The sequence below is a fragment of the Pseudarthrobacter naphthalenicus genome, from assembly GCF_029076445.1.
In the GTDB taxonomy this organism is placed as follows: Bacteria; Actinomycetota; Actinomycetes; order Actinomycetales; family Micrococcaceae; genus Arthrobacter; species Arthrobacter naphthalenicus.
In genome coordinates, this window is sequence record NZ_JARESG010000003.1 from 115,344 (window position 1) to 230,331 (window position 114,988).

Consider the following 114,988-nt stretch of genomic DNA (forward strand, 5'->3'; position numbering starts at 1 on the left):
TGTTGGACGCACGGATCAGGGCGATCACTTCGTCCAGCATGTCCAGTGCCTTCAGAAGCGCGCGCAGGATGTGCGCCTCTTCCTCAGCCTTGCGCAGGCGGTACCGGGTACGGCGTGCGATGACGTCCATCTGGTGCGTTACCCAGTGGCGGATGAACGCGTCCAGGCTCAGCGTGCGCGGAACCCCGTCCACGATCGCGAGCATGTTGGCCGAGAAATTGCTCTGCAGTTCGGTGTGCTTGTAAAGGTTGTTCAGCACCACCTTGGCCACGGCATCGCGCTTGAGCACGATGACCAGGCGCTGGCCGGTACGGCCGGAGGTTTCGTCGCGGAGATCGGCGATGCCGGAGATTTTGCCGTCCTTGACCAGCTCGGCAATCTTGATGGCCAGGTTGTCCGGGTTGGCCTGGTACGGCAGTTCGGTCACCACCAGGCAGGTGCGGCCCTGGAGTTCCTCAACGTTGACCACCGCGCGCATGGTGACCGACCCCCGGCCGGTTCGGTACGCATCCTCAATGCCCCTGTGGCCCAGGATGGTTGCCCCCGTGGGGAAGTCCGGCCCCTTGATGCGCAGGAGCAGCTCTTCGAGGAGCTCCTCGCGGGTGGCTGTCGGGTTCGAAAGGTACCACTGGACCCCGTCCGCCACCTCGCGCAGGTTGTGCGGCGGGATGTTGGTGGCCATGCCCACGGCGATGCCGGAGGAGCCGTTGACCAGGAGGTTGGGGAAACGTGCCGGCAGGATGGTGGGTTCCTGGTTTTTGCCGTCGTAGTTGTCCTGGAAGTCGACGGTTTCCTCGTCGATGTCCCGGACCATCTCCATAGCCAGCGGGGCCATTTTGGTTTCGGTGTACCGGGGGGCCGCAGCGCCGTCATTGCCGGGCGAGCCGAAGTTTCCCTGGCCCAGCGCCAACGGGTAGCGCATGGTCCAGTCCTGGATCAGGCGGACCAGGGCATCGTAAATGGCGGTGTCACCATGGGGGTGGTACTGGCCCATGACTTCGCCCACCACGCGGGCGCACTTGTTGAAGGAACGCTCGGGGCGGTATCCGCCGTCGAACATCGCGTACAGCACACGGCGGTGCACGGGCTTCAATCCGTCGCGTACGTCCGGCAGGGCGCGGCCCACAATAACGGCCATTGCATAGTCAAGGTAGGACCGCTGCATTTCGGTCTGAAGGTCCACCTGCTCAATACGGTCGATCAGCAGATCGCCTTCAAGCACGTCTTCCGGAAGGTCAGCGGAATCCGCCGGGTTCTCGGGTGTCTCGTCACTCATCGTTTTATATTTTCCGTTTCAGGTATATGTCGGTAATGGAATATCTATCCGTAAAACCGGCTAAATATCCAGGAACCTGACGTCCTTGGCGTTCTGCTGGATGAAGTTTCGGCGGGACTCCACGTCCTCGCCCATGAGCGTGGAGAACACCTGGTCAGCGGCCAGGGCGTCGTCCATGGTCACCTGCAACAGGGTCCGGTTGTCCGGGTCCATGGTGGTATCCCACAACTCGGTGTAATCCATCTCGCCCAGGCCCTTGTAGCGCTGAATGCCGTTGTCCTTGGGAATACGACGTCCGGCCGCCTGGCCGGAAACCAGCTTGGCGTCCCGCTGCTTGTCGCTGAATACGTAATCGTGCGGGGCGTTGGACCACTTGATCCGGTACAGCGGGGGCTGCGCCAGGTATACGTAGCCGTTTTCGATGAGCGGACGCATATAGCGGAACAGGAGCGTCATCAACAGCGTGGTGATGTGCTGGCCATCGACGTCAGCATCGGCCATCAGCACGATCTTGTGGTACCGCAACTTGCTGAGGTCGAAGTCCTCGCCGATGCCGGTACCGAACGCCGTGATCATGGACTGGACCTCGGCGTTGCCCAGGGCCTTGTCCAGCCGGGCGCGTTCCACGTTCAGGATCTTGCCACGCAGGGGCAGGATGGCCTGGGTCTCGGGGTTGCGGCCGCGCTTGGCGGAACCGCCGGCGGAATCGCCCTCCACGATGTAGACCTCACAACGGGCAGGATCCTTCGAGGAGCAGTCGGACAGTTTTCCGGGCATGCCGAAGGACTCGAGCGGGCTCTTGCGCCGCGCGTTGTCGCGGGCCTTCCGGGCGGCCATCCGGGCCTGGGCCGCGGAAATGGCCTTGCGGATCACGTCCCGGGCCGGGCCGGGATTGCGTTCCAGCCAATCGCCCAGTCCGTCAGTGACCACGCGTTGGACGAAGCCCTTGACCTCGGAGTTGCCCAGCTTGGTTTTGGTCTGGCCCTCAAACTGCGGCTCTGCCAGCTTTACCGAGATGACAGCGGTCAGGCCTTCACGAATGTCGTCACCGGTGAGGTTGTCATCCTTTTCCTTGATGATGTTCTTTTCGCGCGCGTAGCGGTTGATGAGCGAGGTCATCGCCGCCCGGAAACCCTCTTCGTGCGTGCCGCCCTCGTGGGTGTTGATGGTGTTGGCATAGGTGTGGACGCTCTCGGAATAGGCGTTGGTCCACTGCATCGCCATTTCCAGGGCGATCTTGCGTTCCTTGTCCTCAGTTTCGAAGGCAATGACGTCCTCGTGGACAACGTCAACCTTTTTGCCTGAGTTCAGGTGTTTCACGTAGTCCAGCAGGCCGTCGTTGTACTGGTACACCACGGTGCGGTAATCGGCGGGGACTTCGCCCTCGGTGACAACGCCGTCCAGGTCAAGATCGTCCCCGGACTCGGACTTCGCGGCCGCCGGGCGCTCATCCGTGAGGGTGATGCGCAGGCCCTTGTTCAGGAAGGCCATCTGCTGGAAGCGTGCCCGGAGTGTCTCGAAATCGAACTCGGTGGATTCGAAAATGGTCGCGTCGGGGTAGAACGTCTGCGTGGTGCCGGTCTCGGTGGTCTCTTCACCCTCGACCAGGCTCCCCTGCGGCTTGCCGCCGTCGGCGAAGGACATCCGCCAGACGTGGCCCTGGCGGCGGACCTCGGTATCCACCCGGCTGGAGAGCGCATTCACCACGGAGATGCCCACGCCGTGAAGGCCACCGGAGACTGCATACCCGCCACCGCCGAACTTGCCGCCCGCGTGCAGGATGGTCATGACCACTTCAACAGTGGGTTTGTGCTCGGTGGGGTGCATATCCACGGGGATTCCGCGACCGTTATCAACGACCTTCACGCCGCCGTCGGCCTGCAGGACAATCTCAATGTGCGTGCAGTACCCGGCCAACGCCTCGTCGACGGAGTTATCCACCACTTCATAGACCAGGTGGTGCAGGCCGCGCAGTCCGGTGGAGCCGATGTACATGCCCGGGCGTTTCCGGACGGCTTCAAGGCCTTCGAGGACGGTAATGTCGCTTGCGCCGTATTCCCGGGGTGTCACCGCTTCCGCCGGAGTGTCGGGGATATCCTCCACGGTGCGTTCCACTGCCTGGGTATCTGTATTGTCGTTAGCCACAGGTGCTGTCGACTCCTCTTTTTCGATGATGGCCGGCGTCTGCTCTCCCAAGGAAAAGCGGCCGCCGACAGGCACAAGCTGATGGCCCTGACGAGTGGATCGACGTGCAGAACCGAAGTCCGCCTGCTGTGTGCGCGCGGAAAACGGACACAGTCAACGTTTCGCCGGCGCCCAGTTATCTACTGTGATTCTACCGTGAAAGAGGCCGCAACCCCGCATTCTGGAGGCCATGCCCATCCCCGATGTGCCCGTGTGAGGCCGTTGACCGCGGCTTGGGCGCCCTTAAGGTCCCGCCTCCGGGTGCCTATACGCCCCTCGGCCCTTAGAGCGCCCTACACGCCGCCGGACCAATATTCAAGAGCCGACGACGGCGGCTAACCGTAGGTATCGCGCGGACCCCGGCCGTTGACGGTGCGGCCGCCCTTGCGCCAGCTGGGTGCCGTGGGTCCCAGTACCTGGATGCTGGTGACCACCCCGTCGCCAAGTTCCGTGCGGAATTTCTCCAGCAGGCTGATGCTCAGCAGCCGCAGCTGCGTGGCCCAGGCGGTCGAATCACAGCGCACATGCAGGGTGGTGTCGGTGAAACTTTCCGGCGTGCAATGGGCGGAGATTTCCGGGCCCACCAGGGTGGCCCACTCCGCCATGACGGAGCCGACGGCCACCGGCGAGGTCCATCCCCGTTCGGCCACGAGGCGTCCCACCACTTTGCCGAGGCCCAGGGGATCCCGCCCGGTGGCGTGGAACTGGCTGAATCCGCGGGTGTCCCTGATGCCGCGTTTGGCCTTGGCGGTCCCGGCAGGAGGAGATGACCTGCGGCGGATTTCACCGCGGGCGGCGGCTGCCTCGCGCATTCTGTTCAGTGCCGCCTGCGGGGCATCGATGTTGTCAGGATCGCGGCCGGGCTGCAGCCCGTTCTTCTCATCCTTATTCATCGATTCCTCCCGGGATGACCTTCACCCGCCGGCCGGACAGTTCGGCCGGGATATCGGCGTCGACGGCGGCGGTCACCAGGACCTGCTCCGCGCCGGAGACTATTGCCGCCAGTTTACGCCGCCGCTGCACATCGAGTTCGGCAAAAACATCGTCCAGGATGAGGATGGGCGCCGAACCGCCGGTCCGGGCGTCATCCAGCATCACGTAGTACGAAGCGAGCCGCAGGGACAGGCACATCGACCAGGTTTCACCGTGCGAGGCATAGCCTTTGGCGGGCGCCTCGCCGAGGATCAGTTCCAGCTCATCCCGATGCGGCCCCACGAGAGAAATTCCGCGTTCCAGTTCCTTCCGGCGTGAGCCGGCAAAAGCCTGGACGTAACGCTCCGTCTGTTCTTCGACGCTCAGGTAGCTCAGTTCCTCTGCCGCGGCGGACCCGGCTGCCGCAGATCCACTGCCCGCACCCAACCCTGCACCGCCGTCGTCGTCCATCAGGGTCTGGAGGGTGGACCGATACACGGCCCCGGCCTCCTTTGAACCATCCGTGAGCTGGGCGTATGCCTTGGCCAGATGCGGACGCAGCCGCTCGACAAGTTCAAGCCGCGCGTGCAGCAACTCGGCGCCGGCCCGGGCCATATGCTGGTCCCACACGTCAAGGGTGGCTTCATGGGCGGGCGTGAACTTCCCGGTCCGCGCGGATTTGAGGAGCGCGTTGCGCTGTTTGAGGACCCTGTCATAGTCCGTGCGGGTGGCGGAGTGCCGTGGAATGAGGCTGACCAGCAGTTCATCCAGGAAACGGCGCCGGTTTGATGGATCTCCCTTGACCAGCGCGAGGTCTTCCGGAGCGAAAAGCACTGTCTGACAGATTCCCAGCAGGTCCCTGGCCCTGACCGGGTTGCTCCGGTTGATCCGGCCCCGGTTGGCTCGGCTGGCGTTGATTTCCAGTTCCAACACCGTGGTCTGTTCACCACGGACCACCCTGGCCCGGACCAGCGAACGGTCCGTCCCGAACCGGAGCAGCGGGCCGTCTGAACTGACCCGGTGTGAGCTCAGGGTGGCCAGGTAGCCGATGGCCTCCATGAGGTTGGTTTTACCGATTCCGTTGGATCCCACCAGCACGGTGACGCCGGGGCCGAGGGCAAGGTCAACCTGGGCGTAGCTGCGGAAATCGGTCAGGGAAAGGTGTTCTAGGTACACGCGGTCTTCAGAATTCTGGGAACCAAGGCTCCCGGGTGGAGGCTATTTGGCGGGACGGGTGGCATGCCCGCCGAATTGGTTCCGCAAGGCGGATACCATCCGCATGGCGGGAGAGTTGTCCTCGCGGGAGGAGAAGCGGGCGAACAACGCTGCCGTGATGGCGGGGGCAGGGACGGCGTTGGCGATCGCTTCCTCAACGGTCCAGCGGCCTTCGCCCGAATCCTCGACGTAGTCATCAATGGAAGCCAGTCCCGGATCTTCGTCCAGTGCCTTGACCATCAGATCCAGCAGCCAGGAGCGGACCACTGTGCCCTTTTGCCAGGCCCGGAACGTTCCGGGCAAGTCATCCACAATGTCCTTGGCGGCCAGCAGTTCGTAGCCTTCGGCGTAGGCCTGCATCAGGCCGTATTCGATGCCGTTGTGGACCATTTTTGCGTAGTGTCCGGCGCCGACCCCGCCCACATGGACAAAGCTGTCGGCGCGTTCGCCTTCGGGACGGAGGGCATCAAAGACCGGCAGCGCGTACTCGATGTCGGCCGCATCGCCGCCGGCCATCAGTCCGTAGCCGTTCTGCAGGCCCCACACACCACCTGAAACACCGCAGTCCGCGAAGCGGATGCTTTTTGCCGCGAGTGCGGCAGCATGTTTCTGATCCTCGGTGAAGCGTGAGTTGCCGCCGTCGATCACCAGGTCACCGGCGTCGAGCTTGTTCCCGAGCTCAGTGATGACGGCGTCCGTGATCTCGCCGGACGGGACCATGACCCAGATGAGCCGCGGCGCCGGAACGGCGGCGATGAGTTCGTCCACGGATGACACATCGGTGACGTCGGGGTTGCGGTCAAAGCCCGTGACCTCGATGCCACCCTTGCGCAGCCGTTCGCGCATGTTGAAACCCATTTTGCCAAGGCCGATGAGTCCGATGTGCACGTGAGTCTCTTTTCTGCGCGGGGTTGGCGGGTGTTGGACGGGTCATCCCAACTAGGTCGCACCAAGTGTCGTTTTGGACGCCCATAACGACACTTGCTGCTACCTAGTTGGGGAGGCGGACGGGCATCACGAGGTAGCGGTAGTCATCCTGGTCCTCACCATCGGCATCCACCTGGGCCGTGATCATGGCCGGCTTCGGCGCCGTGGTGAAGGAGAACCTGACGTACTTGGTTTCAATGACCGCCAGCCCCTCCACCAGGTAGTGCGGGTTGAAGGCAACGGTGATGTCCTCGCCGGAAAGCTGCGCCTCAAGTTCTTCGGAGGCCTGGGCATCCTCGCCGGTGCCGGCATCCAGGTGCAGGAGTCCTTCGGTGAACGCGAGGCGCACCGGGGTGTTGCGTTCAGCCACCAGAGAAACGCGGCGGACTGCCTCCACGAGTTCCTGCGTCTGCACTGTCGCGTGGATGGGCGTGGAATCCGGGAACAGGGAACGGATTTTTGGATAGTCGCCGTCCACGAGCAGCGACGTGGTGGTCCGTCCGCCGCTTTCGAAACCGATCAGGCGGCTGTCATCGTCAGCCAGGGCGAGGTTGATGTCGCCGCTGTTGCCGAGGGTTTTGGCCACTTCGTTGAGGGTCTTTGCCTTGACCAGGGCGCTGGTGGAAATGCCGGGAGTTGCCGGCTTCCACGGCACTTCCCGCATGGCCAGACGGTAGCGGTCCGTTGCGAGAAGGGTGATGAGATCGTCCTCGATCTCCATCCGCACGCCGGTAAGAATCGGCAGGGTGTCATCCTTGCTGGCGGCAATAATGACCTGGGAAACCGCCTGGGAGAACGAATCTCCCGGCACCGTACCGCTGATGGCAGGCAGCGCCGGCAGGGGCGGATATTCAGCTTCGGGCATGGTGGCCAGGTGGAAGCTGCTGCGGCGGCAGGTCAGCGTGACTTTGTTGCCGTCGGTCTCCACGTCCACGGGGGCGGAGGGAAGGCTCCGGCAGATGTCAGCCAAGAGGCGGCCGGAAACCAGGATGGTCCCTTCGGTGTGGATGTCAGCCGGAATTTCCAGCCGCGCCGAGGTTTCGTAGTCAAAACTCGACAGGCTCACGGTGCCCGCTTCGGCCTTCAGGAGCAAACCCGATAGCACCGGAACCGGTGGCCGCGGAGATAACGACCGGGCTGTCCAGGTGACGGCTTCTGCCAGGACGTCCCGTTCGACTCTGAACTTCACGGAAGGGTGCCGCCTTTCATTGCTGCTGCCATATCTGAACCCGAGCTCCTCAGGGAGCCTAAAAGTAGTCGCGCTCCAACCACGGAATCTGCATGGTTCCCGGCGTGCTGAACCACAAAGAAACCCAAGGATGGGAGCGCTGCTGCCAGCTTAGCCGCAAGACCGGGGATTAACCCATCCCCGGCCGTACCGGCTGGCTCGCCGGGGCCACCTGGCCCTGGTCCGTTCGGGGTGCGGATCGAGATTGTTGTTTGAGGGAAATCAATTTCTTGGGATTAGTAGTGTTAATAACCCCTGTGGAAACTGTGGATAACTCGATCCGGCCGCAGGATCCAGCGGTTAAGCCCTGTTCATCCATTGTGGGCGAGCCTAGTTTTAAACAGGCTGTGGATGGGGATAACAATTTTTGGGTTTTTGCTGATCCACAGGCGCCTTAAGGGTTTTAAGCCCATTAAGCAGGGTTGTCCCCTTAAGTATCCACAGGGTTATCCACATGCACCTGTTAATAAGGTAGGGAGGCGCCGGGTCAGGAGTCGCGCTGCTGCTGTTTGATCCGGTTGGTGAGCTCGGTGACCTGGTTGTAAATCACACGGCGCTCAGCCATCAGCTCACGGATCTTGCGGTCAGCATGGATCACCGTGGTGTGGTCGCGGCCGCCCAGTTCCTGGCCGATCTTGGGCAGCGACATGTCGGTCAGCTCACGGCAGAGGTACATGGCGATCTGGCGGGCTGTGACCAGGGTCCGGGTCCGGGACTTGCTGCAGAGCTCTTCCATGGTGAGCTTGAAGTAGTCAGCTGTCTGGATGAGGATTTGGCTCGACGTGATCTCCTGGGCGCCGTCATCAGTGATGAGGTCCTTCAGGACCATCTCCGCGAGGGCAACGTCGACGGCCTGGCGGTTCAGGCTGGCGAACGCGGTCACGCGGATCAGGGCGCCCTCGAGTTCGCGGATGTTGCTGGAGATCTTGGACGCGATGTACTCCAACGCATCGTCCGGCGCCGAGAGGCCTTCGCTGAGCGCCTTCTTCCGGAGGATGGCGATGCGGGTTTCCAGTTCCGGCGGCTGGATATCGGTCAGCAGGCCCCATTCGAAACGGGACTTCATCCGGTCCTCAAAGCCAGCAAGCTGTTTGGGGGGCAGGTCGGAGGTGATGACCACCTGCTTGTTGTTGTTGTGCAGCGAGTTGAACGTATGGAAGAACTCTTCCAGGGTCCGGTCCTTGCCTGCGAGGAACTGGATGTCATCGATCAGCAGCACATCCACGTTCCGGTACGTGGTCTTGAAGCTCGCACCCTCGTCGTCGCGGATCGAGTTGATGAAGTCGTTGGTGAATTCCTCGGAATTCACGTACCGAACGCGGATTCCGCTGTATAGCCGCCGGGCGTAGTGGCCGATCGCGTGCAGGAGGTGGGTTTTGCCCAGACCCGAGTCACCGTAAATAAACAGCGGGTTGTACGCCTTGGCGGGCGCTTCGGCGACAGCCACGGCGGCAGCATGGGCAAAGCGGTTGGAGGAGCCGATCACGAAGGTGTCGAAGACGTATTTGGGATTCAGCCGGCCGAATTCGTGGGATGTGCTGGGCAGCATGGGCTGCGGCTTCTGTTCGATCAGCTGATCCGCAGAATAGGACGGTTCGACGACGGGTTCGGGCTCTTTATGGATGGGCACAAGGTCCGTGTCCACATCGATGGCGCAACGAATGTCTTCCGAGAAGACGTTGTGAAGGGCGTCGTCCAGGGCTTCTTTTACCTGGGTCTGCAGGACTTCGCGGGTCAGTTCGTTCGGGACGGCTACCAGGAGGGTGGATCCGATCAGGCCCTGGGCCTGCGCCAGGATGACGAATCCGCGCTGCCGAGGCGAAACGCGGTCATCCTGCTCGAGGAGGCTCACCACGCGTCGCCAGGAACTTCCGACAGTATTGGCGTGGTTGGCTTCGTCTACTGTCATCAATCGGTTCCTCAAACTTGCTTGCCTGCATTACGTTGCAGCCCAAGTCCGGAACCAGGAGTCTGGTTCAGCTTCATCCACAGGGTTATGCACAGTCCGTGGATAATCGGCTACTGAGCCACTCTAGGGGATCAAAACGCCAGAAGATAGCTGGGAAGTAGCTTGTGGATAATTACACGGGTGTGGTTCCAAAACTGGCCGTGTGAGCCACTTCATCCACAGGCTGTGGGGGCACGTTAGCCACAGCCCCGGGCACCCACCGAGGCCCCCGTCAGTTTGACTCTGGCAAGCCGTTTGCCCTAGTGTTGTGAAGTCCTTTGTGTACGCTTTCTGTCCCCATCTGAATCTCTCCAACGCCTTGCGTTTGAGCAGCCGGGGGAAGCGTGCATATACAAAACTTAGCGTCGGCCAGTTCTTCCCAATTACTGATCGGGTGGGCGCACCTTTGATCCACTGGAGTAACTAACGTGAGCAAGCGGACTTTTCAGCCGAATAACCGCCGTCGAGCCAAGAAGCACGGCTTCCGCCTTCGTATGCGTACCCGTGCCGGCCGCGCCATCCTGGCAGCCCGTCGTGGCAAGGGCCGCACCGAGCTGTCGGCCTAATAACTGACTCGTCGGTTTACATTTCTTTGCGAGTTTAAGGTGCTGGCCACCCGTAACCGTTTAAGGACTGCAACTGATTTTTCAACAACCGTACGTTCCGGTGTCCGCAATGGACGCCGGAACGTAGTGTTATATGCGGCAGCCTTGACTGCCGACGAACCCAGCCGGATCGGGTTCATCGTTTCCAAGGGTGTCGGGAACGCTGTGGTCAGGAACCGCGTTAAGAGGAGACTGAGAGAAGCCGCTGCCGGCTCGCTGAGCGAGTATGGTACCGGTTTCGCCATAGTGGTGCGGGCACTGCCTGCTTCCGCGGACGCCAGCTGGGACCAACTGCTGGCGGACTATAGGTCTGCACTGGAATCGACCACGAGCCGGTTGGGCAGCCGCCTTCCGCGGGCTGCTGTAGGCGGTTCAACCGGTACAACACAGGAAGGGACACAGCGTGCATAAGGTGACTGCCGCCGTCGTCCGCTACCTTCTTCCCGGCGTTACCGCCGTGGGCACGTTCATCTGGAACCTGCCCAAAAACATTCTTATCCTGCTGCTGATGGCCTACCGCAAGGTGATTTCGCCCTTGTACGGCCAGGTATGCCGCTTCTTTCCTTCATGCTCGGCCTATGCGCTTGAGGCAATCACGGTCCACGGGGCCGTGAAAGGAACGTGGCTCGCAGCGCGGCGCCTGGTGCGCTGCCATCCGTGGAACTCCGGCGGAGTGGACCATGTCCCCGCCGGCCACCGCCACTGGCCTGAAAACCGGACCCCCAGAATTGTTGTCCTGAACAACCCGGACAAGTACTTGGCTGCTCAGACTGATGGAGAAGGCCGCACTGCGGCCTGACGAATAGGGATATCGTATGGACTTCTTTGAAACAATCATGTTTCCGTTCAAGTGGCTTGTGTCCGTCATCATGGTGGGATTCCATGAGGGCCTGACTGTCATTGGCCTGCCTGCGGCCAACGGCTGGACATGGACGCTGTCCATCATCGGCCTGGTGCTGGTGATCCGTGCGGCGCTGATCCCCGTTTTCGTCAAGCAGATCAAGGCGCAGCGCGGTATGCAGCTGCTCCAGCCCGACCTGAAGAAACTCCAGGACAAGTACAAGGGCAAGACCGACCAGCTGTCCCGCCAGGCCATGGCGCAGGAACAGATGGCCATGTACAAGAAGCACGGCACCAACCCGTTCTCGGCCTGCTTGCCCATGCTGATCCAGATGCCGTTCTTCTTCGCACTGTTCCAGGTGCTTTCCGGTATCAGCAATGCCAAGACGCAGGGCAAGGGCATCGGCGCGATGAGCCAGGAACAGGTCATCCAGTTCGACGAATCGAGCATTTTCGGCGCGCCGCTGTCCTCCGCGCTGCTGCATGGCGGGGCCACCAACGTCTCCGTGGTTGTCCTGAGCATCGTGATGATCCTGGCCATGACGGCCTCGCAGTTCATCACACAGAAGCAGATCATGGCCAAGAACATGTCCGAAGAGGCCATGGCCAGCCCGTTCATGCGTCAACAGAAGATGATGCTCTACATCCTGCCGGTCGTGTTCGGCGTGGGCGGCATCAACTTCCCGATCGGTGTCCTCATCTACTGGACCACCACCAACCTCTGGACCATGGCGCAGCAGTTCTTCGTTATCCGCCGGATGCCGACGCCGGGGTCGCCCGCTGCGAAGGCTCTCGCCGAGCGCCGTGCGGCCAAGGGCCTGCCGGCCCTGCCCATTCTGGGCGGGAAAAAGGCCGACGCCGAAGCGGAAGCAGCTGCCGCCGCGGCAGTTATCGAGCAAAAGGGACAGCGTGTCCAGCCCCAGCGTAAGAACAGGAAGAAAAAGTAATGTCAGCCGAAAGCACTGAAAACGCCCTTTCCGACGAGATCATTGACGATCAGGACGAAGCCTCGACGGACACTGACGACAACCCCAAGGGTTCCGCTGCCAGCCGCCTCGAGGAGGAAGGCGACGTCGCTGCAGACTATTTGGAAGAGCTCCTCGACATCGCCGACATCGACGGTGACATCGACATCGAGGTCCGGAACGGACGGACCTACATTTCGATCGTCACGGAGGACGAGACCGATAGCCTGGACAGCCTGGTGGGCGAGGACGGAGAAGTCCTAGAAGCCCTGCAGGAACTCACGCGGCTGTCCGTGCTCTCCGCGACGGAGAACCGTTCACGCCTGGTGCTGGACATCAATGGCTACCGCCAGGAGCGTGCCGGCCACCTCCAGAAGATAGCTGAGGATGCAGCAGCCAAAGTGAAGGAGACGGGTGAGGCCGTGGCTCTGGAGCCGATGAGTGCCTACGAACGAAAGATCGTTCACGACGCCGTTGCTGACCTTGGCCTGGTCAGTGAGTCCGAAGGCGAAGGCGCCGGCCGCCACATCGTCGTATCCGCCGACTAGAGAATTGCTGATCCCGTTAACCATGGTTGATATCACGGCAGCTGAGCTGCTGGCGGCTGAGAAGATCTTCGGCGACCGCCTGGACCTCGCCAAGCGCTACGTTGAACACCTCGCGACATCGGGGACGGAACGCGGGCTGATCGGGCCCCGCGAGATTCCCCGCCTGTGGAGCAGGCACGTGCTCAACTGTGCGGTCATCGAAAGCGAGATCCCCCAGGGCAGCCGGGTCGCCGACGTCGGAAGCGGTGCAGGTCTGCCGGGATTGTGTCTGGCCATTGCGCGGCCTGATCTTGAGCTCACTCTGATCGAGCCCCTGGAGCGGCGCGTCATCTGGCTCCAGGAAGTGGTGGACGATCTGGGCCTGACCAATGTCACTGTGATGAGGACCCGCGCGGAGCTGGCTGTTGGCATGGTGGACGCGGATGTGGTGACCGCGCGGGCAGTGTCTGCGCTGACTAACCTGGCTGGTCTGACGATTCCGCTGCTTGCCGGCCACGGCGAGGTTGTGGCCATTAAGGGCCGCAGCGCCGGGGAAGAGATTGAGAAGGCCGCGAAGGTGATCCGCAAACTCGGTGGTGTGCAGACGAGCGTGCTCACGGTGGGTGAAAACCTGCTGGAAGAGCCAACGACTGTGGTGCGGATCGTAGTGAACAAGACCCGAAAGATTGCCTAGTCCTGGCCCGGTAACCTAGGTCTGCTGGGCGAAGCGGTTAGGCTAGACAACGGCAGGAACAGCAGAACGAGAGTGAGTGTGTCCCAGTGACCAGTAGCGAAGCCCACACACGACGGATCCCCCCGTTTGTGTCTTTGGGGTCGGCACGTTCCTTTGCTGGCATGGGTTCCGCACCGGTGCGCGGCGAGAATCACCCAAATCCGGTTGCAGCCGTAGCAGCTGTTTCACGTGAAACGTCGGGCGGCAAAACAAACGTCATCGATACCATGGACGACTCAAGCCCGATTGCCCGTGAGTTGGCGCATGAGACCAAGCGCCGGGAGCGTCTGGTCGGCCGGAAACTGCCCAAGCCGGACAAGACGAGGGTTTTCACTGTATCCAACCAGAAGGGTGGAGTGGGTAAGACAACCACTACCGTGAACATTGCCGCGGCGCTGGCTGCCGCAGGCCTCAACGTGCTTGTCATCGACATTGACCCGCAGGGTAACGCCTCCACTGCTTTGGGTGTTGAGCACCATGCCGACGTGGACAGCATCTACGACGTCCTGATCAACGATTTCCCGCTGGCTGACGTCGTTGCGCCCTGCCCGGACATCGGTAACCTGATTTGTGCGCCCGCAACCATTCACCTGGCCGGCGCCGAGATTGAGCTTGTTTCCCTGGTGGCCCGTGAGCAGCGGTTGCGCAGGGCCATCGACGTCTATGCCAAGACCCGTGCCAAGAATGGTGAAGAGCGTCTTGATTACATCTTCATTGACTGCCCGCCGAGCCTGGGCCTGCTGACGGTCAACGCCTTCTGTGCCGCCGGCGAGGTGCTGATCCCGATCCAGTGCGAGTACTACGCGCTTGAGGGACTCAGCCAACTGCTGAAGAACATCGAGATGATCCAAAAGCACCTCAACGCGGATCTGGTGGTTTCCACCATCGTCCTCACCATGTACGACGGCCGTACCAACCTGGCAGCCCAGGTTGCGGCCGAGGTCCGGCAGCATTTCCCGGACCAGGTCCTGGGCGCCGTGGTACCCCGCTCGGTGCGCATTTCAGAAGCACCGAGCTACCAGCAGACCGTGATGACATACGATCCTTCCTCCAGTGGCGCACTGTCCTATCTGGAAGCCGCAGCGGAAATCGCCGAGCGCTAGAATCTTCAAGAACTGCAACAACCGGAGTCCGGCAGCGCCGGAGTCTTCCATCGGAGGGATTTATCCATGAGCGAAAAGCGACGCGGCCTTGGCCGCGGTCTTGGCGCACTCATTCCAAGTTCCGCCGCTGGCAACGGGTCGGGAAACGGGACACCTGCATCGCGGCCCGTCGACCTGTTCTTTCCTGAGGGGCGGAAGAAGGTGGATTCCGCGGCGGACGCCGGTGAAGCGTCAGCGGATTCGTCCGTTCGGTCGCCGCTGGCTGTGGTGCAGGAAAAGCGTACCGAGGACGCTCCGCTGACTTCCGACGTGATCGAACCAAAGAGCCGGGCGGTTACGAAGCCGAACAGCAAGGCAGCCCCGGAACCTGCGTCCGCGAAAGCTCCGGCCAAGGCCCCGGCCAAGAGGCGCCCGGCAGCCACGTCCGATGAAGCCGTAGCTGTTCCGGCGGAACCAGCGGATGCCACTGGGACTAACAAAGTGGTGGCTGCTCCCAAGGAAGAAAGCGCCGTCGAGGATAACGGCGTTGATCTGGTTGAGGTCCCAGGCGTCCGGTTTGCCGAGATCCCGGTTACCGACATCCATCCGAACCGCAAACAGCCCCGCTCAGTCTTCGATGAAGATGACATGGCGGAACTCATCCACTCCGTGCGCGAAATTGGTGTCCTCCAGCCAATTGTGGTCCGAACATCAACCGAAGTTGGTGGCGAACCCTTTGAGCTGGTCATGGGTGAGCGCCGCTGGAGGGCTGTCCAGGCCGCTGGGCTGGAGACCATCCCCGCGATCGTGCGGGACACCACGGATGATGATCTTCTCCGGGATGCCCTCCTGGAAAACCTGCACCGCAGCCAGCTGAATCCCCTGGAAGAGGCGGCGGCGTATCAGCAGCTGCTGGAAGACTTCGGGACGACGCACGAACAGCTCGCGGACCGTATTGGCCGTTCCCGCCCGCAGGTGTCCAACACCCTTCGCCTGCTGAAGCTTCCACCCCTGGTGCAGCGCCGTGTGGCGGCCAGTGTTCTTTCAGCCGGCCATGCCCGCGCGCTCCTCGCCTTGCCGGACGCGGCAGCTATGGAAAGACTCGCGCAGAAAATTGTGGCTGAGGGTATGTCGGTGCGGGCGACCGAAGAGGCCGTAACGCTGTACCAGGATCCCGCAAAGCCAGCCAAAAACAACATCCCGCGTCCGGGCGCCCGTCACGAGCGCCTGGACTATCTGGCGTCGTCGTTGTCCGACCGGTTGGATACCAACGTAAAAATTTCCTTGGGAGTCCGAAAGGGCCGCGTCAGCATTGAGTTCGCCAGTGTTGAGGATTTGAACCGGATCATGGATGTTCTGGCTCCCGGATCAGATAACTAGCAAACAGCGCGAAGCTGCGAGGGCCTGTTTCACGTGAAACAGGCCCTTTGTTTTGTCCTCGCCCCTCCCCGGCGGGGCAGGGAGTCCTCCTGGCCTGCTGTGCTGTGGTAGCTGCTACGGGGCGGGTCCGGATATTGGCCAAACGAGCCGCCGGTGTGTTTGAGGAGTGTGCTTCTTGCTGGGAACGGAGAACGCGGCGCGATGGACGTGCCGCGCGTGCTTTGTTTGTGCGGCCGCTGGGTGGGTCCGGAGTGGCGGACGGCAGGGCGTGTTGCCGGCTGGCCGTATCGGCTCGACTCCAACATCACACTGGTTTCACTCGGCTGGTGGATACCGATGGGCTGGCGATTGCCTTGTGTCCTGGAATGATGCCGCCCTACTGAGCTTACGTGGCGTTTTGGCCTAGGAACAAAAGATGCGCACGGCCGTCTAGGGGAGGCTGCTTTGTCCCTGTGATGGCTGTGTCTTTGGTTCTGGCGTGGCCGTGACGTGCTGGGAGCGGGGCACGTGACCGAGGTTTGGGCTGTGGGCGTCCGGGCGATCTGTGATATGGGCAGTTCCTCGACTGACCAGCTGAGCGAGTTCGAAAACTTGAGGGCCTCGCGTCTCACAAGGAAGCGCCGCACTGTTTCACGTGAAACACTGATGCTCGAAGTCGGCTGGCCGACACAAGACCAACCGAAAAGACTGCACACAATCTCTGGCAGAATCAGAGAATCAGGAGGTGTTGGTGCAGGCGTTTTGCGCGTACTGCCGTTCTTGTTGGTGTTGGAGTTCAGGTAGATGACCTGGAGCTACTTGGCCCGCTATTCTACGGGCCGCTCTTTTGTTCCGCGAAGGTGGAGCATGGAGCCAGTCCGCACGGCCATGAGGCCTCGCTTCTTTCAAGGTGGATAGAGAGCGCCGATGACGTAAACAGCCCAGCGAAGAAGGTGGCGGACCCTCCGGCTCAGTATGGCCAGGAGGCCGGTTGTTCCCCGATAGATAGCTGTCGCTTGTCGTCTCAAGCGCACGGTACTCAACCCAGCCCAGAACCCTGGGCTTTCCAGGTTCCGAGCTGCCGACAGCGAGCGTTGCTCATGTTTCACATGAAACAATCTGCCGACGCGCAGGGCTACGTTGTCGGTTGCAAAGGACTTCGAGGTTGGGTACGGATACAGCTGGCCCGTTGAAGTGCTTGCGGCACTAGGCGAACTGATAGCAGCATCCCAGTAGCGGGTCGAATCAAGGAGTCGCTCCTCCCAGTTCTTCCGCTATCTGGGCACAGGCTCCAATTGGCAACACCATTCGAGGAGACCCCGAAGCCGGGCATCCCCCCCCGGGGGAGGCAGGAGGAGCCTTGAGGCCCTTCGGCTAAGCACAGGCCCATCGCGCTAGCCTAGGCCGGCTGCCCTGTCCTGTTCAGGCCCGGCCGCTCTGTCCTGATGAGGCCGGCCCCTCTGTCCTGTTCAGGCGCGCCCAGGACGGGACGGTCCCCACAGACAGCCCTTCATGGACCGCTGCGGCATGGACTGATGCAGAACAGGACTGAGATCACTGAAGGGATCAGCAGGAACTGGCGGGCATACCAAGGGGCGCTTGGTGGACCGCCTGGAGCACTCCCCCGGAGCTGGGTTGTTGGTGTGAATCAGGTAAAGGCCTAAGGAGGCCCCCATGTGCAGGCGAGATGATTTGCTTCCGCCAGTTCCTCAACAGGCCTGGGTATCAGCGGCTGGCACGGGTAGTCCCCCGCAACGTTATGGACCTGCCTACAAGAATGGAGAGGTTCTCTTTCGACCAGGTCATGCATCGGGTGCCGCGGCTCTGACCCGTGACCCAAGGGGCTGAACTACTACCGAAGCGGCGACCGGGAGACTCACTTCCCCGGCATCAACTTCGGTGTCCCAGCCCGCTCGTTCAGATCGGTCCATGTCACTTGTCGTCAACGCGTCTTACACCCTGCACGTTGTCCTGCTGCACTGGTTCACCCGCCGGGAGCACGAGGTGAGGGAGTGATTGTCATCGTGCGGGTCGCAGAGCCATACGGCTGGCGACAAGTCTTCCAAGGGCTGATGCGGCAGTCTGTATGGTCGGACTCCATCTTGATGGATACCTTTGGACCTCAAGAATTCGTCCGGTGGAGACGGCCAGAATTTCACAGCACGCGGATCCAGCGTGAGTAGGTGGGCAGTTTCACTGCGGTGGATATCGTTGTGGATAACTTTGTGGACAGCGACAGGTGAGGTGGTGGATAACGTGTGAGATTTCTCCTTCCAGCGAAGCCGAGGGCTGCGCGATATCGCAAGCAGCGGCCGCGTTGCGTGGGATGTTTCACGTGGAACGGACCTGCCGCTCACGTCGGACGTGTGTATGCACAGACACTATGCCGTAATGGGCTGATTTAGCACCTATTTGTGGAGTAGATCCAACATTCCGCGTCTGAAGAATTCCATTCACTTGAGTCGCCGAGTGCCGGCTGTAGCGGCGGAGATGCATGAAGCATAAGGAGTACTAGCTCTGCGCGTAGTGACCTGTTTCGGAGCGCTGTGGATAAGTGTGTTGACAGACCTGTGGATAGCCATGTGGATAACTCCTGGGGATAAGACGATATGTCGGTAGATGCCGACCCGTGGCATGTCCCCTCAGTGCTGTTGGAAGGGCCGAAGTTGCCAGCAGCCGCGCGTATTCCCGCCCGTGGCTGGGCCCATCTCTAAGGCATGGGCGCCCATGCCGCCCTGGTCACACCAGCCGGACATCTGACTTTGGGTCGAACCCGTGCACTGCTGACGCTAAGGCGTATCCAGCGTCGTAGGCGTCCCGGTACCGCACCTGCTTGGTTGCGCCAGGCTCCTCCCTACACAGTCGATTTCACGGCGGTGAACCTCGCAGGCGGCCCGTGGACAGGACGGCATGCCTTCGTCGATTGACCATTCATGGATACGCGCTACTTCTTCGACCGCTTGCCGGCATGCCCATTGCGGATGCCCTCGCCGGCTCCATGCGCCCTCGAACTGCTGAGTCGAGCCTGTGCCCGGAAGGTACGATATTCGACAGTGACTGCACCGGGCGCTTGGAGGATCTCCTCGTCTTTCCGCCATAGTTGCTCATCGTCTCGGAAGGCAGTTGCGGTTCCGAAGAGGACCGTGCCAGCACGACAATGTTTCACGTGAAACCGTCACACACATCCGTGAGGACGCACGCGTCTGGGTTGTGCCACCCATGGCACTTTGACCCCCAGCTCTACCACCGTTGGCGGCTTCCCCTGGGCCTACGTTCCGAGGACAGAACCTCACACCGTCGCAGTAGGATTACGACCGCTTTCCACGGCATGCACGTTTCACGTGAAACATACGGAGTCGGAGTCTTACAACCACGTAACCAAAGTGGGCCCCTGGGTCCATACGTTCAACTCGTCTGTCTTGCCCGTTAGGGCTCAATGGGAGTTGGCGCGCGACAGTGCGGCATGAAACGACAATCGGGTAGAACAAGAAATTTGGAGTTCAGCAAGGGTGACAAGGGGTTCGCTCGCGCGGTATCGACCCAGGGCCGTCAAACCTCTGCGGCATAGTGTCGAAAGAACTGATATCGAGATGGCTGGCCTTCCATTGGTTCGGTGGAGACATAGGGCTCTTGAGAAATGCGCAAAGTATTGCTCGTCGAGGGAAGACGCGCGGGCGGCATGCGGGTACCGGATTCCCCGAAGGTCTAGAGACGAGGGCTCTATTTTGCCTCGCAGCAATCTATCTGACAACGATTGTCGCCTCCCCTACGCGCTGTCATGTGGCGCGTGAGGCACCGATGGTTCGGAACGAGTTGTCGTAATGGCCAGAAGAACGGGACCCAGCAGAGCCCACAGCGGGGCAGTCCAGCCGGCGTTTGTAGACCCTCTCTGACTACACCGATCCCATGTCTGGCGGGGTACTGGGCCGGGGCGGGGAAGCTTTATGTCAGAGGTGAGCAGCGCTGCAACCTCATGAATCTTCTACTGATCTCCCGCCGACATCAACGCACGGAGGTACACCCCTTCATATCGTGTTGGAGACCGCACGTTTGTGGACCAGCCAGGGGGTGTTGGAAAACAGAAGGAGGCGCACTAGTCACAGAGTGGGCATCCCACGCTTGAACTCACCTCTATCGTTGAGCTGCATTTGCGGTGCGGACGCCGTTACGGTGTCCCAGCAACACCACATCTCGACAGTGCGCCATGAAATTTGTAAGACAATTTGGCCTCACGGGTGGAATTCTTGGACGCCAATGCCCAGGGTCCTGCTCTTTTGATCGTCCCCTATTCACTGCCTGGTCAATGTCAGCTTTTGCTGGAAGTTGCCCTTTGACCGCTGACGTATTGGTCTATGTGCGGGGAACAGCCATAACAAGCTGGAACCGTGGCTGACTATCCGGTGTTGAAACGAGATAGAGCTCTCTCATCCCCTCGGGTCTGGCATTTGGTCGGAGGTGTTTCACGTGAAACATTCGGAATTTGATTTTGACCCAGTGCTCAAGTTCATTGTCCCTAGCAATTCGCCTTCTATTCTGGCTAGGGTTCTGTTTCACGTGAAACAAATTCTCCCCTGACATGCAGGGTGCAGGGCGTGAAGAGGTCTTGATCTGGTCCAGATACTGACGACTGTGAGTCGCAGAGCAGGAAGGCGGTGCCGTCGCCAATGAATACTAAAGACGCCAAGCCGTGGCGGGCGTCGACGTACACCTAGCCTGGGTACTCAGAGCGCCGATCCCCCAATCCTGTCCTGGACTTCGCCGGTGATGAGGTCCCCTACCCAACGCCCTGGCACGGCGGGGTCCTCGATCTCGGGCGGGCGCTCGGAAATCATGTCTGATTGGGGTTGAACGCTGACTCCCAGGTTAGGCCCGTGGAAGCGCAACCTTGGCCTTCGGAGCGAAACGGGCCGCCGGTGGGTCCCGAATGCCAAGATGAGGCATTCAGGTCAGAATGATGATCCTCTTGTATGCGCGTTACCGCTTTTGAGCGCGGAAGTAGCTGAGTACATGGACGGTTGTACCCCGGTGGGCATTGGAGTAGTGAGTCAATGACCGGGCTGCTCATCACTGGACTTACGAATAGACGCTGACCCTCTCCCGGGGTACGGGGCAGACCTACGTATCACTGGTCGGGGTGCTCCGCGGATGTTTCACGTGAAACATCCCAATTCGCCGCAGTCCATGCCGCAAATTGTTTTCGAATACTGTTTCCTGATTTGCACACTAGTCAGACCCTTGAGCCACAAAGGGAATACTGAGCGCGTTCGGATTTTCCGGGGCTCGTGGATTGCTGGACGAAGTTGGAGCTGTAAACAACCGGTATGAGTTCCATAAACGGGATCCGAGGTGGTGCCTGACACACGTGTGGCCGCCACTTCTACGAAGCGGCGGCCACGAGTGTCTGAGCGATCTATTTCATTTATGAAAGAACGTCAGCAAATTCCTTTTCAAAGTACTGCTTGGGCCGGGCTCCGATGACAGTGCTCTTCACCTCGCCACCCTGGAACAAGTAGACCGCCGGAATGGAAGTGATGCCATACTCGGCAGCGATGCCAGGGTTGTCATCGACGTTGACCTTGACAACGTCGACCTTCTCGCTGTATTCAACCGAGATCTCATCGAGGATCGGTCCCAGCTTCCGGCACGGGCCACACCATTCAGCCCAGAAGTCCACAATTACCGGCTTTTCGGCTGACAGGACATCTGTGCTGAAGCTTGCGTCTGTTACGTCTTTTGCGTTGCTCATAGCGTTTGTCTCTCTCTTCGTGTGTGGTGCCGCGTGTTACGCGTGCAGGTCTGCGAGGTAGTGCTCCACGTCGATGGCTGCGACACAGCCGGACCCTGACGCGGTGATGGCCTGGCGGTAAGTGGGGTCCACAACGTCGCCGGCGGCGAAGACGCCCGGGATGCTTGTCCTGGAGCTCCGGCCGTCCACCGCAATGGTGCCCTCGGCCGTGATCTTCAGGGTGTCCTTGACGAGGTCGGTCCGCGGATCGTTTCCGATCGCGACAAACACGCCGGTGACGGCGAGGTCCGTTACGGTGCCGTCCTGCAGGTTCTTGATCTTGAGGCCGGTGACCTTGTCCTGGCCGACGACGTCGTCCACGGTGCTGTTCCAGATGAACGAAATCTTCTCGTGAGCCAGTGCGCGGTCAGCCATGATCTTAGAAGCCTTGAGCGAGTCGCGACGGTGCACAACGGTCACGGACTTGGCGAACTTCGTAAGGAAGAGCGCCTCCTCCATAGCGGAGTCTCCCCCACCAATGACAGCGATGTCCTGACCCTTGAAAAAGAAACCGTCGCAGGTTGCGCACCAGCTAACGCCGTGCCCGGAGAGGCGCTTTTCGTTGGGGAGCCCCAGCTCCCGGTAAGCGGAGCCGGTGGACAGGATGATGGCCCGTGCCTGGAACGTTTCGCCTGTGCCGATGGTGACGGTCTTGATTTCACCCTCGAGGTCCAGCGCGGTGACGTCCTCAAACTGGATCTCGGTCCCGAACCGGGCGGCCTGCTTCTCGAAGTTCTCCATGAGGTCCGGGCCCATGATTCCCTCCGGGAAGCCCGGGTAGTTTTCGACATCGGTAGTGTTCATCAGCTCGCCGCCGGCGGTCACTGAGCCCGCGAGCAGAAGGGGCTTCAGGTTGGCCCGTGCGGTATAGACAGCGGCCGTGTATCCAGCCGGGCCCGAGCCGACGATGATGACATCACGTACTTCGGACGCGGTGTTTTCTGCGTTGCTCACTGAACGGTGAACCTCTTCCTTAGTCGATGCGCCGGATTTCCTGACCGGCCACATGGCACAACTGAATGTTGGTGGTGAATATTCCGGAACCGCATTCCGGGCCGCTACCCCAGGGCCGGACCGGGCGGTGCAGGCAACGGCCCGCGGTTCCGCTATTGAACCTTGATTTCCGCCAATCGGATCCCGTAGCCGTAGCGGGTCTTCGGTGCAGCCAGCCTGGGTAGCGTCTTGATGGAAACAATTACATACTGCGCCTTGACCGGTTCGGCCAGGGGCATGGTCAGGTCGGTGGAGGTGAAGCTGTTGGTTCCCACCAGTTTGGCACCGTCCAGTGACGGACGATCGTTCGTGTAGACACTGAGGTTGCCGCCGGATGCTCCGAGCTGGGTCAGCGTGACGGATGAAACCGTTGCCGGGCTCTTCAACTTCACGAACAACGGCACGCCGTCGGGGGCGAGTCCGCCCCAGGCTTCCGTGGCAAACTCCATGTCGGACCAGTAGCTGGCAGCGTTGCCGTCAAATGCCTTCACAAGATCCACATCGTAGGTGGCTGCGAAATCGAAATTACCCTGGCGGGTGATGTTCTCGATCGCAGGCGGGACCGCCGGCGGTGCTGAGGAACTGGCGTTCGGAGTCGGGGTGCCCGTATCAGGAGCCGGGGTCCCGGTGGCTACGGGTGATGGGTTGGCCTGGGGGCCTCCGTTGAAGAGGCTGCCCAGATTGGTGAGGGCGAACACCAGCCCTGCGATCAATACCACTGCCAGCAGGCCGCCCACGAGCCACCGCATGGACCGGGGCTCTCGCTCCGGCTCATCATCTTCGTAGTAGTCGCTGGAATCGTCAGTGGGGGGTGCCGCGGCAGCCGCCGGAGCGGTTTTACGGGCCAGCGACGGGAAGGCCACAGCCGAACGGTTGGACTGTTTTGTGGGCTCGGGCTTCACGGCATCGCCTTGGCCGGTGTCCTGGTCTTCGGCGGAATAGTCGTCCTCGGACCACAGCGAAACCTTTGGTTTGTCCGCCCCAGTCCGGTCCGGCTGGCCGCCTGTAGCGCCGGCCCGGGGCACAACACCTGTGCCGGTTCCACGTCCCGTACCGGAAATAGGTTGCCGGTCGGCGGGCTGGACCTGCTGCGGAGCCGTTTCCTGCTGGCGCGAAGCGGCCGCACCACCGGCAATTCCGGCAGCCGCCCCAGCCCCGCCCGCCGCAGCCCCGCCCGCCGCAGCCGCGGCTGCCCCAGCCGAACCTGCGGCAGCCCCGGCGCCACGCGGGGCGCCGGCAGCAGGGCGTGTGGCCGGTCGGATCGGGGGCCGGGCCGGAACTACGGGCGGGACGTTGGGTGCCGACCGGTAAGGGTCCACCTGCGGGGGGTGAGTGTCCGCGTAATTGATGTAGCCGGCGTCGACATTTTCTTCGTCGTCATAAGGCTCGGGCTCATGCGACCGTGGCTGGCCGAAAATTTCGCTGCCCAGGGTGTCCGTGAAAAACGGTTCAACGTAGGGGGCATCAGAGGCAACCACGAGGTCGAGCAGATCCGCCGCGGACGTGTGGTTGGTAATGAGGTACGTGGCTGCTTCGGTGACGCCGAGGTCAAGGACCTGCACACTGCCGGGACGCTCACCGGTAGCCACCTCGCGGGCACTTTGGGCCACCTGCTCGGTGTTGTCCGGGCCGGCGACCAGAATGCTGACCGGACGGTTGAGCACCTGGTCCACCCCGTCCAGCACCAGATCCTGGTCGTGTGAGGTCAGTACCGTGGCAGTGACCTTGTAGCGGCCGCCGAGTACTGATCCAACGTCGATCGGGTGGGACACGTGTTCCTCCTAGGCTGTCCGGGCATTGGTGGCGTCGACGAATCCATTGCCGGCCGGAGCCGGACAAACGCCGGCCGGCTAGCCGGATTACACCTGGCCGCAAATACCCCTGTTCAGGTTCGATCCTAGCCGATTGGTCATGGCCGCCGCGGGCGACAGGCAGCCGGTGACGCCGCTGAGATTACTTTTTACGGGGCCGGCGGGGCCTGAAATGCGGGTTCCTGCCGGGCTGCCCCTGGAAGGTGCGCCGGCCGGGTAGCGGAATCTCTTCGCGCAGCAGGCCGCCGCGTGCGGTGGCGGGAACGTCTTCGGCCGGCAGATATTCACCTGAGGGTTCGGTGCCCTGTTCCGGGGAGACCGCCGTGCGGGCCGCAGGTGCCTGGCGTTCGGGTGCCGGCCCCGCGCGGAACGAGGTGGCGTCGAATTCGCCCGAGATGCGCGGAATGAGACCGGTATCCACCGAGACCGTGGCGCGTTCCGGCGTCGGACGTTCCGCACCGGAACCGGAACCGGAACCGGAAGCGGACGACGACGGCGTGCCCCCCGTTGTGTCCGACGGTCCGGTTCCGCCGCGCCCCAGCCGCCCGAGCAGGGGACGCAGCAGATCGCGGAGTTCGGAGACGTGGAAGATCTTCAGCAGGAAGACGTAGACCACCAGCATGATGGGTCCGACCACGATCAGGGTCACCAGGGCGGCGATCCGGTCGCTCCAGGCAAAGCCGTCTGCGCTGTAGCTGCCCATCAGCCAGAGGGCGCCGGCACCGGCAACAGCCGAGCCGAGCGCTGCATAGCCCATCCGGATGTAGGAGTTGGCGATGCGCGGACCGTCGAGGTGGCCGAGCAGCCGGCGCAGGAAGTAGGCGCTGATGACCACGGAGAGGATGTTGCCCACCATGTAGAGGATGGCGATCGCGTAGATGATCTGGCCCACGGGCATGAACTGGATGGCAAAGGCGCCTGCCACGTAGACCACCGCCAGCAGGAGCTGGACGTAGAACGGGGTGCGGGCATCCTCGTTGGCGTAGAAAACGCGCGACATCATGAAGTTTGCGCTCATGAACGGAGTGCTCAGCGCCAGGATGGTGAGCGTCTGGGCCAGCATGACCCCGTCCTGCCGGAGTCCGCCGGAGAAGAACATGCCCAGCGGTCCGGCCAAGGCAAAGAGCGCCAGTGCACCAAAGACCGTGGCTACGGCCATGGTGCGGAGCCCGTGCGAAAGCGCATCGCGCAGTTCGTTGCGGTTGCCGTCCTGGGAGGCGCGGGTCATCCGGTTGAAAAGGACCGTGGCGAGCGAAAGCGCAATGATCGAGTGCGGCAGCAGATACAGCTGGCTGGCCACCTCGAGCACGGCGTTGCCGGGCAGCATCTGGGCGGCCGGGTCCCCCGCCTCCTTCAGCCGCAGGCGCTCGGCACCGGGAATGGTGGCGATACGCATGACATACAGGAAGGCCAACTGCCCGACGGCGGCGGTCAGGAGTGTCCAGACACTCAGCTTTGCTGCCTGGCCGAGCCCCACTCCGCGCCACCCGAATTTCGGCCGGAGGCCAAGTTTCAGGCGGAAGACCGGGACCAGCAGGATGGCGGTCTGGGCGATCACCCCGATGGTGGAGAACCCTGCCACGAGCAGGGTCTGGGTGGAAGTCCAGGTGTCGAGGTTATGCGGGTTGACGGCGTTCTGGCCGAAGATCCAGATGAACATGCCCAGCCCGGCGATGCCCACCACGTTGTTCAGGATGGGCGCCCACATGGCCGGCCCGAAGGCGCCGTTGGCGTTGAGGACCTGCGTGAGCAGGGCGTACAGGCCGTAGAAGAAGATCTGCGGCAGGCACCAGAAGGCAAAGGACACCGCGAGGGCCTGCTGCTGGGGTGAGTAGCCCTGGGTGGTCAGCTCAATGACCCAGGGCGCGGCGAGCGTGACCAGGGCCGTCAGGCCCAGAAGCAGGAGCACGGCCAGCGTCAGCAGCCGGCTGATGTAGTCCGCTCCCCTGTCGGGGGCCTTGCTTGCCTTGATGATCTGCGGCACCAGCACGGCGTTGAACACGCCTCCGGCCACCAGCAGGAAGATCAGGTTGGGCAGGTTGTTCGCGTTGATGAACGTGTCATTGACCGTGGAGCCGAGGCCCAGGGCGGCACCCAGCATCCAGGTCTTGCCGAAGCCGAGGAAGCGCGAAACCAGGGTGCCGGCCGCCATGATGGCGCTGGAGCGGGTTTCGCTCGCGCCGGCGGGCACTTTCGGTTCCGCAGGAACACTCGGTTCGGCAGGCACGATTGGTTCGGCAGGAACACCCGGTCCGGCTGCCGGTCCGGTGGAACCCGTGCGGCTTGCGCTATTGGAGGGAGGATTGGAAGCTGACATCGAGTTCATCGTCTCACCCGGACGCTGTTTGTTAGGCACCGGAGCGTCCCGCTCCAGAGCATCGGCCGGCCCTGGCCTGCGGCGAAGGCCTTAGAGGTGTTCGGGGAGGACGTCCCGGGCAAGGTCCGCGATGCGGCGCTCATTGGGAAAGGACAGCTTCCGTGCGAGTTCCCGGATGGGCACCCACGCCACATCCACGGCTTCATGGTCAGGATCGTTTTCAATGGTGAGCTCCCCGCCCGTGGCACGCAGCAGGTAATGGTGCACTGTCTTGTGGACGCGGTGCCCGCTGACAGTGAACCAGTAGTCGATGCTGCCCAGCGGGGCCAGGATGTCGCCCTCAATGCCGGTTTCCTCGGCAATCTCACGGACGGCCGCCTGCTCGTTGTTTTCGTCGCCCTCGGGGTGGCCCTTCGGCAGGCACCACTCCAACCGTCCGCCCCTGTTAAGGCGCGCGATAATGGCCACCCTCAGTTCGGCGTCGGACGTGTCCACCACGACGCCTCCGGCGGAGATTTCCTCCACGGTGGGAAGCGAGGCCGGCGCCGAGTGCAGGGCGGGCGCGACGTGGGCACCGATTGCCGACGGCAACGGTGCGCTTGTCCTCCTGCCGGGAGCGCTCGGTACGGGATGGGCCATGCAGTCCACTCTAACGACTCTTGCCCGTTCTTGATGACCGGAACATGACATCAAGATGGACCGGACATGACTCACTTTGGGCGCCGCTGCGCGAATCGGGGTGATCTTGAGCAGATTTTGGCCTGCTAAGCCGCAGGTTTCTGACAAGCTTAAGTAACTATGGCGCACGCACATCACAAGACTGATTCCCACACCGTCGATTTCCAGGTGGACCCGGTGGTCCTGGAGCTCGGCCAGCGCTTCGTTGATGCCGGCCACGAACTGTCCCTTGTGGGCGGTCCGGTGCGGGACCTGTTCCTGGGACGCGCGTCGCTGGACCTTGACTTCACCACGGACGCCACCCCGGACCAGACGATTGCCCTGATTAAGAAGTGGGCAGACAACTTCTGGGAAATTGGCCGCGCCTTCGGGACGATCGGCATGCGGAAGTCCGGCTTCCAGATTGAGATCACCACGTACCGGGCCGAGGCGTACGATCCTGAGTCGCGCAAGCCGGTCGTGGCTTTCGGCACCTCACTGACCGATGACCTGCTGCGCCGGGACTTCACCATCAACGCGATGGCCCTCCGCCTGCCCTCCCTTGAACTCGTTGACCCGTTCGGCGGCGTGCGGGACCTCCACTCCTCGGTGCTGGCAACGCCTGGTTCCCCTGAAGACTCCTTCTCCGACGACCCCCTCCGCATGATGCGCGCCGCCCGGTTCGCCTCACAACTGGGCATTTCGGTCCACCCGGACGTTCGCGTGGCCATGGTTGGGATGGCCGAACGCATCACCATCATTTCTGCCGAACGCGTCCGGGACGAGCTGATCAAACTCATCTGTGGCGCCGCTCCCCGGACTGGCGTGGACCTGCTGGTTGAGACCGGTCTCGCCGAGTTCGTCCTGCCGGAAGTGTCCGCACTGCGCCTCGAATCGGATGAGCACCACCGCCATAAGGATGTCTATCAGCACTCGCTGCAGGTGCTGGAGCAGGCGGCCGGCCTGGAAACAGACGCCGACGGCGCGGTGCCGGGTCCCGACTTCGTGCTGCGGTTCGCAGCGTTAATGCACGACGTCGGCAAGCCGGCTACGCGCCGCTTCGAACCGGGCGGTGCGGTGAGCTTCCGCCACCACGACATGGTGGGATCCAAACTCACCGCCAAGCGGATGAAGGCCCTGCGCTTCGACAACGACACCATCAAGGCCGTGGCCCGGCTGGTGGAACTGCACATGCGCTTTTACGGTTACGGCGAGGCCGGCTGGAGCGACTCTGCCGTCCGCCGCTACGTCACGGACGCCGGTCCCCTGCTGGAGCGGCTGCACCGGCTGACCCGATCGGACGTCACCACCCGTAACCAGCGCAAGGCTGAACGGCTCGCCTTCGCCTACGACGACCTGGAAGACCGGATCGCCGCATTGCGCGAACGGGAATCCCTGGAGGCAGTCCGCCCGGATTTGGACGGAGCACAGATCATGGCCCTCCTTGGGCTCAAACCTGGTCCCGTGGTGGGCCGTGCGTACAAGTTCCTGCTGGAGGAACGGATGGAGCATGGCCCGCTGCAGGCGGAGGAGGCCGAAGCCAGGCTGCTCGCGTGGTGGGCACAGCAGCCCGAAGCGGCACCTTCGCCTGCAGAAGAACCAGAGCCGGCTGCCGGCGTCGAACTTTCCCCCACTGAGGAGTCCAAATGACTGACCCGAACACCGCGCCCCGCCCCCAGCTTTGGATCCTGCGCCACGGCGAGACGGAATGGTCAAAAAGCGGGCAATACACCGGGCTCACCGACCTCCCCTTGACGGTCGAAGGCGAGCAGCAGGCCGTGGAAGCCCGGAAAATCCTGGACCAGGTGGACTTCGACCTCGTCCTGACGTCACCGCTGCGCCGGGCAAGGCGCACGGCTGAACTTGCCGGCTTCCCCGATGCGCAGCACGAGCCGCTCGCGGTGGAATGGAACTACGGGGACTACGAGGGCATCAGCTCGGACCTCATCCGAAAGGACAACCCGGATTACCTCATCTGGACCCACGGCGTGCCCAACGGAGAATCCCTGGACGAGGTGGCGGCCCGCGCGGACAAGATTGTTGCCCGCGTGCTGGAATCCGGACTCGACAACGTGCTGATTGTGGCCCACGGACATTTCTCCCGGATCCTCACGGCGCGCTGGCTTGAATTGGCCCCCACCGAAGGCCGCCACTTTATTCTGGGCACGGCCAAAGTGTGCACCCTTGGATGGGACAAAAAGACACCAGCTATTGTGCGCTGGGGACTCTAAACAGGCCTTTCCTGAAATTTATTTAGAATCTTTCCGGAATTAACTGGCGGACGGCAACAAAGGTAGGGTATTTTTATTTTCAGCCCCAGAGCGATTCCGCCGGGGCACGGCGCCCGTTGCCAGGCCAGTCTGCTGGAGCAACGGCTGACAGAAAAGGAGGTTGGGAGAAATGATTACTTTGACTAGCGGATGGACGATGACCATCACCGCCACCCCGGCCTTCGCTGCTGCTGGGCGCCGTTTTTCTGGAGTCGTTGCCTCCTAGTCCCGTCTGACCGCCGCATGGCGGCAGTTCGGGACCTGGATACCACCCGCCTCGGCGCTCTCTTACTGCCGGGACTCCCTTTACCGGGACTCCCTTTACCGGGACTCCCTTTACCGGGACTCCCTTTACCGAGACTGCCTGTACTCCGGGCCGGCGGTGACAGCAAAACACCTGGTGTCGTTCCTTTCACAGCCGCCTGCCGTCTGCCGTCATTTCACCCGAACATTCGCATTTGCGAACCACTAATTAGCCCGGGCATTCCTGTGCCTCATTACCGCCAATACTGAAGCGAGCCTCATTGGCGCTAATTGCCATGCCCATTTCCCCCGGAAAGGAGGTGAGTGCTTTGATAAAAAAGATCAAAAAGGCGTTGTTTCTGCTTCGCTTACCAGTCCGAACCGGGCGCCGCGAATTCAATGTTGAACTGTTGAACCAACACCGGGAAGATGCCTACGCGCTGGTGCACCAGCAGACGGCCGGGCTGCGCTGAGGCGGGGGCCGAAGCAAAACGGCACCCGCCCGCACGGGCCCTGTCCCGGTAAGCTCAGGGGCATGCAGGAGACGAAGCCGCCGGCGCGCCCACAACGTGCCCGCCTGGTTGTTCCCAGCCGCAGTGACCTGTTGCTGAAGAACTTCACGGAACTGATTGGCGGGCCCATGGGCGCCCGGTCGGCGCCCGGCATCGTCTCCCCCGGGGTGTTTACCGTGGAACGGGTCCTGATCATCCTGACAGTGCTGGCTGCGCTGTGCGCTCTGACGATCAAGGGCTACTGCCGTGTCAACGGCTGGCAGACCCCGGGCCAGTTCTATTCCACCTGCTATTCGGATTTCCCCGATCTCTTCCGGAACCGGTCCCTTGGAGAGGACCCCTTCGCCTTCCTCAGCCCGGGCCATCTCTTCGAGTATCCGGTCCTGACCGGTTTTATTGCCGCCGTCACCGCCTGGCTCATCCCCGGTCAAGGTGTCACTGATAGCCGCACCCTCGGCTATTTCGACGTTAATGCCGCCCTGATAGCAGCCCTGTGGATCGTTGCCGTCCTGGCCACGGCCCGACTGTCACAACGGCGCCCCTGGGATGCGGCCATGGTGGCGCTCGCGCCGGGCATTCTGCTCGCCGGAACCGTTAGCTGGGACCTGTGGGCGGCAGGGCTGCTTGCTGTAGGGATGCTGTGTTTCGCGCGTGAACGGCTGGTGCTGGCCGGAGTGCTGATCGGGCTCGCCGCAGCAGCCAAGCCCTACGCCGCCCTGGTTCTGGCCGCCGTCTTCCTGCTCTCCCTCCGCACCGGCCGGCTCAGGGCATTCTTTCTGACCGCGGGAACAGCCGCGGCCGCGTGGGTGACGGTCAACATTCCCGTTGCGCTGGCCAATCCCGCCGGCTGGGCGTATTCCCTCGGATTCCCGGTGTCCCGGGAGGCGGGGTACGGCTCGGCGTGGTTTGCCTACAATCTGGTGGCACGCCGCCTGCGCTGGCCCGTTCTTGACCCGGGTGCCGTCAACGTTCTGGCCCTGGCCCTCTTCCTGCTGGCCTGCGCAGCTGTCGCCTACATTGCCCTGACGGCTCCCCGGCGCCCGCGGCTGGCGCAGCTCGCGTTCCTGCTGGTGGGCGCCCTCATTCTGACCAACAAGGTGTACTCCCCGCAGTTCGTGCTCTGGCTCATTCCGCTGGTGGCGCTGGCCAGGCCTCGGTGGCGCGACTTTCTGGTGTGGCAGGGGATCGAAGGCCTCTATTGGGCTGCGGTGTGGATGTACCTCGCACAGGTTTCGAGTCAAGGTCCCACGCAACACAACATTGACATGCCCTACTACGTTCTGGCGGTGGCAGCACATATGCTCGTAACTGCATATTTGATGGGTCGGGTGGTTTGGGACATCTATGATCCCAACTACGATCCTGTGCGCAGGCACCATCTCGATGACCCGCATGGAGGTCCGTTCAACGGGTTGCCGGACCGGTTGCGCCTTAATCCCCTGAATCCCTCGAAAGCAATCCTCACCGGAAGGGCGAAGCACCATGGCTGATGTCGCCGTCGTAGGTTCCGGGCCCAACGGACTCGCCACAGCTGCAGTGATGGCCCGGGCCGGGCTGTCAGTAGAAGTCCTGGAAGCTGCGGGGACGATCGGCGGAGGTACCCGCACCACCGAACTCATGCAACCGGGCCACCTGCATGACATTTGCTCGGCGGTGCATCCCATGGCCCTGGCATCCACCTTCTTCCGCGATTTCGAACTGGAGCGCAGGATCAAGCTGGTGGTTCCGGAGCTCGGGTTCGGTTCACCGCTCGATGGCGGGAGGGCTGCGCTCGGCTATCACTCGCTGGAGCGCACCGTCGAGGCACTCGGCCGCGACGGCGCGGCGTACGGGAAGCTGCTCGCTCCCCTGGTGAGCCGCATCGACGGCGTCATGGACGCCACCCAGCACCAGCTACTAAGGATCCCCAGGGATCCGGTGGCGGCTGCACTCTTTGGGCTGCGGACATTCGAACAGGGGACTCCGCTGTGGAACGCCCGCTTCCGGGAGGAACTGGCGCCGGCCCTGCTGAGTGGTGTTGCGGCACACGCTGTTTCGCATCTGCCGTCATTGGCGGCGGCAGGGGCGGGCCTGATGCTCACCGCTCTGGCCCATGCGCAGGGATGGCCCATTCCCCAAGGGGGTTCGGCTGCTATTGCCGAGGCCCTCGCGGCGGACATCCGGGCCCACGGTGGTGTAATCCGTACCGGGGAACCCATCGATAGCCTCCGGCAACTCGGTGGGGCGCGTGCAGTCCTGCTGGACGTTGCACCCCGGGGACTGCTTGAGATTGCCGGGGAGAGCATGCCCCCAAAATACCGGCGCTCCCTCGAGGCATTCCGCTACGGGAATGGTTCCTGCAAGGTGGATTACATCCTGTCCGGGCCGGTTCCGTGGGCTGCTGCCGAGCTGGCTGACGCCGGCACAGTGCATGTAGGCGGCACGCGGAAGGAAATGGCTCGGGCCGAGAACGAGGTTTCCGCGGGGAAGCATCCCGAGCGTCCCTACGTCCTGGCGGCGCAGCCCTCACGGTTCGACAGCAGCCGGGCCCCCGCAGGGCGCCACATTCTGTGGGCCTATTGCCACGTCCCCGCAGGCTCCACGCGGGATATGGGCGAAGCGGTGACCAGCCAAATTGAACGTTTCGCGCCAGGGTTCCGGGACGTGGTGGTGCAAACCCACGTGACCACGGCGGCCGAACTGGCAAGTTACAACCGGAACTACATCGGCGGGGACTTCAGCGCGGGCATCATGGACGTTCGCGGGCTTCTTCAAAGGCCCGTTGTGTCCCCAATTCCCTGGCGGACACCCCTTCGGGGAGTGTATTTGTGCTCCTCCTCCACGCCGCCGGGCCCGGGCGTCACAGGGATGCCGGGATTCTTCGCTGCTAAACATGCACTAAAGGACATATTCGGCCTTGACGTGCCGCCGCTCGGGCTTCGGCCGTAGTTCGGACCTGGCGTGGTGAACGGGCTTCCGCAGGGATGTATCGCGGATGGTCAACCCCATGACAAAACGGGGCATAATAACGCCGTGGGGAACTCAAAGAAACTTTCACTTGCCATAGCTGGTCTCATTCTCGGCGCCTCCCTGGTGTCCTGCGACGACGGCAGAGGGGGTGCCGAAGCCGCGGCCAAACAGTTCGCGGCCGCGGTGTCCGTGCTCGACGTCAGCCCCGTCGCCTTTGACGGCAAAGACTCCGGCGTGGCCAAGCAGCAGGTTCAGGACATCTTCAAATCTCTCGACCCGGACAAGCCCGCCGTGGAAACCGGGGAACTGTCACTCGAGGGCAATACCGCCACCGTTCCGCTCAACTACACCTGGAAGATCGGCTCAGGCGAGTGGAAGTACACCACCTACGCTGAGTTTAAGAAGTCCGGGGACAAGTGGCTCACCGCATGGAACCCGTCATCGCTGGTCCCGGAGCTTGCTGAGGGTGAGATCCTCACCAAGGGCACGCAGTCGCCTCCGCGGGCGGACATCCTCGGCGCCGGCGACGCGAAGCTGGTTACATACCGCCCGGTGGTCAAAGTCGGCATCGACAAACCACTGCTCGGCGCGGCAGATCCGGCCGCGTCCGCCACCAAGTTGGCGGAACTGGTGGGTGTGGATGCGGCAGCCTACACACAGCAGGTTTCGGCGGCGGGCGCCCAGGCATTTGTCGCGGCCATCACCCTGCGTGAAGAAGGCCGCAGCATAACCGACGAGCAGATCGCGGCGATCCCCGGTGGCCGGGCCATCAAGGAAAGCCAGCCGCTGGCTCCGAGCCGTAGCTTCGCACGGGCAGTCCTCGGTTCCGTGGGCGAGGCCAGTGCAGAACAGATTGAAGCCTCGGCCGGGGCGCTGAGCGCGGGCGACGTGACGGGCATCGGCGGGCTCCAGCAACAATACGACGCCCAGCTCCGCGGAACCGACGCCGTGGTGGTCCGTGCACACAGGGCAGACCTCACCCGCGAACAGATCAACGCCGCGGGCACTGATCCCCGCCGCGTGGTGTTCCAAACCGCACCCAAGCCGGGCACGCCGCTGAAGACCACCCTCGACCCCACCCTCCAGGCCCTGGCGGAGAGCACGTTGGCCGGCGTGGGGCCAGCCTCGGCCATCGTGGCACTCCGACCCTCCTCAGGCGCGGTCCTCGCAGCCGCTTCGGGACCGGGCAGCAATGGTTACAACACCGCGATGCTGGGCCAGTACGCACCCGGATCCATCTTCAAGATGGTCGACTCGCTGGCGATGTTCCGCAACGGAATGACCCCCGATTCGAAGGTGCAGTGCACCCCCACCCTCGAGGTGGACGGCCGCACCTTCAAGAACTCGGAAGGATACCCGGAAAGTTCGCTCGGATCGGTAACCCTCCGCGATGCCTTCGCCCACTCCTGCAACACGGCGTTCATCGCCGCCCGGGACAAGGTCACGCAAGCCCAGCTTGAAGCGGCCGCGGGGGCCATGGGTGTGGCCGTCGAAGCCCCGAAACTCGGTGCCGTGGCGTTCCTTGGCTCCGTCCCCGGCGAGGCCGCCGGCACCGAACATGCAGCGTCCATGATCGGGCAGGGCAAGGTGCTGATGTCCCCGCTGGCTGCTGCCATCATGGCCGGTTCCGTGGCCAAGGGTTCCCCCGTTTCACCGCAGCTGGTCCTGAACCCGGACGCCGGCGCCGCGGGTGGCACGCCCGGCGAGCCGACGGCGGAGGCTGCGCCGCCGTCGTCGACCGTTACGCCCGAAGCACCCGCTCAGGCATCCGGCAAACCGATCACGGCCGAGGAAGCCGCGGCCCTGTCTGACATGATGCGCGCGGTGGTGACGTCCGGCCACGCGGGTTTCCTCGCCACCGTGCCCGGGGCGCCGGTGGGCGCCAAAACCGGCACGGCGGAGTTTGGCAAGGAAACACCGCCTAAAACGCACGCCTGGATTGTCGCGGTCCACGGGGATCTCGCTGTGGCCGTGTTCGTCGAGGACGGCGGCCTCGGTGCCACCACGTCGGGGCCGCTGCTCAAACAGTTCCTGACCGCCGCCGGCTGACCCCGGCCCGGGCGGGCATGGGAAGATTGAGCACGTGGCTCATATTGACGTTTCCGGCATCGACTACTTCCTTTCCGACGGCACCCAACTCCTGAACGGCGTGACCTTCAAGGTCCCGGATGGCACCAAAACCGCCCTGATCGGTCCCAACGGCACGGGCAAGACCACGCTGTTCCGGATCATCTCCGGCGACCTGGTGCCGGACGAAGGAGTTATCGGGCGCTCCGGAAACATGGGCATCATGCGTCAGTTCGTGGGCCAGGTGCGCGACGATTCCACGGTCCGGGACCTGCTGGTTTCGGCGGCGCCGCCTGCCCTGGCCGCCGCCGCCCGCGAGGTGGACGAGGCTGAGCTCGCCATGGTGGAGCTCGACGACGAGCCCTCCCAGATGCGGTACGCCCAGGCGATCGTGGACTGGGGTGACGCCGGCGGCTACGACGTGGAGACCGTCTGGGACGAGGTGTGCATGGCCGCGCTGGGACTGCCCTTTGACCGCGCGCAGCACCGCCCGGCGTCGAGCCTCTCCGGCGGCGAGCAGAAGCGCCTGGTCCTCGAGGCACTCTTTGCCGGTCCCGACGAACTCCTGCTCCTGGACGAACCGGACAACTACCTTGACGTGCCCGGCAAGCGCTGGCTCGAGGAGAAGCTGAACGAGTCCAAAAAGACGGTCTTCTTCATCAGCCACGACCGCGAACTCCTCAACAACGCCGCCGGCCGCATCGTGACCCTCGAACCTGGCATCAACGGCGCCGGTGCGTGGGTGCATGGCGGCGGCTTCGGCTCCTACGTGGATGCCCGGGCCGACCGGAACGCGCGCTTCGAGGAGCTGCGCAAACGCTGGGACGAGGAGCACGTGAAGCTCAAGGAACTCGTCAACATGTACAAGAACAAGGCTGCGTTCCGCTCGGACATGGCCAACCGGTACCACGCAGCGCAGACCCGGCTGGCGAAATTCCTGGAAGTGGGACCGCCCGAGGCGCTGCCCATCGAACAGAACGTGCAGATGCGGCTCAAGGGCGGCCGCACCGCGAAGCGGGCCATCGTGGCGGAGCAGCTTGAACTCACCGGCCTGATGAAACCGTTCTCCACGGAGGTCTGGTTCGGCGACCGCGTGGGCGTGCTCGGCTCCAACGGGTCAGGCAAGAGCCACTTCCTGCGGCTGCTCGCCACCGGCGGGACCGACCCGGAGCGGGAGCACCTGCCGGTTTCCGACGTCGACATCGCCGAAGTGCCCCACGAGGGCACCGTGAAACTCGGCGCCCGGATCCGCCCGGGCTTCTTCGCCCAGACCCACGTCCGGCCGGACCTGCTGGGCAAGACCCTGCTGGAAATCCTGCACCGCGGTGACGAACACCGTTCCGGGCTCGGCCGTGAAGCTGCTGCCGGTGCGCTGGACGGATACGGGCTCGCAGGGCAGTCGGAGCAGAAATATGAGTCGCTGTCCGGCGGCCAACAGGCACGGTTCCAGATCCTGCTGCTGCAGCTCTCAGGAGCCACGCTCCTGCTGTTGGACGAACCCACCGACAACCTGGACCTGCACTCTGCCGAGGCGCTGGAGAAGGCCATTGACCACTTCGAAGGAACCGTCCTGGCCGTGACGCACGACCGCTGGTTCGCCCGCACCTTCGACCGCTTCCTGGTCTTCGGCTCCGACGGCAAAGTCTACGAATCCGACGGGCCGGTCTGGGACGAAAAGCGGGTCGAGCGCGCCCGCTGACCCGCTGACCCGCTGACCCGTTGCCCCCAACCCCCGCCCCCGCCCCCGCCCCCGGGACCCTCTCTCACTTAATGCGGGTTTGGGACCGACGCTCTCTCACCTACCTCAGGAAAGTGAGAGAGCGTCCGTCCATTAAGCGCATTAAGTGAGAGAGCGTCGGGCTGTGGGTTTCGTGTCGGTTGCTAGCATTCGAGCATGAAGACCGACATCTCCAGTACCTCGGCCGGCCCATCCCTCACAGCAGCTGCCGCGGCAACATTTGTGGTCTTCGGAGTCAACGGCTTCGTGTTCGCCAGCTGGGCGGCCCGAATTCCGGCGGTCACCGAAACCCTCCACCTCACGTCCGGCCAAATGGGAACGCTGCTGCTGTGCACGGCCATCGGCTCGCTGCTGGCGCTTCCGACGGCGGGGCTCGTGGTGGGCAGGATCGGCACCGCCAACGCCGTGCGCGCCGCCGGCGTACTGGCAGCGCTGGCCGGTGTGGGGATTGCGCTCTCCCTGTCGGCTGAATCGGTGCTGGGTACGGCGATTTCTCTGTTCTTCTTCGGCATCGGCATCGGGCTGTGGGACGTCTCCCAGAACATCGAGGGTGCCGACGTGGAACACAAACTGCGGCGGACCATCATGCCCCAGTTCCACGCCGCCTTCAGCGGCGGAGCATTCGTGGGCGCCCTGATCGGGGCCGGCCTGTCAACCCTCGGCGTTGGTCTGCCCGAACACCTGCTGGTCATTGCCGCGGTTGTGGTGGTAGTGGCACTGGTGACCCCCCGCTACTTCCTCCCCCACGAAGCCGAGACGGTTCCCTTCGACGGTGAACCCAGGCCCGCGAAGGGCCCTTCGCCCTGGCGTGACAGCCGGACCCTGCTGATAGGCGTGGTGGTCCTCGGGGCTACCCTGACCGAGGGTGCCGGAAATGACTGGATCGCCAAGGCCACGGTGGATGGCCTGGGCACGTCGGAGTCCACCGGTGCCCTGATGTTCGCCCTGTTTGTCCTGGCGATGACAGCCATGCGGTTCTTCGGCGGGCGCCTGATTGACGCCTACGGGCGCGTCGCGGTGCTTCGTGCCAGCATGGGTGCCGCGGCTGCCGGACTTGGCCTGTTTGTGCTCGCCGGAAACGTATGGCTGGCAGGCATTGGCGCCGCTCTGTGGGGCGTCGGGGCCGCGCTGGCCTTCCCGATGGGAATGTCCGCCGCGGCCGATGATCCGAAGCACGCCGCGGCGAGGGTCTCGGTTGTATCCACTGTGGGTTACGTTGCGTTCCTTGCCGGTCCGCCCCTGTTGGGATACCTGGGCGACCTCACTGGCATTCATCTGGCCCTGCTCGCCATCGTTGTCCCCATCGTGGTGGCCCTGGTCCTTGCCGGAGCCGCAAAGCCGTTGGTCCCCGAACTCGCTCCGGCCCGGGATTAGGGTAGGGGGATGCACATCAACAGGCGCCCGGGGCCGGGCTGGATCAGCCGTTTTGACCGCCGTCTGGTCCGGAGGGTTTCCTCCTTTCCCGGGGGGCCGCATGACACGTTCTTCCGCCGGCTCTCCGCCTCCGCTGATCAGGGCAAGCTCTGGATTGGTGCCGCTGCGATCATGGCACTGTTCCCCGGCAGGACGCGCCGCGCCGCCGTGCACGGGCTGATCGCCCAGGCAGTGGCATCGGCGGTGACCAACGCCGGCTTCAAGACTCTGTTGCCCCGTACCCGGCCGTTGCCTGAGCACCTGCCGGTGTTCCGGTTTGTCCATCCCCAGCCCACCAGTTCGTCCATGCCGTCCGGACACTCCGCCTCCGCCATCGCCTTCGCCGTTGGCACCGGCCTGGTCCGGCCGGCCCTCGGCGCCGTTCTGGCGCCGGCAGCGGTGGGGGTGGCCTATTCGCGTGTCCACACCGGGGCCCACTGGCCCTCCGATGTGGTTTTCGGGTCGGCCATCGGTGCCGGCGCCGCCTTGTTGACCCGTAAGTGGTGGCCGGTACGTCCGCCGTTTCCCGAGGTCACGCGTGCGCAGACGGATGCCCCCCCGCTGCCGGGCGGCAACGGCCTCAGCATTGTGGTGAACACGCTGGGCGGGTCCTACAAGGAGGAAACCGCCGCGGCCCTGCAGGAAGTATTCCCGCATGCGTATATAAAGACTGTGGACCCGGAAGAGAGCCTGGAAGAAGCGATTCAGGCCACCGCTGCGCACCCCGGCACGCTGGCCCTCGGGGTGTGGGGCGGCGACGGAACCGTAGGAACAGCCGCGGCGGCCGCCGTCGAGCATTCCCTTCCGCTGCTGGTGCTGCCCGGCGGCACGTTGAACCACTTCGCCCGCGACACAGGCACCGGCAGCCTGAAGGAGGCTGTCGCGGCGGTCACAAAAGGTGAGGCTGCGAAGTCGGACGTTGGAATGGTGACGGTGGAACGCGGGCTGGCAGGAAACCCGGAAACGGCCGAACTCATCATGGTGAACACGGCCAGCGTGGGCCTTTACCCGAACCTGGTGCGGCGCCGTGAACAGTTGCAGCCGGCCCTTGGCAAACCGTTGGCGGGAGTTGTGGCCATGTTCCGGACCTTCGCGGTGGGAACGCCCACGGTACTGATGGTGGACGGGGTCCGGCACAAGGTCTGGATCGCGTACTTGGGGCGCGGACGATACTATCCCCGGGACCACGCGCCCCTTTTCCGGCCCGTACTGGACGACGGCGTACTGGACGTCCGGATGATCACCGCTGACGAATCCTTCGCCCGGCTGCGGCTCCTCTGGTCCGTTCTGACCGGCACAGTGGCAACCTCGCGGATCACCCACCTGAGGGAGGCCACGGAGGTCCTGATTGAGTCGCCGGGTTCGCCGATGGCTCTGGCCGTGGATGGTGAAGCGCTGGCAGGCGTTCGGAGTGCCCGGTTCCGGGTCGAGCCGCAGGCACTGACGTACTATTCGCCCCGGTCCTGATCCCGCCCGATCAGGTGGAAACCGCCCCTGATCATCCGTGGGGATTACCCTGATTCGACCCTGAATCATCCCTTAGACAGGCGAAACGGGGTGCGGGCGTGAGTACCGTGGGCAGTGCACACCAAACTCCCCGCAGCCGAGAGGCTGCCGTTCTAAGGAACCCGTCCATGATTGAGGCACAAGGCCTGACAAAGATGTATGGCGAAAAGACCGCCGTCGCCGGAGTCAACTTCACTGTCGAGGCTGGCCGGGTCACCGGATTCCTCGGCCCCAACGGCGCCGGCAAATCCACCACCATGCGCATGATCATGGGCCTGGACCGGCCGACGTCGGGAAGCGTCACCGTCAACGGTGCACCGTTCGCCCGGCACGCCGCCCCGCTGCGGGACGTCGGCGCGCTCCTGGATGCCAAGGCTGTCCACACCAGCCGCTCTGCCTACAACCACCTCCGGGCCATGGCCGCTACGCACGGCATTCCGAAGAAGCGCGTCCACGAAGTCATCGAAATGACGGGCCTGGCGGAGGTAGCCAAAAAGAAGGTGGGCGGCTTCTCGCTTGGCATGGGACAGCGCTTAGGTATTGCCGCGGCGCTGCTTGGCGACCCGCAGACCATCATCCTGGACGAACCGGTCAACGGCCTGGACCCCGAGGGCGTTGTCTGGGTCCGCAACCTGGTCAAGTACCTGGCATCGGAGGGACGCACGGTGTTCCTCTCCAGTCACCTGATGAGCGAGATGGCTGTCACCGCGGACCACCTGATCGTGATCGGCCGCGGCAGGATCATCGCCGATGCTCCTATCAAGGACATCATCAACGGCAAGGGCAGCGCACGCACCCGGGTCCGCACCGACCAGCCGGATCAGCTGATGCGGCTGTTGGCCGGGGACGGCGTCTCCGTGGAGCTGCAGGACAACGAGCTGCTTGAGGTCAGTGGCCTTGACCCGCGCCAGATTGCCCGTGCCGCCTTGGACAGCCACACCATGATCTACGAACTCACCCCGCTGCAGGCAAGCCTCGAGGAGGCTTACATGGAGCTGACCAAGGATGAGGTCGAATACCATTCGCTGATCACCGCAGGCGCCGCCGAGGCTCCCGCCCAGTCCGGAGGCAACTAAGCCATGAGCTCAACCACCCTCGACCCCAACCCGTCCCGCCGTGGCGCGCACGCCGGCATTGCACCGGCAAGCACCCTGTCCGGGGACGCCACCAGCACCGGTCCCGGACCGTCATTTCCCCGTGTGCTCAACTCGGAGTTCATCAAGTTCCGCACGCTTCTCTCCACCCTGATCCTCCTCGCCTGCACGGTCCTGGTGGTGGTGGGCTTCGGCGCGCTTTCCGCCTGGGGCACGGGCCAGTTCGCCGATCAGGCGCTCAAGGACCCCGAAGCGGCCGCTGCTTTTGCCGCCCAAGGCGGCAACCTTGCTATTGGCGTTCCCACATCCGGAATTGCCTTCGCACAGCTCATTCTGGGCTCCCTCGGCGTACTGCTGATGAGCTCGGAGTTTACCACTGGAATGGCCCGTTCAACGTTCGCAGCCGTCCCACGGCGGACGCCCGCTTTCGTGGCCAAGCTGCTGGTGGTGATGGTGACAGCGTTCATGGTTACCGCCGTCTCCGTGTTCATCGCGGGCCTCGTGGCCGTGCCGATCCTGGACCACTACAACCTCAAGCTGGACCTCGCCAGCTCGCAGTCCGTGAAAATGCTGCTCGTGAACAGCATCTACGTGGCGGCCGTCGCCGCCATTGGCATGGCCCTGGGCTCCCTGCTGAGGAATTCGGCGGGCGGCATTATGAGCCTGGTGGGCCTGTTCTTTGTGGCTCCCATCGCTTTCCGGCTGATCCCGGGCGATTTCTTCGTCCAGGCCCGCAAGTACCTTCCCGGTAACACGGTGGAGCCCATGACGGCAGTGAACCACATGCCGGACACCCTTGAAGCCTGGCAGGCCGCACTTGTTCTCGGCACCTGGGTGGTGATCCCGGTGGTGCTCGCCGCCGTCGTCCTCAAGAAACGCGACGTCTGAGCTGAGGCTAGGCTCACAACATGAATGAAGCGGTACAGGTGAAGGACGCTTCGGCCCGACAGGCCCAAGCGTCCTTCGCCGAAATCACGGCCAAGCGCCGAGGCCGGCTCCGGCGGTACCTTTACCAGCATCCCCGCGTCATGGACGCGGTGGTGGTGGCCGCTTACGCGGTGTTGGTTGCCCCCACCATGGTGGATGCGGTCCTGCAGGGCTCGTGGCTCGCGGCGACGCTCCTCGCTGCAGTGGCTTGCGCACTTTTCCTTCGGCGCGCGTACCCGGTGGCCTTGGCAGCGTTCGTTGCGGTGATGGAGGTGGCCGTCACCCTTCTCCACCCGTGGGGCTCGAACGTCTCTGCCGGGCTGTGGTTCTCGCTGTATGCCGTAGCGGTGGTGCACACGCGCCGGTTCGCCCTGGTGGCTATGGCCGCGGCCACCGCTCCGCTGGCCCTGTTATATCTTTTGGCCGCGGTGGGTCCCATGAAGAATTCCCTTGTCCATGCGGCGGGCAATCCGGAGGAGTTCCACCTCCTGACGAGCATCGCCACGGGCGCCACCATCGCCCTGTCCAACGTCATCGCCACCGGAATCGGCATCTCGGTGCGGCAACGCCGCGAACATGAGCAGGAGGTTGCCGCGTGGGCATCGCGCACGGCCAGCCTGGCCTCCGTCAACGAGCGGACCCGGATCGCCCGGGAAATGCACGACGTCGTGGCTCACTCCTTGACGGTGATGATCAGCCTGTCCGACGGCGCGGCAGTGGTGGCGAGGAAAAGTCCCGAACGTGCTGCCGACGTGCTGGGCGAGGTATCGCGCACGGGCCGGACTGCGCTGGCGGACATGCGTCGCGTCCTGGGTGTGCTCAGGGATCACAACGGCGCCATCGCACCGCGGGCACCCCTTGACTCGGGCGAAGGCCTCGCCAAGCTGCTGGAGGGATTTCGCACCGCCGGGCTGCCGTTGCACTATTCACATAGCGGACCGTCGCTTCCCCGGGATCCGTCCTTCCAGCTGACCGTCTACCGGATCGTGCAGGAATCACTCACCAACGTCCTGCGTTACAGCCGCGGCCACAGCCGGGTGGATGTGAGTATTCTCCGCTCCGGTTCCACCGTCACCATTGAAGTGCTCGACGACGGGAAGGAAGTCCCCGGACAGGCATCGGGTGATGCCGGCTCACCCGGACCGGCGCAGGCGCTGGGATCAGGACAGGGCCTCCTGGGGATGGCCGAGCGTGCCCGGATCTATGGCGGCTCCGTGGAAGCAGGCCCCACAGCCCGCGGCTGGCGGGTGCGGGCGGTCCTGAGCTTGCCCGATGATGATCGTCCAGATTCTGACCCCGTTCCCCAAGTGCAAGGCAGAGCATGACTCAGACACAACCAATCACCGTCCTGCTCGTGGATGACCAGCCACTGTTGAGGATGGGATTCCGCCTGATCCTGGAGGGTGAGGACGACCTCAGGATCGTGGGCGAAGCGTCCGACGGCGCCGAAGCGGTGAGGCAGGCCCGGGAGTTGGCGCCCGACGTCGTGCTCATGGACGTCCGGATGCCCGTGCTGGACGGCATCGAGGCGACCCGGGCCATCACGGCCGCCGGGGCCACTGCGCGGATCATCATCCTGACCACCTTTGACGTGGATGAATACGCGTTCGCAGGCCTTCAGGCCGGGGCATCCGCGTTCCTGCTCAAGGACGTGGCGCCGGCTGAGCTCATCCAGGCCGTCCGGGTGGTGGCCAGCGGAGATGCCGTGGTGGCGCCGCGGGTCACCCAGCGGCTCCTCGAAACGTACGTCCGCGGCGCTGCGCGGCCGCCCGCCTCGACCCAGCGCGACCCACTGCTTCAGGACCTGACGCCGCGCGAAACCGAGATGCTCGAAGCCATGGCCGAGGGCCTGTCCAACGCCGAGATCGCGCACCGCTACTTCTTGTCCGAAGCCACGGTGAAAACCCACGTTCGCCGCATCCTCACGAAGCTCCACCTTCGCGACAGGGTCCAGGCCGTGGTCTATGCGTACGAAACCGGACTGGTGGTACCCAGCAACTCCGATTACTGACGCCGGCGCGGCGTTAGACTCGGAACCATGCCTTCACCTTCCGCCGCCGCAGACCACATCCAGGACCTCGGCGCGTACGTCAGCGCCTCGCCGTCGAGCTTCCACGCCGTCCACGAGGCCGCCCGCCGGCTGGAGGAAGCAGGGTTCACCGGCCTGGACGAGCGGGAGCCCTGGACCGGTGGTGCGGGTGCCTTCTACGTGGTCCGCGACGGCGCGCTGATCGCCTGGGTGGTGCCCGAGAACGCGGGGCCCACTACCGGATTCAACATCCTGGGCGCGCACACGGATTCGCCGTCCTTCAAGCTCAAGCCCAAGCCCACCACTGGTGCGTTCGGCTGGCTGCAGGCCGGCGTGGAAGTGTACGGCGGGCCGCTCCTGAACTCCTGGCTGGACCGTGAGCTGCAGCTGGCGGGCCGGCTGGTCATGCTTGACGGTACCCAGCATCTCACGGCTACCGGCCCGCTGCTCCGCTTCCCGCAGCTGGCCATCCACCTGGACCGCGCGGTGAACGAGGGCCTGACCCTGGATAAGCAGCGGCACATGAATCCCGTCTGGGGGCTGGGAAATCCTGCCGATTTCGACCTGCTGGGTGTTCTGGCCTCCCGTGTCCCCGGCGTTTCGGTTTATGCCGCTGAGATCGGCGGGTACGACGTCGTCATAGCGGACACGCAGGCGCCTGCGGTTTTCGGGGCCAACAGCGAGTTCTTCGCGTCCGGGCGGCTGGACAACCTCTCGGCCACCCATGCCGGGCTGGCTGCGCTGATCGCGCACGCGGAGGACCAGGGGGCCGGGGCTGGTGGCGGGGCGCCCATTGCGGTGCTGGCTGCTTTCGATCACGAGGAAATCGGTTCCACCTCGCGCTCCGGGGCCTGTGGGCCTATCCTCGAAGACGTTCTCGTGCGGATCTCCGACGGCCTCGGCGCCACGGTGAGCCAGCGGCGGCAGGCGTTATCGGCGTCGTTCTGCGTGTCTGCGGACGCAGGCCACGCCGTGCACCCCAACTATCCCGAACGGCACGATCCCGCGAACCACCCGGCACTGAACGGCGGCCCGCTGCTGAAGATCAATGCCAACCAGCGCTACGCCACAGATGCGGCCGGCGCCGCGCTGTGGGCCCGGCTTTGTGGTGAGGCGAACGTGCCTTACCAGGAATTCGTGTCCAACAACGTCATGCCCTGCGGTTCAACGATTGGGCCGCTGACCGCAACCCGCCTCGGAATCCGGACGGTCGACGTCGGCGTTCCCCTGCTCTCAATGCACTCCGCCCGTGAGCTCTGCGGCGTTGAGGACCCGCACCGGCTGGCTGTTGTCACGGAGCTGTTTTTCCGGACTGCGGCGTAGGGCCTCCGCCGGGTCAGTCACTTTCCGAAGGGGATTCAGCGGCCACCGGCTAGTAGTACTTCGTTAGGTTGGTGCTCGTTGTCGGCAGTGGGGGCAGTAGCCGAGCCATGCGGCGAGGACTCGTTGGAGTTCCTTCAGGATGCCGTAAAGGCTCAGGCTGCCCCATCTGCTTTTGGGTTGGTGAGCCGTAGCCGGGTAATGAAGAGGTGGGCTGCTGTGACGAGGGTGGCGTGGCGGTGCCAGCCGGTGAAGGAGCGTCCTTCGAAGTGGGCAAGGCCCAGGCCGGTTTTGAGTTCGCGGTAGTCGTGTTCGATGCGCCAGCGCATTTTCGCGAGCCGGACCAGGGTTTTCAGGGGCGTGTCGGCGGGCAGGTCGGAGAGCCAATAGTCGGTGGGGGCGGGCTCGTGGGCGGGCCATTCGGCGAGCATCCAGGCCTCGGGCAGCGACCGGTCCTCGTTCAGCGGGATATCGCGGTTGGCGGGGCGGATGCGCAGGGCCAAAAAGCGTGATTTCATGGCCGCGGTCCGGTTTCCGGGGCCGTTTTTGGTGCCGTGGCGCCAGGTGGCCTGGCGCAGTTGTTTGCGCCCTGAGGCGAGGGCGAGGTCCCGCAGCGAGGAGGCGCTCTCACGGTACCGGTCCGCGCCGCGGGGTCCTCTGCCGCTGTAGGGCACGGGTTCGGGTGCTGCGTTGGCGGGGCGGGCACTGGTGGAGGCCTTGACTGCGAGAACGTGAGGGATCCCGCGGTCTGTAAGGCCTTGGCGGAACGCCGTGACTTCCCCGTATCCGGCATCGGCCACGACCACAGGCGGGACCAGCCCCCAGGCCTTGAGTTCGTCGATCATTTCCAGCGCCTGGGACCATTTCGTGCGGTGCCGGACAGTGTCCGGGATCCCTGCCCGCTCCCGCCGGGCCTGCACCGAAGCGGCGGCCTCGTTCGTCTCTGCGCAGGTATCATCCCAGGCCTCAGGGACATACAGCCGCCAGTCCAGCGGGCAGGACGCCGCGTCCGTAGCCGCATGCACGGACACCCCGATCTGGCAGTTCCCGATCTTGCCCAGCGTGCCGGAGTACTGGCGGGCCACGCACGGGGAGGACGGCCCGTCCTTCTTGAATCCGGTGTCATCGATGACCCAGGCCTCGGGCCCGATCGTCTGAACCGCCAGATTCGCCAGCCGGCGCCGCACAGGCTCCACCGCCCAGGTCGAGGAGGCCACGAACTGCTGCAACTGCTGATGATCCACGCCAAGCCGTTCGGCCATCGGCTGCATCGATTTCCGCCGACCATCGAGCATCAGCCCCCGAAGATACAGGCTGCCCTTGGCCCGCTGATCCCTCCGCGGCAGCGACGCGAAAACCTCCGCAACAAAGTCCTCCAGCTTGCCTCGAACGGCCGCGATCTCCTCATCCCTCACCCCCCGAAATTAACAGACCAGGCAGGGGATTAAAAGACCAACACCCCAAAACCTAACAAAGTACTACTAGGCCGCCTGCGGGTATCCACATAGCGCCCCCTGCGTAGAAATGCCGCCGGATGGTGGTTGTAGTTATGCGCATTCCGCAGTGCCCCTTGGCCGCGTACACCGGTGGCTTGTGATGCTCTCGCGAGGTTGAGCGACAGCCACTCTGGGCTTCGTCGCTGTCGCCAGCCTTGATCATGCGTGTCCAGGCGAAACGGTTTCCGCATTTCCCACAGGTTCCGCAGCGAACCAGCCTTATCCCGCATTGGAGTCCATTTGCGCGGGTAAATGGGCATTCACCGTGCCTAGCTTGGAGGCAGCAAGACGCCCCGACAGCATTCCCAAGCTCAGGACCACGGTGAATATGGCTACTCCTTCAAATCAGAAAACGCAATTTGACCGTGCCACTGCGCCTCCCCGGGTGCGCCAGCGACGGCGAAAAATGACCCTAAGTCCGCTGTTCGGCCGCATGTCCCGGTTCGCCGCCGTCGGCGCGTTCGGCACGGTCCTGAACTTGGTGATCATGGCCGCGATGCTTGGGCTGGGGGCGCACTACCTGCTGGCCGCGATCGTGGCCACCGAGCTGACCATCCTGAGCAACTTCCTGATGCAGGAGCGGCTGGTGTTCCGCGATTTGCGTGAGGGCCGCCCTATCTGGCAGCGCTTCGCGGCCAGCGTTGGCTTCAACAACGTCGAAACGCTCGTCCGGATGCCGGTGCTCGTGCTCATGGTGGACCTGCTGCTCTTGCCCGGTCTCGTCGCCCAAGCTGCGACCCTCGCAGCCGCGTTCGTGGTCCGCTTCGCTTTCACGTCCCGGGTCATCTACCCGGTTCGCCCTTCGGCCGGCGCGCCCGTGCCGGTCACCGCAACCACCATCAGCCCGGTCGGAGTGGAATCCGCATGATCCTACGTTCCTTCACCCGCTTCACAGCCCTCATGGCCGCGGCCAGCGTTGCTACTACAGGGCTTGTTGTTCTGGCACCTCCGGCTCAGGCAGCACTGCCTACAGGCACACTGGTGTCCCCGGCCAACAACAGCACGTACGCTGCTGGCGACATCATGCAGCTCAGCGCAACAGTCCAGGACACCCCAGGTCCTACCGGCCCCACAGCCGGTGTCCGCCAGGTCGAGTGGTGGCTGTATGCCGACAAGAACCAGGGCGCACCGACCGACTTCGCCGACCAGTACCCCAACAACGTCGAGAAAAAAATCAACCTTGGCATGGCCACAGTGCCCGCCTCTGGCACCGCCGCCAATGGCACCTTCCAGGCGAGCTTCACCGTGCCCTCCGGCGGCACCATTGCTGTGACATGGGACGGTGACCACATCACGCCGATTCCGGCCGGGCAGACCCGTACGTACCAACTGCCTTCGGGCAACTACCGCGTACAGGCCCACCTCCAGGATGACGAGTGGCTGGCCAACCCCGGCACCCCGGGCCTGACGCAGGTAAACACGATTACCCTCAACACCGGCACGGCGGCCCCAGCCCCCACGCCCCCGCCGTCGGATGCCTCCAATCTGGTGGTGAACGGCAATTATGCTACGGGGACAGACATCCCGACCTGTTGGATGGAGGGGTCCTGGGGTACGAACAGTCGTTCGGCCGCGCTGTCGGCCTCGGACGTTCCGGCCGGTTCGCCGGCTGGCACTCGAAGCTTCGCCTACACGGTGACCGGCTACCAGAGTGGCGACGCCAAGATCATGGCGTCGGACGGGACGGGGTGCGCCCCGACGGTGAGCGCGAGTACGAGCTACACCCTTGGCGTGCAGTACAAGTCGACGGTCGCCACCAACGCCATTCCGCTGTTCACCGCGACCTCTACGGGTGGCTGGCAGTACTGGACAACGCTGAGCACGCTACCCGCCGCCGGTAGCTGGACGCAGGTCACAGCGCCGGTGCCCGCCATCCCGGCAGGCACCACTCGGCTGTCGTTTGGCATGGCTGCGGTCGGCAACGGCACCGTCATGTCGACGGGCTGGACGCTCAGGGGGGCCCCAGCCCCCACGCCCCCGCCGTCGGATGCCTCCAATCTGGTGGTGAACGGCAATTATGCTACGGGGACAGACATCCCGACCTGTTGGATGGAGGGGTCCTGGGGTACGAACAGTCGTTCGGCCGCGCTGTCGGCCTCGGACGTTCCGGCCGGTTCGCCGGCTGGCACTCGAAGCTTCGCCTACACGGTGACCGGCTACCAGAGTGGCGACGCCAAGATCATGGCGTCGGACGGGACGGGGTGCGCCCCGACGGTGAGCGCGAGTACGAGCTACACCCTTGGCGTGCAGTACAAGTCGACGGTCGCCACCAACGCCATTCCGCTGTTCACCGCGACCTCTACGGGTGGCTGGCAGTACTGGACAACGCTGAGCACGCTACCCGCCGCCGGTAGCTGGACGCAGGTCACAGCGCCGGTGCCCGCCATCCCGGCAGGCACCACTCGGCTGTCGTTTGGCATGGCTGCGGTCGGCAACGGCACCGTCATGTCGACGGGCTGGACGCTCACGGCGGCCGGGGCAACCACGCCCCCGCCAAACGCCGACCCGCGTGCCACCACCGGCGAGTGGCAAATTGCCTCAATCACACTGCCGAACCGGGGCATCCATCAGACGCTGTTGCGTGACGGTCGGGTACTGGTGATCTCTGGCTCGGGCAACGACGAGGGCAACTTCCGGGCGGGTCAATTTACAACGCACGTCTGGAATCCCATCACCGGCGACATGACCCAGATTCCAACGCCGGAGGACATGTTTTGCTCCGGGCACGTCACGCTGCCCGACGGCCGCATCCTTATTCAAGGTGGAACTAAGGCATGGTGGACGCCGACTGACGGTTTCAAGGGGCTGCGGTCATCCTATATCTTCGACCCTGCGACGAACCTCTTCACGCGGACGAATGACGCCAATGAGGGTCACTGGTACCCGACGCTGACCAAGCTGGGGAACGGCAACGTTTGGATGGGTGGTGGGCTTACCGATCAGGCGAACCAGTACGGCGGCCACACTACGGAAATGTTCAACACGGCCACCGGTTCCTGGCTTCCCACGGCCCAAGTACCGCAAACCTGGACGTACTGGGGCGAGTACCCACACATGTTCCTCCTCGGCGACGGACGGCTGTTTTACACCGGAGCGCACACCTTCGGTGACCAGCGGCCGGGCAGCGGATCATCCCTTTACAACTGGCTCACCGCGCAGGTTGCCGACATTCCGGGCCTACGCGACAAAGACCTCCGTGACCACGCGGGTTCCGTGCTACTGCCTCCGGCGCAGAACCAGCGCTTCATGATCGCTGGTGGTGGCTACATTGACAAGGGTGCGGCTCCCACAAACTCGGTGGACCTCATCAATATGAATGACGCAAGCCCGACGTGGCATCCTGGACCTGATCTGCCTGGGCCCGGCCGTCAATACGTCAACCTCACCAACATGTTCGACCGGACGGTCCTGGCATCCAACGGGGCCACCGGCAACCGCACGGGCAACATTAGCGCGGCCTCAATCTTCAACCCGGCGACCGATACATGGACAACAATCCCTGCTGATCCGGTGGGCCGCAACTACCACTCGATGAACCTGCTCCTGCCTGACGGTCGGGTCATGATCCTTGGCTCGAATCCGATCGACGGGTCGGTCGAGATGCGGGTCTCAATTTACAACCCGCCTTACCTGTTCCGTGGGACTCGGCCCACGGTCACGCTCGCTTCAGCGAGCGCGACCTTCGGGCAGTCACTCAGTCTGGAGGTCACCGGGAACGTAGCTAGCGCCTCGTTGACCAGCCCGATGTCCTCCACGCACCAGATGGACACCAACTCCCGGCTGGTGGACCTTCCGATAACGGGCACCGGCACCACCAGGACCGCGGTCGTACCGAGTAACGCATCTCTGCTGCCGCCTGGACCGTACATGCTCACGGTTATGGACGATAAGGGGGCCGTCTCGGTGGCCCGTTGGATCACGATAGGACGTTGATGATGAAAAAGCGCAGGATGATGGCCGCTCTGATGGCCATAGCCACGACCCTCGGGGTCAGCGGGGTGGTGGCTGCGAGGGTGGCGGTCGCCGGGGATGTTCCGGTCGCCACTCACTCGCACCATTCGACCGCTGTTCAAACGAGCCTTCCCAGCGGCGTTCCGTCGGCCCCGGCCGCCGCTCCTCCTGCTGCACTGTCGGCCCAGGGCGCCGCGCCTGCGGCTGCACTGCCCGACGTGGCATCCATCGGCGATCCACCGGGCAAGGGAAAGGCACAGAGCCTGGGCGAGGCCTTGCGCCAGCCGCACGGCCTGGCTTCGGTGGGCGCTGAGCCGGGCGACGGCAAACCGCAGAGCCTAAGCGAGGCGTTGAGAAAGCCGCATGGCGTGGCCGCGGCGGGGGTAACCCCCGAAGGTGCGGGAGTCAATGATGGCACTACCAAGCAGGCCGCCGACCTCCCGATGCGCTCACTGGCGCGGGGGGAGCAGGACGCCGGGGTCAACGACGCCGCCCGCACAGGTGGCTGCGCCCCCGGCTACGGCGACGGGCGCTCCTGCCTGCCGGTAGTCCCGCCGAGTGCCGCCCAGCACGCCGGTCACAACGTCCAGGTGGTCTGGACCTGCGAGGAACTGCTAACGCTTTTCCCGCAGGGCATCCCCCTTCAAGTCCGTGGCGTCGACCCCCTCGGTCTGGACAAGGACGGCAATGGCATCGCCTGCGCCTAAACATCATCCCTAGCAGCCGGGTCGCTGACCCTAGCGACCTAGCGTGGATCCCCATGCACTTTCCGCGTTTGGAGAAAAATGACTTCGCTCGCCCCCCGCACTGCAGCCCCCGAGCCCACACTCGTGACACCGCCCAACGATCAAGAGAAGTACGCCTACATCAAGGGACCACAGCACCGGTGGTTCTTCTGGGCACACGCACTGGCGTTCGTGGGCATCGCGATCAGCTTCTACGGCTTCTCGCGCATGGAGTACTGGACCCTGGTCTTCCTGATTCCGCTAGCGATGTACGCCGCGGAGACGCTGCTGGGCCTTCGCACGTCGACCTATAGACGCAACGTTACGCTGCCGGACCACCTTTTTATGATCGAGACGTGGGCTCCCGAGAACTACCCGTCGGTTGACGTCTTCCTGCCCACTGCCGGCGAGCCGCTGGAGATTCTGAAGAACACATATGGTTACGTGTCCAAGCTCGACTACGCGGGCACGGTCACTGTCTATGTCTTGGACGACATGGGCCGCGAGGAGGTCCGGACAGCCGCCATGGCGCACGGCTTCGAGTACCTGGCCCGTCCGGGCAACGAGTTCAAGAAGGCGGGCAACCTGCGCTATGCCTTCGACCGCACCGACGGGGACGTTATCGCGATCTTTGATGCCGACTTCGTGCCGCGCCCGGAGTTCCTCTCGGAGCTCTTGCCCTACTTGGACGACCCCTCGATCGGCATCGTCCAGAGCCCGCAGTTCTTCTCCACGCCCAAGTCCATGCACTGGCTGGAGCGCACCGCGGGCGCGACCCAAGAGATCTTTTACCGCCTCATCCAGGTCAGTCGGGATTCGGTCAACGCGGCGATTTGCTGTGGCACGTCCGCGCTGTACCGCCGCAGCGCGCTCGGCGCGATCGGCGGTTTTCCCCCGATCGCGCACTCCGAGGACGTTTTCACCGGCATCGAGATGGACAAGGCCGGCTACCGACTCCAGTACGTCCCGGTGAACCTGTCCCAAGGGATCTGCCCGGACACCATTGACTCGTTCATCACCCAGCAGTACCGGTGGTGCGAGGGCTCGATGGAGCTCCTCAAGGGCGAAGAGTTCCACGCCACCTCCGGCCTGGACGCGCGCCAGCGGCTGTCCTTCTGGTCGGGTTTCATCTACTACGCCACCACGGCAATGAACGCCTTCTTCGCTCCCTTGCCGATCCTCATTATGGTCTTAGTGTTCCCGCAGTACATGGCCGCCGCAAACTTCCTGCCCTTGGTACCGCTTCTGGTCCTATGGCTTGTCATTTACCCACTCTTGCTTACGTCGCGCTGGCGCTTGGACGTACTGCGCGCGCAACTCATATACTCCTTTACCCACGCGGTGGCGATCTTCGACGTCTTCTTCGGACGGACGTCGGAATGGGTGCCCAGCCACGGCAGCACCAAGCCTGCTCCGCTGGCAATCAAGGTCAAGCGACTCATCGTCGGCTACATCGGTGTCACTTTTGGCGCTGTCCTGGCCGGGCTTGCCTGGCGGCTGTCGCAGCCGGAATACTCGTTGGCCGACTGGTGGGCTGCCGTGATCTTCGTGGGCGTCAACGCCTACGTCTTCGTGCCGGTGCTCCTGCTTGCCTTAGGAATCGACCTGCCCCGTCTCGCCCTCACCTCACGCAAGCACCGCAAGGAGACCGACGTAACCGAGCGGTTATCCGACTTCGACCAAAACTTGAAAAGCATCAGGGGCGACGAGAAGGGTGCACGCGCATGACTGCCATCGCTCCGAGCCGCCCCCAGCAGAAAATGACCGTATGGGGGTTGGCCATCGCCTCGTTCCTACCGTCGAAGGTGCGCCCCGTGGCCCGCCAATGGATGCGGCACCTGCCGCTCGGCCTGATCCTACTCCTCCAGGCGGTCGCGAGCCTGCGGTTGAGCAACACGATCTATCGTGACGAAGGCCTGTATGTGTGGACCGGTTACCGGGTCATTGAGAATTGGCTACACGGCACGCCGCTGTACGATGACCCGAGCCGCTACTTCTCCGGAGCCCCAGCGCTCTACCCGGTCATCGCCTCGCTGGTGGACCGTGTGGGAGGCCTGGAACTGGTGCGCATTTTCAGCCTGTTGTGGATGCTCGCGGCAACGGCCGCGCTGCATGCGGTCGCGAAGCGCCTGTTTCACAGCGAGGCCGCGTTCTGGACGGCCCTCTCGTTCGCCGTTGCGAGCCCCACCATGTTTCTTGGGCATTTCGCGACCTTCGACGCCATGGCTCTGTCGCTGCTCGCGCTGGCCATGGCTGCAGGGGCCCGGGGTGTTCAGACGGGCCGGTTCGTTTGGGCGCCGGTGGTGGGCCTGCTCCTCACGGTCGCCGTGGTGTCCAAGTACGCGGCCCTAATGTTCGTTCCGGTCGTGCTGGCGGTCATATGGCTGTCCTCGGTCCGTCGCTGGCGCAGCATGAGGTTCGCCGTCGCTGGCGGCCTGACCACCGCAGCGATTCTTGCCGCCTTGGCGTTGACCGTCGGCAGCACCGAACTGGAGGGATTAGCGAAAACCACGATCGACCGGCACGTCATCACCTACGCGACGTGGCAGGACATCGCACAGATGACTGTTAATAGCATCTGGCCCTATCTGGTGGTCGGCCCAATCGCGGCCGGGTATCTAGCCGTGAAGCTGCGGCGGCCCCTCCTGGCTCTGGTGCTGCTCGGGGCAATGCTGGCCCCGGCTGTCTACCAGGCCTACATCGGGGAGAGCGTGTCGCTGGAGAAGCACTTGGGCTTTGGGCTGCTGTTCGGGTCCCTGGCAATCGGGGCGCTGTTGTCGGCCCGCATCGCGCACCCGGCCCGCAGACTGGTGTCGGTCGTCGTCATCGGGGTCATGGGGATCGCCGGCCTGGCTGAGAGCCACCGCCTGTACGGCGAGTGGTCCAACAGCGATAAACTCGCAGACGTGATGGCCTACTCTTGGGAGGCAACACCCTATATGCGGACTTTGGGCGACGTCGCGGAGCCGCTACGGTATCGCTTCATGCACGACACCGAATACTGGCAGTGGACCACCACTGACTCGATCTACTACAACGGCCAGCGAGGCATGGAGGGGGCGGAAGCCGGACTCCGCGATCGCTACTGGCAGTACGTCTACTTCGATGGCACAACAAAGGAGAGCCGCGAGCTCATGCCGAGGATGGAGTCGTTCGGCTATGCTCTCACTAAGACGATCACCCTCCGCCGTAACGACGGCACCGACACCTATTACGTCTGGGAAAACTACGAACCTGAACGCGGTGCAGCCGCCAGCGAGCGATGAGAAAGAATTCACGCGTCGCAAGCTACTGGGGATGGTGGGCGTCGGTGTGGCCGTCGGGCTCCTCGGAGGTGATGTCCAAGGGGGCAGGATGCCCGATCTCGTCACCAGGTGCCGTTTCGGTGCCTACGCGACTGATGAGCCGTACCCTATCGAATCCCACTTCGCCTTGGAGGCTCGACTCGGCGGGACCAAGCTTCCCGTCGCTTCATGGTTCCAGGCATGGGGGGGCGGCTGGATCAAGTCCGAGGCAGACAAGCTGGCGGCGCGCGGAGGCTACGATATCCTCATGTGCTGGGAGCCGCACAAGATCAATTTCGACTCGATCCTGCGCGGCGAGCATGACGCCTACATCCGCTCCTACATCGCGGAAGCGGCGGCCTACCCGAACCTGGTGTCCCTGCGTCCCTTCCACGAGTCCAATGGCGACTGGTATGACTGGGCGCCCGGCTCGGGCCGGGGGTACGTCCGCGACGCCACGCAGTGGAAGGAAGCCTGGCGGCACGTCGTGGGCGTCGCCCGGACGGTGCCCAACTCCAGCCGGGTGAAGTTCTATTGGTGCATGAACGGTAATGACGCGGGCGGCCCGAGTATGGAGATGCTCTGGCCAGGCAAGGAGTGGGTCGACATCATCGGTGTTGATGCTTACGACTGGGGCGCCCCGGGTGGTGGGTCGTTCGACCAGATCCACGCCGATGCCTACCGTAGGACCACCGCGCTCCACCCCACAGCAGAGTACTGGGTCGGGGAGACAGGCCGGGATAACCTCGGTGACACAGCCGAGTGGTACCGGGGGGCTTATCGGTCCCAGCAGTTCCCCCGGATGACTACGGTCTGCTGGTTCCACAAGAACAACTTCGTGGTGGACGGCAACCACGGTTCGCTAGCGGTGCACCGGGCGGAGCTGCCCCGGGCTCCTCAGTACGCTGGTGGCTTCCCTGCGAGCGGGACCGGAGGCCGGACCACGATGCCCCCGGCCGCGAAACTGCCCGCCGCCCCGGCGACCATAGATGTATCCGTGGCCCGGCCCATGGGCGGGGGGATGTACGAGTTCAACGTTAACTGGACAGCCCCCAAGGACGCCAGTATGGTCACGGGCTACCACGTGGCTCAGGCCAGTTCGACGCAGTGGAAGTCGGCGCTGCTCCCGACGACGGTTCGAACCTTCAAATTGACTAACTTCAAACTCGGCGAGGAGATCAGGGTCTCGGTCACAGCTACCAACGGCACGCGGGAGGGTCCGGCCGCCCTTGCAGCCACCAAGATCGCGGACACGGTCCCGAGGCCCGCGCCGACCCCTATGCCGTCGCCCGCGACTGTCACGGAGTGGCTCGTTGTTAGCCCGAATCACCCGACCAGCACGAGGAGGCCACCAGCATGACGATCACCATCACTCCCGCATCCGCTGGCGTGCCCAGCTGGCCGACACCCGAGAAGGAACGCGTGCCGAATGACAGCTGTCCTGGCGATTGGAAGCCACCCCGACGATATCGAACTGGGCTGCGGTGGCACACTGGCCCGGCACGTCCCATCCGGCGATGACGTCTATATGCTCGTCATCACCACTGGCGAGGCCGGACCCAGCATCGTGAGCGCGCGGGTCCGGGAACAGCTCGCGGCAGCCGAGATTTTGGGCGTGCCTCGGGGCCGCCTGTTCCGGGGCGAATTGCCTGACGGCCGCGTGAGTAACTACGAGCTGGATCTCGTACACACCATCGAGCGCGCCATCACCCAGACCCAGGCCGAGGTGGTGTACAGCCACGGCAACTTGGACAGCCACCAGGATAACCGCGCCGTGGCCGAGGCGACTTGGGGTGCGGCCCGACAGGCGCGGCGGGTGCTGTGCTACGACAGCCCGTCCAGCCACTCCTTCAACCCTAGTGTGTTCGTGGATATCACTAGCACGGTGGACAAGAAGTGCGAGGCGCTCAACGCCCACTCAAGCCAAGTCGGCAACTCCACCATGGCATCGACATCATTGGTGATGACCCAAGCCGGCTACCGGGGATTCCAGGCTCGGGTAGAGGCCGCCGAGGGCTTTATGCCTCACCGGCTGCTCCTCGACGTCTAGCCCGAACCGCCCGCCGTCTTCAAATCGAGGTTCGCGCCTACTTACAGTCACCGCCCGAAGCGGAAGCCGTCCCGATCGATTTTCCGGGCCGGGACGCCTGCCCAGGTTTCGCCGTCGGGCACGTTGGAGAGCACCGCAGCTCCCATACCAACCGTCGCGTAGGCCCCGACCGAGGTGCCTTCCCGGACGCTGGAATTCATCCCCAGTGAGGCTGCGTGGCCTATCCGGACACCGCCGCCCAATGACACTCCGGCGTCGAAGGTCGCGAAGTCCGCCACGTTGTCGTCGTGGGTGAACGTCACGGACGGCATTGCCACCACGTGTGAGCCGAGGGTGACTGACGCTGTCAGGGTCACGTTGCGCAGCAGGATGCTGCCCCGGCCGATCCGGCAGCCCTCCGGGCATTCCACCGACGGGTCGATCGCGGTGGCGTACCGGGCCTCGTGCAGTCCCATGGCGGCGAGCCGTTGCACCACATTTTCGCGTGACCTGCCTGCGCTGAGGCAGACCAGGACGAAGGCGTGCAGGTAGGAGGGTGCGTCATCAATGGTTCCCAGGACCGGCGCCCCGTCTACGGTGACCCCGGCCAATTCCTTGTCATCATCGAGCACCCCCACAACGTCGTACTGGCCGCTGCTCCGCACCATCGCCAGGACTTCGCGGGCCAGGCCGCTCGCCGCAACGAGGATCAGCTCACTCATCGGGCCGCAGCCCTGGCGGCAGTTTGGATCGTGTTGATGACACGGTTAATGCTGACTGTGTCCAGTTCGTGGTAAACGGGTAGGACCAATGTGCTGTCCGTGAGCCATTCGGTGTGCTGCAGCCGCGCGTTGCCGGTGTCGCGCCAGCGGTACGCCGGCTGCCGGTGTGCCGCCATGACGCCGCGGGTGGCCCCAATGCCCGCGTCAGCCAGCCTTGAAAGCAGGCCTTCCCGGCTGGTGGCAAATTGCGGTAGAACCTCGATCCAGAACGAGCGGAAGTTTGTGACGCCATGAAGCGGGTCCGCCGCCAGCCGCAGGCCGGCTATGCCCCCTAGCCCCGCAGCGTACGTGGCCGCAATCCCCCGGCGCCGTGCCACGATCTGGGCAAGGCGGCGTAGCTGCGCAATCCCGACGGCGGCCTGCAGGTCTGTCATCCCGTAGTTGAAGCCAACCTCGAGAAACACTTCCCGTGGTGCCGGTACGGAGTCCTGGCGCTCAACATCGGCGAGGCTTCGGGAGTGCTCACGGAGCGTTCGGGCCCGTGCGGCCCAGTCCGTCCTGTGCGTGGTGAGCATCCCCCCTTCACCCGTGGTGATGACTTCCCCCGGGCGGAACGACCAGACGGCCAAATCTGCTCCGGTGCCGACAGGCCTGCCCTTGTAGAGGGATCCGACGGCGGAGGCGGCATCCTCGATCACGGTGATCTCATGCCTGTCGCATAGCTCCCGGATCGGGTCCAGATCCACGGGAATCCCGCCTTGGTCAACCACAATGACCGCGCGCGTGTCCAAGGTCAGGGCTGCGCGGATTGTCTCGGCGGTGGCGTTACCTGTGGACGGGTCGACGTCGCAAAATACTGGACGCGCCCCCACATACGTGACGGCGTTGGCGACGGCTATGAACGCCAGCGAAGGCACAACTACGTCGTCCCCCTGGCCCACACCGGCCACAACCAAAGCCAGGTGCAGCGCGGCCGTGCAACTGGATGTGGCCACCGCGTGGGGAACCTCGTGCGCCGTACCGAAGTCCGACTCGAACTTCTCGACTTTGGGCCCTTGTGCCACCCATCCGGAAGCGATTACCTCGGTAAGCGCCTGTGATTCCTCGGCACCGAGCCAAGGCTGCATGACGTTGATCCGGGCAAGTGCTGTTTCCGGAATCATCGGGAACCCTGCTTTCTTGGTCGCGGCCTGTTCCCCTCATCCAAAATTTAGTCTCGAATGGGACGTTACTTGTTAGGAATACCAGGGCTGTGCGGGTGCCAGAAAGCAACAGTGCGGATACTGCGGGTACCTGCGGGTAGCCTGCCTGCCTAGAGGACCGGCAGAACGTACGGCTCCCGGGAAGGAGTTTCCTTGCCGGCGGCCAAGGCCGTCAGCTGCGCCCGCGATTCAACCCCGAGCTTTCGGTAGATGGCCGTCAGGCGTACCTCCACGGTCCGGATGGAGACGAACAACGTGGCAGCTATTTCCTTATTGCGCATGCCGCGGCAAACCATCGTGGCGAGGGCGCGTTCGTGGTCGGCAAGCATCATCAAAGCCGGATTGCCCGGAGAGCGCGGCGGCTCCGACCGCTCGTCGAGGAGAAGGTGGTCGACGTGCTGGGTCCAGGCCTGCGCGCCCGCCTCGTCAAACATCACCTTTGCACGCAATAGCCCGTCCCTGGCATCCCGTAGCCTGCCCAGGGCACCCAGCCGCTCCGCGTAGCACAGCAAAGTCCGGGCCCGTTCCAGCCGCGAGTCGTTGCCCGTCCTGCTCTCCAGCGCCTGGCTAAACAGTTGAAGCGACTGTTCGCCGTCGGCCAGCATCGCGCGGCTGCGCGCCACAGCCATCAGCAGCCAAGGGGACCTCAGCCCCACTGCGCGGCCCTCAAACCGGTGGAGGGCCTGGGTTGCCTCGCGATGGCGCCCAAGACGAATCAGGACTTCCACGAGATCCGCCTCGCAGCGGAGAAGTGTGGGATTGGCGAACCTCATACCGATCTCGGCGGCGCGGGACAGATGCGCGCAGGCCTCTGCCAGATTGCCGCGCATCAGCGCGAAGTGACCCTGCCAGGCAGCCAACTGGGCAGTGATGGCAGGATGGCTGTCCACCCCGGAAAAGTGGTGGGCGTCGGCAACATGAAGCTGGGCCAGCGCCTCATCGCCCAAGGAATAGGCTCGCCACACGCGGAAAATGTGCCGCATCCCGCGGTGATATTTGGTCTCGGGCTCGGTGAGTTCAAGGTCCTCGATGAGGCGCAGGGCTTTCCGGACGTTCCCGGCACGGATCTCATTGTCCACTGCGAAGTATTCTGCTGTCTCGCGCCAGTTGACGTTGCTCGCATCGACTGAGCTCCGCACCACGGCGAAGGCCTCCTGGGCGCGGTCATGGTGTTCCGCATAGGAGAGGGCGCGGCCCAGCACCAAAAGACTGGCCTCTGTGCTGGCGGCGTCGGGTTTCCGGCCGAATTGCTCCGTGTTGCCCCTGATCGACTCAATCAGAAGCCTGGCGCGGTCAGCCACTGCGGAGCAGTCCTTGGAGGCGGCTTCCTGGAAATCGTCGGCCTGGTGGAGCAGCCCGACAGCGTCGTCCAGTTCCCACCGTTCGGCGTAGTAGAGGGAACCGACGGCCAAGAGGGTGGCGGCATAGGCGGGGTCATGCTGGCCGAACTCTTTGACCAGGCGCAGCACCATGCAGGATCGAACTGCGGCACCTTGGATGAACTGAATTTCGAAGGCCAGCCCCGTCAGCCGAAGAATCAGGGCCGGATTGCGGGTTATTCGCCGGGCCCAGTCCAAGTACCGCTTGGCATAGACGAATTCGCCCCTGTTGAACAGGAGCTCCGCCACGGTGGTGAGCCGCGCCGCCGTTTCCGCCTCCCAGGGATTGATCGTCAATGCGCGTTCAATGTACTCCACGGCGAAAGGCATTTCGCCGGCCCGGATCAGATCGACTGCAAACCGGAGGAGGCCGAAGGGAGTTTGGCGCTCGAGCGCGCTGAAGCTCAGATGCCAGCGGCGGGCGAACTGGTCGGCCTCACCGGCCGCTTCCGCCAGGGCGCGGTGGTTGGCGGTGCGGACCGCTGGCGTCATGGCGGCGAAAACATAACCGCGCAGGAGTTGGTCCTTGATCCGGAGGTGCGGTCCGGACCGGCTGAGCATGCCATTCGCAAGGAGCTCATCCACTCCTGTCCACACGTCGCCGTACACCTTTTCGAGCGTGGCAACATCGCTTCGGCAGGACAGGGACATCAGATCAAGGACTTGACGGGCGGCAGGCGAGAGTGCGCCCACTTTCGCGGCGAACTCGGATTCAAAGCTTCCCTTGCAGGGAAGCGGCACGGGAAGCGCGTACTTACCTTCCGTATGGCGTTCCACCAGGCAGGTGTAAAGCTCGGCGGCGGCCAGCGGGTTTCCCTCGGTTGCTGCGGCAACTGCGTGGACCACCGCCGTCGCAGTCTGCCGCGCCGGAATAGCTTCCAGTATCCGAATGGTGTCGTTATAGGTCAGGGGCTTCAGATGCAGGGCCGGGAGACTGCCGAAGGGGCTGTCCGGCGCCTCGTTCCGGACGCTGGCGATGAGTACGATGTCCGTTCCGGCCAGGCGGCGGGCGAGGAACCCGATGACCGCCTGACTGCTGGAGTCAAGCTGGTCCGCATCGTCAATGACGACGACGGTTCGTGAGGAGGAGCGCTGATGAAGCCCATCGAGAAGCATCGTGGCAACCATGGGAACGTCCAGGGAGCGGGTCGAGTCCCGGAGCAGTTCATCGGCGAACCGGCCCAGGATTGGATCGTCGATTCCGTTCAGCAGCGCGGTAAGGCCTGAAAGCGGCCAGTCGGACTCTGCTGCACTTGCCCGCAGGAAAACAGTCCTATGGTCCGAAAGCCGGGGAATTTCGGACAAAAGAGCGGACTTGCCCAGCCCCCGCGGTCCAACCACGGTGAGGGCAGCTTCCTTCGGGCCCCGGATCACCGCCAGGATCCGGTCCAGCTCCTTGTTCCGGCCAATCAACGACATAGAAGTCCCCAATCCTTGAAGAAGGAGACCTGCAGCGCCCTGCACTTCACCACACCACCGTCCAGCCAGCTGCTTGACTGATCGGGCCCAACTACGGTTACCCAGCCGATGGATGACAATGTAGCCCGGCCGTATTGGGGCGCACCACAGTACTTGTGGACCCAACGAACTAAGTACTACTACTTAGGAGTACTCACTTTCCTGTGGCGCGGGCTTCTGAGTGGGCCGGTGCCGGCATGGCGGGCCGCCTCGGTCAGGGACGGTTGCGTCAGTGTGCCGTGCCGAACGGATTGTAGGTTCGGGTTCCCTCGGTAATGTCCTTGTTGAGCTGAGTGAGCCGCCGGACAATCTCTTGGGCATCCTGCGCTGTGGACTTCGGCCAGCCATAACATGCGGCCACTGCTTCATCCAGCTGCTTGTGCAGCTTCTTCAGGTCCGCGTAGCCGCCGTCGTCCATGAGGTTGTAGAGCTTGGTTAGTCCGAAGTTCTCCGCCTTGCAGATCTCCTGCCGGCGTGCGACGACGGCCCGGCTGAGTTCCGCGACAGCCTCGCGTTGCGCCGGGGTGACCGGGTCCGGCCAGGGAAAGGTTTCGAAGACGGACGTTGGGGTGTAGCGGAGGCGCGTCTCGAGGGTGGACGAGCGGTGCCAGGCCCAGGCGTCGTGCGCCTTGGAGAGGAGGATGCCCATGGAGTAGTCATCGTCGAAGGCAAAAACATTCGTGGCATTGCTGGCCAATGTCCGAGGCTCGCACCAAATGACCTCCAGGCGTTTCGCGTGCCCGGCCACGGCGCCGTAACGTGGCAGTCCAAACAGGGCACCTCTCATTGCAGTCCTCGGCTCTGCGAAGATCCACCACTTTTCGCGGTAGGACTTCCGGTTGTTCTTTTCTCGCTCCGGCTTCACGTCCCGTCGGACAATAGCTAAGGGGGCTTTGTAGGGTAAGCACTTCTCCAGCGGCCGCAGTCCAAAGTCGATGGCCCATCGGGATGGGCCTTGTGTTGGGGAATCCGTGATGTCGCTGGCCGTGAGGTACGGACGAACAACGTCGGCATTCAACTCATCAGCCCTCAACAGCATCTCCGCAGTTGCATCGTCGATGATCAGCCCCTTCGCTTTCGGACTGGGACCTTCAAAGCAGCGATTTTTGTTCGCCGTCAGCGGTTGCGGTGCCCAGCCGTTCGGGTCCTCGTCGCGGAGGGACGGATTGATGGCGGTGACCGGCACCCCATCGAGCATGAACTCGGTGGGTGCCATGTCCGGCGCGTTGACCCAGTTCACGATGCTGACGTGGACCTTCGCTTCGCCTGGCCATTTCTGGCTGGAAACAGCATCCGTGATGACGCCGCCGTTGGCCAGGACGTATTCCAGCGAAGCCGAGCGGCCAAGGTTCTGCGAGATGGAGTTGGTACCAACCAGCCCTGCCCGCTGCCCCGGCTTCAGCTGATCCTGCGCCTTACGGAACCAGTAGACGCACAAGTCCTTAATACCCACGCCGAACTGTTTCTTGAGCCAGCCGAGGTAATCGTCGCCCAGGGACCGACGAAGCAAAGACGCCCCCAGGAACGGCGGGTTGCCGATGATCGCGTCCACCTCCGGCCACTCAGCAGCCAGCGCGTCGGCCCGGCGGATCGAAGACATGTCCACCAGGGGCAGTGGATCCTCGGCGGCGCCGAAGCGGTCGATCATCTGGCGCTGGCCCATCCACAGCGTCAGCCGGGCGATCAGCACGGCGATGCCTTCGATGTCGATGCCGTGCAGGTTGTTCAACGGGTAGTAGGGCAGCGGACCAGCAGGCGCCGGCACTCCGGTGGCGTGCGCCGTCGTCGTAATTCTTTCCTTCAGCTCCTGTTCCAGGCCGCGCAGTTCGCGGTAGGCGACGTAAAGGAAGTTGCCGCAGCCGCAACTCGGATCCAGGACCTTGAACGCGCACAACTCGTCCAGCAGCGCCACGCCGCCGGCCACGCAGGACACGGCGTCGATCCGTTCGCGCCAGGGCCTGATGATGGTGGGCGTGACGATCTTCATGATGTCTGCCTCGTGCGTGTAGTGGGCGCCGAGTTCCGCCCGGCGGTCCTCACCGAGGACGCCCTCCATCAGAGAGCCAAAAATGGTGGGGTCCACCTGCCGCCAGTCGAATTCGGCGGCCTGGTCCAGCATCTTCAGCTCGTCGGTGGTGAGGTCCACTTCAGCGGCTTCCAGGAAGAGTGAGCCGTTGACGTAGCGCGTGCCGCGCAGTTCGCCCTTCCGGTTTTGCGCGCCTTTTTGGTTCAGCACACGGAACAGGAAGCCGATTTCCTTGGCGGAATTGGGCTCGCTCTCGTGGAGGAGGCGCTTGACGATGGTCTGCAGCGGGTAGCCATCCAGCATGCCCAGGTCCTCGGCGAAGAGGCACCACACGGACTGCAGGACAAAGCGCTGGATTTCATCGATGGGCGCTGCGCTGCGATCCGCCAGCGACAGGTAGAGCGTGGCGATGTGCTTGGCCGCGTCCTTGCTCATGGCCCGGTGGTGTTCGGCAAAAACCGGGTCCAAAGTGGTGTCGGCCAGGAACAGCAGGGAGTCGTATTTGTCCGGCAGGTCCTTGAGCGGGACGGTCAACCGCGGCTTGGTGGGGAAGCGGCCGGGCTCCCAAATCTCGAATTCGTGGAAGTTGCAGATCACCACGAAGCGGGCGGCCGGGATGTCCGCTGACTCGTCCGAGGACTCCTGCCAGTACCGGTGGATCTGGTCCCGTGCCGATTCGACCTTGATGCCGGGTTTCTTCATCTCCACGATCAGCGTGCCGGGCCAGTGGAGGTCCATGAAGCCGGCGCTGGATTTGAAATCTTCGAAGACGGCACCGGAGGTCTGGCGGTTGGAGCCGTAGCACTCAAAGAGTTCGTTCAGGAAGGTCTGGGCTTCAGCTTTTTCGCTGCCACCGTAGGTCCCCCACTTGGCCGCAAACTTGACCAGTGCTGCCCTGATTTCCTCGCCACTGCGCGCCAAAACGCTCCCCCTGTATTCGCCGTCGTCCTGGCCTGCGGTGAGGCCTACTGGTGCTGAGGTTACAGCAGGCGCAGTGCTTCCTGGCGGTAATACGCGTCCTGCATGAGCCGCTTGCGGGTCTTTTCCAGGGCGTCGATGGCGTCGTCCAAGGCGAGCTTGGCGTTCACTTCCTCGTCCGCCTTGGCTGCCTGTACGCGCACCTTCTTGGCACGGCTGAGGGCATGCTCAATGTTCAGCAGTACATCGGAGACGCCGTTCATGACGAGTTCGTGAGCAGCTTCCTCATTGGAGCGCCGGGCACCGGTGTCGCTGGCCATGTATTGCCTCCTGGAATCGCGTGGCGGGTGCTGGTGATCGCCTGACGCTTGCGTTTAAGGCTAGCCCACTCGGCTCTTCGGCGTGGGCGATATCCACAGAAACCTGACGTGCGTCCTGTCGGTGCCGCAGTTTTCCACATAGCAGCGCCCCGACTTCCCTGCACGAATTGCGGCGCCTAGCCTAGAGTCAAGCGCGAATCGCCTATCCGCTCCAGATGCACTAAGATATTGAAGTCTGTGCTGCGCCCTGCCTCCGTTCCGTTGGCCGGGCATGCATGGCAATCGCAAATGAACCTCCTGTTACGGAAATGCCGTAACCGCTTAGCCCAAAGGAGGTGGGTTCACATATGCGTCCTTACGAATTGATGGTAATCATCGACCCCGAGGTCGAAGAGCGTACCGTTGAGCCGTCGCTTCAGAAGTTCCTGAACGTCATCACAAACGATGGTGGAACCATCGAAAAGGTTGACATCTGGGGCCGTCGCCGGCTGGCTTACGAAATCAAGAAGAAGTCTGAAGGTATCTACGCCGTGGTGAACTTCACCGCCAAGCCGGAAACCGCCAAGGAACTTGACCGCCAGCTGTCTCTTAACGAGACCATCATGCGCACCAAGATCACCCGCCCCGAAGAGCAGAAGGTTGTTGCTGAGTAATTTCAGCTTCGATTTTCATTCTTCACACCGCAGGATCGAACTCTTCATCCAAGATCGAACAAGGAGGCAGTAGATGGCAGGCGAAACCACCATTACGGTCATCGGTAACCTCACCAATGACCCGGAATTGCGGTTCACACCGTCAGGTTCGGCAGTAGCGAACTTCACCATCGCTTCCACCCCACGCACCTTTGACCGCCAGTCCAACGAGTGGAAGGACGGGGAAACCCTGTTCCTCCGCGCTGCGGTATGGCGTGAAGCAGCCGAGAACGTCGCCGAGTCCCTGACCAAGGGCATGCGCGTGATTGTTTCCGGCCGTTTGAAGAGCCGTTCCTATGAAACAAAAGAAGGCGAAAAGCGCACCGTTATTGAGCTCGAAGTCGATGAAATCGGCCCGAGCCTGCGTTACGCCAATGCCAAGGTCAACCGAACCCAGCGCTCCGGCGCCGGGGGTGCCGGAAGCGGCGCACAGGGCGGCTTCGGCGGCGGCAACAGCGGCGGCGGCTTCGGGGGAGGCAACTCTGGTGGAAACCAGGGCGGCAACTCCGGCGGCAACCAGCAGGCTGCACAGGAAGATCCTTGGGCAACGCCTGGTGTCTCCAATGCAGGCGGCTGGGGCAACGGCCCCGACTCTGAACCTCCCTTCTAAACCAAACTCCAGGCCCGACGCCGGGACCGCCCGGGTGCCGCAACGCACCAGGTGACTGCCGCCGTCGGACCACCACCATCCCGTGGATCAACATCCACGGGCTCCAAAGAATAGGAGCTCCACGATGGCTAAGGCTGAACTCCGTAAGCCCAAACCAAAGTCCAACCCCTTGAAGGCCGCTGACATCACTGTCATCGACTACAAGGACGTAGCATTGCTGCGCAAGTTCATCTCCGACCGCGGAAAGATCCGCGCCCGTCGCGTCACTGGCGTCACGGTGCAGGAACAGCGCAAGATCGCCCAGGCAATCAAGAACGCCCGCGAAGTTGCTCTGCTGCCCTACTCCGGCGCTGGCCGCGGCTAAGGAAGGGACTGACTAACATGGCAAAGCTCATTCTGACCCACGAAGTAACCGGTCTCGGTGCCGCTGGCGACGTTGTCGAGGTCAAGGACGGTTACGCACGTAACTACCTGCTGCCCCGCAACTTCGCCCTGACCTGGTCGAAGGGTGGCGAGAAGCAGGTTGAGTCCATCAAGGCTGCCCGTGCCGCCCGCGAGCACGCTTCCCTGGAAGATGCTCAGAAGCAGGCCGCTGCACTCTCCGCCAAGCCGGTCAAGCTCGTCGTCAAGGCTGGCGAGACCGGACGCCTGTTCGGCACCGTCAAGCAGGCCGACGTGGCCGACGCTGTTGAGGCTGCTGGCCTTGGCAAAATCGACAAGCGCAAGGTTGAACTGCCGGCACACATCAAGTCGGTTGGTTCCTACCAGGCAAACGTTCGTCTCCACGAGGACGTTTCCGCTGTGATCGAACTCGACGTAGTCAGCGGCAAGTAGCCTTTCCGGCTACGCGTTCCTGAACTGCTGGAAACCCCCGCTGCCCTCACCGGCGGCGGGGGTTTTTGCGTGCCACCTCTCAGGCTCTGTGAAGGACCGTGGTCACGTGCCGGTAGCCGGTGCGGATCAGTTCGGCCAGCACAGCCTCGTTGATGTCGTCCAGCTTGTTCACGTACAGGCAGCCTGCGCCCGTCCTGTACTTTCCCAGCCGGGCCAGCAGAGCCGCAGCCTCGGGCGCGGACGTCAGCCCGTACAGCGAGAGGCTCGCCTTCCTGGGGGAGAAGCCCACCGCCGCGGCGTCGCCCTCCCTGCCGGTCGCGTACGTGTAGTGGTACTGACCGAATCCCACTATGGTCGGCCCCCACATTTGAGGCTCTTGACCGGTGATGTCCTGCATCATTTCCAACAGCCGCAGGCCGTCCCGGTGCCGGACAGGATGCTCCACTGCGGCGAGGAACCCGTCCACTGACGCGCCGGTCAGCTGGGTTTTGTTCTCAGTCATGAGGGAAGTCTGCCAGAGCCCGGCCCACCTGTCCGGCCCGCCTTCGGGGGTGATAACCTGCGGCGGTGAGCCAGAACCCTTCCCCATCGCCCCGCCGTCGTCCGTTCACCCAGATGGATGTGTTCACGGACGAACCTTACCGGGGCAACCCGCTGGCGGTAGTTGTTGAAGCCGCAGACCTCACTGCCGGGCAGATGCAGCAGTTCGCCAACTGGACCAACCTTTCGGAAACCACCTTCCTGCTGCCGCCCACGCATCCGGAGGCCGACTACCGGGTCCGCATTTTCACTGCGCACGAGGAGTTTCCCTTTGCGGGCCACCCCACGCTGGGCTCGGCGCAGGCGTGGCTGGATGCCGGCGGAATCCCGAAGCAGGACGGCGTGCTTGTCCAGGAGTGCGGGGCCGGCCTGGTGCGGGTAAAGCGCGACGACGGACGGTTGGCATTCGCGGCGCCGCCACTGACGCGCTTCGGGCCGGTGGCCGAAGAAGACATGGCACAGATCGCGGACGGACTGCGGCTGCCCCGGCACGCGCTGCTGGACGGCTCCTGGCTGGTTAACGGTCCGAACTGGATCGGAGTGCTCCTGGCGTCCGCCGCGCAGGTAATGGGTATCAGACCGGACTTCTCCGCCCTGGGGGACCTTAACGTCGGCGTGATCGGCCCCCACGCCCCGGATGCGGAGGTGGATTTCGAGGTCCGCACTTTCATTCCCGGCGACGCAGCAGTTGAGGATCCGGTCACGGGCAGCTTCAACGCCGGCGCCGCGCAATGGCTGATCGGCAGCGGCCGCGCGCCGTCGTCGTATGTGGCCGCGCAGGGGACGATGCTGGGGCGGGCGGGACGGATCCACGTGGACGCCGTGGGCGGCGACACCTGGGTGGGCGGCCGTTCCGCTGCGCGCATCGGTGGAACGGTCGTGCTGTAGCCGGAATAAATGCGGGAGGTCTCCGGTTATCCAGATACATGCAAACACATCTAGCCTTGCGTGAACCGAACCTGAGGAGTCCATGGTGGAAACCCGCCGCATTACCGTACTGACTGCCGGCCTGGGCGTGCCGTCCTCCAGCCGGCTGCTCGCTGACCAGCTCGCCGCTGCCGCAGAGCACGCACTTACTGATGCCGGCTACCAGGTAAAGGTGGACGTGGTTGAGCTTCGTGATCTCGCGGTGGATATCGCCAACAATTTCGTCACCGGCTACGCGGCTCCACGACTCGCCGACGTCATCGCCGGCGTGGAAGCTTCGGACGGCATCATCGCGGTGAGCCCCGTCTTCAGCGCGTCCTACAGCGGTCTGTTCAAATCCCTTATTGACGTCCTGGACCCCAAGTCCCTGGAGGGCAAGGCTGTCCTGCTGGGGGCCACCGGCGGCACCGACCGTCACCAAATGGTTCTGGAGTACGCCATGCGGCCGCTGTTCAGCTACCTTCGCACCCGAATGACCGCCACTGCGGTATTTGCCGGACCCCAGGACTGGGGTAACACCGACGACGGCGCCTCGCCCCTCTCCGACAGGGTGCGGCGGGCAGCGTCAGAGTTCGCCGCGCTCCTGAAGGGTGCGCAGCCGGACCGGAGCCCGGCGCTGGCCGAGTCCCTGCCGTTTGAGCAGCTGCTGGCCGGCATCTCCGGCGGAAGGTAGCAGCTGCCCGCGCCGTGCCGACGCCTAATCGTCCAGGAGGGCGATGAACTCGCGGGCCTGCTTCATCGAGATGTCAGAGTGCTTGGTCAGCGCCGTGGCCGCACCCTCAATATCGCCACTGCGAGCCAGCGTGCGGATCCGCCCGTAGATTTCGTCGTTAAGCATGTTGCTGCTGACCTCCCGCGTGACGTCGCCCTTGCTGGCAATGGCGCGGTACCGGTACGGGAACCGCTGAGGGGTATCGTCGTCGGCTTCAACGTCTTCAGCCTCCGCCTGGGGGCCGCGGAAGGGCTGGGGATGGGCGGCCAGCGCCCCGACAGCGTCCCGGGCGGCCCTCAAGCCCTCCCCTGTGGACTCGTAGTAGAACTTGATGGCCGCCATCGCCTGCCCCTGTGCGATCAGGGCATACAGCTTCCGGTGCTGCTCCTCGTTTAGCTTGGCGGCAGCCAGGCGGGCCAGCTCGGACGCGTCCGGAGCGGGTGCTGTGGCGGCTTCCCTGGCGGCTGCCTGGCGCCTGCCGATTGCTTGGGCTGCCAAGGCGACGCCGCCGGCCACAACCGCGAGGATAATAACGGGGATCACGAGCGATTCCATTTCTAAAGCCGATCTACGTACTTCTTGGCGGTGGCCAGGTCGGTGTGGGTTGTTTGGCGCAGAAGCTTGATGGCCTGGAGCTTGTGCCCGTCACGGGCCATCGTCTGGAGCTGCATAACAAGCTGCGGATCGAACAGGCCACCGGGGAGCAAATGGCCGTGCGCTCCGGTGCCGGCTCCGGTAGAGGACCCGGTGCGGGCCTGCAGTGCGGCACGGGCGTGGTCCGCCTGCTGCGACTGCTGCTGTTCGTTCTGGCTTGGTCGGGTATTCGCTTCCAGCCGGGCGCGTACGGCGGTAGCCAGCCGCACCTGTTCCGCATAGTGGGCGGCGGAGCGCCTGGCGAGGTCCTGCTGGTACTTTTCGGCTTCCGAGATTCCGGTATCGCGCGGCCTGAGAGCCGTTGTGAGCGTCCACAGGACTGCCACCAGGATTCCGGCCGGCAGTAACACCATCAGTATGTCGCCCATGCTTAGAGCTTATGCCAGATGGCCGTTATCCACAGCACATTCCTGAAGCTCCATACAGCGCCTGCGCCCCAAGGTCAAAACCTGAACCTTGTGTAATTTTCCTCACCCAGTGCGGGCTGGCGTGGAGCTCCGATACCACCCAAATACGCGGTGATTTCCACCGGCCGGCACCTCAGGCTGTGGATTAGCCTTTCCCCAAAGAATTTTTTCGTCCACATCCACCCGGAAGTGTTTCCGCAGTTCAGAGGCGTATAAGGCTGCAAAGTTTTTTTGTTTCCACAGGTTCATGCACAGACTGTGCACAAGCTATGCCCTGTAGTGCACAGGTTATCCACAGGCTGCGGGGACGGTGGGCTTGGAGGCTGGGTCGCTGGCGGCTACCGTTGCGGGATACCTGTTGTTGGGGAGTGAAAAGAACGCGCCGCCAGCCGGTGGCACCGCTGCCAAGGGGTTCCTTTCCCGGGCCGGCACCTTCTGTGGATAACCTGTGGATTGTGGGGATAACTTCTGCGCGCCCGCGGGCTGACTCGCCGGTGGAGCGGCGCGGTCCACGTTTGTCAGTGGCCGCTGATACACCTGAAGGTACGCCATGCTGTTGAGGTTTAACAGCCCGGCTCCGCAGGACAAGATGACTTACGTGCCGCCTGCTGCGGCACACAATGGAGGACGGCAGCTTTGTCAGTAACGCACCTGGATTCAATCGAGGGTACCCGAGGGTCGGAGACGAGCCGGAAGCCTCCCCAGGACATACCGGCAGAACAGTCCGTGCTGGGCGGCATGATGCTCTCCAAGGACGCCATTGCTGACGTTGTGGAGATCCTCCGCGGCCAGGACTTCTACCGGCCCGCGCACGAGACCATTTATGAAGCGATCATTGACCTCTACGGCCGGGGTGAGCCTGCCGACGCCGTGACGGTTTCGGACGAACTGACCAAGCGTGCCGAGATTAACAGGATCGGCGGCCCGGCCTACCTGCACGAACTCATTCAGACCGTACCCACGGCCGCCAACGCCGGATACTACGCCGAGATTGTGGCCGAACGCGCCGTCCTGCGCCGGTTGGTCAACGCCGGCACCAAGATTGTCCAGCTGGGTTACGGCTCCGACGGCGAGGTGGAGGACCTGGTCAACCAGGCCCAGGCCGAGGTCTACGCCGTCGCCGAGCGACGCACCGCCGAGGACTATGTTGTCCTCAAGGACGTCATGGAATCCACGGTTGACGAGATCGAGGCCTCCGGGCACCGGGGCGAAGGAATGACGGGGGTGCCCACCGGCTTTTACGAGCTGGACGAGCTCACCCACGGCCTGCACCCTGGCCAGATGATCGTCATTGCCGCCCGCCCCGCCGTGGGTAAGTCCACGTTCGCCCTGGACTTCGCCCGGTCCGCAGCCATCAAAAACAACCTGGCAACGGTCATGTTCTCGCTCGAAATGGGCCGGAATGAGATCGCCATGCGTCTCCTGTCCGCCGAGGCCACCATCGGCCTCCAGGACCTCCGCAAGGGCACCATCAAGGACGAGCAGTGGTCCAAGATCGCCACCACCATGGGCCGGATGAACGACGCCCCGCTCTTCATTGACGACAGTCCCAACATGTCCCTGATGGAAATCAGGGCAAAATGCCGGCGGCTCAAGCAGCAGCACGACCTCAAGCTGGTCATCCTTGACTACCTGCAGCTCATGAGCTCGGGCAAGAAAGTTGAGTCGCGCCAGCAGGAAGTCTCGGAATTCTCCCGTGCCCTCAAGCTCTTGGCCAAGGAACTGCAGGTGCCCGTTATCGCCCTGTCGCAGCTCAACCGTGGCTCCGAACAGCGCCAGGACAAGCGGCCCATGGTCTCGGACCTCCGCGAATCGGGCTCCATTGAGCAGGACGCGGACATGGTGATCCTCCTGCACCGCGAAGACGTCTATGACAAGGAGTCGCCGCGGGCCGGCGAGGCTGACATCCTGATCGCCAAGCATCGTAACGGTCCCACCAAGGACATCGTGGTGGCCTTCCAGGGCCACTACTCGCGCTTTGCCAACATGGCCGCCGACGCCGGAGGCGGGGGCTTCTAGGGTCCGGTCACCGGACCGGGCAGGGGTTCAGCCCTGCTGCAGCAGGTGGTTGGGCAGCCGGTTTCCGGGCGCTTTCCCGCGGATCTCCAGCAATTCGCGGGCATGGGCGTGCAGGCGTTTGTCCTCTTCCGTGACCGGCACCCACGGCGGGACGGGCACCGAGTTTCCCTCGGCGTCGCGCGCCACCATCACGGTGAGGCAGTACGTGGTGAGGTTCAGTGCGCCGCCCTTCGGATCGCCCGAACGCACGTGGACGGCGATGTGCATGCCTTTGGTCCCTGTGTAGACCAGCCGGGCCTCAACCTCCACGACATGTCCGATCAGGAGGGGCCGGTAGAAGCGCACGCCGCCGGAGAAGACCGCCACAGTGTCCATCCCGCAGTACCGCGAGGCGCAGACGTAGGCCGCTTCATCGATCCATTTCATGACGATGCCGCCATGGACCTTCCCTCCCCAGTTCACGTCGGTGGGGGCCGCCATGAACCGCAGCGTCACACGTTCGGCCGTTCCGGCGTCGGTATATTCCTGGGCGTTCATGGCTTTGACGATCTGTTCGCGGATCCTGATCCGGGCGAGTGCGTGATCGCGCTCTTGGATCTCAGCCGGGGTGACCGGCTCGAAGTGCTTCACGGGGACGGGCTTGCCGTCGTCGCCCACGGCCACGAAGATCACCATGCACTGGCTCCGCATGGTGGCAGGGCCGCCCTTGGGATCGCCGGAGGAAACCACGGTCCGGATGTGCATGGAGGAGCGGCCGGTGTAGACGATGGTCGCTTCCACCTCCACCATGTCGCCGCTGTTGACCGGGTCGGCGAAGTGGATGTTGCCCACGTACGCGGTGACGCAGTAGGACTTGGCCCATCCCACCGCGGCGGCATAGGCGGCCTTGTCCACCCATTCCAGGACGGTGCCGGCATCCACTGACCCGCTGTGGCCCACATCAGTGGGTGCCGCCAGGAAGCGCAGGGTGACGGAATTTGCCGCGGTCTCAGTCATGCTGCCCACCTTAGAGCGTGCCCCCGGTCCGCCGCACTTATGACGCCTGAGCCGCCCGCGGACCCTCCCCCCACGCCAGGCCGGACGCTCTCTCACTTAATGCGCTTAAAGACGGGATGCTCTCTCACTTTCTTCAAGAAAGTGAGAGAGCATCCCGGGAAAACCCACATTAAGTGAGAGAGCGTTTTTTGGGCGGGGGTGGGTGCTTAGGCGAGGACCGCCAGCTTGTTGTTCATGCGGCCGAACAGGGCCCGGTCCACGGAGATGCGGCCGGCGCCGGTGAGGGCGAGGGCCAGGGCTGCTGCGCCCAGGAGGAGGACGAGTTCGTAGCCGCCCTTGTCGGCGTAGACGCCTGCGCCGGCGTGCACCAGGACGAGGGCACCGAGCATGTCCAGGGCCAGCAGGGCACCCACAACGCGGGTGAGGATGCCCAGGATGAGGGCGATGCCGCCGGCAAGTTCGAGGACGGCCACGAGCGGTGCCGCCAGGTCGGCTGCGGGAACACCCATCTGGCTGAAGGCAGCCTGGGTGCCGGCGATGGTCCACTCGTTGAACTTCTGCCAGCCGTGGGCAGCGAAGAGGAAGCCGAGGGCGACGCGCAAAATGGTCAGGGCGGAGGTGGTGAGGCGTGACTGGTTCATGTTTCGAGTGTCCCCGATGATTGGTTGAAGTGTCAACTAATTACCGGCTTTTGTGTTCCAGCTCATGACACGGGGCGTCACGGAAGCCGGGCCTGAACAGTCGCCGCCCCGGTTAAGCTGGCACTGTGCCGAACCGAACTTCCGCTGCTGCGGTACGCCCCGCCAGCCCTTCCCGGGACATTCTCCGGCTGGCCGTCCCGGCGTTTGGCGCGCTGATTGCCGAGCCGCTCTTCCTGCTCGCGGATTCGGCCATTGTGGGGCATCTCGGTGTTGCCCAGCTGGCTGGCGTGGGGCTCGCCTCCGCGGTGCTGCACACAGCCGTCGGCCTGATGATCTTCCTCGCCTACTCCACCACCCCTGCGGTGGCCCGGGCAATGGGCCACGGCCAGCTGGGCAAGGCCCTCGCCGCCGGGCGCGACGGCGTCTGGCTGGCTTTCCTGCTGGGCGTGGTCCTGGCGGTGGCAGGCTTCTGGGCGGCCGAACCATTGCTCACCCTGATGGGCGCCGCCGGCGACGTCCGGACCTTTGCCGTGGATTACCTGCGCTGGTCCATGCCCGGGCTGGTGGCGACGCTGCTGATTTTCGCCGGAACAGGGGTCCTGCGCGGGCTGCAGGACACCAGGACCCCGCTGGTCGTGGCCACCGCCGGTTTTACCCTCAACATCGTCCTGAACCTGTGGCTGGTCTACGGCCTTGGCTGGTCGGTGGCCGGCTCGGCGATCGGCACCAGTGCGGCACAGTGGGCCATGGCTGCCGTCTACCTGGTGATGGTCCAGCGGAATGCGGCCAGGCACGGCGTCAGCCTGATGCCTGACTGGCGCGGGATCCGGGCACTGACCCGCGTGGGGTCCTGGTTGATGCTGCGCACCCTCAGCCTGCGCATCGCCATCCTGGCCACGGTTTTGGTGGTCACGGAACAGGGGGCCGTCAACCTGGCGGCCCACCAGCTGGCCATGACCATTTTCTCGTTCCTCGCCTTTGCCCTTGATGCCCTCGCCATCGCGGCGCAGGCCCTGATCGGCAAGGAGCTGGGGGCGTCCAACCCTTCAGGCGCCCGGCGGCTGACGCGGACGATGGTCCGCTGGGGCATCGGGTTCGGGGTTGTCACCGGTGCGCTGCTCGCCGTCGCCGCGCCGTGGGCGGGGGCGCTGTTCACTCCGGACGCCGGCGTCCAGTCCGCCCTGACGTACGCCTTATGGATCCTGGCGGCCGGCCAGCCCATCGCCGGCTACGTTTTTGTCCTCGACGGGGTGCTGATCGGGGCCGGCGACGCCCGGTACCTGGCCGTGGCGGGGCTGGTGAACCTCGCCGCGTATGTCCCGCTCCTGCTGGCTGTTGCCACTGGCGGCGGGACCTCACCGGCAAGGCTCGCATGGTTGTGGGCCGCTTTCGCCATCGGCTACATGGCCGCCCGCGCCGTGACCCTTGGCCTCCGCGCCCGATCGGACCGCTGGATGGTGCTGGGTTCGCCATAGGACCTGATCCCACTAAACTGGACCGGTGAACCAACCACTGACTCCTGCAGCCACGGCCGCAGGCACCGCCCAGCAGGCTGACCTGTGGAAGCCGGTATTGCTCCGCGCCCTGGCAGCACTCGCCTTCGGTGCCCTGACGATTTTCTGGCCTTCACCCTCAATCCAGGGCATGGGCTGGGCGGGCGGTCTGTACCTGCTGGCCACCGGACTCCTGGTGCTTTGGGGTATCCCCAAGGCGGGCGACGCGCGGAACGGGATGCCCGGCAGGATCGTCTCCGCGGCCGGCGCCGTCCTGACGGGGGCGGGCGCCGCGCTGGTACTGCTGCACGGGAGCGGGGTGTTCGGCGTGGTCGCCGCCCTGGGCCTCGGCCTGGCCGGCGCGGCGGAGTTGTATTGCGGCCTCCGGTGCCGGGCCCGGCATGTGCTGGCCCGCGACTGGATCGCCTCCGGCGTCATAGGCCTCGGCACTGCCGCGGCCCTGCCCTTCTTCATCAGCCTCGGACCCCATGCCCTGCTCGGTGTTGCCGGCGGCGGGGCCATCATCTCCGGTGTGTTGTGGGTCCTGTCCGGGCTGACCCTGAGGCACGATGCCCGGAGCGCCGCCCGGAAGCCGTAAACTAGAAGAAGACCGTTCTACCCAGTGTAGAAAATATGCGGGGCGGGACAATCCGGAACATTCGAAACCAGCAGGCCGATTCGGCCCGGCTGTAGGAGGAAATATCGTGGCAGACCAGCAACCAGGCAAACCGCGCAAGCTGCGGACCTCGGTGAAGGGGCCGCTGATGTTCTCCGCGTTCTGGGCCGTCCTCGCCTTCGTTTCGGTGTTGATCTTCGCCTCCGGCGGCAGCGCCAAGACCCCCCGGTTCGATCTTGCCTTCACCGGCGCGGGCATCGCGTTCATCGTCACGCTGGTCATAGCGGCCATGCTCTCCATGAGCTATAAGGAGAACGCCGAGCACCTGGGCAAGGGCTCCGGGGTCAACCTCAGCTCCGCCAAGAATCCCTCGCACGGGTTTGGCGGGAACGGCCAGGGCCACGCGGACGGCCCTTCGGAAACGCCCGACGCCGACGGCCCGGGTACCAGCCGCTCCTAGCCGGCCGGTCCTACCCCGCCGTCCCGCGTCCGGCCGTCCCGCGTTCGGCGGTCCCGCGTTCGGCAGTCGCCTGGCGCGCCCGATAGGCAGCAACGTGGGTCCGGTTGGCGCAGTTGCCGGTGTCGCAGTATCGCTTGGACCGGTTTCGGCTCAAATCCAGCACCACGGCATCACAGTCGTCCGCCGCGCAGACAAGCAGGCGGTCCATCTCCTTGCTTCGGATGACGTCCACGAGGGCCATGGCGGCCTCGGTCCCCATCCTGTCGGCCAGCGGTGCCTCCCGGGTGGTGGCGTGCAGGTGCCAGTCCCACCCGTCGTGTTTTGTCAGTTGCGGGAGTGCATTGGCCTCGCGCAGCAGCCGGTTCACCCCGGCCACCGCCGTGTCCTCGTCTGCCGTCCACAGCGCACTCAGCCGGCTGCGCAGTTCGCGAACGCTCGCCACTTCGGCGTCGTCGCGGGTGCGGGATCCGCTGAAGCGCTCCACGTCAAGGAAGTGGTCCAGATCGGCCACGGTAGCCAGGGATTCGCGCCCGTTTGCGGCCGTGTTGATCAGGTTGACCACCGTGCGCAGGGCAACCTCGGTGTCAGGAGCAAATACCATCTTGACTCCTTACCAAAGCCGGGCGTAATGTCAGGACCATAACCCTACTTTACTCCTGACAGGAGGCGCCGGTGTCTGCCGCCCTCAATCCCGCCGCCGCGCGCGGGTTCCTCGGCTCCGGCCTGGGAATTGCGCTGTTCTCCTCTGCCGTGTTCGGCCTTTCCGGTTCCTTTGCCAAGGCTCTTCTGGAGTCCGGATGGTCCCCCGGGGCCGCCGTGACCGCCCGCTTGACCGGTGCCGCGCTGATCCTGGCACTTCCCGCGGCCCTGGCCTTGCAGGGCCGGTGGCACCAACTCAGGGACAACTGGGTCACCATAGCCCTCTTCGGCCTGATCGGCGTGGCAGCCTGCCAACTCTTCTATTTCAACGCCGTTGCCCGCCTGTCAGTCGGCGTGGCGCTGCTGCTTGAGTACCTCGCCCCGGTCCTCATTGTGCTGTGGCTCTGGATTGCCAGCCGCAAACGTCCGCGGATCCTGACCTTCGGCGGAACTGTGCTCTCCCTCGCGGGCCTGGTGCTGGTGCTGGACCTTGCCGGTGCCGTCAAAATCGACGTGGTGGGGGTCCTCTGGGGCCTGGCCGCCGCAGTCTGCCTGGCCATCTATTTCTTCATCACGGCAAAGGAGAACGATTCGCTGCCGCCCATCGTCCTGGCATCGGCCGGACTGCTGGTAGGCGCTGTGGTGATGTGGCTGGCCGGCGCCACGGGACTTCTGCCCATGGCGTTCAGTACCGGGGATACCCGGCTGGGCCCCTGGATTGCGCCGTGGTGGGCTGCCCTGGCCGGGCTGGTCACACTCGCCACTGTCCTGGCCTATGTTTCCGGCATCATGGCTGCCCGCGCGCTCGGCTCCAAGGTGGCGTCCTTCGTCTCGCTGACCGAGGTGCTGTTCGCCGTGATCTGGGCCTGGCTGCTTCTTGGCGAGCTGCCGGGCCCGGTTCAGTTGCTGGGCGGTGTGCTTATCGTCGCGGGCGTGGTTTTGGTCCGGCTGGATGAACTGCGCGCCGGGGCGGCCGCCCTCGCCGGCACGGCCGCACCGCTGGATCACGCGAACGACGTCGAACCCGTTCCCTGAGTGCCGGCGCGTTTAGCAGGTGCCACGCACCCGGGGCTGCGCGCACCTGACAGCGGTGCACCCCCAACGCCATCCGCCGATTAAAGTACGGGGGCCCGGACCGTTCGTCCGGGCCCCCGTACAGGCAGAGCGGGTTTAGCGGGAAGCCTGATCCTGCTCATTGGCGTTCCTGGTGGCCTTCTGGCCGGCATCCTTGAGCGCCTGGATGACCTGGTTCAGCGCACTCGTGTGCGTGCCGGACCATTCGCCGCGGAAGTGGTCCGCGTCCGGGCCCTTCCACTGGGTGCTGTCCAGAATGCGGGTCAGGTTGCTCCGCTCCTGCTCGATCGTGGAAGCACCGGCCTGCAGCTTCGTGCCAAGAGTCCTGAGCTGCTCTACATCTGCGCCCCAAATAGCCATCAGTTTCTCCTCATAAAGTCATTGGATCCGATCCGGATCGGCATCCCCAGCGGCCCCCGGCTCATCCGGGAGATCCATTGCCCCCAACCTATCCCGGCCCCGCAAACCCCGTCGATGGGCACCGCTGCCCATGCAGCCCTCGCCACGGGAGTGCCTCCCGGGGCTGCCCGCGGCAGGGGGTCGATTCCGGGCGTTCCAGAGCCTAGCATGACCGTATGTGCCGGAATATTCGAACCCTCCATAACTATGAACCGCACGCCACGTCCGAGGAAGTGCACGCGGCCGCCCTGCAATACGTGCGCAAGGTCAGCGGGAGCACCAAGCCGTCCAAGGCCAATGAGGAAGCCTTCGAAGCTGCAGTGCATGAAATCGCGCATGTCACGCAGCACCTGCTGGACTCGCTGGTGACACATGCGCCCGCCAAGGACCGGGACGAGGAGGCGGCCAAGGCCAAGGCCCGCTCCGCCATCCGCTTCGGTACCGCCTGAGCGGAGCCTCCCGTCATCTGGGTAGCAGTAAGTGTCGTTTTGAAGCGTCAAAACGACACTTGCTGCTACCTGGTTGGGCCGGTGCGCCTATTTGCCGAAGCTGCGCAGCCGCAGCGAGTTCGCCACCACCAGGACCGAGCTCGCCGCCATCGCACCACCGGCCAGCATCGGGTTCAACAGGCCCAGGGCAGCCACCGGAATGCCGATGGCGTTGTAGAAAAAGGCCCAGAACAGGTTGGTTTTGATGGTGGCCAGGGTCCGCCGGGAGAGTTCGATCGCCTGGGCGACCTGGCCGAGGTCATCGCCCATGACGGTGAGGTCTGCCGCTTCAATCGCCACGTCGGTGCCTGAGCCCATGGCGATGCCAAGATCGGCCTGCGCCAGGGCGGCGGCGTCGTTCACGCCGTCCCCGGCCATGGCCACCGTGGCACCCCCGGCCTGGAGCTTTTTTACCGCCTCGACCTTTCCGGCCGGCAGCACGGCGGCGTGAACGTCAGCGGGGGAGATCCCGACGGCGGCAGCCACCTGTGCGGCCACGGCGGCGTTGTCTCCGGTCAGCAGGATAGGCCTCAGCCCCAGCCCCTTCAGCCGTTCAATGGCCGCCGCCGAGCCCGGCTTGATCGTGTCCTGCAGGCTGATGATGCCGGCCGGAACCCCGTCCACCGCAACCCAGATGGCCGTGGCGCCGCCCGCCTCCGCAGCATCCAGTGTTTCCTGCTGCAACGCGGTGATGCTGACGCCGTTCTCCCTCAGCCAGCCCGTGCGGCCCGCCAGGATGACGCGGCCCCCCACGGTTCCGGCCACTCCGCCGCCGGGCGCCGAACGGAAGTGTTCGACGGCGGGCAACCGGCCGCCGTCGTACGTGCCCTGCACCTCCTGGGCTGCTGCCGCGATGGCGCGGGCGATGGGGTGCTCCGACGCGGCCTCGACAGCACCGGCGAGGCGCAGCACGTCCCGCTCCAGGTGGCCCTCAAACGCCGAGGTCCCCGCCACGGAGAGCTTCCCGCTGGTGATGGTGCCGGTCTTGTCCAACAGGATGGTGTCCACGGTTCGGGTGTCTTCGAGGACCTGCGGGCCCTTGATCAGGATGCCCAGCTGGGCCCCGCGACCGGTGCCGGTGAGGAGGCCCACGGGAGTGGCGAGGCCCAGTGCGCAGGGACAGGCGATGACCAGGACCGTGACCGCGGCGGTGAACGCGGCCCGAAGTTCAGCAGGATCAACTGCCGGGCCGCTGGCCACGAGCCACAGCCCAAACGTGACCACGGCGATGACCAGCACCAGGGGGACAAAGACCCCGCTGATCCGGTCGGCCAGCCGCGCGATGGGCGCCTTTCCGGTCTGGGCCCGGGACACCAGCCGCGCCATCTGGGCAAGGGTCGTCTCGGAGCCGACCCGGGTAGCCCGGACCAGCAGGCGTCCCGAGGTGTTGATCGTGGCCCCGGTGACCTTGCTTTCGGGGCCAACCTCCACCGGGACGGATTCGCCGGTCAGCAGGGACGCGTCGACGGCGGAGCTGCCTTCGAGAACGACGCCGTCGGTGGCGATTTTCTCGCCGGGGCGGACCACCACAACGTCCCCCACGCGGAGCTGATCGGCGGGAATTTGGTGTTCGGTGCCGTCCTGGAGGACTGTGGCGTCCTTGGCGCCGAGGTTCAACAGTGCCTTCAGGGCATCGCCGGCCTTTTCTTTGGCGTTGGCTTCGAGGAACCGGCCCAGGAGCAGGAAGGAGGTGACCACCGCGGCGACTTCAAAGTACAGGCCGCCGGATTCCATGCCTTCCATGCCAGGGTGCTCAGTCAGGCGAGGGTCAAGCGCCAGCTGCCAGACGCTGAAAAGGTACGCGGCCGCGACCCCGATGGAGACGAGGGTGTCCATGGTGGAGGCAAAATGGCGTGCGTTGACGGCGGCGGCGCGGTGGAACGGCCAGGCCGCCCAGCTCACCACGGGAAGGGCCAGCACTCCCGCCACCCAGCCCCAGTTCGGGAACTGCAGGGCCGGGACCATCGAGATCAGGAACACCGGAACCGTCAGGACTGCCGCCACAATCAGCCGCGGCCTGAGTTTGGCAGCGGCTCCTCCATTGGCCCCATGGTCCCGTTGCGCACCGCCTTCGGCCACATGCTCCGCGTGCTCGGTCGTTCCTCCCTCAGACGCACGCTTCCGCATGTCACCGGAGTCGGTGCTCTGGCCATCCGGGGAACTGGTGTACCCGTCTTCCGGACCACCGTGACCACCGTGACCACCCAGATCGTGCGGATCTTGGTGAGTGGGGGCGGGGGGCTGGCGGAGGGTGGCTTTGTAGCCTGTGGCGTTCACGGTGTCCACGATCTGCTGGTCCGTGATGCCTGCCGGAACCGTGACGTGGGCGGATTCCAGGGGGAGGTTCACGGAGGCTTCCACGCCGTCTAGCTTGCGGAGTTTCCGTTCCACGCGGTTCACGCACGAGGCACAGGTCATGCCCTCGATGTCCAGTTCAACCACCCGGTTGCCCGCTTGGCTCATTAAGTCCTCTGTGTGCACGGTGCGTGGCCCGCCTTCTGAGTAGTTACGCTTCGTTTGCCACAACCAGGTAGCCGGCTTCGGCCACCGCTTCGCCGATCTCGGCCGGCGACAATTCCTGGCTGGAGGTAATGGTGACAGTGGAGATGCCCCCGGCGTTGAGGTCCACGGCGACCTCTTCAACACCGGCGAGGGATTCAATTTCTTCGGTGACGGAGGAAATGCAGTGGCCGCAGGTCATGCCGGACACGCTGACAGTGGTGGAGACGGTGCTCATGGTTGCTCCTTTAAAGGGGGCCCGGCAGGTTGGCCTGGCCCCGGGTTGGGTGTGTCTGGTTGGGCGGTGGCTGGAGGGTCACCGCAGGAGGCGGCCGATTGCTTCCGCTGCCTCCTTGACCTTGGCGTCGATCGCTTCAGCCCGCAAGCCAGGGTCGGGTTCGGCGGCCGCGCCCACGACGCAGTGGCCGATGTGTTCCTCGACAAGGCCCAGGCTGACGGCGTGCAGCGCCTTGGTGACAGCGGAAACCTGAGTCAGGATGTCGATGCAGTATTTGTCCTCGTCCACCATCCGGGCAATGCCGCGGACTTGCCCCTCGATCCGCTTGAGCCTTCGCAAATAGGCGTCCTTGTTGGCGGTGTAGCCATGCGGCGGCGCGGGCTGGGCATCAGCCTGCAAGGGGACGGTTGCCTGGGAAGATTCCATGAGTCCAACCTATACCCCAAGGGGGTATGCCACAAGTACCCGATGGGGGTATGAGTTCCTCAGTTTCGGACACAAAAAAGCTCCGGAGTGCGTTATTGGGGGATACGCACTCCGGAGCAGCCTTTGGGCAGATCTGTCCGGCCCCCTGGCCGGATCTCTCTGCTCGGTTCAGCTTACTTGCCAGTATGGCTGTCCGCCACCACCTCGAATAACTACTTTCGCTTTATTTTCTAGGCCGCTTCAACACGCTATTCACGGTCCTCGCGTGCCGCCCGGCGGTAGGGGACAACCAGCACGGGCCGGCTTTGGTGATGGGTCAGCCAGAGTCCTATGGAGCCGTTAAGCATCTCGGAAATCCGGTGGGACAGGCCGCGTTCCGAGGTGCCCACGATGATCATGGGCGCGTTGGTTTCGGCGGCGAGGCGGGCGAGGGCGCGCGCGGGGTCGCCCGTGAGGGTTCGCAGTGTCCATTCCACCTGCACGCCGTTTGCCCTGCTGTGTGCCACGCTGCGTTCAATGTCGGCCTTAATGCCTGTGGTCACAGCCCGGACGTCGTCGTCGTCCTCCCCGGGATGGAGTGAGAGGCGGTGCGCCGACCGGGCGGGATCCCACTCCACCAGGTAGCTGGCTTCGTCAACATAGGCGCACAGCAAAGGCACCGAAAGCCGTGCCGCAAGGTTCGCTGCGGTGGTCAGTACTTCCGGGTGCTGGTTGGGCAGTACCCCCACCAGGAGCGGGGGCGGTCCACTGAAGGGTTCGGGAGTCATAACCCCATTTTGTGCCGGACGGCGGTCCTTGAACAGGGCCGGGAGTTCGGACTGGTCGACTGCGGGCCGGCGTGTACCCCGTCGTCGCCAGCCAGTCAGCCGGCCGCAGGAGAGGCCGAAACCACCACGTTCTTCCCCCAGGGATCCTCGGTGTAGCAGCTGATCAGCACAACGCGATTGGGCACCATGTCCCAGATGGGGCTGTCCTTGAGGCTGGCCTTGAGGTAGGTGGTGACAGAGTCAACGCGGTAGCGGATGGTGCCGGTGGCCGTGACGACGTCGAACCCGTCTCCTGTGTTTGCCCGGGAGCTGAGGTGGTTGAACGGGGCATCCCGGTCCTCCCAGCTGTGCCCGATGATGTACGTGGTATTGCCGGAGCCGCTGCCCGGAACTCCGAAAGGTGTCAGCCAGTAGCCGTCCATGGTGGACGGGGGCACAACAGTCCGGCTGGCAGCCGCGGCGGCATCCGGTTCGAGCGGATGGACCTCGGTGTCAATGGCCGCCGCCTGGTACCGGACCCGCAGGGGTGCGGAAGCATCGGGCAGCACCGGCCCGGCGTCGGGCGTCGCTGACGGGGCGACGGACAAGGGTGCCGCCGTGGGCGCCTGTTCCGCGGGTTGTGAGGGCATGGGAACGGACGACGGCGGCGCTACCGAAGGTGCCGCAATTTCGGCCGCGCGGACGCCGGACCCCCCGTGGTTGCCGACGTCCGGCGGGCTAAGTAACGGGCCGCCGAATGTCAGCGACAGGAAACCCAGGACACCGCACAGGAGAATAGCCAGGTCCCCCCTGTTCAGGCGGTTCCAACGGGACCCGCGCACCACGCGTCCGCGGGCGGTGTGCCTGGCGGGCTGCTTCGACATGGGGCCCTTTCCGCGCCGCTGGCCGGTGCTGGTGTTGATCGGTGCTGGTGCTGGGTGAGGCTGATGGGGGAATGCGGTGAGGGCGCCCCGCCGGGACTGGCTGGGCGCCCTCACCGGTATGGCTGGAGACCCGGGCGGGTCAGCCCGCCGTCGGCGATTCGGTGCGGGACTTGCGCCGGACCGAGACCACGGCCCCCGCACCAAGCAGGACGCCCAGCCCGGCCAGCCAGGTGGTGCTTCCGCCGGTTCCGGTGACGGACGTCTGCGCGTTGTAGCCCTGATTGGTGCCGCGGCTGACAACAGCCGCCGGTACCTTGGCGACCGCACGCTGAGGGACGGCCGCCTGGCCCGCAGGCTTTTCCGCGGCCGGGGCGGGCGTGACCGGGGTTTCCGGTACCACCGGCGGCTGTTCCTCTGTGGGAGGCTGGTCGGCCGGCGGCTGTTCCTCTGTGGGAGGCTGGTCGGCCGGCGGGTGTTCCTCTGTGGGAGGCTGGTCGGCCGGCGGGTGTTCCTCTGTGGGAGGCTGGTCGGCCGGCGGGTGTTCCTCCGTGGGTGGTTGTTCGGCCGGCGGCTCTTCTTCGGTGGGTGGTTGTTCGGCCGGCGGCTGTTCCTCCGCAGGTGGCTTCTCCTCAACGGGCGCGGTGGCTGTGCAGTACTTGGCAAAGTTGGCCATTCCTGCAGTCGTCCAGTTATGGCCGTCCGTCAGCACGGAATTGGGCGCCACGATGTCTGCCGTTTCGAGCCTGTGGCTGCTCAGGGCGTTAATGCTGATGAAGGTGGCTACGTAGGGGTTGGTGGCACTGCTTGTGGCATGGCAGACGAGGACCTTTTTGGCGTTGTCGTCTGTGCCGGCAAAGGCCGGTGCGGAGACGGTGAGCAGTGCCAGCCCTGCGACCCCCAAGATTGGTAGGGCTCGGTTCATGATTTTTTCCCCAGACTGTAGTGAAGCTGGTCATGACGGGGGAGCGGCAGCTTCCTTGTTCCCCAGATGCATGGTCAGCTTGCTTGTGATGTCAGGCTAGGGCTCCGGGCGGGGACGGGTCCTGAGTAGCGGGTACTCGACTTAAGGGGCGGTTGACCTGCGGCGATACCTGCCCCTACCCGAAAATGACAGCACACTACCGGGTGCAGTGCGGTGCGCACGGACCCTTGAACGGCGACTTGCCCGCGCCTACCGTTGATGCATAGGAAAGGTGCGTGACGGGGCATGGAAATTTACATGTGGTGGCTGGACGTAAACCTCGACACCAAGGAATGGCTGCGGGAAAACCTGCGGGCGGGGGAATTGCCGCTGCCGGTCCTGCAGGGCATCGCCGAAGCGGGCGGACCGCATCCCGGGAATCCCGTGGAGGTCCTCACCGCGGCGGACTGGGATTTCATCGAGACGCAGTCCGAATTTGTCGACTGACCGTTCCCCGCGCCGGCCGGGTTATTCCACATAGCCGGGAAAACCGTTGCGGCCTTCCGGCCGGGATGGTTGCATGGGGTGCATGGCAACCGCAGAGAGTTTTGTCCTGGCGATCGGCACCAAAAAAGGCCTCTGGCTGGCCACGAGCCCGGACCGGCAGCGCTGGTCCTTCTCCGGTCCGCACTTCCTGATGAGCGAAATACCCAGCATCGGCATAGACACCCGGGCCGGCAGGACCCGGATCATGGTGGGCGTCAGATCCGAGCACTGGGGCCCCACGGTGGCTCACTCCGATGACCTTGGTGCCACGTGGTCCGAACCCGAAAAGGGTGCCATCACCTTTCCAGAAGATGCCGGCGCGGCCGTGGAACGGATCTGGCAGATCTATCCGGACGCGGAGGCCCGGCCCGGCGTGGTCTGGGCAGGGGCCGAGCCCATTTCGGTGTGGAAATCCACCGACGGCGGCGAGCACTTCGAGCTTAATCGCGGGCTCTGGGACCATCCCCACCGCAGCGAGTGGGGTGCCGGCTACGGCGGCGCCGCCGCACACTCCATCCTTGTCAATCCTGCAGGGGACACGGTCCATGTCGCCATGAGCACGGGAGGCGTGTACCGCTCGCTCGACGGCGGCACCTCCTGGGAGCCCCGCAATAAGGGGATCTCGGCCTACTTCATGCCGGATCCCAACCCGGAATTTGGTCAGTGCGTGCACAAGATCGCGGCGGATGCCGCCGTCGAAGGCCGCCTCTACGCTCAGAACCATCACGGTGTGTACCGCACCGACGATAACGGCGAAAACTGGAACTCCATCGCCGAAGGGCTTCCGGCCGACTTCGGCTTTGTGATGCTGACGCACCCCCGCCGGGAAGGAACCGCCTGGGTGGTGCCGTTGAAGGCCGACGGCGAGCGGATCCCGCCGGAGGGCAAGCTTGCGGTCCACCGGACGGACGACGCCGGCGCCACGTGGAAACGCCTGGATTCCGGGCTGCCCGCCCACGAATACAACAGCGTGCTGCGGGACGCCGCCTCGGTGGATTCCGCTGAACCGGCCGGCGTTTATTTCGGGACACGCGGCGGGACGGTCTACGCCAGCGCTGATGAAGGCGAAACGTTCACCGAGGTGGCATCGCACCTGCCGGACGTCCTGTGCGTCCGCGCGGCCAGGATCCCTGGTGCCCTTCCGGTTCAGGAAACGGCAGCTGCCCAGGGTGCCTGAGGTCAGGATGCCTGAGATCAGGGTGCTGCTGCCCAGCGTCCTCCACCCGCTGGCCGGCGGACAGTCCATCCTGACCGCCCCCGCCGAGGGCTCCATGACGGTGGGGGAGTTGCTCGAACGGGTGACTGGAAACTATCCGGTCCTCGCCCGGCGGCTTCGGGACGAAACCGGTGCCCTGCGCCGCTTTGTGAACATTTACGTAAACGGCGACGAAGTGCGGCGCCTCCGTGGCCTGGACACCGAAGTGGCTCCGGGCGAGGAGGTGCTGGTCATCCAGTCCGTGGCCGGTGGTTAGGCGCCCGTAGGGGTCAACCGGGCGGCATTCTGTTCCACCCCGCCGGGGACTTCCTTCCACCCGGTCAAGGGGAAACCAAACTCGTTCCAAAATCGTTGACAATTTCGTTTTCGATCCGTACCGTCGGTGTCGTGCGGACGTGACGGACGCGTCCATCCCGGGCAACGATGCGACAGGAAGGTGGAGGGTGGCCGCAAGCCTGAGCCTCACGGACGTCAACCTCCACTTCGGCGGGGTCAAGGTGCTGCAGGACGTCAGCATGAACGTGGCGCCGGGCGTCATCTTCGGCCTCGTGGGCCCCAACGGCGCCGGCAAGACCTCCCTCTTCAATTGCATCAGTGGCCATTACAAGCCAAGCTCGGGTTCCATCACCATTGACGGCACTGAAGTCCTCGGCAGCGCCCCGTCCCGGCTGTCGCGCCTGGGGCTGGCGCGGACTTTTCAGCATCCTGCCCTCCAGCTGCACTCCACGGTCCTTGAGAACGTTCTGCTCGGCGGCCACACGCGGCTTCCGGGCGGCCCTCTCCCATGGGCATTGAGGCTGCCCTTCACTGCACGCGCTGAGGACGAAATGCGCTCGGAAGCGCTCGAACTCCTGGATCGTGCCGGACTCGGCTGGGCAGCCGGCAAGCCCGCCGATGAACTTTCCCACGGGCTCCATAAGGGCATCGAGTTATGGCGGGCCCTGCTCTCCAAACCCTCGCTGTTGCTTCTTGATGAGCCGGCGGCTGGCCTCTCGCACGCGGAGGTAGAGCAACTCATCAGCACCGTGAAGCGTGTCCGGGATGAGCAGGACATCACCATTGTCATTGTCGAGCACCACATGGGACTCATCTCGGCTCTCACCGATCAGGTGGTGGTCCTGGATCACGGCCGCAAGCTGATGGAGGGCACCGCGGCCCAGGCGCAGTCGGACCCCCGCGTCATCGAGGCCTACATCGGGAAGGACGCAGCGGATGACGCTGCTTGAACTCTCCGACGTGACTGCATCCTACGGGCCTGTGCAGGTCCTGGACGGAGTCTCCCTCAGCGTGCCCGAGGGTGGATCTGTCGGTATCCTCGGCGCGAACGGAGCGGGCAAGACCACCACGCTGCGCGCCATCAGCGGCACGGTGCGGACGGGCGGACGGATCACCTTCGACGGCCGGGATATCCGCGGCTTCCGCCCCGACCAGGTCGCCGCCCTGGGGATCGCCCATGTGCCGGAAGGCCGCGGAACACTCGGCCAGCTGTCGGTGCGGGAAAACCTGATGGTGGGCGCCTACCTCCGCAAGGGGAAGCAGAAGATCGCCGCCGACGTCGACTATTGCCTCGATCTGTTCCCTCAGCTCCGGGACCGCATCGGTTCGCGGGCTGCGGCGCTTTCCGGGGGCGAGCAGCAGATGCTCGCCGTGGCGCGCGCGTTCATGGCCAAACCCAAGCTGTTGCTTCTTGACGAAGCATCCCTCGGGCTGGCGCCAAGCACGGCGAAGACGGTCTATGAGGCCATCCGCCGGCTGCGTCTTGACTCGGGAATCGCCATGGTGGTGGTAGAGCAGAATGCCAACCTGGCCTTCTCGCTTGTGGACACGGCCACCGTGCTGGAAACCGGCCGCAACGTACTGACCGGTTCCTCGGCCGAACTCAAGGGCATGGACGAGATCCGCCGCGCCTACCTGGGGGGCTGAACCATGGGAACCTTCATCCAGCTCGTAGTGGACGGCCTGGCCACCGGCTCTGTCTACGCTGCCCTGGCCCTGGCCATCGTGCTGGTTAACCAGGCAACCGGCCTGATCAACTTCGCCCAGGGCGGCATGGCTGTCTTCTCCGCCTATATTGCCTACGCCTTTGTGCGGGTGGGACTGCCGCTCATTGTGGCGATCCTCCTTGCGCTGGTGATTTCGTTCTTCATCGGCGCCCTGGTGGAACGCTTCCTGGTCCGCCGGTTCGAACGGGGGGACCCTGACACGGCCGTGGTGGTGACCATTGGCCTCCTGACCCTGGTCACGGGCATCGCCGCAGTTCTCTGGAGCTACAACAACCTTCCCTTCCCGTCACTTTTCCCGCTGACCAGCGTGGACATCCTCGGCGCGGTGGTAAGCGTCCGGTCACTTGCCACCACCGTGACCATCCTCGTCATCATGGGGGTGCTCCAGGTGCTCTTCCTCCGCACCAAGCTGGGGCTCGCGCTCCGGGCAGTCGCCGACAATCCCGGCTCCGCGGCGTTCTCCGGTCTTCCAGTAGGACGGCTCCTGATGATCGGCTGGGGCCTCGCAGCCGCCCTTGGCTGCATTGCCGGCGTGCTGGTGGCCCCGCAGCTGACCCTGACGCCGGGCATGCTGGACACCGCGCTCGTCTACGCGCTCGCCGCTGTCATCCTCGGGGGCCTGAGCAGCCCGATCGGCTGCGTGGTGGCCGCTTCTGCCATCGGCGTGCTGGAGAACCTCGTCGCCGTCTACGTACCCCTCGTGGGGCACGACCTCAAAATCGCGGTGCCTTTTGCACTGATCTTTATCATCCTCATCCTCCGTCCCCAAGGCCTGTTCGGGCGAAAAGTCGTGGTGCGGGTCTGATGAGCAACCCTTCTTCCCTTGTTCGCAACAAATTCGGCCGCACCGCCCTCATCGCGCTGGTTGCGGTGGTGTTGCTTGCCGCCCCGCTTTTCCTTCCGCCGTTCGCCAACCAGACGCTGGTGCGCATCGGTGTCTACGCTGTCGCGGTACTGGGACTGAACATCGTCATGGGCTACACCGGCCAGGTCAACCTCGGACAGATTTTCTTCGTCGGGCTGGGCGCCTACGTCACCGCCTACGGCGTCAACCAGGGATGGAACATCGTCCTTGTCTTCCTGGCTGCCTGTGCCATCGCCGGCATCGTCGGGCTGCTGGTGGCCCTGGCGGCCGCCCGGCTGGGCGGCCTCGCGATTGCGATGGTCACCATCGCGCTGCCCATCGTCGGTGTCCCGCTGGCCAAGCGGCTTGAGGAATTCACCGGCGGCTCCCAGGGCATCTCCGCCCGCTTTTCGGACGCCCCCGACTGGTCGGGCCTCTACAGCGACCAGTGGCAGTTCTACATCATCCTTCTGGTGACCGTCATCGCCTTCCTGTTGGCCCGCAACCTGGTGCGTGGCAAATACGGCCGGGCCTTCGGCGTCGTGCGCGAAAACGAAGCCGTGGCCGCGTCAATGGGAGTCTCGCCGTACCGCACCAAGGTACTGGCATTCACCATCGCTTCCATCTATGGCGGGGCGAGCGGTTTCCTGTATCTGGCAGCCGTGCAGTACACCTCACCGGAAACCCTCAGCTTCGGCCACTCCATCAGCCTTGTTGCGGCGATGGTGATCGGCGGCGCGGGAAGCATCGTCGGTTCGCTGATCGGCGGGGCCTACTACGTCTTCGTTCCGCAGCTCACCAACGCCATTGACCCAAGCTTCACCACGCTCAGCCAGGGCGCCATCCTCCTCGCCGTGCTGTTCCTGTTGCCCGAAGGGCTGGTCAGCCTGCCACGGGTGATCCGCAGGCTCACCCGCCGGGGCAGTACCCGATCCATCCCGGGGACCGATCCCCCCCAAGACCGCTTCGCCGCCCCGGCCAGTCACGGAGGCGGCCCCGGAGGAACTCGAACCAACTGAGAGGCAAGATCGATCATGAAACTGAGAAAAAAGTCAGGCGGGGTCCTCGGCGTCGTCGCGATGGTATCGATCGCCGCGCTTTCCCTTACCGGGTGCACCCGCACGGCGCCGGGGGAGGGCGGCGGCGCACAAGCGGCTCCGGGAGTCACGGACACTGCAATCACGCTCGGCGTCACCACTCCGCTCAGCGGCGCGACGGCGGGGCCGGGTACCTGCACCGTGGCAGGCGTTACCGCCTACTTCGGCTCCGTGAATGCCGCCGGCGGCGTGAAGTTCGGCGACGGTAAGACGCGGACGGTCAACATCAAGGCGTACGACGACGGCTACGATCCGCAGAAGTCTTTGGCGAACTTCCAGCAAATGGTGTCCGACAACGTCTTCGCCGTGACGGCCGGCCTTGGCACTCCGACCAACCGGGCCTTCCGTGACGCCGCCATCAGCGCCAAGGTCCCGCAGGTGCTCGTGATGACCGGCGACCCGCTGTTCAGCGACCGGAAGCAAAGCCCCTGGCAACTCGGGTTTGTGCCGATCTACCAGAATGAGGGTGCGGCGTTCGGCAAACTGCTGGCCCAGTCGAAGGGACAGCACAAAGTGGCCATCCTGTCGCAGAACGACGATTACGGCAAGGGCTACGTAGCGGGCTTTAAGGAAGCCACCAAGGGTGCCGCCAATATCTCCGTTGTCGGGGAACAGACTTATGAGGCCACCGATACATCCGTGGATGCCCAGCTCACCCAGCTGGCGTCGTCGGGCGCGGACGTCTTCTTCAACGCCATGTCGATCACCCCACTGATGATCGCTTCGCTGCAGAAGGCGCAGCAAATCGGGTGGAAGCCGAGCTGGTTCCTTCCCTCCAACACCTCAAGCCCGACGGCGATCCTGGAACCGGGCGGTGCCGGCGCCTACCCGGGCGTTTACACGGTGTCGTTCGCGAAAGCCCCGCAGAGCCCGACGTTCGCCAAGGACCCCGACGTCGTCAAATTCCTTGCGGACCTCAAGCAGTACGGCAACTACCCCGACGTGCCGGCGTTCCCGCACTGCATGTGGAGCTACATGGTGGGAGCCACGCTGGAGCAGGCCTTCAAGGATATGAAGGAGCCCACCCGCGACAGCTTTATGACCTCGCTGCGGAACATCAAGGGCCTGAAGGCGCCGCTGATGCTCGAAGGAACCGCGGTGGACACCACTACCGATGGCCAGCCGGCCGTCTCCTCGGTGCTCGTGCAAAAGTACAACGGCAAGGGCTACGCCACTGCTGAGAACTTCGGGTAACTGCGGGGAAGGCAGGGATCAGACGTGGGCGGAGTTCGGGTCAGACCGGACTCCGCTGCCTGCGTGTTGCAGTTCGTCGATGAGCCGGAGACCGCGTTTGGCCCAGGAGATCTCGCCCCGGGCCCTGTCCACCAGGCCTTCGTAGGTGAACCGTTTGAAGGCGATGGTCCGTTCACGGTCCTCCGGTTCGGTGACCGCCAGGCGCCGCACCAGCATCGGGTTGGCGACCTCATCGATCCGTAGGAGTTCGCCCTCCCACTGCGCCAGTTCACGTTCCCACTGATTGATGTGGGCACGGAAAAAATCGCGGGCGGCGTCCGGGGCGGCGGCCTCAAGGTACGCGGCCCGGAGGTGGGCAGGATCGCGGACCCGCGCGTACTCCAGCGGCGTGTGCATCCAGGTGAGGAACGCCTGCTCGCCGGCATCCGTCACGTGGTAAACCCGCCGGGTGGCGCGCTGGCCCCGCGGCTGTTCTTCGCCCTCGATGAGGTGCTCGGCCTCCATCTTGCGCAGCTCGGGATAAATCTGGGAGTCCGGCGCATGCCACACGTGACCCACCGACAGGGAGAACTGTTTCTGCAGTTCATATCCTGAGAGCGGCCCCACTCGAAGCAGCGCAAGAAGCGCGTATCGCAGGCTCATGGAGGATCCCTTCGGTGGCCGTTGCTGTCAGGGACGGACCCGCCCCTGACAGCACGGCTTCCAGCCTAGGCTGACTTGTAGTTGGTGCGCCAGCCGCCGTGGTACGTGGCGCGTGCCACTGAAGAGTATGGCACCGGGCTGACCACTGCCCGCACTTCCGTTTGGACGTGGGGTTCGACGGCGGCCTTGGACGTTCCGCCGTCCGGCTCGCCCCACACCACCTTCAGTTCGGTCCCTTCGGGCACGTCGGGATCGATGGTGGCCAGCGAGAGGGCCCGCCGTTCGTTGGCGCTGTAGCCGGTGAACATGGAGTATCCGACGACGGTGCCGTCCGCGTCGACCACGGAGTCGTAGTTCGCGGATCCGTAATTTGCCAGCGGCAGGTCAAAGAACTTGTAGCTGGGTCCTTCAACGTTGAAGAGCGACGCGAAAATCGAGGTCACATCCCCGCCGTCCCAGGCGAGCGTGACCTTCTTGCGCTGGGCGGCCACGTCCATCTTTTCCAGTGCGTCACGGCCGATGAAGTCATGGTCAAACTTCACGAACGAGCCGTAGCCGAGCTCCCAGGGGGTGAGGTAGTAATCCTCGATGTTCCCCGACACGAAGGACCCCGCGAGCGTCCCGGTAGCCTCGTAGCCGTCGGCGGGAAGCCATTCCCGGTAGCCGCGCTCGGCCTCGCCGCTGTAGATGGCCGGCAACGGCGAAGGGATCCAGCCGGACTCCAAAGTGTTGGAAGGATAGGCGCGGGATCCGACGGGGACCAGCCCGAACTCGGCACCGGCCTCGACGATCGCGTCACGGATGCGGCCATGGTCAGCATACGGACCCCAGACTTCAAGGCCCGGCGCCCCGGCCATGCCGTGGCGGAGGGTGCGCACGGTGGTGCCTGCGATTGTCATGGTGGACATGTTGAAGAATTTGAGCTGCTCGAGCGGGCCGCCGTTCAGCTTTTCGATCACCTGCCAGGCGTTCGGTCCCTGGATCTGGAACCGGTAGTACTGGCGGGTGACCTTCTCGCCGTACGGCCGGGACGGCGAACGCCGGTCCACCGTGATATCAAGGTTCCCGTAGCCGCCCGTTTCGCCGTGGTAGAGCAGCCAGTTCGCCGCCGGCGCGCGCCCCACGTAGACGTACTCGTCCTCACCTTCGCGGAACAGGATGCCGTCGCCGATCACGTGTCCGGACGCAGTGGTGGGCACATACTGCTTGGCCTTATTGACGGGGAACACGGCAGTGGAATTGATTGCCGTGGATGAGATGAGCTTGATGGCGTCCGAGCCCTTCATGAACAGGTTGTCCATGTGGTGCGACTGGTCATACAGCACTGCAGTCTGGCGCCAGGCGGTCTGCTCCTTGATCCAGTTCTGGAAGTCGGCCGGGACCACCGGGTAGATGTAGGAGCCGATCTGGGAGTTGCGGAGCAGGTCAACTGCGCCGCGGGATGAATCGAGTACTTCCTGCAGATTCCTGGGTGCCACGATGAACCTCTTATCTGTGTCGATTTATCTGTGTCGATGGTCGGTTTTGTTTGGTCAGGCTGATCCGCCGGCCGGGGATCAGAAAACGATGGTCTGGTTGCCGTGCCGGATGACACGGTCTTCGGCGTGCCACTGCACGGCCCGCGAGAGCACGGCCCGCTCGACGTATGCTCCGCGGGCCTGAAGATCGGTGGCCGAGTGGGCGTGGCTCACGCGGGCCACATCCTGTTCGATGATGGGGCCCTCATCGAGGTCCCTGGTCACGTAGTGCGCGGTGGCGCCGATCAGTTTTACGCCCCGCTGCTTCGCCTTCCGGTACGGGGCCGCGCCGATGAACGCCGGCAGGAAGGAGTGATGGATGTTGATCAGCGGCACCCCGGCCCGGTCGAGGAAATCCGGCGACAGGATCTGCATGTAGCGGGCAAGCACCACAAAATCCACATTGCCCGCAAGCAGCTTCAGGATCTCGGACTCCGGGTGTGACTTGTCGGCGTCGCCCGAGGGCACGTGGAAGAAGGGCACCCCGAAGGAGCGGACATCTTCAGCGGTATTGGTGTGGTTGGAGATCACCATCGGGATGGTCACCGGCAGCTCGCCCCGGCGGTGCCGCCAGAGCAGCTCGAGCAGGCAGTGATCGGACGTCGAGACCAGGATGGCCATGCGCTTGGGCACGGATTGGTCGGTGAGCTTCCAGGCCATTCCCAGCGGGTTCAGGGTTTTCTCCAGATCATCCTTTATCCCGGGCATTGCCACCGCGAGGTCGGGCCGGGAGAACACCACCCGCTGAAAGAAGTCGCCGCCCGTGGGATCGGACGAATACTGGTCGAGCGAGATGATGTTTCCGTTGTTGCGGGTGACCAGTGCGGCGACCGCCGCAACGATTCCCGGCTGGTCCGGCCCGTGGACTATCAGGCAGGCCTGGTCACGTTTGGCCTCGGTGTGTACAGCCACTGCTGCCGCCTCACTCCTCACCGGGGTTGAACCGGCGGACCCAGCCCGCGGTTTCCGCGAGGCCTCCGAAGGTGTAAAAATGCAGTCCGATCTGTCCGCCCAGCCCGGGGCCCGCGGCGTGTTCGGCAAGCACGGCGGCAAGGTCGTTGACGAAGTTGTCCGGTCCCGCAACCCCCATCAGGTTGGTGAGGGAGAAGCCGTATTTCTTAACGATCATGGCATTCGCGCCGATGCCGAAGCGGCGTGCGAAGCCCAGGAGCCGCTTGACCCCGGCCGGTCCGGGGGTGCCGATGCGGATGGGCGCCTTGATGCCCCTGGCCCGGACGGCGTCGACCCACCCGGCAACGGGAGCGCTGTCGAAGGCGAACTGGGTCACGATCAGAGGGTCGAAGCCGTGCTCCTCGAGGGCGGCGGACTTCTCTTCCAGGGCCCGCCACAGGGTGTCCGTGGAGATGTCCGGGTGGCCTTCGGGGTAGCCGGCGATCCCGACTTCGCGGACCCCGAACTGCTGCAGGATTCCGCTGTTGATCACGGCCAGCGAATCCGGGTAAGGACCTTCAGGCCGGGTGGGATCGCCGCCGATGACGAACACGTGTCCGGTGGCGTCCACTTCCTGCAGGCGGCCGAGGAACTCCTCAAGCTGCTGCCGGGACTTCAGGCGGCGGGCCGAGATATGCGGGACGGGCACGAACCCGAGTTCGCGGACTGCCTTCGCCGCGGCCACACGCATGTCCAGGTCTTCGTTGCCGAGGAAGGTCACGTTGATCCTCGTCCCGAGGGGGATGAGGGGCCTGGCCTCGATGAGCGCCGGGATGTCCTTCCCGGTCATCTCAAGGGAAAAATCCTTCATGAGTTCGAGCGATGCTGCACGGTTGGTCGCGTGCGAGATTTTGGTCACGATCGCAAATCCTTTCGGCGGGGCGCGACAGTGCGCCTGCCCACCACTTTACCTATGCACATAGGGAATGTATATAGGTAAAGTGGTGGGGGCCTGGGATGCTTCCGGAACTAGCCCGCCGGGGGCCCTGCGGGCGGGCCTTCGGGCTCGAGGTGGGCGATGGAACGGGTGTCCTGGAACGCACGGACGCCCTCGATTCCCTGTTCACGGCCCATGCCGGACTGCTTCATCCCGCCAAAGGGCGCCCGCAGGTCCAGCCGGGTGGCGCCGTGATCGTTGACCCAGACGTAGCCGCAGACCAGCCGCCCGCCCACCCGGTTGGCCTTGTCCGGATCGGCCGTCCACACCGAGCCGCAAAGCCCTGACCACGAATCGTTCGCTGCCCGGATGGCCTCGTCCTCGTTGTCGAACGGGATGAGCGGGATGACCGGGCCAAACTGCTCCTGGGTGACAACGCGCAGTGACGGGTCGGGGTCGATCACGAGGGCGGGGCGCAGGAAGTTGCCGCCTGCCAGCTCCGGATCGGTTGGCAGCGTCCCGAACTCCCGGACGTCTGCGCCTGCCGCCTTCGCCTCCTCGATGATCTCGCTGACGAACGCCTTCTGGGCCGGAGAGTGCAGCGGGCCCATCGTGGTGCCCTCCGCCAGGCCGTAACCGATGACCGCCCGGTCCAGCCGCTCCGAGAGTCCGCGGACCATCTCGTCCAGACGGGAGCGGTGGACGTAGATCCGCTTGGCATTCATGCAGATTTGCCCGGTGGTGTCGAAGACCGCGGCGTACAGGCGGTCCAGGTGCGTGTCGTCCAGGACCGCGTCCTCGAGGACGACGGCGGGGTCGTTTCCGCCGAGCTCCAGCGTTACCCGGGTCAGCGACTTCGATGCCATTTCCATGATCCGTTTGCCGCCCGCCACACTGCCCGTGAAGCAGACCTTGGCCACATCCGGGCTGGTAATCAGGGCGGACATGTCAGCGTCCTTGCCGGTGACGACGTTCAACACTCCCGCCGGCAGCTTCTCGGCAATCCTCTGGACCACACGGGTGGTGGCAAGCGGCGTGGTGGGCGGCGGCTTCACAATCGCGGTGTTCCCGGCGAGGAGTGCGTGCGGCAGGGACGCCGCGAGTATGGCGATGGGCCAGTTGAACGGCACGATGATGGTTACGACGCCGAGCGGCTGATACGCGACGGTGGTGGAGACGGGAATCCCGGGTGCCGGCGGGAGCACCTTGGTCGCGTCCACGTCGTCGGCCAGCGCGAGGGCAAGGTTCCAGCGGATCTCGAAGACGAGGGAGTCCACCCAGGCCTCCATCCGGATCTTTCCGTTCTCCTGCGAAAGGATGGCGGCATCCTCATCGCGAAAATCGGCGATGCCCTCCAACGCCACGCGCATCTGCTCGGCACGTTCCCTCGCGCTGAGCGCGGACCAGGAAGGATAGGCCGCCTTTGCGGCCGCGATCGCATCGTCGACGTCGCCGGGCCCGGCCGCTGCCGCGTGTCCAACGATGAGACCCGGCTTGCCTGGATCCGCGACTTCCAGGGTCCCGGCGGCCTGCCGTTCCGCGCCCCCGATAAAGAGCCCCGTTGCTACCGGGGCCGCTGTGTTCATTGTGTCGGTCATGGCTTAAGCACCTCTCTGTGCAGTATTGCCGGATAACTTCATTGTGGTCACTGGACGTTCGGGGTTCCATGAGTATGGAACGTTTCGATGGTCTTCATGCCCCAGGCCTGGCCTTTCTTGCGTTCCTCCTGGGTCCACTCCACCACGGGCGAATCGGGGTCCAGCAGGAGCCGGGCGCCGGCGTTGGCGAGTTCAATCCGGTTCCCGCCAGGCTCCCAGACGTACAGGAAGAAGGTCTGGTTGATGGCATGTTTGTGCGGCCCCGACTCGATGTGGATGCCGTTCTCCAGGAAGATGTCCGCCGCCTTCAGGATGTCCTCCCGGGTGTCCGGGGCGAAGGCGACGTGATGGAGCCGGTTGCCGTGCTTGAGCCAGTCATCCGAGTAGACAATGTCGTAGGACTTGTTGTTGAAGTGGAACCACCACGCGGCGTACCCGCCGTCGTCGAGCTTGATCCGCTCACTTTCGCGTCCCCGCAGTGCCGAGGCGACGAACTCGCCGTTGGCCACCACGTCCTTGGCCAGGAAATTGATGTGGTCCAGCCTGCGGGCATTGACGCCGCGGCCGGGGAACGCGGAGGCCTGGTTCTTCAGCGCCGGTTTGTCATCGGTGGCTACGTAACGCTCGGTTTCGTAGTAGATCGCCAGATCATGCCCGTCAGGGTCGCGGAACGCGTACGTGGGACCGGTACCCACCTCCCCGTCAATCCAGCCCACGCCCAGTCCGGTCGCCTCGATTGCCGCGACCCTGCGCTCAAGAGCCTCCTGGCTGGTGGTCCGGAACGATGTCCGCCCCACGCCGGCGTCTGCCGCTTCAGTGAGCTTCACCGTGTAGAGCTGGTATTCATCCCACGTGCGCAGATATACCGATCGGTTCCCGGACCCGGACGTCCCGGCCTCTCCGGATTCCGCCACGACCCGCATGGCCAGCAGGTCACGGAAGAACCACAGGCTCTTCTCGAAGGTGGGCGTCAGCAGCTCCACGTTCCCCAGGTGGGCGACGTCGAACGAGGTGAACTCGGTCATGGACTTGTCCTCTCTCGGGGTGGGTATCAGAGACGCGGGCGCGGGAAAACGCGTCCGTCGAAGATTTTCCGGGCCGTGCGAAGGGCGGCCGAACGGGTGACCCTGAAGCCGGCGCCGGCCCTTTCCACCCCGACCTCAACATCGAAGTGGCCGGTTGGATGCTCAATCCGGAAGGGCCTTCCCGCGGTCGGCAGTACGGCGAGGTCATGGCCCACGGATCCCTCGGCCAGGACTCCGGCGCCCACCGTGAGGGCGCCGAGCACCCCGATCGAGGTGTGCACCCGCACCGGCAGAAAACTCCGGGTGGCGATCGCACCACCGGCACGCGGCGCGGCCAGCAGCACCAGTTTCGGCACGGTGGCGCCGGTGACATCGCCCATGCCCATCAGCTCGGCTGCCGCCAGGCGAAGCGCGGCGAGACGCTCGGCCAGGGCGGCGTCCGCTTCGAGGTCTTCAGGTGATTCGCTTCCGGTGACGCCGAGGTCCGTTGCGCGCATCAGGACGCTCGGCATGCCGTTGTCCACGCAGGTCACGTCCACTCCGGCCACCCTGTCCCACACGTGGCCGGAGGGAAAGAGCGCACCCGTTGCCGCGCCGGCCGTGTCCTCAAAGTTGAGTTTGATCGCGCCGGCGGTACCGGGGACGCCGTCGATCGCCAGGTCGCCGTCGTAATCCACCATGCCGTCGGGTGTGGCGAACGTGGCGGTGGCGATGCTGTCCGTGTTGACCATGCGGATGCGCACCCGGGTCTGCTCGCCGCCGGCGGGCACCAGCCCGCGCTCCACCGCGAACGGTCCCACGCCGGCAAGGATATTGCCGCAGTTCTGCCGGTCGGTCACGAACGCCGAGTCCACGCCGAGCTGCAGGAAGAGGTAATCGACGTCGGCGTCGCTGTTCCCCGAGGGTGAAATGACGGCGACCTTGCTTGTCAGGGGATGCGCCCCGCCAAGCCCGTCGATCTGCCGGGGGTCCGGTGTGCCCATGATCCGCAGCAGCACGTCATCGCGGTCATCAGGGTTGCGGGGAAGATCGGAGGCGAGGAAGAAGGCGCCCTTTGAGGTACCGCCGCGCAAATACATGCAGGGGATGCCCTCAACCGTGGCCATGCCCCGCCTCGACCCCGCCCGCGCTGCCAGACCCGGAACCATATTCCGCCGAGCTGACATACCGTACGCCTAAGTTTTCAAGGGCACCGCGAAGGTTGTTCCGGTCCAGGCTCAACTCACCGCGGCGGTAGGCCGCGCGGGACTCCGCCTCTTTGGCGGCCCGCGCATCGGCAGCCCCCAGTACCTCCTGCACGTCGGGGCGCGGCACGCACAGCACGCCGTCGTCGTCGGCCACTATGACGTCGCCCGCGCGCACCAGGGTGCCACCCACCGGAATGGGCACATTCACCGCGCCCGCCGTCGCCTTGACCGTGCCCTGGGCATTGACCGCTGCGGACCACACCGGAAAGACCATGGCCCTCAGGTCAGCAACATCGCGGACCCCGCCGGTGGTGACCAGGCCACGGACGCCGCGGTGCTTCAGTGCTGTGGCAAACAGCTCCCCGAACGAGCCATCCAGCGAGGGGGAAGCCGTGGTCACCACGAGGACGTCACCAGCGCGGCACTGTTCAACGGCGGCATGGATCATGAGGTTGTCTCCCGGCCAGCAGAGCACGGTGACAGCCGACCCCGCGATCCGGACGCCTTCCTGGATGGGGCGGAGCGAAACGCCCACCAGCCCCGTACGGCCCATCGCTTCGTGAACCGTGGCGACACCGTGCGCTGCGAGCCGTTCGATGTCCGCGGCCGCCGCCCGTGCCACATCGGTCACCACAACGGTCTTCATTCAAGGACCTCGGTGACCTGGGGGTAGAAGCGCATGTAGGCTTCGCCTTTGGTGTCCACCGGCAGGCCGAGGTTGGGACCGGCGTTCCGCTTGACCTGGACTCCCCGGCGTACCGCCAGTGAGGTGTAGTAGTCCCACATGTGCTGCTGGGCGGGCAGGCACTCCATGGCCTTCTGCTTCGCGGGAAAGGCGGCCGTGATGTCGAGGAGGACGTCGGGCTTGAAGTCGCACTGTTCCGGCTGGTGCGGCTCGAAAAAGAACACCGGCGGCGCGCCGAGCACCTCGCCGGGGGCGTCGTAGCCGATGGCCTGGGCCAGGATCCTCGCCTCGATGGCGAGCTTGGCCGCGGCGGGATGATCGCCGTTGTACGGGTCCAGCAACGGGTGGGTCAGCACGACGGTGGGCTGCACCCGCCGGTAAATAGTGACGAGCTGATCGAGCAGTTCGCGGCTCGGCAGCAGCGGGTAGTCCCCCGCGTCGAGGAATTCCACTTCGGCCCCGAGTGCGGCGGCGGCGGCCTCGGCCTCGCTGCGGCGCAGGGCCTTGATGTCCTCCAGCGACTTCCCGGCAAGCCATTGGCTGGCCGATTCGCCGCGCTCGCCGTAGGAGAGGCAGACGACGACGGCCCGCTCGCCGCGGGCGGTTGCGGCGGCGATGGCACCCCCGGCCCGCCAGACGAAATCGCCCGCGTGCGCACTCACGATGAGCACAGTGCCCTTTGTGGCCATGATCAATCCCTTCCGGATCGCTCCGCACCGTGTCATGCCTTCGCATTCCCGACAGCCGGCAGCAGCGGACAGTGCCAGACAACCACGCCCCGGCACCTTAATCAAGGCTTCGGCTACAATTTTGTTACCAATCCTGGCACGCATGTTCTAGACTCACGATTCAGGAGCCTGCCGCTCATGGCGCGGGGGTCGAACAAAGGAGTTCTCCGTGACGAAGACAGTGCAATGACTGAAACCCTGCAGGCCGCGATCGAACGGCTGGGCTCTCCAACTGAACTGCTGCGCAACTCGCAGGCCAGCCCCACCGTCTTCCCCGTGACACCCGAGTTCAGCAACTGGCGCTCCGAACAGCGCTCCTGGCGGACCAGTTGTGCCCTGCTTGACCAGTCCCACCACATGACCGACCTGTTCCTTCGCGGCCCGGGCGCCGAAGCGCTCCTTAGCGGGCTCGCCGTGAACTCCTTCGCCACCTTCCCGGCGGACCGCGCCAAGCAGTTCATTGCCGTCAACCACCAGGGGCAACTGATCGGCGACGCCATCCTGGCCCACCTTGAGGAGGACTCCTACAACCTGGTGGGGCACCCGATGGTGCTCGACTGGGTGCAGTTCCATGCCGAAACCGGCGGCCACGATGTCGAGATGGAGCGGGACGGGAACTCGATCGTGCGGCCCGGGGACCCGCGGCTGTTCAGGTACGAGCTGCAAGGGCCAACCGCCCCCGCCATCATCGAGAAGCTGATTGGCGGCCCCGCTCAACACATCGGCTTCTTCCACATGGGCCGCTTCCCGATCGCGGGGCTGGAAGTGCGCAGCATCCGGCACGGGATGGCCGGCCAGCCCGGGTACGAGCTCTTTGGACCGTGGGCCGACGGCGCCCGGGTCAGGGACGCGCTGCTGGAGACCGGCGCGGAGTTCGGCCTGACCCAGGTTGGGGCCAAGGGGTACTCCACCGCGAACCTCGAATCCGGCTGGGTGCCCTCACCGGTGCCGGCAATCTTCTCCGATGACGCGCTCCGCGCCTACCGCGAGTGGCTTCCCGCCGCGGCGGCCGGCTCGCTCGGCGGAAGTTTCGCTTCACCGGAGATCGAGGACTACTACCTGACCCCGTACGACCTCGGCTACGGCCGCTCCGTGGCCTTCGACCATGATTTCATCGGCAGCGACGCGCTCAGGGGCCTGCCCGAGGGCTCGCACCGCCACAAAGTTACGCTGGTGTGGAACCCGGACGACGTCCAGGAAGCGATCGGCTCGCTCATGCGGCCGGGCCTTCCCGCGAAGTACATCGAGCTGCCCAAGGCACGGTACGCCCTCTACCAGGTGGATCTGGTCTTCCGGGACGGGGCCGCGATAGGCCAGTCCTTCGACTGCGGCTATATCGCCAACGAGCAGTCCTTCGTTTCGCTCGCAAGCCTGGACCCGGGCACCGCTGGGCTTGGCGATGAGGTGACGGTGCTCTGGGGCGAAGAGCCCAATTCAAACAAGCTCCAGGTGGAGCCGCACCGCCAGGTGGCCGTGCGCGCCACTGTCGCCCCCGCACCGTTTGTGCAGTTCGCCCGTGAGAACTACCGCGTCGCATAGGGGCGCGGCCAACGAACCCGCCCGTACAGAAGGAGAAGAACCGATGGCAAGCAAGTCCCTGCAGGATGTACTCGACGAGGCAGGCAACACCGTCGAACTGTTGCGCAACTCCCAGCTAGGCGCCTATATCTACCCGGTGGTCCCCGCGGAGTTCACCAACTGGCGGCGGGAGCAGCGCGCGTGGCGGGAAACCGCCGTGCTCTACGACCAGTCGCATCACATGGTGAACTTCTTTATGAAGGGCCCCGGCGCCCTGAAGCTCCTGTCGGACACCGGGATCAACAGTTTCGCCAACTTCCCCGTGAACACCGCCAAGCAGTTCGTGCCGACGGCGTCCAACGGGGGCGTGATCGGGGACGGCATCCTGTTCCACCTGGCAGAGAACGAATTTGTCTACGTGGGACGGGCTCCCGCGGCGAACTGGCTCCAGTTCCACGCCGAAACGGGCGGGTACGACGTCGAATGCACCTATGACGACCGGTCGCCGTCGCGCCCCTACGGCCAGGCGGTCCGGCGCGAATTCTTCCGCTTCCAGATCCAGGGCCCCAAGGCCTGGCAGATTATCGAGAAGCTCAACAACGGGACCCTCGAGCAAGTGAAGTTCTTCCACATGGGGCACCTGAATATTGCCGGGGAGCAGATGCGGACCCTGCGCCACGGGATGGCGGGAGCCCCGGGACTGGAGATCTGGGGGCCTTACGAGCAGCATGGGAAGATCCGCGACGCTGTCCTTGACGCCGGCAGTGAGTTCGGCATCGAGCCCTGCGGGTCCAGCGCCTACTCCTCGAACACTTTGGAATCGGGCTGGATCCCGTCGCCGCTGCCGGCGATCTACAGCAGCGACGCCGAACGGGCCTATCGTGAATGGCTGCCGGCCACGAGCTACGAGGCCATCAACGCGCTCGCGGGCTCCTACGTCTCGGGCAATATCGAGGACTACTACCTGACGCCGTGGGAGCTTGGCTATGGCTCGTTCGTGAAGTTCGATCATGACTTCATCGGCCGCGACGCCCTCGAAAAGGTGGATCCTGCTTTGCAGCGCAAAAAGGTCACCCTCGCCTGGAACGATGAGGACCTGGCCAAAATCTGGGCGTCATTCCTGGACCGCGACAAGCCGGGCTACCAGTTCTTCGACATCCCGAATGCGAACTACGGCTCATCGAACTACGACTCCGTGGTGGACGCAGACGGCACGGGCGTGGGGCTCTCCCTGTTCACCGGGGTCACCGCCAACGAACGGCGCGGCCTGTCGCTGGCAACGGTTGATTCCGACGTCGAACTTGGCACCGAAGTCCATGTCATCTGGGGTGAGCCGGACGGCGGATCACGCAAGACCACCGTTGAGCCGCACGAGCAACTCAGTGTGCGCGCCGTGGTGAGCCCTGCGCCTTATGCCGTCACGGCCCGGACGGAGTACCACGGCGGCTGGCGCACTGCGGGGACCGCCGCCCGATGAGGCTACGGTGCGGCAGGCGGCACGGAGTCGGCGGATGAGACTTCACGAAGTGCCTCGATGACGCTCAGCAGGTGGCTGCGCACCGCCTGCTCCGCAGCCTCAGGATCGCGGGCCACCACGGCGTCGATGATGGCGGCGTGCTCCCAGACCGAGACCTTTGCGCGCTGGGGCCGGGACGACAATTTGAACTGGTGGCGGACGCTCTGCGCGTGCAGCCGCGCCAGCACATCGGCGGCCGTGGCATGATTGCTCAGTTCGCGGATCCTGACGTCCAGGTAACGGTTAAGCCGGGCATATTCGACCAGGTCTCCCTCGGCGACCGACTCGATCATGGCAGCCCTGAGGCGGCCGAGGGCTTCGGCGTCCTCATCCGTGAGACTGGCGGCTGTTTTGGCGGCGCACAGGCCTTCGACTCCCATCCGCACCTCCAGGATTTCGATGGCCTCATCCACGGAAATTGACCGGACCCGGGATCCGCGGTTCGGCAGCCGTTCCACCAGGCCTTCGCCGGCAAGCTCAAGCAGGGCGGTGCGCACGGTGGCCCGGCTTGCCGAGAAAGCGGCACTGAGGTCCGCCTCAACGAGCCGCTGGTTGGGAACGTACTCACCACGGATGATGGCGTCGCGGATAATGTCGGTCACCCTCTGATCAGCGCCGGGTTCCGCGTCCGCTGACGGTGAGGCATTTTCAAGCGTTGACGACATTCCTGCCCTATCTCCCATAATCGCCGAACAGAGGCACCGCTGATGCTGGCCACCATTTTGTCTACAATCTTAGGAGCAACGGAGGGAAGTGTCCCATGCAGGTCGCCGTTTTAGGTCTCGGGGAAGCCGGAAGCATCTATGCAGCAGACCTCGCCCGGCTGGGGCTGAGCGTTGCGGCAGTTGATCCGCTCGTTGCCACGGCGCCGGAGGGGGTCCGTTCCGAGGACGACGTCGCCACGGCAGTCCGCGGGGCAGCGCTCGTGCTGAGCCTGGTGGGCGGCCGCGCGGCGGGCACCGTCCTGGACGCGGCGTTGCCGGCGATGGAACAGGGAGCCATCTTCGCTGACATGAATACTGCCGGCCCGGCAGATAAGCTGCTCCTCGCGAAACGAGCGGCCACGCATGGCATCGCCTTTGTTGACGTGGCGATCCTCGCCCCGGTTCCACGATCCGGGGCCCGGACCCCGCTGGCCATGAGCGGACCCGGGGCCGCGCAGCTGCAGTCCATCCTGGCCGGACTGCAGATTCCTGCCAGCACTGTGGGCGAGGAAGCGGGAGCCGCGGCGGGGCTCAAATTGCTGCGGAGCGTCTTTATGAAAGGCCTCGCCGCGGCGGTCCTCGAATCCGTCACTGCTGCCCGGGCGGCAGGAGCGGAGGAGTGGATCATTGACCAGATAGCTTCCGAGCTTGGCCCGGAAGGGAAACGTGCGGTGTCCCGGATTCTCGAGGGCACATCCACGCATGCCGCCCGGCGCGAGGCCGAGATGCACGACGCACGTTCGTTCCTTGAAACTCTCGGCGTAGCCCATCCGATAACTGACGGCGCCATCGAGTGGCTGCACTCGCTGTCGCGGCCGGATCCGGGCTGAACCGGGCTTCACCCGGGCAGGCGGCTCGGGTGAACGTGGTTCGGAATTGGGTGCTGGCCGGCGGGCAGTCCTTACTGACTACACCCGCCACCGGCCAGCACCTCCAGCAGACGGCTCAGGCGACCCGCCACACACTGCATTCGTCTGTGTTGACGGCTTTCCGGAGGCCGGTCAGACGGTCCATGATCCACACAACACCGATGCCCGGCGCTGTTTCCTGAACGCTGCCGCGCCGGATAACCACATCGTCATAGTTCGGGCCCACTGACAGGCGGGCTTCGATTTCGTCGCCGCGGTGGAGTTGGTCCAGGGCGCGGACCCGGGTCGCGTGGGCTTTGACTTCCTTCAACATGGTGGCCTCCTGGCTGGAGCTGGTGCCTGCATTTGCCGGCACTTCCAGTGTGGCCGCGCATTGTTGCGGTGCGGTTTCCTGATGGTTAGGGCCCTGTTAGTTCCCTGCGCCGGTCCGGTTTCGGCGCCCACGGAAGAACGGCCGGTCGGAAATGGGCCGCTGCAGCGCGGAATTGGGCCGCTGCGGGGAACCGGGCGCATAGGGTGGTGGCATGGAACTCGGCAGCGGGATCTGGACAGCCATCCTGGGCGCAGCGGCCGTGGCCCCGCTTGCCACCTTTGGCGTTGTTCTGGTGGCCTTCCTGACCTACCGGCAGAAATCGAACGCCGACAAGCGGGACCAGTGGTGGAAGCGCGCCCAGTGGGGCATCGACTCTGCGCTGGACGACGCCGATCCCAAGCGACGGCTGGCCGGGATCCAAGTCCTCGTCCAACTGATCGGCAGCAACCTCGCGACGCCGGAGGACGCTGATTTGATGAGCGCACTGGCAGTGGGCATCCAGGACCAGGAGCTTGACAGGCACCAGCTGGTGGACACGCGGCAGGAAGGCCTGGTCCCGGCGCCCGGCCATGGCACCCGGGAGGGTCCACGGCACGAGGTCCGGCTGGCCTCGCGGGGCACCACCGTCGCGGTGGACTCGGCGGCAGCGGCCCGCATCCTCCGCGAATCCGAGCTGCTCCTCGCCGCTGACGTGCGACGATCCCAGGCCTAGCCCTACCGCCGGCGCGGATGGCGGGCAAGAATGGGCACTATGCAACTTCCCGTGATGCCTCCCGTTTCACCCATGCTTGCCAAATCCGTCAGCGGCCTTGGCGGCGTCCCCGAAGGGAGCGGCCTGAGCTACGAACCCAAATGGGACGGTTTCCGGTCCATCATCTTCCGTGACGGCGACGACCTTGAAATCGGCAGCCGCAATGAAAAACCCATGACGCGGTATTTCCCCGAGCTGGTGGTTGCCCTGAAGGAGAATCTGCCACCCCGGTGTGTGGTGGACGGCGAGATCATCCTGGTGGACGCTTCCGGCCAGCGCCTGGATTTCGACGCGCTGCAACAACGCATCCACCCCGCAGCCAGCCGGGTGAAACTGCTCTCGGAGCAGACGCCCGCCAAATTCGTGGCCTTCGACCTGCTGGCGTTGGGGGAGGAGGACTTCACCGGCCGGCCCTTCGCGGAGCGCCGGGCCGCACTGGAAACGGCGCTCGCCGGCAGCAAGGCTCCCGTCCACCTCACCGCCGCCACCGAGGACAAGGCACTTGCGGAGCAGTGGTTCCAACAGTTCGAGGGTGCCGGACTGGACGGAATCGTGGCCAAACCGCTCACGGGCACCTACCAGCCGGACAAGCGGGTGATGTTCAAGATCAAGCACGAACGCACGGCCGACTGCGTGGTGGCCGGTTACCGTTTGCATAAGAGCGGGCCGGACGCCATCGGCTCGCTGCTGCTCGGGCTGTACAAGGACGACGGCGGTCTGGCCAGCGTGGGGGTGATCGGGGCGTTCCCGATGAAGCGGCGGCAGGAACTCTTCGAACAGCTCCAGCCGCTGGTCACCGACTTCGAGGACCACCCGTGGGCCTGGGCCAAGCAGGCGGACGGCGAGCGGACGCCCCGCAATGCGGAAGGCAGCCGGTGGAGCGCGGGCAAGGACCTGTCCTTCGTCCCCCTCAAACCGGAACTCGTGGTCGAGGTCAGGTATGACCACATGGAAGGTGAGCGCTTCCGGCACACAGCCCAGTTCTCGCGCTGGCGGCCGGACCGGGATCCCGAGTCCTGTACCTACGCCCAGCTGGAGGAACCGGTCAACTTCGACCTCGCCTCGGTGCTGGAGACCGGCCGGCCATAGGCACCCAAAGCCGCCCGCCGCCGTCGTTCTTCACACCGGAACAACCCGGTCATCACCAGGAAAGCCCGCCACTCGAGGAAGTGGCTGGCTTTCCGGTGTCAGATCGGGCTCATGCGCTACTTCAGGCCGAGCTGCTTAGTGGGTACCTTGTAGGTTTCCTTGGCGGTGAGGGCGGAGATTGCCGCGATGCCGCAGATCACGGCGGTGAAAATGCTGATCTGAACCCAGCCGCCGGGCTTGATGCCGCCCATGGCGGCGACAATGGCCGGAGCGAAGCCTGCCATCAGGAAGCCCAGCTGCGTGCCGATCGCCAGGCCGGAGAAGCGGACCTTGGTGCTGAACATCTCGGCGTAGAAGGAGGGCCAGACGGCGTTGGAGGCGGCATAGCCGAAGGAGAAGAAGCCGATGGCGGCCACGAACATCAGCGGCACGCTGCCCGATTCAAGGCTGAGCAGGAACAGCGGGGTGAGGATGGCGCTGGCCACGGCGCCGTAGATGAAGACCGGCTTGCGGCCGATCCGGTCGGCAAGCTTGCCGAACAGCGGTTGGGTGCCCAGTGCCACGAGGTTGGCGCCCACCACGAGCCACAGGGTGGTGGTTCCGTCCACCCCGGCCACCGTCTTGGCGTAGCTGATGGCCAGCGTGCCGAAAACGGTGGACACGGCGGCGATGAAGGCGCAGGCAACAACGCGCAGGACGTCGCGCCAGTGTCCCTTGAGGAGGTCGGCAACGGGGAGCTTGGAGATCTGGGCCGTCTTCTGTGCTTCCGCGAAAGCGGGGGGTTCGTGCAGCGAACGGCGGATGAAGAACGCAACCACCACAACCACGGCGCTGAGCCAGAACGGGATGCGCCAGCCGATGCCGTACTTGATCTCGTCCGGCAGGGCCAGCACGGGGATGAAGACGAGGGCCGCGAGGATTTGGCCGCCCTGGGTGCCGGTGAGGGTCCAGGAGGTGAAGAAGGAGCGGCGGTTGTCCGGGGCGTGCTCGAGTGTCATCGAGGAGGCGCCGGCCTGTTCACCGGCGGCGGAGAGGCCCTGGCAAAGCCGGGCGAGGACCAGCAGGGCCGGAGCCCACCAGCCAACAGTTTTGAAGTCGGGAAGGCAGCCGATGAGGAAGGTGGAGGCGCCCATCAGGACCAGCGTGAACATCAGGACCTTTTGCCGGCCCACCCGGTCCCCGAAGTGGCCCAGGATGACGGCGCCCACGGGGCGTGCCACATACGCAAACCCGAAGGTGGCGAAGGACATGATGGCCGCGTTCGCGTCAGCGCTGGGGAAGAAGACGGTCGGGAAAATCAGCGCTGCGGCGGAACCGAAGATGAAGAAGTCGTAATATTCGACGGCGCTGCCCAGGAAGCTGGCGAGGGCTGCTTTCTTTGGCGTCCCGGCCGGGGCAGCAGTGCCCGGCTCCGCGGACGGAAGTGTCTGGCTCATGAAAGTTCCTTTGGTGTGACGACGTTGTCGCGGATGGATCTGGGAAAGCGCAGCCGCACCTGCCTGTCGTGGCAGAGGACGGTGCGGCTGGTGTCCGTTCAAAGACCCGGACTAGTAGCCACATGGTGGGAGCTACTTGTGCGATATAGCAATGATGGCTGTGAGCGCAGTCACTTGTCAAGAAAATGATCACCATCTAGAAATAGCTCTCACAATGTGGCAACATCGAGGTATGAGTGTGAATCAAGCCACAACTGACGATGACGTCTCAATCGACCAGAAGGCGCCCAAGGGCGACCGGACCGACATGGTGGGCAAGGCGCTGAGCCTGCTGGTTCTCCTGGGGGATGAGCCCCGGGGTGCCAGCGCAGCGGAGATCTCGCGCCGCGCCGAGCTTCCATTCAGTACCACCTACCGGCTGCTGGGTTCCCTGACCCGGGACGGTTTTGTGGACTACGAGCCGGACGGCCGCCGGTATCACCTGGGCCTACGGATCTTCCAGCTGGGCCAGCGGGTCTCAAACCATCACGGCTTTGCCGGCACGGCGCTGCCGATCCTTCGCCGCGTCACTGAACAGACCGGCGAGGCCACCATCCTGAGCGTCCGGGACGGGCACCACCACCTCACCGTGAACAAGGTGGACGGCCCGCAGACGTTCCGCGTCACCAGCGATCCCGGCCACTTGGGCGCACTGCACGCCACCGCCGTGGGCAAGGCCCTCGTGGCATTTGCCGAGGAGGCGGAGCGGGAGGCGCTGATCGAGGAACTCGAACTGAAACCGCTGACTGAGCACACCATTACGGACCGCGCCGTGTTCCGGGCGGAAATGGACCGGGTCCGGCGCCAGGGGTACGCCGTGATGGATGAGGAGAACGAGAACGGGATGCGCGCGGTGGCCGTTCCGCTGCTCAACGCCCAGGGCCACGCCTTCGCGTCGCTCGCCACGGCCGTCCCCGTTTTCCGCCTGAGCATGGAAGGCCTCCTGGCGCACGTTCCCCTGCTCCAGGATGCCGCCGCCGAACTCGCCGCACGGCTGCCGCAGCGCTAGGCAACAAACTAAATGTTCGCATCAAGAACATAAGTGCGATAAGTGAACAAGTGTTGTACTGTAATCCCTATCACCTGGCCCGCCGCGTCCGCCCCAAGCGCCGCCGCCCGCCACGTGCCGTACCAAAGGAGCTTCCCGGATGAGCATTCGAACTGAGTCCTACCTTGTGGGACTGGTCGGCGACGGCGTCACGCCGTCACTCACTCCGCCCATGCACGAACGCGAAGGCGACGTCCAAGGCCTGCGCTACCTGTACCGCCCCATCGACCTGCTGGAACTCGGACTGCCGGGTGACGCCGTCGGCGAACTGCTCAAATCCGCCCGCAGCCTCGGCTTCAACGGCCTGAACATCACCCACCCCTGCAAGCAGCTGGTCCTCCAGCACCTGGACGAAGTCTCACCGGACGCCCGCAGGCTCGGCGCCGTCAACACCGTGGTGATTGAAGACGGCCGCTTTATCGGCCACAACACCGACTTCTCCGGCTTCGCCGCCGCCCTCGCGGCCGGCCTCCCGGGCGCCCGGCTGGACCGCGTGGTCCAGCTCGGTGCCGGCGGCGCCGGGTCCGCCGTCGCCTATGCCCTGCTCACCGCCGGCGTGAAGGTGCTGGACCTGGTGGACATGGACGCTGCCCGCTGCGCGGCACGCGCCGCAGAACTGTCCGGCTTCTTCCCGGACGTCACCATCACACCGCGCACGACGGCGGAGCTGCCGCAGCTGATGCCGCAGGCGGACGGCCTGGTGCACTGCACGCCGGTGGGGATGGCGGCACACCCGGGCGTCCCGCTGGATTTGGACCTGCTCGAATCCCGGCACTGGGTGGCGGACATCGTTTACCGGCCCATCGAAACCGAACTTGTGCTGGGCGCCCGTGCCAAGGGCTGCGAGGTCCTGGACGGCGGCCGCATGGCCGTGGGCCAGGCCGCGGACTCCTTCCGGATCTTCACCGGGCTCGACGCCGATGCTGACCGCATGCGCGGACACTTCCTGGAACTCGTGGCCCAGGAAGAGGTGACTGCCTGATGCGCACTGGAATCGCCACCGTCTGCCTCTCCGGCACCCTGAAGGAAAAGATGCAGGCCTGCGCCATCGCAGGTTTTGACGGCATTGAAATTTTTGAACAGGACCTTGTCACCTCGCCCCTCACGCCCGGGGAGGTGCGCACGATGGCGGCGGACCTCGGCCTGACGCTGGACCTTTACCAGCCCTTCCGCGACTTCGACAGCGTGCCCGAGGACCTGCTGGCCGCCAACCTCCGCCGCGCCGAGGCAAAATTCAAGCTGATGGCGCGGCTGGGCATGGACACCATCCTGGTCTGCTCCAACGTGGCCACCGCCAGCATCGACAGCGACGACCTCCGCGCGGAACAGCTCGGCCGGCTGGCGGCGCTGGCCGAGGACCATGGCGTGAAGGTCGCTTACGAGGCCCTGGCCTGGGGGAAGTACGTCAGTGACTACGAGCACGCCCACCGGCTGGTGGAGGCCGTGGACCACCCCAACCTCGGCACCTGCCTGGACTCCTTCCACATCCTGTCCCGCAACTGGGACACCGCGCCGATCGAGGCCTTCAGCCCGGACAGGATCTTCTTCGTCCAGGTGGCGGATGCGCCGAAGCTCTCCCTGGATGTCCTGTCCTGGAGCCGGCACTACCGCGTTTTTCCCGGCGAGGGCCAGTTCGAGCTGGCCAAGTTCATGGGCCACGTGGTCCGGGCCGGGTACAGCGGCCCGGTGTCCCTGGAAATCTTCAACGACGTCTTCCGGCAGTCCGACGTGGAGCGCACCGCCGTGGACGGCATGCGCTCGCTGATCTGGCTGGAGGAGCAGAGCGCCAAGTGGCTGGACGCCAACGCCCCGGTTCTTGCCGCTGCCGGCGCCGGAACTGTTGCCGGGTTCGCGGGGGCCGGCCGCCGTCGTTATCCCATGGAACTTGCCACCCTGCCGCAGGTGGCCGAACCTGCAGGCTATAACTTTGCCGAGGTCAGGGCCGCCGACCCCAAGGGGCTGGAAACCGTCCTGGGCCAGCTGGGCTTCGAGTTCAACGGCCGGCACCGTACCAAGGACGTGCAGCTGTGGACCATGGGACACGCCCGGGTCATCGTCAACGAGGATGCGCCTGTTGCTGCGGGCAGCACGGCGGACGCCGCACCGGCCCTCACCGCCGCTATCGGTGCCCTCGGCTTTGACGTCGATTCCCCCGTGATTGCCGCCGCCAGGGCGCAGCAGCTCAAGGCCCCCGCGGTACCGCGCAAAAGCCAGGCCAACGAGGAGGTGTTCCAGGGCTTCGCAGCGCCGGACTCCACGGAGATCTTCCTGTGCCAGGGCAGTCCCGACGGCACCGCCGCCTGGACACATGAGTTCGGTGAAGGGCTGGATGCGCCTGCGGCCGGGGAGGGCGCCGTGATCGATCACGTCAACCTCGCCCAGCCGTGGCAGCACTTTGACGAGGCCGTGCTGTTTTACACCAGCGCCCTGGCACTGGAGCCGCAGCCCTTCGCCGAGGTGCCCAGCCCCACCGGCCTGGTCCGATCGCAGGTCATGGCCACCGCAGACCGTGCCGTCCGGCTGGTGCTGAACCTCGCACCCCTGATCCAGCGGGAGGGCGACGCACAACCGGAGCCATCGGGGACGGGCGCCCGGAGGACGTACCAGGAACACATCGCCTTCGCCGTGCCTGACCTGGTGGCCACCGCCAGGGCCTGCAAGGCCCGGGGCCTGGAGTTCCTGCAGATACCGGCCAACTACTACGAGGACCTGGACGCCCGCTTCGGGCTGGACCCCGCCTTCCTGGCCACGCTGCAGGAGCTGAACCTTTTGTACGACCGCGACGCCGACGGCGAGTTCCTGCACTTTTACACCGCTACCGTGGGCAGTGTGTTCTTCGAAATGGTGGAACGCCGCGGCGCCTATGACGGCTACGGGGCGCCCAACGCCCCCGTCCGCCACGCAGTCCAGTACGACCTGATGCACCGACTGAATAAAACCACGTAACACCAACACCCTATGAAAGGAGGCTGCTGTGCCTGAAGAAATCAACCTTGAAACGTACAACGCGGATCCGCTCACCGAAGACGTGTCCGACGAAGCCACGGAGGCCGCACCGAAGCAGTACGCACCCCTCGATGCCGCCGCGGAGTCACAGGCGGATCTCAGCGCAGAGATGAAAGCTCTCGGCGACGCCTATGCGCAGGCCGTCAAGAACGGCGCCCCGGCGGAAATCCAGCCGAGGCTGGACTACGCCCCCTACCGCAGCAGCGTCCTGCGGCACCCCACCAAGGACCTGCACCACGCGGACCCCGAGACCATCGAGCTGTACTCTCCGGCGTTCGGGCACATGGACGTGCACGCGCTGGAGTCGGACCTCACCATCCAGCACAACGGTGAACCGCTGGGCGAACGCATTGTGGTGTCCGGGCGCGTCCTCGACGGTGACGGCCGCCCGGTGGCCGGCCAGCTCGTGGAGATCTGGCAGGCGAACTCCGCCGGCCGCTACATCCACAAGCGCGACCAGCACCCGGCGCCGCTGGACCCCAACTTCACCGGCGTGGGCCGCTGCATCACCGGGGCCGACGGCTCGTACAGCTTCACCACCATCAAGCCCGGCGCCTACCCGTGGAAGAACCACCTCAACGCCTGGCGCCCCGCCCACATCCACTTCTCCCTGTTCGGGCAGGAGTTCACCCAGCGGATCGTCACCCAGATGTACTTCCCCGGCGACCAGCTCTTCCCGCTGGACCCGATCTACCAGTCCATCGTGGACCAGGACGCCCGCGACCGGCTCGTGGCCACCTACAACCACGAGCAGACCAAACCCGAGTGGGCCCTCGCCTACAACTGGGACATCGTGCTGACCGGGTCGAAGCGGACCTGGACCGAGAACGAGGCCCTCGGCGCAGAAGGAGACGACCATGAGTAACCCCGGCCCCACCAAGCTGACACCCACCCCCGGCCAGACCGTAGGACCCTTCTACGGTTACGCCCTTCCCTTCACCAAGGACCGCGAGCTGCTGGCACCCGGCTCCCCGGGGTCCATCCGGCTCCAGGGCACCGTGTACGACGGCGCCGGGCACCCGATCCCCGATGCGATCCTGGAGATCTGGCAGGCAGATTCCCAAGGCAACGTGCCGCAGCACACCGGGTCACTGGTGCGCGACGGCTACACCTTCACCGGATTCGGCCGCAGCGCCGTGGGCAACACCGGCGTCTTCACCTTCACCACCGTCAACCCCGGCCCCACCGAGGAGGGCGCGGCACCATTCATCTCCGTCGCGATTTTTGCCCGCGGCCTGATGAACCGGCTCTTCACCCGGATCTACCTGCCGGACAACGAGGAAGCCCTGGCCAAGGACCCGCTGCTGGGCTCCCTTGACCCGGAACGCCGGAAGACCCTGATCGCGCGCCGCGACCCGGACGGCGGACTCACGTGGGATGTCCGCCTGCAGGGTGAGGGCGAAACAGTCTTCCTGGACTTCCAGTGACGGGTGCCGCCCTGGGTTACGGAAGCACGGCGGACGGCGACGTCGGCCTGCTCAGTCCTGTCTCGGCGTCGCCCCTGGTGGCGGCGCTGACCGGTGATCGGGCGGTGCTCGCGGCGATCCTCGCTGTCGAGTCCGGCTGGGCCGCGGTGCTGGAAAGGGCAGGGCTGGCACCTGCCGGATCCGCCGCCGTCGTGGCTTCCGCCGCGGCGCCGGGCCGCTACGACCCGGCAGGCATTGCGCTCCGTGCCCAGGGCGGCGGCAACCCCGTCATCCCTCTGTTGGCTGACCTGCGGAAGCAGGTTTCGGCGTTGGATGCCACCGGCAT

The 114,988-nt window shown here is 64.6% G+C and carries 103 protein-coding genes and 1 pseudogene (2 of these 104 only partly in view); 60 read left to right on the forward strand and 44 right to left on the reverse strand.

Annotated features, from left to right (window positions below):
• The 7 genes from gyrA to dnaA form a co-directional block, all read right to left on the reverse strand.
• Window positions 1-1,276, reverse strand: the 5' portion of a protein-coding gene (gene gyrA / locus PY310_RS04175) for a DNA gyrase subunit A (protein ID WP_275212945.1). It extends 1,403 nt beyond the left edge of the window; only the first 1,276 of its 2,679 coding nucleotides appear in the window; the start codon lies at window positions 1,274-1,276; the stop codon falls past the left edge of the window.
• Window positions 1,277-1,336: 60 nt separating this feature from the next.
• Window positions 1,337-3,421, reverse strand: coding sequence for a DNA topoisomerase (ATP-hydrolyzing) subunit B (gyrB, locus tag PY310_RS04180; protein WP_275212948.1), 2,085 nt, complete (start codon window positions 3,419-3,421; stop codon window positions 1,337-1,339).
• A 374-nt stretch (window positions 3,422-3,795) separates the two neighbouring features.
• Window positions 3,796-4,353: a DciA family protein gene (locus tag PY310_RS04185; protein WP_275212949.1), complete on the reverse strand. Its 558-nt coding sequence runs from the start codon at window positions 4,351-4,353 to the stop codon at window positions 3,796-3,798.
• Entirely contained in the window at window positions 4,346-5,548 is a 1,203-nt protein-coding gene (gene recF / locus PY310_RS04190) for a DNA replication/repair protein RecF (RefSeq protein ID WP_275212950.1), read from the reverse strand. The genes PY310_RS04185 and recF overlap by 8 nt, the downstream gene beginning before the upstream one ends.
• A 42-nt stretch (window positions 5,549-5,590) precedes the next feature.
• Window positions 5,591-6,475: a phosphogluconate dehydrogenase (NAD(+)-dependent, decarboxylating) gene (gene gnd / locus PY310_RS04195; protein ID WP_275212952.1), complete on the reverse strand. Its 885-nt coding sequence runs from the start codon at window positions 6,473-6,475 to the stop codon at window positions 5,591-5,593.
• A gap of 103 nt (window positions 6,476-6,578) precedes the next feature.
• On the reverse strand, window positions 6,579-7,703 hold the full coding sequence (gene dnaN, locus PY310_RS04200) for a DNA polymerase III subunit beta (RefSeq protein ID WP_275212954.1): 1,125 nt from the start codon (window positions 7,701-7,703) through the stop codon (window positions 6,579-6,581).
• Between the two features lie 526 nt (window positions 7,704-8,229).
• Window positions 8,230-9,651: a chromosomal replication initiator protein DnaA gene (gene dnaA, locus PY310_RS04205; RefSeq protein WP_275212956.1), complete on the reverse strand. Its 1,422-nt coding sequence runs from the start codon at window positions 9,649-9,651 to the stop codon at window positions 8,230-8,232.
• A 467-nt stretch (window positions 9,652-10,118) separates the two neighbouring features.
• Here dnaA and rpmH point away from each other — a divergent pair, with 467 nt between their 5' ends.
• The 8 genes from rpmH to PY310_RS04245 all read left to right on the forward strand — a co-directional run bounded on the left by rpmH (window position 10,119) and on the right by PY310_RS04245 (window position 15,822).
• Window positions 10,119-10,256: a 50S ribosomal protein L34 gene (gene rpmH / locus PY310_RS04210; RefSeq protein WP_003800212.1), complete on the forward strand. Its 138-nt coding sequence runs from the start codon at window positions 10,119-10,121 to the stop codon at window positions 10,254-10,256.
• Between the two features lie 39 nt (window positions 10,257-10,295).
• Entirely contained in the window at window positions 10,296-10,706 is a 411-nt protein-coding gene (gene rnpA, locus PY310_RS04215) for a ribonuclease P protein component (protein WP_275212959.1), read from the forward strand.
• The gene (yidD, locus tag PY310_RS04220) at window positions 10,699-11,094 is read left to right on the forward strand and encodes a membrane protein insertion efficiency factor YidD (RefSeq protein ID WP_275212960.1); all 396 of its coding nucleotides are present in this window, start codon (window positions 10,699-10,701) and stop codon (window positions 11,092-11,094) included. The genes rnpA and yidD overlap by 8 nt, the downstream gene beginning before the upstream one ends.
• A gap of 16 nt (window positions 11,095-11,110) precedes the next feature.
• A complete protein-coding gene (gene yidC / locus PY310_RS04225) occupies window positions 11,111-12,082 on the forward strand; it encodes a membrane protein insertase YidC (protein WP_275212962.1) in 972 nt (323 codons plus the stop codon).
• On the forward strand, window positions 12,082-12,648 hold the full coding sequence (locus tag PY310_RS04230) for a Jag family protein (protein WP_275212963.1): 567 nt from the start codon (window positions 12,082-12,084) through the stop codon (window positions 12,646-12,648). The genes yidC and PY310_RS04230 overlap by 1 nt, the downstream gene beginning before the upstream one ends.
• 22 nt (window positions 12,649-12,670) lie before the next feature.
• Entirely contained in the window at window positions 12,671-13,321 is a 651-nt protein-coding gene (rsmG, locus tag PY310_RS04235; protein WP_275212965.1) for a 16S rRNA (guanine(527)-N(7))-methyltransferase RsmG, read from the forward strand.
• 86 nt (window positions 13,322-13,407) lie between these two features.
• Complete coding sequence (locus tag PY310_RS04240) at window positions 13,408-14,463, forward strand: ParA family protein (protein WP_275212966.1); 1,056 nt, start codon at window positions 13,408-13,410, stop codon at window positions 14,461-14,463.
• Between the two features lie 66 nt (window positions 14,464-14,529).
• Window positions 14,530-15,822: a ParB/RepB/Spo0J family partition protein gene (locus PY310_RS04245; RefSeq protein WP_275212967.1), complete on the forward strand. Its 1,293-nt coding sequence runs from the start codon at window positions 14,530-14,532 to the stop codon at window positions 15,820-15,822.
• Window positions 15,823-20,558: 4,736 nt separating this feature from the next.
• Here PY310_RS04245 and PY310_RS21620 read toward each other — a convergent pair.
• The 6 genes and pseudogenes from PY310_RS21620 to PY310_RS04270 all read right to left on the reverse strand — a co-directional run.
• Window positions 20,559-20,720 (reverse strand): annotated as a pseudogene (locus PY310_RS21620) (IS30 family transposase); the annotation flags it as partial.
• Window positions 20,721-21,220: 500 nt separating this feature from the next.
• Window positions 21,221-21,547, reverse strand: a complete 327-nt coding sequence (gene trxA / locus PY310_RS04250) for a thioredoxin (protein WP_275212969.1) — start codon at window positions 21,545-21,547, stop codon at window positions 21,221-21,223.
• Window positions 21,548-21,583: 36 nt separating this feature from the next.
• Entirely contained in the window at window positions 21,584-22,540 is a 957-nt protein-coding gene (gene trxB, locus PY310_RS04255; protein ID WP_275212971.1) for a thioredoxin-disulfide reductase, read from the reverse strand.
• 152 nt (window positions 22,541-22,692) lie between these two features.
• Window positions 22,693-24,351, reverse strand: a complete 1,659-nt coding sequence (locus tag PY310_RS04260) for a protein kinase family protein (RefSeq protein ID WP_275212972.1) — start codon at window positions 24,349-24,351, stop codon at window positions 22,693-22,695.
• A gap of 181 nt (window positions 24,352-24,532) precedes the next feature.
• Entirely contained in the window at window positions 24,533-26,707 is a 2,175-nt protein-coding gene (murJ, locus tag PY310_RS04265; protein WP_275212973.1) for a murein biosynthesis integral membrane protein MurJ, read from the reverse strand.
• Window positions 26,708-26,797: 90 nt separating this feature from the next.
• Window positions 26,798-27,298 carry an NUDIX hydrolase gene (locus PY310_RS04270; protein WP_275213141.1) on the reverse strand — a complete coding sequence of 167 codons (501 nt, stop codon included), beginning with the start codon at window positions 27,296-27,298 and terminating at the stop codon, window positions 26,798-26,800.
• Between the two features lie 207 nt (window positions 27,299-27,505).
• Here PY310_RS04270 and PY310_RS04275 point away from each other — a divergent pair, with 207 nt between their 5' ends.
• The 14 genes from PY310_RS04275 to PY310_RS04340 all read left to right on the forward strand — a co-directional run bounded on the left by PY310_RS04275 (window position 27,506) and on the right by PY310_RS04340 (window position 45,435).
• Entirely contained in the window at window positions 27,506-29,014 is a 1,509-nt protein-coding gene (locus PY310_RS04275) for a CCA tRNA nucleotidyltransferase (protein ID WP_275212974.1), read from the forward strand.
• Complete coding sequence (locus PY310_RS04280; protein WP_275212975.1) at window positions 29,011-29,595, forward strand: histidine phosphatase family protein; 585 nt, start codon at window positions 29,011-29,013, stop codon at window positions 29,593-29,595. The genes PY310_RS04275 and PY310_RS04280 overlap by 4 nt, the downstream gene beginning before the upstream one ends.
• Before the next feature lie 578 nt (window positions 29,596-30,173).
• Window positions 30,174-30,350: a hypothetical protein gene (locus tag PY310_RS04285; RefSeq protein ID WP_275212977.1), complete on the forward strand. Its 177-nt coding sequence runs from the start codon at window positions 30,174-30,176 to the stop codon at window positions 30,348-30,350.
• A gap of 62 nt (window positions 30,351-30,412) precedes the next feature.
• Window positions 30,413-31,879 carry a glycosyltransferase family 87 protein gene (locus PY310_RS04290; RefSeq protein WP_275212979.1) on the forward strand — a complete coding sequence of 489 codons (1,467 nt, stop codon included), beginning with the start codon at window positions 30,413-30,415 and terminating at the stop codon, window positions 31,877-31,879.
• The gene (locus PY310_RS04295) at window positions 31,872-33,317 is read left to right on the forward strand and encodes a phytoene desaturase family protein (protein WP_275212980.1); all 1,446 of its coding nucleotides are present in this window, start codon (window positions 31,872-31,874) and stop codon (window positions 33,315-33,317) included. Before PY310_RS04290 ends, PY310_RS04295 begins: the two co-directional genes overlap by 8 nt.
• An 84-nt stretch (window positions 33,318-33,401) precedes the next feature.
• The gene (locus tag PY310_RS04300) at window positions 33,402-35,387 is read left to right on the forward strand and encodes a penicillin-binding transpeptidase domain-containing protein (protein WP_275212981.1); all 1,986 of its coding nucleotides are present in this window, start codon (window positions 33,402-33,404) and stop codon (window positions 35,385-35,387) included.
• A gap of 34 nt (window positions 35,388-35,421) precedes the next feature.
• Window positions 35,422-37,104 (forward strand): ABC-F family ATP-binding cassette domain-containing protein, encoded by a 1,683-nt coding sequence (locus PY310_RS04305; protein WP_275212982.1) that lies wholly within the window; start codon window positions 35,422-35,424, stop codon window positions 37,102-37,104.
• 195 nt (window positions 37,105-37,299) lie between these two features.
• Window positions 37,300-38,517, forward strand: coding sequence for an MFS transporter (locus PY310_RS04310; RefSeq protein ID WP_275212983.1), 1,218 nt, complete (start codon window positions 37,300-37,302; stop codon window positions 38,515-38,517).
• Window positions 38,518-38,526: 9 nt separating this feature from the next.
• Window positions 38,527-40,023, forward strand: coding sequence for a bifunctional phosphatase PAP2/diacylglycerol kinase family protein (locus tag PY310_RS04315; protein WP_275212985.1), 1,497 nt, complete (start codon window positions 38,527-38,529; stop codon window positions 40,021-40,023).
• Between the two features lie 167 nt (window positions 40,024-40,190).
• Window positions 40,191-41,138 (forward strand): ABC transporter ATP-binding protein, encoded by a 948-nt coding sequence (locus PY310_RS04320; protein ID WP_275212986.1) that lies wholly within the window; start codon window positions 40,191-40,193, stop codon window positions 41,136-41,138.
• A gap of 3 nt (window positions 41,139-41,141) precedes the next feature.
• Window positions 41,142-42,044: an ABC transporter permease gene (locus PY310_RS04325; RefSeq protein ID WP_275212987.1), complete on the forward strand. Its 903-nt coding sequence runs from the start codon at window positions 41,142-41,144 to the stop codon at window positions 42,042-42,044.
• 20 nt (window positions 42,045-42,064) lie between these two features.
• Window positions 42,065-43,408: a sensor histidine kinase gene (locus PY310_RS04330; protein ID WP_275212989.1), complete on the forward strand. Its 1,344-nt coding sequence runs from the start codon at window positions 42,065-42,067 to the stop codon at window positions 43,406-43,408.
• The gene (locus tag PY310_RS04335) at window positions 43,405-44,094 is read left to right on the forward strand and encodes a response regulator (protein ID WP_275212990.1); all 690 of its coding nucleotides are present in this window, start codon (window positions 43,405-43,407) and stop codon (window positions 44,092-44,094) included. Before PY310_RS04330 ends, PY310_RS04335 begins: the two co-directional genes overlap by 4 nt.
• Window positions 44,095-44,121: 27 nt before the next feature.
• Window positions 44,122-45,435, forward strand: coding sequence for a M18 family aminopeptidase (locus PY310_RS04340; protein WP_275212991.1), 1,314 nt, complete (start codon window positions 44,122-44,124; stop codon window positions 45,433-45,435).
• A 152-nt stretch (window positions 45,436-45,587) separates the two neighbouring features.
• Here PY310_RS04340 and PY310_RS04345 read toward each other — a convergent pair whose 3' ends face one another.
• Window positions 45,588-46,847, reverse strand: a complete 1,260-nt coding sequence (locus PY310_RS04345; protein WP_275212992.1) for an IS701 family transposase — start codon at window positions 46,845-46,847, stop codon at window positions 45,588-45,590.
• 487 nt (window positions 46,848-47,334) lie between these two features.
• On the opposite strand from PY310_RS04345, the gene PY310_RS04350 reads away from it, so the two are divergent.
• From PY310_RS04350 to PY310_RS04380, 7 genes are all read left to right on the forward strand, one after another.
• A complete protein-coding gene (locus PY310_RS04350; protein WP_275212993.1) occupies window positions 47,335-47,796 on the forward strand; it encodes a GtrA family protein in 462 nt (153 codons plus the stop codon).
• A 155-nt stretch (window positions 47,797-47,951) separates the two neighbouring features.
• Entirely contained in the window at window positions 47,952-50,861 is a 2,910-nt protein-coding gene (locus PY310_RS04355; protein WP_275212995.1) for a galactose oxidase-like domain-containing protein, read from the forward strand.
• Window positions 50,861-51,586, forward strand: coding sequence for a hypothetical protein (locus PY310_RS04360; protein ID WP_275212996.1), 726 nt, complete (start codon window positions 50,861-50,863; stop codon window positions 51,584-51,586). The genes PY310_RS04355 and PY310_RS04360 overlap by 1 nt, the downstream gene beginning before the upstream one ends.
• A 78-nt stretch (window positions 51,587-51,664) precedes the next feature.
• The gene (locus tag PY310_RS04365) at window positions 51,665-53,332 is read left to right on the forward strand and encodes a glycosyltransferase family 2 protein (RefSeq protein WP_275212997.1); all 1,668 of its coding nucleotides are present in this window, start codon (window positions 51,665-51,667) and stop codon (window positions 53,330-53,332) included.
• Window positions 53,329-54,870: an ArnT family glycosyltransferase gene (locus tag PY310_RS04370; protein WP_275212998.1), complete on the forward strand. Its 1,542-nt coding sequence runs from the start codon at window positions 53,329-53,331 to the stop codon at window positions 54,868-54,870. The genes PY310_RS04365 and PY310_RS04370 overlap by 4 nt, the downstream gene beginning before the upstream one ends.
• Before the next feature lie 88 nt (window positions 54,871-54,958).
• Entirely contained in the window at window positions 54,959-56,248 is a 1,290-nt protein-coding gene (locus tag PY310_RS04375; RefSeq protein ID WP_275212999.1) for a glycosyl hydrolase, read from the forward strand.
• 69 nt (window positions 56,249-56,317) lie between these two features.
• A complete protein-coding gene (locus PY310_RS04380) occupies window positions 56,318-56,938 on the forward strand; it encodes a PIG-L deacetylase family protein (protein ID WP_275213001.1) in 621 nt (206 codons plus the stop codon).
• Window positions 56,939-56,985: 47 nt separating this feature from the next.
• Here PY310_RS04380 and PY310_RS04385 read toward each other — a convergent pair whose 3' ends face one another.
• From PY310_RS04385 to PY310_RS04405, 5 genes are all read right to left on the reverse strand, one after another.
• A complete protein-coding gene (locus PY310_RS04385) occupies window positions 56,986-57,639 on the reverse strand; it encodes a NeuD/PglB/VioB family sugar acetyltransferase (protein WP_275213002.1) in 654 nt (217 codons plus the stop codon).
• Window positions 57,636-58,802, reverse strand: a complete 1,167-nt coding sequence (locus PY310_RS04390) for a DegT/DnrJ/EryC1/StrS family aminotransferase (protein WP_275213003.1) — start codon at window positions 58,800-58,802, stop codon at window positions 57,636-57,638. Before PY310_RS04390 ends, PY310_RS04385 begins: the two co-directional genes overlap by 4 nt.
• Before the next feature lie 149 nt (window positions 58,803-58,951).
• The gene (locus PY310_RS04395; protein ID WP_275213004.1) at window positions 58,952-61,639 is read right to left on the reverse strand and encodes a helix-turn-helix transcriptional regulator; all 2,688 of its coding nucleotides are present in this window, start codon (window positions 61,637-61,639) and stop codon (window positions 58,952-58,954) included.
• 268 nt (window positions 61,640-61,907) lie between these two features.
• Entirely contained in the window at window positions 61,908-64,625 is a 2,718-nt protein-coding gene (locus PY310_RS04400) for a DNA methyltransferase (RefSeq protein WP_275213006.1), read from the reverse strand.
• A gap of 59 nt (window positions 64,626-64,684) precedes the next feature.
• Window positions 64,685-64,942 (reverse strand): hypothetical protein, encoded by a 258-nt coding sequence (locus PY310_RS04405; RefSeq protein ID WP_275213007.1) that lies wholly within the window; start codon window positions 64,940-64,942, stop codon window positions 64,685-64,687.
• Between the two features lie 347 nt (window positions 64,943-65,289).
• Between PY310_RS04405 and rpsF the strand changes: the two genes are divergently transcribed.
• The 4 genes from rpsF to rplI all read left to right on the forward strand — a co-directional run bounded on the left by rpsF (window position 65,290) and on the right by rplI (window position 67,078).
• A complete protein-coding gene (rpsF, locus tag PY310_RS04410) occupies window positions 65,290-65,595 on the forward strand; it encodes a 30S ribosomal protein S6 (protein WP_013602900.1) in 306 nt (101 codons plus the stop codon).
• Between the two features lie 73 nt (window positions 65,596-65,668).
• Window positions 65,669-66,244 carry a single-stranded DNA-binding protein gene (locus PY310_RS04415; RefSeq protein ID WP_275213009.1) on the forward strand — a complete coding sequence of 192 codons (576 nt, stop codon included), beginning with the start codon at window positions 65,669-65,671 and terminating at the stop codon, window positions 66,242-66,244.
• Between the two features lie 124 nt (window positions 66,245-66,368).
• Window positions 66,369-66,608, forward strand: coding sequence for a 30S ribosomal protein S18 (gene rpsR / locus PY310_RS04420; RefSeq protein WP_003800144.1), 240 nt, complete (start codon window positions 66,369-66,371; stop codon window positions 66,606-66,608).
• A gap of 17 nt (window positions 66,609-66,625) precedes the next feature.
• Window positions 66,626-67,078 carry a 50S ribosomal protein L9 gene (rplI, locus tag PY310_RS04425; RefSeq protein ID WP_275213010.1) on the forward strand — a complete coding sequence of 151 codons (453 nt, stop codon included), beginning with the start codon at window positions 66,626-66,628 and terminating at the stop codon, window positions 67,076-67,078.
• A 79-nt stretch (window positions 67,079-67,157) separates the two neighbouring features.
• Here rplI and PY310_RS04430 read toward each other — a convergent pair whose 3' ends face one another.
• On the reverse strand, window positions 67,158-67,580 hold the full coding sequence (locus tag PY310_RS04430; protein WP_275213012.1) for a DUF1801 domain-containing protein: 423 nt from the start codon (window positions 67,578-67,580) through the stop codon (window positions 67,158-67,160).
• A 65-nt stretch (window positions 67,581-67,645) separates the two neighbouring features.
• Here PY310_RS04430 and PY310_RS04435 point away from each other — a divergent pair, with 65 nt between their 5' ends.
• Complete coding sequence (locus tag PY310_RS04435; RefSeq protein ID WP_275213013.1) at window positions 67,646-68,506, forward strand: PhzF family phenazine biosynthesis protein; 861 nt, start codon at window positions 67,646-67,648, stop codon at window positions 68,504-68,506.
• Between the two features lie 85 nt (window positions 68,507-68,591).
• Window positions 68,592-69,218: an FMN reductase gene (locus PY310_RS04440; RefSeq protein WP_275213142.1), complete on the forward strand. Its 627-nt coding sequence runs from the start codon at window positions 68,592-68,594 to the stop codon at window positions 69,216-69,218.
• 24 nt (window positions 69,219-69,242) lie between these two features.
• On the opposite strand, the gene PY310_RS04445 is transcribed toward PY310_RS04440, so the two are convergent.
• Together PY310_RS04445 and PY310_RS04450 are read right to left on the reverse strand one after the other, a co-directional pair.
• Window positions 69,243-69,812, reverse strand: coding sequence for a hypothetical protein (locus PY310_RS04445; RefSeq protein ID WP_275213015.1), 570 nt, complete (start codon window positions 69,810-69,812; stop codon window positions 69,243-69,245).
• Between the two features lie 2 nt (window positions 69,813-69,814).
• Window positions 69,815-70,279, reverse strand: coding sequence for a hypothetical protein (locus tag PY310_RS04450; RefSeq protein WP_275213017.1), 465 nt, complete (start codon window positions 70,277-70,279; stop codon window positions 69,815-69,817).
• Between the two features lie 675 nt (window positions 70,280-70,954).
• Between PY310_RS04450 and dnaB the strand changes: the two genes are divergently transcribed.
• A complete protein-coding gene (gene dnaB, locus PY310_RS04455; RefSeq protein WP_255769369.1) occupies window positions 70,955-72,337 on the forward strand; it encodes a replicative DNA helicase in 1,383 nt (460 codons plus the stop codon).
• 27 nt (window positions 72,338-72,364) lie between these two features.
• Here the strand turns inward: dnaB and PY310_RS04460 are convergent, their stop codons facing one another.
• Window positions 72,365-73,333 carry an acyl-CoA thioesterase gene (locus PY310_RS04460; protein ID WP_275213019.1) on the reverse strand — a complete coding sequence of 323 codons (969 nt, stop codon included), beginning with the start codon at window positions 73,331-73,333 and terminating at the stop codon, window positions 72,365-72,367.
• A gap of 206 nt (window positions 73,334-73,539) precedes the next feature.
• Window positions 73,540-73,974, reverse strand: coding sequence for a DoxX family protein (locus PY310_RS04465; protein ID WP_275213021.1), 435 nt, complete (start codon window positions 73,972-73,974; stop codon window positions 73,540-73,542).
• Window positions 73,975-74,099: 125 nt separating this feature from the next.
• Here PY310_RS04465 and PY310_RS04470 point away from each other — a divergent pair, with 125 nt between their 5' ends.
• The 3 genes from PY310_RS04470 to PY310_RS04480 all read left to right on the forward strand — a co-directional run bounded on the left by PY310_RS04470 (window position 74,100) and on the right by PY310_RS04480 (window position 76,543).
• A complete protein-coding gene (locus tag PY310_RS04470) occupies window positions 74,100-75,449 on the forward strand; it encodes an MATE family efflux transporter (RefSeq protein WP_275213022.1) in 1,350 nt (449 codons plus the stop codon).
• A gap of 25 nt (window positions 75,450-75,474) precedes the next feature.
• Window positions 75,475-76,065 carry a hypothetical protein gene (locus PY310_RS04475; RefSeq protein ID WP_275213023.1) on the forward strand — a complete coding sequence of 197 codons (591 nt, stop codon included), beginning with the start codon at window positions 75,475-75,477 and terminating at the stop codon, window positions 76,063-76,065.
• A gap of 106 nt (window positions 76,066-76,171) precedes the next feature.
• Window positions 76,172-76,543, forward strand: a complete 372-nt coding sequence (locus PY310_RS04480) for a hypothetical protein (RefSeq protein WP_275213025.1) — start codon at window positions 76,172-76,174, stop codon at window positions 76,541-76,543.
• A gap of 10 nt (window positions 76,544-76,553) precedes the next feature.
• Here the strand turns inward: PY310_RS04480 and PY310_RS04485 are convergent, their stop codons facing one another.
• Window positions 76,554-77,144, reverse strand: coding sequence for a CGNR zinc finger domain-containing protein (locus PY310_RS04485; RefSeq protein WP_275213026.1), 591 nt, complete (start codon window positions 77,142-77,144; stop codon window positions 76,554-76,556).
• 71 nt (window positions 77,145-77,215) lie between these two features.
• Between PY310_RS04485 and PY310_RS04490 the strand changes: the two genes are divergently transcribed.
• Entirely contained in the window at window positions 77,216-78,217 is a 1,002-nt protein-coding gene (locus tag PY310_RS04490; RefSeq protein ID WP_275213027.1) for an EamA family transporter, read from the forward strand.
• Window positions 78,218-78,352: 135 nt separating this feature from the next.
• Here PY310_RS04490 and PY310_RS04495 read toward each other — a convergent pair whose 3' ends face one another.
• Window positions 78,353-78,616, reverse strand: coding sequence for a WXG100 family type VII secretion target (locus tag PY310_RS04495; RefSeq protein ID WP_275213028.1), 264 nt, complete (start codon window positions 78,614-78,616; stop codon window positions 78,353-78,355).
• A gap of 215 nt (window positions 78,617-78,831) precedes the next feature.
• On the opposite strand from PY310_RS04495, the gene PY310_RS04500 reads away from it, so the two are divergent.
• Complete coding sequence (locus PY310_RS04500; RefSeq protein ID WP_275213029.1) at window positions 78,832-79,104, forward strand: DUF2277 domain-containing protein; 273 nt, start codon at window positions 78,832-78,834, stop codon at window positions 79,102-79,104.
• A gap of 87 nt (window positions 79,105-79,191) precedes the next feature.
• On the opposite strand, the gene PY310_RS04505 is transcribed toward PY310_RS04500, so the two are convergent.
• The 6 genes from PY310_RS04505 to PY310_RS04530 form a co-directional block, all read right to left on the reverse strand.
• A complete protein-coding gene (locus tag PY310_RS04505; protein WP_275213031.1) occupies window positions 79,192-81,606 on the reverse strand; it encodes a heavy metal translocating P-type ATPase in 2,415 nt (804 codons plus the stop codon).
• A 43-nt stretch (window positions 81,607-81,649) separates the two neighbouring features.
• Window positions 81,650-81,880 carry a heavy-metal-associated domain-containing protein gene (locus PY310_RS04510; RefSeq protein ID WP_275213032.1) on the reverse strand — a complete coding sequence of 77 codons (231 nt, stop codon included), beginning with the start codon at window positions 81,878-81,880 and terminating at the stop codon, window positions 81,650-81,652.
• A 78-nt stretch (window positions 81,881-81,958) separates the two neighbouring features.
• Window positions 81,959-82,306: a metal-sensitive transcriptional regulator gene (locus tag PY310_RS04515; protein ID WP_275213033.1), complete on the reverse strand. Its 348-nt coding sequence runs from the start codon at window positions 82,304-82,306 to the stop codon at window positions 81,959-81,961.
• Window positions 82,307-82,554: 248 nt separating this feature from the next.
• Window positions 82,555-83,073 (reverse strand): universal stress protein, encoded by a 519-nt coding sequence (locus PY310_RS04520; RefSeq protein WP_275213034.1) that lies wholly within the window; start codon window positions 83,071-83,073, stop codon window positions 82,555-82,557.
• Window positions 83,074-83,168: 95 nt separating this feature from the next.
• Window positions 83,169-83,936: a class F sortase gene (locus tag PY310_RS04525; protein WP_275213035.1), complete on the reverse strand. Its 768-nt coding sequence runs from the start codon at window positions 83,934-83,936 to the stop codon at window positions 83,169-83,171.
• Between the two features lie 139 nt (window positions 83,937-84,075).
• A complete protein-coding gene (locus tag PY310_RS04530) occupies window positions 84,076-84,858 on the reverse strand; it encodes a hypothetical protein (protein ID WP_275213036.1) in 783 nt (260 codons plus the stop codon).
• A 285-nt stretch (window positions 84,859-85,143) separates the two neighbouring features.
• On the opposite strand from PY310_RS04530, the gene PY310_RS04535 reads away from it, so the two are divergent.
• The 8 genes from PY310_RS04535 (at window position 85,144) to PY310_RS04570 (ending at window position 91,737) form a co-directional block, all read left to right on the forward strand.
• Entirely contained in the window at window positions 85,144-85,344 is a 201-nt protein-coding gene (locus PY310_RS04535) for a hypothetical protein (RefSeq protein WP_275213037.1), read from the forward strand.
• Between the two features lie 73 nt (window positions 85,345-85,417).
• The gene (locus PY310_RS04540; RefSeq protein WP_275213038.1) at window positions 85,418-86,560 is read left to right on the forward strand and encodes a WD40/YVTN/BNR-like repeat-containing protein; all 1,143 of its coding nucleotides are present in this window, start codon (window positions 85,418-85,420) and stop codon (window positions 86,558-86,560) included.
• 7 nt (window positions 86,561-86,567) lie between these two features.
• Entirely contained in the window at window positions 86,568-86,855 is a 288-nt protein-coding gene (locus tag PY310_RS04545; RefSeq protein WP_275213039.1) for a MoaD/ThiS family protein, read from the forward strand.
• Window positions 86,856-87,042: 187 nt separating this feature from the next.
• Entirely contained in the window at window positions 87,043-87,825 is a 783-nt protein-coding gene (locus PY310_RS04550) for an ABC transporter ATP-binding protein (protein ID WP_275213041.1), read from the forward strand.
• A complete protein-coding gene (locus PY310_RS04555) occupies window positions 87,812-88,522 on the forward strand; it encodes an ABC transporter ATP-binding protein (RefSeq protein ID WP_275213042.1) in 711 nt (236 codons plus the stop codon). The genes PY310_RS04550 and PY310_RS04555 overlap by 14 nt, the downstream gene beginning before the upstream one ends.
• A 3-nt stretch (window positions 88,523-88,525) precedes the next feature.
• Window positions 88,526-89,407, forward strand: a complete 882-nt coding sequence (locus PY310_RS04560) for a branched-chain amino acid ABC transporter permease (protein WP_275213043.1) — start codon at window positions 88,526-88,528, stop codon at window positions 89,405-89,407.
• On the forward strand, window positions 89,407-90,465 hold the full coding sequence (locus PY310_RS04565) for a branched-chain amino acid ABC transporter permease (protein ID WP_275213044.1): 1,059 nt from the start codon (window positions 89,407-89,409) through the stop codon (window positions 90,463-90,465). The genes PY310_RS04560 and PY310_RS04565 overlap by 1 nt, the downstream gene beginning before the upstream one ends.
• A gap of 15 nt (window positions 90,466-90,480) precedes the next feature.
• A complete protein-coding gene (locus PY310_RS04570; protein WP_275213045.1) occupies window positions 90,481-91,737 on the forward strand; it encodes an ABC transporter substrate-binding protein in 1,257 nt (418 codons plus the stop codon).
• 18 nt (window positions 91,738-91,755) lie between these two features.
• On the opposite strand, the gene PY310_RS04575 is transcribed toward PY310_RS04570, so the two are convergent.
• From PY310_RS04575 to PY310_RS04615, 9 genes are all read right to left on the reverse strand, one after another.
• Entirely contained in the window at window positions 91,756-92,379 is a 624-nt protein-coding gene (locus tag PY310_RS04575) for a PadR family transcriptional regulator (RefSeq protein ID WP_275213046.1), read from the reverse strand.
• A 65-nt stretch (window positions 92,380-92,444) separates the two neighbouring features.
• Complete coding sequence (gene ligM, locus PY310_RS04580; RefSeq protein WP_275213047.1) at window positions 92,445-93,857, reverse strand: vanillate/3-O-methylgallate O-demethylase; 1,413 nt, start codon at window positions 93,855-93,857, stop codon at window positions 92,445-92,447.
• Window positions 93,858-93,935: 78 nt separating this feature from the next.
• Window positions 93,936-94,808 carry a formyltetrahydrofolate deformylase gene (purU, locus tag PY310_RS04585; protein WP_275213048.1) on the reverse strand — a complete coding sequence of 291 codons (873 nt, stop codon included), beginning with the start codon at window positions 94,806-94,808 and terminating at the stop codon, window positions 93,936-93,938.
• A 10-nt stretch (window positions 94,809-94,818) separates the two neighbouring features.
• A complete protein-coding gene (locus PY310_RS04590; RefSeq protein WP_342755731.1) occupies window positions 94,819-95,706 on the reverse strand; it encodes a methylenetetrahydrofolate reductase in 888 nt (295 codons plus the stop codon).
• A gap of 110 nt (window positions 95,707-95,816) precedes the next feature.
• Window positions 95,817-97,322 (reverse strand): aldehyde dehydrogenase family protein, encoded by a 1,506-nt coding sequence (locus PY310_RS04595; RefSeq protein WP_275213049.1) that lies wholly within the window; start codon window positions 97,320-97,322, stop codon window positions 95,817-95,819.
• 47 nt (window positions 97,323-97,369) lie between these two features.
• Window positions 97,370-98,347, reverse strand: a complete 978-nt coding sequence (locus PY310_RS04600) for a VOC family protein (RefSeq protein ID WP_275213050.1) — start codon at window positions 98,345-98,347, stop codon at window positions 97,370-97,372.
• Between the two features lie 26 nt (window positions 98,348-98,373).
• A complete protein-coding gene (locus PY310_RS04605) occupies window positions 98,374-99,453 on the reverse strand; it encodes a 4-oxalomesaconate tautomerase (protein WP_275213051.1) in 1,080 nt (359 codons plus the stop codon).
• Window positions 99,440-100,180 carry a 4-carboxy-4-hydroxy-2-oxoadipate aldolase/oxaloacetate decarboxylase gene (locus tag PY310_RS04610; protein ID WP_275213052.1) on the reverse strand — a complete coding sequence of 247 codons (741 nt, stop codon included), beginning with the start codon at window positions 100,178-100,180 and terminating at the stop codon, window positions 99,440-99,442. Before PY310_RS04610 ends, PY310_RS04605 begins: the two co-directional genes overlap by 14 nt.
• On the reverse strand, window positions 100,177-100,908 hold the full coding sequence (locus tag PY310_RS04615; RefSeq protein ID WP_275213054.1) for a PIG-L deacetylase family protein: 732 nt from the start codon (window positions 100,906-100,908) through the stop codon (window positions 100,177-100,179). The genes PY310_RS04610 and PY310_RS04615 overlap by 4 nt, the downstream gene beginning before the upstream one ends.
• Before the next feature lie 225 nt (window positions 100,909-101,133).
• On the opposite strand from PY310_RS04615, the gene PY310_RS04620 reads away from it, so the two are divergent.
• Both PY310_RS04620 and ligM (PY310_RS04625) read left to right on the forward strand, forming a co-directional pair.
• Window positions 101,134-102,486, forward strand: a complete 1,353-nt coding sequence (locus tag PY310_RS04620; RefSeq protein WP_275213055.1) for an aminomethyl transferase family protein — start codon at window positions 101,134-101,136, stop codon at window positions 102,484-102,486.
• Window positions 102,487-102,529: 43 nt separating this feature from the next.
• Window positions 102,530-103,942, forward strand: coding sequence for a vanillate/3-O-methylgallate O-demethylase (ligM, locus tag PY310_RS04625; protein WP_275213056.1), 1,413 nt, complete (start codon window positions 102,530-102,532; stop codon window positions 103,940-103,942).
• Window positions 103,943-103,944: 2 nt separating this feature from the next.
• Here the strand turns inward: ligM (PY310_RS04625) and PY310_RS04630 are convergent, their stop codons facing one another.
• A complete protein-coding gene (locus PY310_RS04630) occupies window positions 103,945-104,583 on the reverse strand; it encodes a GntR family transcriptional regulator (RefSeq protein ID WP_275213057.1) in 639 nt (212 codons plus the stop codon).
• A gap of 158 nt (window positions 104,584-104,741) precedes the next feature.
• Between PY310_RS04630 and PY310_RS04635 the strand changes: the two genes are divergently transcribed.
• Entirely contained in the window at window positions 104,742-105,515 is a 774-nt protein-coding gene (locus tag PY310_RS04635; protein ID WP_275213058.1) for an NAD(P)-dependent oxidoreductase, read from the forward strand.
• Between the two features lie 115 nt (window positions 105,516-105,630).
• On the opposite strand, the gene PY310_RS04640 is transcribed toward PY310_RS04635, so the two are convergent.
• Complete coding sequence (locus PY310_RS04640) at window positions 105,631-105,867, reverse strand: hypothetical protein (RefSeq protein WP_275213059.1); 237 nt, start codon at window positions 105,865-105,867, stop codon at window positions 105,631-105,633.
• Window positions 105,868-106,078: 211 nt separating this feature from the next.
• On the opposite strand from PY310_RS04640, the gene PY310_RS04645 reads away from it, so the two are divergent.
• Together PY310_RS04645 and PY310_RS04650 are read left to right on the forward strand one after the other, a co-directional pair.
• Complete coding sequence (locus PY310_RS04645; protein ID WP_275213060.1) at window positions 106,079-106,579, forward strand: hypothetical protein; 501 nt, start codon at window positions 106,079-106,081, stop codon at window positions 106,577-106,579.
• A 39-nt stretch (window positions 106,580-106,618) separates the two neighbouring features.
• The gene (locus tag PY310_RS04650) at window positions 106,619-107,707 is read left to right on the forward strand and encodes an ATP-dependent DNA ligase (protein WP_275213061.1); all 1,089 of its coding nucleotides are present in this window, start codon (window positions 106,619-106,621) and stop codon (window positions 107,705-107,707) included.
• A gap of 116 nt (window positions 107,708-107,823) precedes the next feature.
• Here PY310_RS04650 and PY310_RS04655 read toward each other — a convergent pair whose 3' ends face one another.
• Entirely contained in the window at window positions 107,824-109,143 is a 1,320-nt protein-coding gene (locus PY310_RS04655) for an MFS transporter (RefSeq protein ID WP_275213063.1), read from the reverse strand.
• A 232-nt stretch (window positions 109,144-109,375) separates the two neighbouring features.
• On the opposite strand from PY310_RS04655, the gene PY310_RS04660 reads away from it, so the two are divergent.
• The 6 genes from PY310_RS04660 to PY310_RS04685 all read left to right on the forward strand — a co-directional run.
• Window positions 109,376-110,191: an IclR family transcriptional regulator gene (locus PY310_RS04660; RefSeq protein ID WP_275213064.1), complete on the forward strand. Its 816-nt coding sequence runs from the start codon at window positions 109,376-109,378 to the stop codon at window positions 110,189-110,191.
• 139 nt (window positions 110,192-110,330) lie between these two features.
• Entirely contained in the window at window positions 110,331-111,212 is an 882-nt protein-coding gene (locus PY310_RS04665; protein ID WP_275213065.1) for a shikimate dehydrogenase, read from the forward strand.
• The gene (locus PY310_RS04670) at window positions 111,212-113,176 is read left to right on the forward strand and encodes a bifunctional sugar phosphate isomerase/epimerase/4-hydroxyphenylpyruvate dioxygenase family protein (protein WP_275213066.1); all 1,965 of its coding nucleotides are present in this window, start codon (window positions 111,212-111,214) and stop codon (window positions 113,174-113,176) included. Before PY310_RS04665 ends, PY310_RS04670 begins: the two co-directional genes overlap by 1 nt.
• 28 nt (window positions 113,177-113,204) lie before the next feature.
• Entirely contained in the window at window positions 113,205-114,101 is an 897-nt protein-coding gene (gene pcaH / locus PY310_RS04675) for a protocatechuate 3,4-dioxygenase subunit beta (RefSeq protein WP_414004247.1), read from the forward strand.
• Window positions 114,094-114,663, forward strand: coding sequence for a protocatechuate 3,4-dioxygenase subunit alpha (pcaG, locus tag PY310_RS04680; protein ID WP_275213067.1), 570 nt, complete (start codon window positions 114,094-114,096; stop codon window positions 114,661-114,663). Before pcaH ends, pcaG begins: the two co-directional genes overlap by 8 nt.
• Window positions 114,660-114,988, forward strand: partial view of a lyase family protein gene (locus tag PY310_RS04685; protein ID WP_275213068.1) — the beginning only. Its footprint extends 1,144 nt past the window's final position; only the first 329 of its 1,473 coding nucleotides appear in the window; it begins with the start codon at window positions 114,660-114,662; the stop codon falls past the right edge of the window. The genes pcaG and PY310_RS04685 overlap by 4 nt, the downstream gene beginning before the upstream one ends.

What these genes read in the sequence shown, in the direction of transcription:
- PY310_RS04185 (WP_275212949.1), bottom strand. Translation starts at nt 4,353, where the DNA reads ATGAATAAGGATGAGAAGAACGGGCTGCAGCCCGGCCGCGATCCTGAC.
- dnaA (WP_275212956.1), bottom strand. Translation starts at nt 9,651, where the DNA reads ATGACAGTAGACGAAGCCAACCACGCCAATACTGTCGGAAGTTCCTGG.
- yidC (WP_275212962.1), top strand. Translation starts at nt 11,111, where the DNA reads ATGGACTTCTTTGAAACAATCATGTTTCCGTTCAAGTGGCTTGTGTCC.
- PY310_RS04230 (WP_275212963.1), top strand. Translation starts at nt 12,082, where the DNA reads ATGTCAGCCGAAAGCACTGAAAACGCCCTTTCCGACGAGATCATTGAC.
- rsmG (WP_275212965.1), top strand. Translation starts at nt 12,671, where the DNA reads ATGGTTGATATCACGGCAGCTGAGCTGCTGGCGGCTGAGAAGATCTTC.
- PY310_RS04245 (WP_275212967.1), top strand. Translation starts at nt 14,530, where the DNA reads ATGAGCGAAAAGCGACGCGGCCTTGGCCGCGGTCTTGGCGCACTCATT.
- trxA (WP_275212969.1), bottom strand. Translation starts at nt 21,547, where the DNA reads ATGAGCAACGCAAAAGACGTAACAGACGCAAGCTTCAGCACAGATGTC.
- murJ (WP_275212973.1), bottom strand. Translation starts at nt 26,707, where the DNA reads ATGTCAGCTTCCAATCCTCCCTCCAATAGCGCAAGCCGCACGGGTTCC.
- PY310_RS04275 (WP_275212974.1), top strand. Translation starts at nt 27,506, where the DNA reads ATGGCGCACGCACATCACAAGACTGATTCCCACACCGTCGATTTCCAG.
- PY310_RS04280 (WP_275212975.1), top strand. Translation starts at nt 29,011, where the DNA reads ATGACTGACCCGAACACCGCGCCCCGCCCCCAGCTTTGGATCCTGCGC.
- PY310_RS04285 (WP_275212977.1), top strand. Translation starts at nt 30,174, where the DNA reads ATGCCCATTTCCCCCGGAAAGGAGGTGAGTGCTTTGATAAAAAAGATC.
- PY310_RS04290 (WP_275212979.1), top strand. Translation starts at nt 30,413, where the DNA reads ATGCAGGAGACGAAGCCGCCGGCGCGCCCACAACGTGCCCGCCTGGTT.
- PY310_RS04295 (WP_275212980.1), top strand. Translation starts at nt 31,872, where the DNA reads ATGGCTGATGTCGCCGTCGTAGGTTCCGGGCCCAACGGACTCGCCACA.
- PY310_RS04310 (WP_275212983.1), top strand. Translation starts at nt 37,300, where the DNA reads ATGAAGACCGACATCTCCAGTACCTCGGCCGGCCCATCCCTCACAGCA.
- PY310_RS04315 (WP_275212985.1), top strand. Translation starts at nt 38,527, where the DNA reads ATGCACATCAACAGGCGCCCGGGGCCGGGCTGGATCAGCCGTTTTGAC.
- PY310_RS04320 (WP_275212986.1), top strand. Translation starts at nt 40,191, where the DNA reads ATGATTGAGGCACAAGGCCTGACAAAGATGTATGGCGAAAAGACCGCC.
- PY310_RS04325 (WP_275212987.1), top strand. Translation starts at nt 41,142, where the DNA reads ATGAGCTCAACCACCCTCGACCCCAACCCGTCCCGCCGTGGCGCGCAC.
- PY310_RS04330 (WP_275212989.1), top strand. Translation starts at nt 42,065, where the DNA reads ATGAATGAAGCGGTACAGGTGAAGGACGCTTCGGCCCGACAGGCCCAA.
- PY310_RS04335 (WP_275212990.1), top strand. Translation starts at nt 43,405, where the DNA reads ATGACTCAGACACAACCAATCACCGTCCTGCTCGTGGATGACCAGCCA.
- PY310_RS04340 (WP_275212991.1), top strand. Translation starts at nt 44,122, where the DNA reads ATGCCTTCACCTTCCGCCGCCGCAGACCACATCCAGGACCTCGGCGCG.
- PY310_RS04350 (WP_275212993.1), top strand. Translation starts at nt 47,335, where the DNA reads ATGACCCTAAGTCCGCTGTTCGGCCGCATGTCCCGGTTCGCCGCCGTC.
- PY310_RS04355 (WP_275212995.1), top strand. Translation starts at nt 47,952, where the DNA reads ATGCAGCTCAGCGCAACAGTCCAGGACACCCCAGGTCCTACCGGCCCC.
- PY310_RS04360 (WP_275212996.1), top strand. Translation starts at nt 50,861, where the DNA reads ATGATGAAAAAGCGCAGGATGATGGCCGCTCTGATGGCCATAGCCACG.
- PY310_RS04365 (WP_275212997.1), top strand. Translation starts at nt 51,665, where the DNA reads ATGACTTCGCTCGCCCCCCGCACTGCAGCCCCCGAGCCCACACTCGTG.
- PY310_RS04370 (WP_275212998.1), top strand. Translation starts at nt 53,329, where the DNA reads ATGACTGCCATCGCTCCGAGCCGCCCCCAGCAGAAAATGACCGTATGG.
- PY310_RS04375 (WP_275212999.1), top strand. Translation starts at nt 54,959, where the DNA reads ATGCCCGATCTCGTCACCAGGTGCCGTTTCGGTGCCTACGCGACTGAT.
- PY310_RS04380 (WP_275213001.1), top strand. Translation starts at nt 56,318, where the DNA reads ATGACAGCTGTCCTGGCGATTGGAAGCCACCCCGACGATATCGAACTG.
- PY310_RS04385 (WP_275213002.1), bottom strand. Translation starts at nt 57,639, where the DNA reads ATGAGTGAGCTGATCCTCGTTGCGGCGAGCGGCCTGGCCCGCGAAGTC.
- PY310_RS04390 (WP_275213003.1), bottom strand. Translation starts at nt 58,802, where the DNA reads ATGATTCCGGAAACAGCACTTGCCCGGATCAACGTCATGCAGCCTTGG.
- PY310_RS04395 (WP_275213004.1), bottom strand. Translation starts at nt 61,639, where the DNA reads ATGTCGTTGATTGGCCGGAACAAGGAGCTGGACCGGATCCTGGCGGTG.
- PY310_RS04405 (WP_275213007.1), bottom strand. Translation starts at nt 64,942, where the DNA reads ATGGCCAGCGACACCGGTGCCCGGCGCTCCAATGAGGAAGCTGCTCAC.
- rpsF (WP_013602900.1), top strand. Translation starts at nt 65,290, where the DNA reads ATGCGTCCTTACGAATTGATGGTAATCATCGACCCCGAGGTCGAAGAG.
- PY310_RS04415 (WP_275213009.1), top strand. Translation starts at nt 65,669, where the DNA reads ATGGCAGGCGAAACCACCATTACGGTCATCGGTAACCTCACCAATGAC.
- rpsR (WP_003800144.1), top strand. Translation starts at nt 66,369, where the DNA reads ATGGCTAAGGCTGAACTCCGTAAGCCCAAACCAAAGTCCAACCCCTTG.
- rplI (WP_275213010.1), top strand. Translation starts at nt 66,626, where the DNA reads ATGGCAAAGCTCATTCTGACCCACGAAGTAACCGGTCTCGGTGCCGCT.
- PY310_RS04430 (WP_275213012.1), bottom strand. Translation starts at nt 67,580, where the DNA reads ATGACTGAGAACAAAACCCAGCTGACCGGCGCGTCAGTGGACGGGTTC.
- PY310_RS04445 (WP_275213015.1), bottom strand. Translation starts at nt 69,812, where the DNA reads ATGGAATCGCTCGTGATCCCCGTTATTATCCTCGCGGTTGTGGCCGGC.
- PY310_RS04450 (WP_275213017.1), bottom strand. Translation starts at nt 70,279, where the DNA reads ATGGGCGACATACTGATGGTGTTACTGCCGGCCGGAATCCTGGTGGCA.
- PY310_RS04460 (WP_275213019.1), bottom strand. Translation starts at nt 73,333, where the DNA reads ATGACTGAGACCGCGGCAAATTCCGTCACCCTGCGCTTCCTGGCGGCA.
- PY310_RS04465 (WP_275213021.1), bottom strand. Translation starts at nt 73,974, where the DNA reads ATGAACCAGTCACGCCTCACCACCTCCGCCCTGACCATTTTGCGCGTC.
- PY310_RS04485 (WP_275213026.1), bottom strand. Translation starts at nt 77,144, where the DNA reads ATGGTATTTGCTCCTGACACCGAGGTTGCCCTGCGCACGGTGGTCAAC.
- PY310_RS04495 (WP_275213028.1), bottom strand. Translation starts at nt 78,616, where the DNA reads ATGGCTATTTGGGGCGCAGATGTAGAGCAGCTCAGGACTCTTGGCACG.
- PY310_RS04500 (WP_275213029.1), top strand. Translation starts at nt 78,832, where the DNA reads ATGTGCCGGAATATTCGAACCCTCCATAACTATGAACCGCACGCCACG.
- PY310_RS04505 (WP_275213031.1), bottom strand. Translation starts at nt 81,606, where the DNA reads ATGAGCCAAGCGGGCAACCGGGTGGTTGAACTGGACATCGAGGGCATG.
- PY310_RS04510 (WP_275213032.1), bottom strand. Translation starts at nt 81,880, where the DNA reads ATGAGCACCGTCTCCACCACTGTCAGCGTGTCCGGCATGACCTGCGGC.
- PY310_RS04515 (WP_275213033.1), bottom strand. Translation starts at nt 82,306, where the DNA reads ATGGAATCTTCCCAGGCAACCGTCCCCTTGCAGGCTGATGCCCAGCCC.
- PY310_RS04520 (WP_275213034.1), bottom strand. Translation starts at nt 83,073, where the DNA reads ATGACTCCCGAACCCTTCAGTGGACCGCCCCCGCTCCTGGTGGGGGTA.
- PY310_RS04525 (WP_275213035.1), bottom strand. Translation starts at nt 83,936, where the DNA reads ATGTCGAAGCAGCCCGCCAGGCACACCGCCCGCGGACGCGTGGTGCGC.
- PY310_RS04530 (WP_275213036.1), bottom strand. Translation starts at nt 84,858, where the DNA reads ATGAACCGAGCCCTACCAATCTTGGGGGTCGCAGGGCTGGCACTGCTC.
- PY310_RS04535 (WP_275213037.1), top strand. Translation starts at nt 85,144, where the DNA reads ATGGAAATTTACATGTGGTGGCTGGACGTAAACCTCGACACCAAGGAA.
- PY310_RS04540 (WP_275213038.1), top strand. Translation starts at nt 85,418, where the DNA reads ATGGGGTGCATGGCAACCGCAGAGAGTTTTGTCCTGGCGATCGGCACC.
- PY310_RS04545 (WP_275213039.1), top strand. Translation starts at nt 86,568, where the DNA reads ATGCCTGAGATCAGGGTGCTGCTGCCCAGCGTCCTCCACCCGCTGGCC.
- PY310_RS04555 (WP_275213042.1), top strand. Translation starts at nt 87,812, where the DNA reads ATGACGCTGCTTGAACTCTCCGACGTGACTGCATCCTACGGGCCTGTG.
- PY310_RS04560 (WP_275213043.1), top strand. Translation starts at nt 88,526, where the DNA reads ATGGGAACCTTCATCCAGCTCGTAGTGGACGGCCTGGCCACCGGCTCT.
- PY310_RS04565 (WP_275213044.1), top strand. Translation starts at nt 89,407, where the DNA reads ATGAGCAACCCTTCTTCCCTTGTTCGCAACAAATTCGGCCGCACCGCC.
- PY310_RS04570 (WP_275213045.1), top strand. Translation starts at nt 90,481, where the DNA reads ATGAAACTGAGAAAAAAGTCAGGCGGGGTCCTCGGCGTCGTCGCGATG.
- PY310_RS04575 (WP_275213046.1), bottom strand. Translation starts at nt 92,379, where the DNA reads ATGAGCCTGCGATACGCGCTTCTTGCGCTGCTTCGAGTGGGGCCGCTC.
- PY310_RS04595 (WP_275213049.1), bottom strand. Translation starts at nt 97,322, where the DNA reads ATGACCGACACAATGAACACAGCGGCCCCGGTAGCAACGGGGCTCTTT.
- PY310_RS04600 (WP_275213050.1), bottom strand. Translation starts at nt 98,347, where the DNA reads ATGACCGAGTTCACCTCGTTCGACGTCGCCCACCTGGGGAACGTGGAG.
- PY310_RS04605 (WP_275213051.1), bottom strand. Translation starts at nt 99,453, where the DNA reads ATGGCCACGGTTGAGGGCATCCCCTGCATGTATTTGCGCGGCGGTACC.
- PY310_RS04610 (WP_275213052.1), bottom strand. Translation starts at nt 100,180, where the DNA reads ATGAAGACCGTTGTGGTGACCGATGTGGCACGGGCGGCGGCCGCGGAC.
- PY310_RS04615 (WP_275213054.1), bottom strand. Translation starts at nt 100,908, where the DNA reads ATGGCCACAAAGGGCACTGTGCTCATCGTGAGTGCGCACGCGGGCGAT.
- PY310_RS04620 (WP_275213055.1), top strand. Translation starts at nt 101,134, where the DNA reads ATGACTGAAACCCTGCAGGCCGCGATCGAACGGCTGGGCTCTCCAACT.
- ligM (WP_275213056.1), top strand. Translation starts at nt 102,530, where the DNA reads ATGGCAAGCAAGTCCCTGCAGGATGTACTCGACGAGGCAGGCAACACC.
- PY310_RS04635 (WP_275213058.1), top strand. Translation starts at nt 104,742, where the DNA reads ATGCAGGTCGCCGTTTTAGGTCTCGGGGAAGCCGGAAGCATCTATGCA.
- PY310_RS04640 (WP_275213059.1), bottom strand. Translation starts at nt 105,867, where the DNA reads ATGTTGAAGGAAGTCAAAGCCCACGCGACCCGGGTCCGCGCCCTGGAC.
- PY310_RS04645 (WP_275213060.1), top strand. Translation starts at nt 106,079, where the DNA reads ATGGAACTCGGCAGCGGGATCTGGACAGCCATCCTGGGCGCAGCGGCC.
- PY310_RS04650 (WP_275213061.1), top strand. Translation starts at nt 106,619, where the DNA reads ATGCAACTTCCCGTGATGCCTCCCGTTTCACCCATGCTTGCCAAATCC.
- PY310_RS04655 (WP_275213063.1), bottom strand. Translation starts at nt 109,143, where the DNA reads ATGAGCCAGACACTTCCGTCCGCGGAGCCGGGCACTGCTGCCCCGGCC.
- PY310_RS04660 (WP_275213064.1), top strand. Translation starts at nt 109,376, where the DNA reads ATGAGTGTGAATCAAGCCACAACTGACGATGACGTCTCAATCGACCAG.
- PY310_RS04665 (WP_275213065.1), top strand. Translation starts at nt 110,331, where the DNA reads ATGAGCATTCGAACTGAGTCCTACCTTGTGGGACTGGTCGGCGACGGC.
- PY310_RS04670 (WP_275213066.1), top strand. Translation starts at nt 111,212, where the DNA reads ATGCGCACTGGAATCGCCACCGTCTGCCTCTCCGGCACCCTGAAGGAA.
- pcaG (WP_275213067.1), top strand. Translation starts at nt 114,094, where the DNA reads ATGAGTAACCCCGGCCCCACCAAGCTGACACCCACCCCCGGCCAGACC.